Annotated in this window: 107 protein-coding genes and 3 pseudogenes (1 of these 110 only partly in view); 49 read left to right on the forward strand and 61 right to left on the reverse strand. The window is 59.8% G+C overall.

Translation table 11 applies throughout. The annotated features are described in order from the left end of the window. Both HMPREF3158_RS11730 and HMPREF3158_RS11735 read right to left on the reverse strand, forming a co-directional pair. The coding region (locus tag HMPREF3158_RS11730; RefSeq protein WP_070498650.1) for an HlyD family efflux transporter periplasmic adaptor subunit at positions 1-1,231 on the reverse strand (1,231 nt) is incomplete at its 3' end. Next, complete coding sequence (locus HMPREF3158_RS11735) at positions 1,231-2,247, reverse strand: PspC domain-containing protein (RefSeq protein ID WP_061920643.1); 1,017 nt, start codon at positions 2,245-2,247, stop codon at positions 1,231-1,233. The genes HMPREF3158_RS11735 and HMPREF3158_RS11730, both read right to left, overlap by 1 nt. Positions 2,248-2,359: 112 nt before the next feature. Here HMPREF3158_RS11735 and HMPREF3158_RS11740 point away from each other — a divergent pair, with 112 nt between their 5' ends. From HMPREF3158_RS11740 to HMPREF3158_RS11750, 4 genes are all read left to right on the forward strand, one after another. Beyond that, positions 2,360-3,508, forward strand: a complete 1,149-nt coding sequence (locus tag HMPREF3158_RS11740) for an ATP-binding protein (protein WP_062035807.1) — start codon at positions 2,360-2,362, stop codon at positions 3,506-3,508. A gap of 2 nt (positions 3,509-3,510) precedes the next feature. Beyond that, the gene (locus HMPREF3158_RS11745) at positions 3,511-4,164 is read left to right on the forward strand and encodes a response regulator transcription factor (protein ID WP_062035806.1); all 654 of its coding nucleotides are present in this window, start codon (positions 3,511-3,513) and stop codon (positions 4,162-4,164) included. A 304-nt stretch (positions 4,165-4,468) separates the two neighbouring features. Beyond that, on the forward strand, positions 4,469-4,633 hold the full coding sequence (locus tag HMPREF3158_RS12995) for a hypothetical protein (RefSeq protein WP_168161766.1): 165 nt from the start codon (positions 4,469-4,471) through the stop codon (positions 4,631-4,633). Further along, positions 4,621-5,100: a hypothetical protein gene (locus HMPREF3158_RS11750; protein WP_070498651.1), complete on the forward strand. Its 480-nt coding sequence runs from the start codon at positions 4,621-4,623 to the stop codon at positions 5,098-5,100. Before HMPREF3158_RS12995 ends, HMPREF3158_RS11750 begins: the two co-directional genes overlap by 13 nt. On the opposite strand, the gene HMPREF3158_RS11755 is transcribed toward HMPREF3158_RS11750, so the two are convergent. Next, positions 5,097-5,510, reverse strand: coding sequence for a hypothetical protein (locus tag HMPREF3158_RS11755; protein WP_062035804.1), 414 nt, complete (start codon positions 5,508-5,510; stop codon positions 5,097-5,099). The two genes, HMPREF3158_RS11750 and HMPREF3158_RS11755, sit on opposite strands and share 4 nt — an antisense overlap. A 59-nt stretch (positions 5,511-5,569) precedes the next feature. Between HMPREF3158_RS11755 and HMPREF3158_RS11760 the strand changes: the two genes are divergently transcribed. Next, complete coding sequence (locus HMPREF3158_RS11760; protein WP_062035803.1) at positions 5,570-6,253, forward strand: hypothetical protein; 684 nt, start codon at positions 5,570-5,572, stop codon at positions 6,251-6,253. Next, positions 6,250-7,818 carry a DNA polymerase Y family protein gene (locus HMPREF3158_RS11765; protein WP_070498653.1) on the forward strand — a complete coding sequence of 523 codons (1,569 nt, stop codon included), beginning with the start codon at positions 6,250-6,252 and terminating at the stop codon, positions 7,816-7,818. The genes HMPREF3158_RS11760 and HMPREF3158_RS11765 overlap by 4 nt, the downstream gene beginning before the upstream one ends. Here HMPREF3158_RS11765 and HMPREF3158_RS11770 read toward each other — a convergent pair. Further along, entirely contained in the window at positions 7,815-8,435 is a 621-nt protein-coding gene (locus tag HMPREF3158_RS11770) for an AMIN-like domain-containing (lipo)protein (protein WP_070456032.1), read from the reverse strand. The genes HMPREF3158_RS11765 and HMPREF3158_RS11770 overlap by 4 nt on opposite strands. 104 nt (positions 8,436-8,539) lie before the next feature. On the opposite strand from HMPREF3158_RS11770, the gene HMPREF3158_RS11775 reads away from it, so the two are divergent. After that, entirely contained in the window at positions 8,540-9,394 is an 855-nt protein-coding gene (locus HMPREF3158_RS11775; protein WP_070498735.1) for a sucrase ferredoxin, read from the forward strand. On the opposite strand, the gene HMPREF3158_RS11780 is transcribed toward HMPREF3158_RS11775, so the two are convergent. From HMPREF3158_RS11780 to HMPREF3158_RS11795, 4 genes are read right to left on the reverse strand one after another with little or no spacing between them, the layout of a single operon-like run. Then, entirely contained in the window at positions 9,381-10,061 is a 681-nt protein-coding gene (locus HMPREF3158_RS11780) for a methionine ABC transporter permease (RefSeq protein ID WP_062035800.1), read from the reverse strand. The two genes, HMPREF3158_RS11775 and HMPREF3158_RS11780, sit on opposite strands and share 14 nt — an antisense overlap. Beyond that, on the reverse strand, positions 10,058-11,119 hold the full coding sequence (locus HMPREF3158_RS11785; RefSeq protein WP_201057414.1) for a methionine ABC transporter ATP-binding protein: 1,062 nt from the start codon (positions 11,117-11,119) through the stop codon (positions 10,058-10,060). The genes HMPREF3158_RS11780 and HMPREF3158_RS11785 overlap by 4 nt, the downstream gene beginning before the upstream one ends. A 32-nt stretch (positions 11,120-11,151) precedes the next feature. Then, on the reverse strand, positions 11,152-12,054 hold the full coding sequence (locus HMPREF3158_RS11790; RefSeq protein ID WP_070498655.1) for a MetQ/NlpA family ABC transporter substrate-binding protein: 903 nt from the start codon (positions 12,052-12,054) through the stop codon (positions 11,152-11,154). A gap of 4 nt (positions 12,055-12,058) precedes the next feature. Then, on the reverse strand, positions 12,059-12,916 hold the full coding sequence (locus HMPREF3158_RS11795) for a MetQ/NlpA family ABC transporter substrate-binding protein (protein WP_070432687.1): 858 nt from the start codon (positions 12,914-12,916) through the stop codon (positions 12,059-12,061). 134 nt (positions 12,917-13,050) lie between these two features. On the opposite strand from HMPREF3158_RS11795, the gene HMPREF3158_RS11800 reads away from it, so the two are divergent. Continuing rightward, positions 13,051-16,197: an error-prone DNA polymerase gene (locus HMPREF3158_RS11800; RefSeq protein WP_062035796.1), complete on the forward strand. Its 3,147-nt coding sequence runs from the start codon at positions 13,051-13,053 to the stop codon at positions 16,195-16,197. On the opposite strand, the gene HMPREF3158_RS11805 is transcribed toward HMPREF3158_RS11800, so the two are convergent. From HMPREF3158_RS11805 to HMPREF3158_RS11815, 3 genes are read right to left on the reverse strand one after another with little or no spacing between them, the layout of a single operon-like run. Beyond that, entirely contained in the window at positions 16,194-16,556 is a 363-nt protein-coding gene (locus tag HMPREF3158_RS11805; RefSeq protein WP_141741054.1) for a hypothetical protein, read from the reverse strand. The two genes, HMPREF3158_RS11800 and HMPREF3158_RS11805, sit on opposite strands and share 4 nt — an antisense overlap. Before the next feature lie 55 nt (positions 16,557-16,611). Then, complete coding sequence (locus HMPREF3158_RS11810; protein ID WP_062035794.1) at positions 16,612-17,094, reverse strand: hypothetical protein; 483 nt, start codon at positions 17,092-17,094, stop codon at positions 16,612-16,614. Positions 17,095-17,098: 4 nt separating this feature from the next. After that, entirely contained in the window at positions 17,099-17,359 is a 261-nt protein-coding gene (locus tag HMPREF3158_RS11815; protein ID WP_070498737.1) for a helix-turn-helix transcriptional regulator, read from the reverse strand. 90 nt (positions 17,360-17,449) lie between these two features. On the opposite strand from HMPREF3158_RS11815, the gene HMPREF3158_RS11820 reads away from it, so the two are divergent. Both HMPREF3158_RS11820 and HMPREF3158_RS11825 read left to right on the forward strand, forming a co-directional pair. Then, the gene (locus HMPREF3158_RS11820; protein ID WP_070498656.1) at positions 17,450-17,899 is read left to right on the forward strand and encodes a PH domain-containing protein; all 450 of its coding nucleotides are present in this window, start codon (positions 17,450-17,452) and stop codon (positions 17,897-17,899) included. Then, on the forward strand, positions 17,896-19,359 hold the full coding sequence (locus HMPREF3158_RS11825; RefSeq protein ID WP_083291091.1) for a PH domain-containing protein: 1,464 nt from the start codon (positions 17,896-17,898) through the stop codon (positions 19,357-19,359). The genes HMPREF3158_RS11820 and HMPREF3158_RS11825 overlap by 4 nt, the downstream gene beginning before the upstream one ends. On the opposite strand, the gene HMPREF3158_RS11830 is transcribed toward HMPREF3158_RS11825, so the two are convergent. From HMPREF3158_RS11830 to HMPREF3158_RS11845, 4 genes are all read right to left on the reverse strand, one after another. Then, the gene (locus HMPREF3158_RS11830; RefSeq protein WP_070498658.1) at positions 19,322-19,609 is read right to left on the reverse strand and encodes a hypothetical protein; all 288 of its coding nucleotides are present in this window, start codon (positions 19,607-19,609) and stop codon (positions 19,322-19,324) included. The two genes, HMPREF3158_RS11825 and HMPREF3158_RS11830, sit on opposite strands and share 38 nt — an antisense overlap. After that, positions 19,606-21,552 (reverse strand): ferrous iron transport protein B, encoded by a 1,947-nt coding sequence (gene feoB / locus HMPREF3158_RS11835; RefSeq protein WP_070498659.1) that lies wholly within the window; start codon positions 21,550-21,552, stop codon positions 19,606-19,608. Before feoB ends, HMPREF3158_RS11830 begins: the two co-directional genes overlap by 4 nt. Before the next feature lie 2 nt (positions 21,553-21,554). Continuing rightward, positions 21,555-21,821: a FeoA family protein gene (locus HMPREF3158_RS11840; protein WP_070498661.1), complete on the reverse strand. Its 267-nt coding sequence runs from the start codon at positions 21,819-21,821 to the stop codon at positions 21,555-21,557. Positions 21,822-21,899: 78 nt separating this feature from the next. After that, positions 21,900-22,370 (reverse strand): tRNA (cytidine(34)-2'-O)-methyltransferase, encoded by a 471-nt coding sequence (locus HMPREF3158_RS11845; RefSeq protein ID WP_061920678.1) that lies wholly within the window; start codon positions 22,368-22,370, stop codon positions 21,900-21,902. 24 nt (positions 22,371-22,394) lie between these two features. Between HMPREF3158_RS11845 and HMPREF3158_RS11850 the strand changes: the two genes are divergently transcribed. Continuing rightward, positions 22,395-23,252, forward strand: a complete 858-nt coding sequence (locus HMPREF3158_RS11850) for a bifunctional methylenetetrahydrofolate dehydrogenase/methenyltetrahydrofolate cyclohydrolase (protein WP_070498663.1) — start codon at positions 22,395-22,397, stop codon at positions 23,250-23,252. Beyond that, on the forward strand, positions 23,253-23,579 hold the full coding sequence (locus HMPREF3158_RS11855) for a DUF3017 domain-containing protein (protein WP_070498664.1): 327 nt from the start codon (positions 23,253-23,255) through the stop codon (positions 23,577-23,579). Here the strand turns inward: HMPREF3158_RS11855 and HMPREF3158_RS11860 are convergent. From HMPREF3158_RS11860 to HMPREF3158_RS11870, 3 genes are all read right to left on the reverse strand, one after another. After that, complete coding sequence (locus tag HMPREF3158_RS11860; protein WP_070498666.1) at positions 23,576-24,727, reverse strand: homoserine O-acetyltransferase MetX; 1,152 nt, start codon at positions 24,725-24,727, stop codon at positions 23,576-23,578. The two genes, HMPREF3158_RS11855 and HMPREF3158_RS11860, sit on opposite strands and share 4 nt — an antisense overlap. A 13-nt stretch (positions 24,728-24,740) precedes the next feature. Further along, a complete protein-coding gene (locus tag HMPREF3158_RS11865; protein WP_070498668.1) occupies positions 24,741-26,078 on the reverse strand; it encodes an O-acetylhomoserine/O-acetylserine sulfhydrylase in 1,338 nt (445 codons plus the stop codon). A gap of 143 nt (positions 26,079-26,221) precedes the next feature. Continuing rightward, on the reverse strand, positions 26,222-26,431 hold the full coding sequence (locus tag HMPREF3158_RS11870) for a hypothetical protein (protein ID WP_070498669.1): 210 nt from the start codon (positions 26,429-26,431) through the stop codon (positions 26,222-26,224). A 403-nt stretch (positions 26,432-26,834) separates the two neighbouring features. Here HMPREF3158_RS11870 and HMPREF3158_RS11875 point away from each other — a divergent pair, with 403 nt between their 5' ends. From HMPREF3158_RS11875 to HMPREF3158_RS11885, 3 genes are read left to right on the forward strand one after another with little or no spacing between them, the layout of a single operon-like run. After that, on the forward strand, positions 26,835-29,483 hold the full coding sequence (locus HMPREF3158_RS11875; protein WP_070498671.1) for a nitric-oxide reductase large subunit: 2,649 nt from the start codon (positions 26,835-26,837) through the stop codon (positions 29,481-29,483). Between the two features lie 9 nt (positions 29,484-29,492). Continuing rightward, entirely contained in the window at positions 29,493-30,140 is a 648-nt protein-coding gene (locus HMPREF3158_RS11880) for a hypothetical protein (protein ID WP_061920693.1), read from the forward strand. Continuing rightward, a complete protein-coding gene (locus tag HMPREF3158_RS11885; RefSeq protein WP_061920695.1) occupies positions 30,140-30,979 on the forward strand; it encodes an SPFH domain-containing protein in 840 nt (279 codons plus the stop codon). Before HMPREF3158_RS11880 ends, HMPREF3158_RS11885 begins: the two co-directional genes overlap by 1 nt. Before the next feature lie 166 nt (positions 30,980-31,145). Here HMPREF3158_RS11885 and HMPREF3158_RS11890 read toward each other — a convergent pair whose 3' ends face one another. Further along, entirely contained in the window at positions 31,146-32,462 is a 1,317-nt protein-coding gene (locus tag HMPREF3158_RS11890; protein WP_070498673.1) for a MocR-like pyridoxine biosynthesis transcription factor PdxR, read from the reverse strand. A gap of 81 nt (positions 32,463-32,543) precedes the next feature. Between HMPREF3158_RS11890 and pdxS the strand changes: the two genes are divergently transcribed. The 3 genes from pdxS (at position 32,544) to HMPREF3158_RS11905 (ending at position 35,222) form a co-directional block, all read left to right on the forward strand. Beyond that, positions 32,544-33,476 (forward strand): pyridoxal 5'-phosphate synthase lyase subunit PdxS, encoded by a 933-nt coding sequence (gene pdxS / locus HMPREF3158_RS11895; protein WP_062039143.1) that lies wholly within the window; start codon positions 32,544-32,546, stop codon positions 33,474-33,476. Positions 33,477-33,525: 49 nt separating this feature from the next. Beyond that, positions 33,526-34,119 carry a pyridoxal 5'-phosphate synthase glutaminase subunit PdxT gene (gene pdxT / locus HMPREF3158_RS11900; RefSeq protein WP_070432702.1) on the forward strand — a complete coding sequence of 198 codons (594 nt, stop codon included), beginning with the start codon at positions 33,526-33,528 and terminating at the stop codon, positions 34,117-34,119. An 86-nt stretch (positions 34,120-34,205) separates the two neighbouring features. Further along, complete coding sequence (locus HMPREF3158_RS11905; protein ID WP_062039135.1) at positions 34,206-35,222, forward strand: HNH endonuclease signature motif containing protein; 1,017 nt, start codon at positions 34,206-34,208, stop codon at positions 35,220-35,222. A 66-nt stretch (positions 35,223-35,288) separates the two neighbouring features. Here the strand turns inward: HMPREF3158_RS11905 and HMPREF3158_RS11910 are convergent, their stop codons facing one another. Further along, positions 35,289-37,343: a M3 family metallopeptidase gene (locus HMPREF3158_RS11910; protein ID WP_062035787.1), complete on the reverse strand. Its 2,055-nt coding sequence runs from the start codon at positions 37,341-37,343 to the stop codon at positions 35,289-35,291. A 78-nt stretch (positions 37,344-37,421) separates the two neighbouring features. On the opposite strand from HMPREF3158_RS11910, the gene HMPREF3158_RS11915 reads away from it, so the two are divergent. Then, complete coding sequence (locus HMPREF3158_RS11915; protein WP_062035786.1) at positions 37,422-38,204, forward strand: MerR family transcriptional regulator; 783 nt, start codon at positions 37,422-37,424, stop codon at positions 38,202-38,204. Positions 38,205-38,313: 109 nt separating this feature from the next. Here HMPREF3158_RS11915 and HMPREF3158_RS11920 read toward each other — a convergent pair whose 3' ends face one another. From HMPREF3158_RS11920 to HMPREF3158_RS11945, 6 genes and pseudogenes are all read right to left on the reverse strand, one after another. Then, positions 38,314-40,500, reverse strand: a complete 2,187-nt coding sequence (locus HMPREF3158_RS11920) for an NADP-dependent isocitrate dehydrogenase (protein ID WP_070498675.1) — start codon at positions 40,498-40,500, stop codon at positions 38,314-38,316. Positions 40,501-40,572: 72 nt separating this feature from the next. Next, a complete protein-coding gene (locus HMPREF3158_RS11925) occupies positions 40,573-41,475 on the reverse strand; it encodes a siderophore-interacting protein (RefSeq protein ID WP_062035784.1) in 903 nt (300 codons plus the stop codon). Beyond that, entirely contained in the window at positions 41,476-42,276 is an 801-nt protein-coding gene (locus tag HMPREF3158_RS11930) for an ABC transporter ATP-binding protein (RefSeq protein WP_062035783.1), read from the reverse strand. 15 nt (positions 42,277-42,291) lie between these two features. Continuing rightward, a pseudogene (locus tag HMPREF3158_RS11935) lies at positions 42,292-43,296 on the reverse strand (FecCD family ABC transporter permease). Further along, positions 43,296-44,288, reverse strand: a complete 993-nt coding sequence (locus tag HMPREF3158_RS11940) for a FecCD family ABC transporter permease (protein ID WP_062035782.1) — start codon at positions 44,286-44,288, stop codon at positions 43,296-43,298. The pseudogene HMPREF3158_RS11935 and the gene HMPREF3158_RS11940 overlap by 1 nt, the downstream one beginning before the upstream one ends. 4 nt (positions 44,289-44,292) lie before the next feature. Continuing rightward, positions 44,293-45,328 (reverse strand): annotated as a pseudogene (locus HMPREF3158_RS11945) (iron-siderophore ABC transporter substrate-binding protein). Between the two features lie 222 nt (positions 45,329-45,550). On the opposite strand from HMPREF3158_RS11945, the gene HMPREF3158_RS11950 reads away from it, so the two are divergent. From HMPREF3158_RS11950 to HMPREF3158_RS11975, 6 genes are all read left to right on the forward strand, one after another. Continuing rightward, positions 45,551-46,888, forward strand: coding sequence for an MFS transporter (locus HMPREF3158_RS11950; protein WP_235591313.1), 1,338 nt, complete (start codon positions 45,551-45,553; stop codon positions 46,886-46,888). A gap of 102 nt (positions 46,889-46,990) precedes the next feature. Beyond that, on the forward strand, positions 46,991-47,917 hold the full coding sequence (locus tag HMPREF3158_RS11955) for an exodeoxyribonuclease III (RefSeq protein WP_070498676.1): 927 nt from the start codon (positions 46,991-46,993) through the stop codon (positions 47,915-47,917). Positions 47,918-47,972: 55 nt separating this feature from the next. Next, positions 47,973-48,164 (forward strand): hypothetical protein, encoded by a 192-nt coding sequence (locus HMPREF3158_RS11960; protein WP_049147434.1) that lies wholly within the window; start codon positions 47,973-47,975, stop codon positions 48,162-48,164. Positions 48,165-48,262: 98 nt separating this feature from the next. Further along, positions 48,263-49,282, forward strand: a complete 1,020-nt coding sequence (trpS, locus tag HMPREF3158_RS11965; RefSeq protein ID WP_061920716.1) for a tryptophan--tRNA ligase — start codon at positions 48,263-48,265, stop codon at positions 49,280-49,282. A 96-nt stretch (positions 49,283-49,378) separates the two neighbouring features. Then, positions 49,379-50,461 (forward strand): YhjD/YihY/BrkB family envelope integrity protein, encoded by a 1,083-nt coding sequence (locus HMPREF3158_RS11970; RefSeq protein WP_062035779.1) that lies wholly within the window; start codon positions 49,379-49,381, stop codon positions 50,459-50,461. A gap of 51 nt (positions 50,462-50,512) precedes the next feature. After that, positions 50,513-51,349: an RDD family protein gene (locus HMPREF3158_RS11975; RefSeq protein WP_062035778.1), complete on the forward strand. Its 837-nt coding sequence runs from the start codon at positions 50,513-50,515 to the stop codon at positions 51,347-51,349. Here the strand turns inward: HMPREF3158_RS11975 and HMPREF3158_RS11980 are convergent. Next, positions 51,318-52,604 (reverse strand): D-alanyl-D-alanine carboxypeptidase family protein, encoded by a 1,287-nt coding sequence (locus HMPREF3158_RS11980; protein ID WP_070498741.1) that lies wholly within the window; start codon positions 52,602-52,604, stop codon positions 51,318-51,320. The genes HMPREF3158_RS11975 and HMPREF3158_RS11980 overlap by 32 nt on opposite strands. A gap of 40 nt (positions 52,605-52,644) precedes the next feature. Between HMPREF3158_RS11980 and HMPREF3158_RS11985 the strand changes: the two genes are divergently transcribed. Then, positions 52,645-53,529 carry an amidohydrolase family protein gene (locus HMPREF3158_RS11985; protein ID WP_246816218.1) on the forward strand — a complete coding sequence of 295 codons (885 nt, stop codon included), beginning with the start codon at positions 52,645-52,647 and terminating at the stop codon, positions 53,527-53,529. Between the two features lie 99 nt (positions 53,530-53,628). Here HMPREF3158_RS11985 and HMPREF3158_RS11990 read toward each other — a convergent pair whose 3' ends face one another. From HMPREF3158_RS11990 to HMPREF3158_RS12000, 3 genes are all read right to left on the reverse strand, one after another. Continuing rightward, on the reverse strand, positions 53,629-54,867 hold the full coding sequence (locus HMPREF3158_RS11990; RefSeq protein ID WP_070498680.1) for a hypothetical protein: 1,239 nt from the start codon (positions 54,865-54,867) through the stop codon (positions 53,629-53,631). Between the two features lie 68 nt (positions 54,868-54,935). Further along, on the reverse strand, positions 54,936-55,871 hold the full coding sequence (locus tag HMPREF3158_RS11995) for a C40 family peptidase (protein WP_062035775.1): 936 nt from the start codon (positions 55,869-55,871) through the stop codon (positions 54,936-54,938). After that, a complete protein-coding gene (locus HMPREF3158_RS12000; RefSeq protein WP_062035774.1) occupies positions 55,868-56,152 on the reverse strand; it encodes a hypothetical protein in 285 nt (94 codons plus the stop codon). Before HMPREF3158_RS12000 ends, HMPREF3158_RS11995 begins: the two co-directional genes overlap by 4 nt. Positions 56,153-56,204: 52 nt before the next feature. Between HMPREF3158_RS12000 and upp the strand changes: the two genes are divergently transcribed. From upp to HMPREF3158_RS12020, 4 genes are all read left to right on the forward strand, one after another. Further along, the gene (upp, locus tag HMPREF3158_RS12005) at positions 56,205-56,840 is read left to right on the forward strand and encodes a uracil phosphoribosyltransferase (RefSeq protein ID WP_070498681.1); all 636 of its coding nucleotides are present in this window, start codon (positions 56,205-56,207) and stop codon (positions 56,838-56,840) included. Positions 56,841-56,891: 51 nt separating this feature from the next. Continuing rightward, positions 56,892-57,215: a helix-turn-helix domain-containing protein gene (locus tag HMPREF3158_RS12010; RefSeq protein ID WP_062035772.1), complete on the forward strand. Its 324-nt coding sequence runs from the start codon at positions 56,892-56,894 to the stop codon at positions 57,213-57,215. 113 nt (positions 57,216-57,328) lie between these two features. Further along, positions 57,329-58,510 (forward strand): M20 family metallopeptidase, encoded by a 1,182-nt coding sequence (locus HMPREF3158_RS12015; protein WP_070498683.1) that lies wholly within the window; start codon positions 57,329-57,331, stop codon positions 58,508-58,510. A gap of 65 nt (positions 58,511-58,575) precedes the next feature. Next, positions 58,576-60,024 (forward strand): NAD(P)H-quinone dehydrogenase, encoded by a 1,449-nt coding sequence (locus HMPREF3158_RS12020; protein WP_246816219.1) that lies wholly within the window; start codon positions 58,576-58,578, stop codon positions 60,022-60,024. Between the two features lie 68 nt (positions 60,025-60,092). Here the strand turns inward: HMPREF3158_RS12020 and HMPREF3158_RS12025 are convergent. The 5 genes and pseudogenes from HMPREF3158_RS12025 to HMPREF3158_RS12045 form a co-directional block, all read right to left on the reverse strand. After that, a pseudogene (locus HMPREF3158_RS12025) lies at positions 60,093-60,473 on the reverse strand (DUF2083 domain-containing protein); the annotation flags it as partial. A gap of 23 nt (positions 60,474-60,496) precedes the next feature. Then, a complete protein-coding gene (locus HMPREF3158_RS13235; protein ID WP_246816220.1) occupies positions 60,497-60,784 on the reverse strand; it encodes a GntR family transcriptional regulator in 288 nt (95 codons plus the stop codon). A 134-nt stretch (positions 60,785-60,918) separates the two neighbouring features. Continuing rightward, complete coding sequence (locus tag HMPREF3158_RS12035; RefSeq protein WP_141741056.1) at positions 60,919-63,198, reverse strand: hypothetical protein; 2,280 nt, start codon at positions 63,196-63,198, stop codon at positions 60,919-60,921. Between the two features lie 115 nt (positions 63,199-63,313). Further along, positions 63,314-64,009 carry an ABC transporter ATP-binding protein gene (locus HMPREF3158_RS12040; RefSeq protein ID WP_062035768.1) on the reverse strand — a complete coding sequence of 232 codons (696 nt, stop codon included), beginning with the start codon at positions 64,007-64,009 and terminating at the stop codon, positions 63,314-63,316. 70 nt (positions 64,010-64,079) lie between these two features. Beyond that, positions 64,080-64,487 carry a peptidase inhibitor family I36 protein gene (locus HMPREF3158_RS12045; protein ID WP_158510261.1) on the reverse strand — a complete coding sequence of 136 codons (408 nt, stop codon included), beginning with the start codon at positions 64,485-64,487 and terminating at the stop codon, positions 64,080-64,082. A gap of 323 nt (positions 64,488-64,810) precedes the next feature. Here HMPREF3158_RS12045 and HMPREF3158_RS12050 point away from each other — a divergent pair, with 323 nt between their 5' ends. Further along, a complete protein-coding gene (locus HMPREF3158_RS12050; protein ID WP_062035766.1) occupies positions 64,811-68,242 on the forward strand; it encodes a pyruvate carboxylase in 3,432 nt (1,143 codons plus the stop codon). 89 nt (positions 68,243-68,331) lie between these two features. Here HMPREF3158_RS12050 and HMPREF3158_RS12055 read toward each other — a convergent pair whose 3' ends face one another. The 3 genes from HMPREF3158_RS12055 to HMPREF3158_RS12065 form a co-directional block, all read right to left on the reverse strand. Beyond that, positions 68,332-68,895, reverse strand: coding sequence for a GNAT family N-acetyltransferase (locus HMPREF3158_RS12055; protein WP_062035765.1), 564 nt, complete (start codon positions 68,893-68,895; stop codon positions 68,332-68,334). A gap of 18 nt (positions 68,896-68,913) precedes the next feature. Beyond that, on the reverse strand, positions 68,914-70,683 hold the full coding sequence (locus HMPREF3158_RS12060) for an acetyl/propionyl/methylcrotonyl-CoA carboxylase subunit alpha (RefSeq protein ID WP_070498685.1): 1,770 nt from the start codon (positions 70,681-70,683) through the stop codon (positions 68,914-68,916). Between the two features lie 151 nt (positions 70,684-70,834). Further along, on the reverse strand, positions 70,835-71,686 hold the full coding sequence (locus tag HMPREF3158_RS12065; protein WP_070455560.1) for a sulfurtransferase: 852 nt from the start codon (positions 71,684-71,686) through the stop codon (positions 70,835-70,837). 389 nt (positions 71,687-72,075) lie between these two features. Here HMPREF3158_RS12065 and HMPREF3158_RS12070 point away from each other — a divergent pair, with 389 nt between their 5' ends. Both HMPREF3158_RS12070 and HMPREF3158_RS12075 read left to right on the forward strand, forming a co-directional pair. After that, positions 72,076-73,128 carry a Cj0069 family protein gene (locus HMPREF3158_RS12070; protein ID WP_070498686.1) on the forward strand — a complete coding sequence of 351 codons (1,053 nt, stop codon included), beginning with the start codon at positions 72,076-72,078 and terminating at the stop codon, positions 73,126-73,128. Positions 73,129-73,291: 163 nt separating this feature from the next. Beyond that, positions 73,292-74,374, forward strand: a complete 1,083-nt coding sequence (locus tag HMPREF3158_RS12075; RefSeq protein WP_070498688.1) for a DUF4282 domain-containing protein — start codon at positions 73,292-73,294, stop codon at positions 74,372-74,374. A gap of 88 nt (positions 74,375-74,462) precedes the next feature. Here the strand turns inward: HMPREF3158_RS12075 and HMPREF3158_RS12080 are convergent, their stop codons facing one another. The 16 genes from HMPREF3158_RS12080 to HMPREF3158_RS12155 form a co-directional block, all read right to left on the reverse strand. Then, positions 74,463-74,885, reverse strand: coding sequence for a DUF3151 domain-containing protein (locus tag HMPREF3158_RS12080; protein ID WP_070498690.1), 423 nt, complete (start codon positions 74,883-74,885; stop codon positions 74,463-74,465). A 50-nt stretch (positions 74,886-74,935) separates the two neighbouring features. Further along, the gene (locus HMPREF3158_RS12085; RefSeq protein ID WP_062035759.1) at positions 74,936-75,532 is read right to left on the reverse strand and encodes a Maf family protein; all 597 of its coding nucleotides are present in this window, start codon (positions 75,530-75,532) and stop codon (positions 74,936-74,938) included. A gap of 23 nt (positions 75,533-75,555) precedes the next feature. Beyond that, positions 75,556-75,750 carry an acyl-CoA carboxylase subunit epsilon gene (locus tag HMPREF3158_RS12090; RefSeq protein ID WP_061920746.1) on the reverse strand — a complete coding sequence of 65 codons (195 nt, stop codon included), beginning with the start codon at positions 75,748-75,750 and terminating at the stop codon, positions 75,556-75,558. Positions 75,751-75,763: 13 nt separating this feature from the next. Then, positions 75,764-77,098, reverse strand: coding sequence for a carboxyl transferase domain-containing protein (locus HMPREF3158_RS12095; RefSeq protein WP_062035758.1), 1,335 nt, complete (start codon positions 77,096-77,098; stop codon positions 75,764-75,766). Positions 77,099-77,204: 106 nt separating this feature from the next. Then, positions 77,205-78,398: a metallophosphoesterase family protein gene (locus HMPREF3158_RS12100; protein ID WP_235591310.1), complete on the reverse strand. Its 1,194-nt coding sequence runs from the start codon at positions 78,396-78,398 to the stop codon at positions 77,205-77,207. A gap of 227 nt (positions 78,399-78,625) precedes the next feature. Next, positions 78,626-80,239, reverse strand: coding sequence for an acyl-CoA carboxylase subunit beta (locus HMPREF3158_RS12105; RefSeq protein WP_070498693.1), 1,614 nt, complete (start codon positions 80,237-80,239; stop codon positions 78,626-78,628). A gap of 162 nt (positions 80,240-80,401) precedes the next feature. Further along, complete coding sequence (locus HMPREF3158_RS12110; RefSeq protein WP_062035756.1) at positions 80,402-80,653, reverse strand: hypothetical protein; 252 nt, start codon at positions 80,651-80,653, stop codon at positions 80,402-80,404. A gap of 206 nt (positions 80,654-80,859) precedes the next feature. After that, a complete protein-coding gene (locus HMPREF3158_RS12115; RefSeq protein ID WP_061920753.1) occupies positions 80,860-81,162 on the reverse strand; it encodes a hypothetical protein in 303 nt (100 codons plus the stop codon). Between the two features lie 8 nt (positions 81,163-81,170). Beyond that, positions 81,171-82,475 carry an inorganic phosphate transporter gene (locus HMPREF3158_RS12120; protein WP_070498695.1) on the reverse strand — a complete coding sequence of 435 codons (1,305 nt, stop codon included), beginning with the start codon at positions 82,473-82,475 and terminating at the stop codon, positions 81,171-81,173. A 338-nt stretch (positions 82,476-82,813) separates the two neighbouring features. Continuing rightward, positions 82,814-84,328 (reverse strand): maltose alpha-D-glucosyltransferase, encoded by a 1,515-nt coding sequence (gene treS, locus HMPREF3158_RS12125; RefSeq protein WP_061920758.1) that lies wholly within the window; start codon positions 84,326-84,328, stop codon positions 82,814-82,816. Beyond that, positions 84,325-84,510: a hypothetical protein gene (locus HMPREF3158_RS13240; protein ID WP_070498697.1), complete on the reverse strand. Its 186-nt coding sequence runs from the start codon at positions 84,508-84,510 to the stop codon at positions 84,325-84,327. Before HMPREF3158_RS13240 ends, treS begins: the two co-directional genes overlap by 4 nt. Continuing rightward, positions 84,510-84,875, reverse strand: a complete 366-nt coding sequence (locus tag HMPREF3158_RS12135; RefSeq protein ID WP_062035753.1) for a hypothetical protein — start codon at positions 84,873-84,875, stop codon at positions 84,510-84,512. Before HMPREF3158_RS12135 ends, HMPREF3158_RS13240 begins: the two co-directional genes overlap by 1 nt. Further along, entirely contained in the window at positions 84,875-85,696 is an 822-nt protein-coding gene (locus HMPREF3158_RS12140; protein ID WP_070498699.1) for a carbohydrate ABC transporter permease, read from the reverse strand. Before HMPREF3158_RS12140 ends, HMPREF3158_RS12135 begins: the two co-directional genes overlap by 1 nt. Further along, entirely contained in the window at positions 85,696-86,652 is a 957-nt protein-coding gene (locus tag HMPREF3158_RS12145; RefSeq protein WP_062035752.1) for a carbohydrate ABC transporter permease, read from the reverse strand. The genes HMPREF3158_RS12140 and HMPREF3158_RS12145 overlap by 1 nt, the downstream gene beginning before the upstream one ends. 199 nt (positions 86,653-86,851) lie before the next feature. Continuing rightward, positions 86,852-88,135, reverse strand: a complete 1,284-nt coding sequence (locus HMPREF3158_RS12150; protein ID WP_062035751.1) for an ABC transporter substrate-binding protein — start codon at positions 88,133-88,135, stop codon at positions 86,852-86,854. Between the two features lie 176 nt (positions 88,136-88,311). After that, positions 88,312-89,304 carry an ABC transporter ATP-binding protein gene (locus HMPREF3158_RS12155; protein ID WP_062035750.1) on the reverse strand — a complete coding sequence of 331 codons (993 nt, stop codon included), beginning with the start codon at positions 89,302-89,304 and terminating at the stop codon, positions 88,312-88,314. 47 nt (positions 89,305-89,351) lie between these two features. Between HMPREF3158_RS12155 and HMPREF3158_RS12160 the strand changes: the two genes are divergently transcribed. Together HMPREF3158_RS12160 and HMPREF3158_RS12165 are read left to right on the forward strand one after the other, a co-directional pair. Beyond that, the gene (locus HMPREF3158_RS12160; RefSeq protein ID WP_070498745.1) at positions 89,352-89,972 is read left to right on the forward strand and encodes a hypothetical protein; all 621 of its coding nucleotides are present in this window, start codon (positions 89,352-89,354) and stop codon (positions 89,970-89,972) included. A gap of 54 nt (positions 89,973-90,026) precedes the next feature. Beyond that, on the forward strand, positions 90,027-90,887 hold the full coding sequence (locus tag HMPREF3158_RS12165; protein WP_070498701.1) for a biotin--[acetyl-CoA-carboxylase] ligase: 861 nt from the start codon (positions 90,027-90,029) through the stop codon (positions 90,885-90,887). A 110-nt stretch (positions 90,888-90,997) separates the two neighbouring features. Here the strand turns inward: HMPREF3158_RS12165 and HMPREF3158_RS13300 are convergent, their stop codons facing one another. Further along, positions 90,998-91,132, reverse strand: coding sequence for a hypothetical protein (locus HMPREF3158_RS13300; RefSeq protein WP_256365606.1), 135 nt, complete (start codon positions 91,130-91,132; stop codon positions 90,998-91,000). Between the two features lie 45 nt (positions 91,133-91,177). On the opposite strand from HMPREF3158_RS13300, the gene HMPREF3158_RS12170 reads away from it, so the two are divergent. Then, positions 91,178-91,618 (forward strand): hypothetical protein, encoded by a 441-nt coding sequence (locus HMPREF3158_RS12170; protein ID WP_070498702.1) that lies wholly within the window; start codon positions 91,178-91,180, stop codon positions 91,616-91,618. A 58-nt stretch (positions 91,619-91,676) separates the two neighbouring features. Here HMPREF3158_RS12170 and budA read toward each other — a convergent pair whose 3' ends face one another. Further along, positions 91,677-92,396 (reverse strand): acetolactate decarboxylase, encoded by a 720-nt coding sequence (gene budA, locus HMPREF3158_RS12175; RefSeq protein WP_070498704.1) that lies wholly within the window; start codon positions 92,394-92,396, stop codon positions 91,677-91,679. On the opposite strand from budA, the gene HMPREF3158_RS12180 reads away from it, so the two are divergent. Both HMPREF3158_RS12180 and purE read left to right on the forward strand, forming a co-directional pair. Then, positions 92,382-93,662, forward strand: coding sequence for a 5-(carboxyamino)imidazole ribonucleotide synthase (locus HMPREF3158_RS12180; protein WP_070498706.1), 1,281 nt, complete (start codon positions 92,382-92,384; stop codon positions 93,660-93,662). The two genes, budA and HMPREF3158_RS12180, sit on opposite strands and share 15 nt — an antisense overlap. A gap of 78 nt (positions 93,663-93,740) precedes the next feature. Then, positions 93,741-94,241, forward strand: coding sequence for a 5-(carboxyamino)imidazole ribonucleotide mutase (purE, locus tag HMPREF3158_RS12185; protein ID WP_070498708.1), 501 nt, complete (start codon positions 93,741-93,743; stop codon positions 94,239-94,241). Between the two features lie 24 nt (positions 94,242-94,265). Here purE and HMPREF3158_RS12190 read toward each other — a convergent pair whose 3' ends face one another. Continuing rightward, positions 94,266-95,243 (reverse strand): LacI family DNA-binding transcriptional regulator, encoded by a 978-nt coding sequence (locus HMPREF3158_RS12190; protein ID WP_070498709.1) that lies wholly within the window; start codon positions 95,241-95,243, stop codon positions 94,266-94,268. A gap of 31 nt (positions 95,244-95,274) precedes the next feature. Between HMPREF3158_RS12190 and HMPREF3158_RS12625 the strand changes: the two genes are divergently transcribed. From HMPREF3158_RS12625 to HMPREF3158_RS12225, 7 genes are all read left to right on the forward strand, one after another. Then, the gene (locus HMPREF3158_RS12625) at positions 95,275-95,751 is read left to right on the forward strand and encodes a YdcF family protein (protein WP_083291092.1); all 477 of its coding nucleotides are present in this window, start codon (positions 95,275-95,277) and stop codon (positions 95,749-95,751) included. A 104-nt stretch (positions 95,752-95,855) separates the two neighbouring features. Then, the gene (locus HMPREF3158_RS12200; RefSeq protein ID WP_070432379.1) at positions 95,856-96,704 is read left to right on the forward strand and encodes an aldose epimerase family protein; all 849 of its coding nucleotides are present in this window, start codon (positions 95,856-95,858) and stop codon (positions 96,702-96,704) included. Between the two features lie 17 nt (positions 96,705-96,721). Then, entirely contained in the window at positions 96,722-98,377 is a 1,656-nt protein-coding gene (locus HMPREF3158_RS12205) for a sodium:solute symporter family protein (RefSeq protein ID WP_062035741.1), read from the forward strand. A gap of 13 nt (positions 98,378-98,390) precedes the next feature. Further along, positions 98,391-98,672 carry a hypothetical protein gene (locus tag HMPREF3158_RS12210; protein WP_062035740.1) on the forward strand — a complete coding sequence of 94 codons (282 nt, stop codon included), beginning with the start codon at positions 98,391-98,393 and terminating at the stop codon, positions 98,670-98,672. Then, positions 98,672-99,763: a galactose-1-phosphate uridylyltransferase gene (gene galT, locus HMPREF3158_RS12215; RefSeq protein ID WP_062035739.1), complete on the forward strand. Its 1,092-nt coding sequence runs from the start codon at positions 98,672-98,674 to the stop codon at positions 99,761-99,763. Before HMPREF3158_RS12210 ends, galT begins: the two co-directional genes overlap by 1 nt. Beyond that, a complete protein-coding gene (galK, locus tag HMPREF3158_RS12220; protein WP_070498713.1) occupies positions 99,756-100,994 on the forward strand; it encodes a galactokinase in 1,239 nt (412 codons plus the stop codon). The genes galT and galK overlap by 8 nt, the downstream gene beginning before the upstream one ends. Positions 100,995-101,096: 102 nt before the next feature. After that, on the forward strand, positions 101,097-101,489 hold the full coding sequence (locus HMPREF3158_RS12225) for a hypothetical protein (protein ID WP_246816222.1): 393 nt from the start codon (positions 101,097-101,099) through the stop codon (positions 101,487-101,489). A 573-nt stretch (positions 101,490-102,062) separates the two neighbouring features. On the opposite strand, the gene HMPREF3158_RS12230 is transcribed toward HMPREF3158_RS12225, so the two are convergent. Next, the gene (locus tag HMPREF3158_RS12230; RefSeq protein WP_070498716.1) at positions 102,063-103,109 is read right to left on the reverse strand and encodes a ribonuclease HI; all 1,047 of its coding nucleotides are present in this window, start codon (positions 103,107-103,109) and stop codon (positions 102,063-102,065) included. Positions 103,110-103,348: 239 nt separating this feature from the next. Between HMPREF3158_RS12230 and HMPREF3158_RS12235 the strand changes: the two genes are divergently transcribed. Both HMPREF3158_RS12235 and HMPREF3158_RS12240 read left to right on the forward strand, forming a co-directional pair. After that, a complete protein-coding gene (locus HMPREF3158_RS12235) occupies positions 103,349-103,858 on the forward strand; it encodes an RNA polymerase sigma factor (RefSeq protein ID WP_256374600.1) in 510 nt (169 codons plus the stop codon). After that, positions 103,851-104,912 carry a hypothetical protein gene (locus HMPREF3158_RS12240; RefSeq protein ID WP_070498718.1) on the forward strand — a complete coding sequence of 354 codons (1,062 nt, stop codon included), beginning with the start codon at positions 103,851-103,853 and terminating at the stop codon, positions 104,910-104,912. The genes HMPREF3158_RS12235 and HMPREF3158_RS12240 overlap by 8 nt, the downstream gene beginning before the upstream one ends. A gap of 3 nt (positions 104,913-104,915) precedes the next feature. On the opposite strand, the gene HMPREF3158_RS12245 is transcribed toward HMPREF3158_RS12240, so the two are convergent. Then, entirely contained in the window at positions 104,916-105,473 is a 558-nt protein-coding gene (locus tag HMPREF3158_RS12245; RefSeq protein ID WP_070498720.1) for a TetR/AcrR family transcriptional regulator, read from the reverse strand. Between the two features lie 94 nt (positions 105,474-105,567). On the opposite strand from HMPREF3158_RS12245, the gene HMPREF3158_RS12250 reads away from it, so the two are divergent. Further along, a complete protein-coding gene (locus tag HMPREF3158_RS12250; RefSeq protein ID WP_070498721.1) occupies positions 105,568-106,743 on the forward strand; it encodes an acyl-CoA dehydrogenase family protein in 1,176 nt (391 codons plus the stop codon). A 384-nt stretch (positions 106,744-107,127) separates the two neighbouring features. After that, positions 107,128-108,078, forward strand: a complete 951-nt coding sequence (locus HMPREF3158_RS12255; RefSeq protein ID WP_070498723.1) for a DUF559 domain-containing protein — start codon at positions 107,128-107,130, stop codon at positions 108,076-108,078. Positions 108,079-108,199: 121 nt separating this feature from the next. Here HMPREF3158_RS12255 and HMPREF3158_RS13320 read toward each other — a convergent pair whose 3' ends face one another. Together HMPREF3158_RS13320 and HMPREF3158_RS12265 are read right to left on the reverse strand one after the other, a co-directional pair. Next, entirely contained in the window at positions 108,200-110,383 is a 2,184-nt protein-coding gene (locus tag HMPREF3158_RS13320) for a 3-hydroxyacyl-CoA dehydrogenase/enoyl-CoA hydratase family protein (RefSeq protein WP_070498725.1), read from the reverse strand. Then, positions 110,384-110,730, reverse strand: the end of a protein-coding gene (locus tag HMPREF3158_RS12265; protein ID WP_070498727.1) for a thiolase family protein. Its footprint extends 817 nt past the window's final position; only the last 347 of its 1,164 coding nucleotides appear in the window; the start codon falls outside the window, past its right edge — the gene reads right to left on this strand; it ends in the stop codon at positions 110,384-110,386.

Genomic DNA, 110,730 nt, shown 5'->3' on the forward strand with positions numbered 1-110,730 from the left:
CGGCGGGCGCGGCGGGGGCGGCGGGGGCGGCGGAGACGGGCGAGATGAAGGACACGGTGCCCGTGTACTCCTTATGCGGCTGGCTGGGGGAGGTGAACGTGACGTGGTCGCCGACCTCGATATCCGCGATGTCGGCTTCCTTGACCGTTGCCTTGACGAGGAGGGACGAGTCATCCGCGATCGCGAGCAGTGGCCCCTCGGCGGGGCGGCCTTGCTGCGCGGTGACGGACGTGATCACTCCATTAAGCGGAGAAAATAGCTGAGAACCAGAGATGTCGAACTCGAGTTTCGCATTGGCTTCCTCGGCGGCGACGCGTGCGCCCGCGGCGGACTTGAGGGCGTGGTTGACGGCCTGGGACTGCGCGTCGATTTGCTGTTGGGCGCTGAGCTCGGCGGCGCGCTGGGCGAGCTGGGCATCGGAAAGCTGGGCGTAGGCAGCGTTGGCGGCGCGCTGTTTGGCACCGACCTCGCGGTCCACGGCCTCGAGCGCGCGGGCGTAGGACTCCTCGGCGCGGTCAACCTGGTTCTGGGCGTCGCTGACCGCGTCATCCGCCTCGGTCGAGGCGAGCAGCGACGTGGCCATGGTGGCGCTGTCTGCGGTGGCCTCGCCAGCAGCACCGAGCGAGGCGAGCGCGGCCTGGAGCGATGCGTTATTCGCGGTGCGCAGCCCAGCGCGGGCCGTGTCTACCGCGGCGGCGGCTTCGGCGACGGAAGGATCTGCGGCGGCGCGGGACTCGGCGACGGCCTGCTGCGCGTCGTCGAAGCTGTGCTGCGCGGTGTCCACGGAGGCGCGGGCGGCATTGACCTCGCCGTTGAGGCCTTGATCCAACGCGTCCTGGAGCTGGTTGAGCTGGAGCTGCGCGTCCTCGACCTGATTGAACGCGCCGACTTCTTCCGCGGCCTGAGCGGCACGCTGACTTTGGAGCTCGCGTTCGGTAGCAGAGGTGTCGAAGGAGGCGAGGCGCTGGTTGGCCGTGACGCGCTGGCCGACCTTCGCGTCGAGCGTGACGATGGGCCCGGTCTGCGTCGTGGCGAGCGAGACCTCGCGGGCGGGTGCGATCGAGCCCGTGGCGGGCACGGACTGCGTGATGTCCTTCGCCGCGACGGTCGTGACATCGGCGGCGGTGAGCACCACGCCGTCGGGGCCGAAGGTGAGGTAGTAGGCGCCGCCACCGCCCACGGTGAGGACGGCGAGGGCGGCGGTCGTGATAGCGATAGTCTTCTTTTTCATTATTCGTGAATAGTAGTAGTGCCAATTCCGTTATCAATAATTAATGTCAGCTTAGCGCCTGGATCTGTGCGTGGAACGCAGTTGCTCTCACCAATGCCGGCGTCGCATTCGATCGCGATGGGCAGGTTGTCCGGCAGGTAGACTTCCGTGGCACCAATTCCGTTGTCGACGGTCACGGTGCGCGGGGAGTCGAGCTCCAGCTCACGCAGGTCGAGCGTGAGCTTGCCGATGCCATTGTCGTAGAGGTCCTGCAGCTCCGCGCCATCGTGCGGGGTAAACCGTACGTCGCTGGAGGTCTCGTCCTCGCTGGTCATGGTCATGGTGAGCACGAAGCCGAGGCCGGCGATGACGGCGGCGGAAATCGCGATGGCCGCAATGACGCCTTCGCGGTGCTTCTTCTTTGGCTCAGGCTGCTTGTAGGGCGCTGGGTCGGGCAGATGCCAGGCCTCGGGCACCGTGCCCAGGGGATCCCAGGACGGTGGGGTCGTGCGCCCCGGCGGAAACGGGTAGCCTTCGACGGGGGTGAAGGCGGACATATCGGGGCCCGGGGTGGTATCGGGGATCGGCGACGCGAGGACGCCGGCGGGCGGGATGGGTTGGCGTTGGTGCAGTCCGTACCAGGCTACGGCAGCGAGGATGAAGATGACGACGGTGGAGAGGGTTTGCTTCTCGCCGAATAGCGGGCCGAAGCCGGCCGTGGCGGCGAAGAGAATGATGAGCCCGATGGCGAGGCTGGATTCGGACTTTGGGCCGTCGGCCTTGCCAAAGAGGTCCTGGACGGGTGCGGTGGCCTTGCCGTAGAGCGGCATGCACATCCATGCCAGGGCGTAGAGCGCGATGCCGCCGCCGAGGACGAGCGCGGTAACAACGAAAGCCACGCGGACGAGGACCGGGTCGATTTGGTAGCGCACGCCGATGCCTTCGCAGACACCGGCAATCATGGCATTGCCGCCCTGGTTTCTCGGGATGCGGGGCGGGCGCGTGTCCCACATCTGGTTGAGAGTCGCGGTGTTCATACCTATATTGTGACGCACCGCGAGGTACGCCACCATCGGGGAACGCCCTGATTTTTGAACTTCAGGGTTTACCCCGATCCGCGCGGGGTGCAGCCGTGCGAAGATTAAGCGCATGAGTTCTCCCTATGCTTCGCGCGCGACTCAGCCCGCGTTCCCGACTTTGGCACGTCCCCAGGACGGCCGCGTCGTGGCGGGCGTGGGCGCGGGGGTCGCGGCGCACCTGGGCGTTGACGTGTTGTTCGTGCGTCTGGCCTTGACCGCGTTGTGCGCCTTGGGCGGCCTCGGCGCGTTCCTCTACGCCGGGGTATGGGTTGCGACCAAGCCTGCCGATGCCCCCGCGCCCGCCTCCCGCTTCGACTTCCGGGCTAACTGGTTGCTTGTCTTCATTGCCGTGGCGGCGGTCGTCAGCGCGCTGGCCAGCGGAGCCAACATGCTGCTGCCGCTGGTCATCGTAGGCGCGGGCGCGCTCGTGACGTGGCAAGCCTATGACCGCGGGCTCGAGAACGTATCGAGCAAGCTGAGTATTGCTGCGGGTAGTGTGCTCGTCTTGTCCGGCGTGGTCATTACCATCGCGCGGTGGGACGGCGGCGCGGACTTTATTCCGGCGTTGGCGGCGGTCGCGCTGACCGTTGTCGGCCTCGGCGCCCTCGTGGTGCCGCTCGTGCTCAAGCTGTGGCGCCAGGTGGCGGATGAGGGCGCGGAGAAGGCGGCATCGGAAGCCCAGGCGATCATGGCGGCGCGCCTACATGACTCGGTGCTGCAGACCTTGGCGCTCATTCAAAAACGCGCGGAGGATCCGGCGGAGGTCGCGCGGCTCGCACGATCGCAGGAACGCGAGCTGCGTGCCTGGCTATTTGACGCCCCCTCGGCGGCGCCGGCGACGGTCTTTGGCGCGCTGGCCGCGGCGTGTGGCGAGGTCGAAGACCTGTTCCCGGTGCGGATTGCGCCGGTGACGGTGGGCGAAGATATCGAGCTTACCGAGCCCACGAAGCTAGCGGTGCAGGCGGCGCGGGAAGCGATGGTCAACGCCAGTAAGCACGCGGGCGTCGATACGGTGGACGTGTATGCGGAAAACTTAGCCGGCGAGCTGTCCATTTTTGTGCGCGACCGTGGCGCGGGCTTTGACCCGAACGCGGTGACCGGGGACCGGCACGGAATCCGGGACTCTATCCGCGGGCGCATGGAACGCGCCGGGGGCACCGCGCGGGTGAACTCGCGTCCGGGAGAGGGCACCGAGGTGGAGCTCACGGTAGCTTTGTAGCCATGGTTTCCGTTTTCCTCGTCGATGATCATTCTGTCTTCCGTGCCGGCGTGCGTGCGGAGTTGGCCGACGCAGGGGATATCGAGGTCGTGGGCGACGCGGGCACGGTCGCCGAGGCGGTCGCGGGGATTGAGTCGGCGCACCCGGACGTGGTGCTGCTCGACGTGCATATGCCGGACGGCGGCGGGTTGGCCGTGCTGCGTGGCGCCTCGGGCCCGGTGTACCTGGCGCTGAGTGTCTCGGACGCGGCGGAGGACGTCATCGCGCTCATCCGTGCCGGCGCTCGGGGCTACGTGACGAAGAATATTTCAGGCCCGGAGCTGGCCGCGGCCGTGCGCCGGGTGCATGAGGGGGATGCGTATTTCTCGCCGCGGCTGGCGGGGTTCGTGCTTGATGCGTTCGCATCGGGTGCGCCTGCCGAGTCGAAGCCCGGCGCGCCGGACGAATCCGTGGGCCCGGCGGTCGATGCGCTAACACGGCGCGAGCTCGAGGTGCTGCGGCTGCTCGCGCGCGGTTACACGTATCGCGAAATCGGCGAGCGTCTCTTTATCTCGGTGAAGACGGTGGAGACGCATGCTTCTAATATTTTGCGCAAGACGCAGCAGTCGAATCGTCATCAGTTGACTCGCTGGGCGGCTAGCCATGATCTGGATTAAGTTATTTGCATGCGTCTATCTCTCCCTATTGCTTGCGTGACCCTATCCCTTAGCCTTGTTGCGTGCTCTGCTGCGGGTTCAAAAGATGAGCCGCTCTTTGACCCAAACGCTGCGTCTGACTCCAAGGAACCGGAGTTCAACATGGTTGATTTGTGGAGCGGCGAGGCCGATAAGGGTGCCGTGGAAGGCGCTGAAGAATGCGCGGATCCTTTCTTTGACCTAGGCGATACCTATGCTGGCTATTACCTGATGCAGCGCAAGGTGGGGCTGGATAGACCGCGCGGGCATTCCCTCGGAATGGGAGATGATCTGGGGCTGGTCCGAGCCTTCCCAGGACCACGGCGAGGCGGTGCTCTTCTTCGCGGGTGAGGATTTGGCTAAAGACTCCGTTATTAAGATTGCCTCGCGCGTCGAGGACGTCGACATCGAGGGCACCGAGGCCACGGTGACCTACGCGTGGGCAACGTGAACGTGAAGCCGTGGGATGAAAACCGCGATGAGTTGGTGCGAGATCAAAGGTCTTTCCGTATTCCTGCCCGCGAGTCAGACTATGTATGCCGCTGGGAGAACTTTTCTCTGGTTTGCGCGGCAGAGGAGGGAACGCCATTTCCTTCTGAGGCGGACTTTGACTTGACCTCGCCGTCGGATAAAGCCGAGCGGGCGGCCAGCATCCAGCTGACCATGCCTTTCGGTGTTTTCCCGAAGGACGTCGACGATAGTTTCTTCCACGCGGACGAAGCGCTCAAGGATGAGCAGGTTACGGCCGTTGGCACGATGCTTTTTGATACCCGCGGCGATGGCATCACGCTTTTCGACGGCCACGTCGGCATGCGCTTTACCCCCGACGGGCCAAAGAAGGTGCCGGTTGAGCATAGCCTGACCAGGAAATACTGGCCGGATCCGACGGAGCTCGATAGCTTTAACGAAGCTGGCTAGGCATAAGCTAGTTTGCGGGTGCCGTCGACGTGGGGGAATACGAAAAAGGCGGCGCCGGAAATCAGCAGCCAGGTCACGGCCACGCCCCAGGCTGGAAGCGTAAAAAGAGGGGCGAGCATGACGATGAGCCATAGCAGCATCAGGGGGATGAGCTGGCTGATATTCGGCAGCATCGTCACGTTCTTTTTGTCCGCGTAGGCCCGTAGTTGCGTGCGGTAGGGGTGCAGAAAAATGAGGGCGAAGGCCGCAATGAGAAAAAGCAGGCCAACCCCGATGGCGATGCCGAAGTGGACATCGCTGACCAACACAGCCACGGCGGCGCCGATGAGGAGGGAAGCGCCCAATCGCACCCAGTGTGGGGTGGGGATTGGGGTTTCGCGGCGGCGGATATCGCTGGCATGGGCAGTCATGCCGGTTAACGCTACCACTGCAATTGCAAGAGCATAGGGGCAAGGGCCATAATGGAGGCATGAATCAAACAAGTGTTCGTATAGCGGAGGTGGCCGCGGGGCAGAGTCGCGCGGACCAGATTGCCGCTTTGCGGGCGCAGATGCACAAGCTGGAAGCGCCTCGAACCGCCCCGGCAGTGCAGTCAGATGAGGAAGTGGTGGAGGTGCCTTCTTCCCTGGCCAGGCTGCTTCCTGGTGGGGGCCTCGCGCGGCGCAGTGCGGTGTATTGTGGGGTGTGTCCTGCGCTTATTGTCGAGCTCGTTTGTCATATTAGTGCACAGGGTGGACACGTCGGCGTTGTTGGCTGGCCGGAGCTGTCTCTCGCACAGGTGGCCGAGTCGGGGGATTTGCGCCGCGTGATTGTCGTCCCGGATCCCGGCGCTGAGCCGTGGTCGGTGACGGGAGTGTTGGCGGAAGGCCTCGACGTTGTGATCCATCGCGGGGCGGGGCTGGTTACGCCTTCGAAGGCACGTCCGGTTCTTGCGAAGATCCGCGGCGGGCAGGCGGCCGTGGTGACGGTGGGCGTGCGCCTGCCGGGAACCACCACGGAAATCGAAGCGGAAGTCACCAGCTTCCGCGGGCTGGGGCGCGGAAGTGGGCGCATTAACGGCGTGGATATTGCAGTAAACGTGGAGTCCAAGGGCGCGCGGGCGCAGCGCGGCACGGTGACGTGTGGGCAGCGGCGTCGGCTGGAGGCGGTATGAGGGTCGCGGCGCTGTGGTTTCCAGATTGGCCGGTCCAGGCGCTGCGGATGCAGGAGACGGCGCGGGTAGGTGCAGCGCGGGGAGGCACAATGCGGGAGCGGGCTACAGCTATCGTGGCGCAGCATAAGGTCGTTGTATGCGATGGCCTCGCGCGCCGAACCGGCGTGCGCCGCGGGATGCGCTTGCGCCAGGCGCAGGCGGTGCTGCCAGAGCTGCGCGTCGAGGAGCTTAACGCGGATCGTGATGGCGCTGCCTTCGCCGAGATTGCCGCCGGCTTGGATGCGGTGGCCTCCTCCATCGAGGTGCTGCGTCCGGGCCTGGTCATCGTGGATGCTGCTGCGGCGGGGCGTTTCCACGGCGGTGAGGACACGGCGGTGCACATGCTTGTCGACGCCGCCTCCCACGCCGGCCTCGACGCCACCGTCGGGGTGGCAGACGAAATCGCCACGGCGCTCATCGCTGCCCGCCACAATGGCCTGGGCGCGGTGGTGCCGGAGGGCGCTTCGCGGGAGTTTTTGGCGGGCCAGCCCTTAAGCGTGCTGGCCGCAGAGGTGTCTTTGGGCTGTGCGAAAGAAGTAGTAGAACAGCTGCGGCAGCTGGGGATTAGCAACCTCGGCGAGCTGGCGGCGTTGCCGGCTAGGCAAGTAATGACGCGCTTTGGGCAGGCAGGCAGGCGTTGTCATGACATAGCTAATGCCGTCCCGGATGGGCGGGTGGCGCCGGAGCTTGCGCGGCCGGATTTGGCGGTGGAGGTCAGCTATGAAGAACCCTTAGAGCGAGTGGACGCCGCGGCCTTTGCGGCGCGCCAGTTGGCGGCGCAGCTGCACAGCGTGCTCGCGGAGGCAGGGCAGATGTGCGTGCGTTTGCGGGTCGTCGCGGAGTTTCTAGGCGGCGCGGTGCTGGAGCGCGTGTGGCGTACGCAGGAGGCCCTGGATGAAAGCGCAACGGCCGATCGCGTCCGCTGGCAGCTGGATGGCTGGCTGAGCTCGGCGCGGGCGGGCGCGGAAGGCGGCGTCGTCAGGCTGGCGTTGGAACCGGTAGAAACCGCGGCGCCGGAGGGCGAGGGCCTGTGGGGGCAGACGAAGAGCAATGACAAAGCCAAGCGGGTCATCGCGCGCGTGCAATCGCAGCTGGGCGTGGATCGAGTACTGCAGCCGCGGGAGGCCGGCGGGCGTGGGGTGGCAGAGCGCATCGAGTACGTCCCCTACGGCGAGCAGCGCGACCCCGCTCCGCAGGGCAGCTGGCCAGGCCGAATTCCCTCGCCGCTGCCGGCAAGTTTGGCGCACCCTGCCTCGCGCATCCGGCTTCTCGACGATTCCTCCCGCGACGTCTACGTCACCGCCGAAGCGCTATTGAGCGCGGCGCCAGTGGCGTTGAGCTGGGGTAACAAGCGCTATCAGGTTATCGGCTGGGCTGGGCCATGGCCGGTGGATACTGCGTGGTGGGGAGAGGAAGCTCAAAGGCTCGCACGCTTGCAAGTGGTAGGCCAAGGCACGCAGAATCAGCGGGCCTGGCTGCTGGTCTGGGCGGCCGGGCGGTGGAGCGTGGAGGCGTCCTATTGCTAGGTGGCAGCGAGGAAATCGATGACCAGGCGGGTGGGTTCTTCCAGGACCTGCACGGAATATGGGTGGCGTTCCTTTAGGCCAACCACGAACTGGGAGCGGCCTTCGAATGTACCGGAGCTTTTGACCTCGGTGATAAAACCGCCTGCGCCGGGGGTGGAGCCGAGATTGGGATCGGCCATGTCTTTTTCGAAGGGATAAACGGTGCCGTCGATGTTGACGTTGAGAGCCGTGGCGCCTTCATAGTCGATGGCGTTGCCGGAACCCTGCTGCAGAGGCTTGTCTGTGTAGTCGATGAACCAGCCGGGGCTGCCTTCCCCAGTGAATTCGAAGACGACGCGTTCGAAGCCATCGTGATTGCCAACGCGAACATCGGTGACAACCAGCTGGGAAGGCACCGCGGGGCGTTCTGTCTTGCGGCTGAGATTGGTGACGCCAAGCGGGGTTACACCGGCTGGAGCAGAGGTCGTGGGGGCGCCTTCGACAGAGGACGTAGTAGATACCGCCTCTGTGAACGCGAGACTGGATTTATCCTCTGTGTCGCTAGCGCAACTTACCAAAGCTACAGATCCGAGAGTAAGGACAGCGAGAGTAGGCACGAGGGAGGACAATTTCGGCATGCAAACAGACTATTGCCTAGCCACCGACTCTGTATAGCCAAGGCAGGATTCTTAACCACATTGTTGTCATCATTTTCATTTTGATGGCAGGTAAGCTGTGGCACATGACTTTTTGCTCCGACGTACAGGTTGAGCCGCTTCCGGGCACTGCCAAGAAAGAAAGCGTATTTGTGCTCTTCGAGTGGCCAAACGGCTGGTCGCGCGATGTCTTAGACGGCGGGACCTTCGGCCCGGAACTCACTGCTGAACTTAAATCCAAGCTCAAAGGCGTGGCAGGGCTGCAGCTTATCCGCAAGCCCGGCAAGGAAGGCCGCAGCATTAACGGCAAGCATCGCTGCTACGTGGTCTGGGCCGAGCGCGGAGTTTATATGGAGCATCTCCTAGACGGCCCGGAAGGCATCTTGGGGTTGGATTTTGTGGTGCCGGAAGACGGTGTTCTTTCCCGCCCGCTTGTGCTGATTTGTACCCACGGGCGTCGGGACGTGTGCTGTGCGGTCAAGGGGCGCCCGCTTGCGGCGGAGCTGGCTGCAAGTTTCCCGGAGGAGGTATGGGAGACCTCGCACACGAAGGGGCATCGTTTTGCTCCGTCGATTCTTTTGATGCCGTGGGGTTATTCCTTTGGCAGGCTTAACGTTGAGGCGGCGCGTGAGATGCTGCTGGCGGCGCGTCGCGGGGAGTATTTCTACCCGGGCAATCGCGGCAGCGGGCTCTATGATCCGCGCGGGCAGGTGGCGGAACTGGCAGTCGCGCGGGAGCTGATCGAGGCGGGGGAGGCCTTGCGCTATGGGCAATTGCACGCGCTTGAAAATACCGTGCACCATGACGACGGCCGCACCTGGCGGGTAGAGCTGGAACAAAAAGAGGTCTCCGGGGTCATCTCCTCGTGTGGAGACTGTCCGAAGACCTCAAAGGCGTGGCACGCAGTGGGTGTGCACGCGGGGGATATTAACGGCGCATGATCTTGGCGGAAAGCCAGTTGCCGAAGAACTGCGCTGCCTGAACCAGCACGATGATAATCAGGGTGGCCACCACGGTGACCTCCCACTCGAAGGCGCGGTAGCCGTAGACGATGGCAAAGTCGCCCAAGCCGCCGCCACCGACGTAGCCGGCCATTGCGGACATATCTACGATGCCGATGAACAGGAAGGTATAGCCCAGAACCAGCGGGCCAAGGGCTTCCGGCACGATGACCGAGGTGATGATCTTCCAAGGGGAAGCGCCCATCGCGCGGGCTGCTTCAATGACGCCGGGGTCGATGGCGACCAGGTTTTGCTCCACGATGCGGGCCACGGCGAAAGTGGCTGCGATGACCATGACGAAGGTCGCAGGTTCGCGGCCGATAGATCCGCCGAGGACCGCCACGGTTAGCGGCTGCGCGAAGGCCAGCAGGATGATGAACGGGATGGGGCGGATGAAGTTCACCAGGATATTGATGATGAAGTAGACAACCTTGTTCTGCAGGATGCCACCAGGACGGGTGGTGTAGAGCAAGACGCCTAAAACGAGGCCGAGGAGGCCTGCGACCACCAGGGTCGTCGAGACCATGATGAGGGTGTCTTGGACGGCCTCGATGAGGGTATCGCCCAAGCGATCCCAGTCAGCGGCAGCTTGGTAGGTCACGTTCATCGGGAAATCTCCTCAATCTCGGTGGTGCGTTGCAGGGTGCGGTAGAACTCCTCGATGGCGGCGGCATTACCGTTCAAGCGCACGGTGAGCTTGCCGAAGGAATGCTTCTGCAGAGTCGTGATACCGCCGTGGACCACTGCGATAGACACGCCCTTTTCCGCCAAGCGTGCCGATGCGGTGAAAAAGCCGGAGTTCTCGGTCAGGTTGATGGTGAAAAGGCGGCCCTCGTGGGCGAGGAGGTCGTCTGCTTCTACCAGGTCTGGGGTGTTGCGCAGGGAAGTGGCAACGAACTTGGAAGCGACCTCCGTGCGCGGGTTGGAAAAGACCTCGTAGACGCTGCCGGCCTCGATGACGCGGCCGGCTTCCATGACGGCAACCTTATCCGCGATGGAACGAACCACGTCCATCTCGTGGGTAATCACGACGATGGTAATACCCAGGTCGCGGTTGACCTTGCGCAGCAGATCCAGCACCTCGTGCGTGGTGGTGGGATCGAGTGCGGAGGTGGCTTCGTCAGCCAGCAACAGCGAAGGGTTGGTCGCCAGCGCGCGAGCGATGCCCACGCGCTGCTTCTGACCGCCGGAGAGCTGCTCCGGGTAATTCGAGCCCTTATCGCCAAGGCCCACGAACTGCAGGAGCTCCTCCACGCGCTTTTTGCGTTCTTCCTTCGGCATACCGGCTAGGCGCAGCGGGTATTCGATGTTGCCTGCCGCGGTGCGCGAGGTCATCAAATTAAACTGCTGGAAAATCATGCCGATGTTGCGGCGGATACCACGCAGCTTGGACTCCGGCATGCCGACGATGTCGGTGCCATCCAGTAGGAGCCGGCCCGAGGTGGGCTTATCCAAGCCGTTGATCATGCGCACCAGCGTGGACTTCCCCGCGCCGGAAAAGCCGATGATGCCGACGATTTCACCGGGCTCGACGGTCAGCGAGACGTCGTCAAGCGCCTTGGTTTCGGTCTTGTTATTTTTAAAGACCTTGGTGATGTTGCGGAACTCAATGCGGGTGCCGTGCTTGGCACCGGGATTATCTGTCACGTGAGGCGTTTCCTTCATATTGTTGTGACTGGCTAAAACCTTCTAAGACCTTACTCGGCGGAGGAAGTTTCTAAGCGATCCAGGATTTCCTGGAGTTCATCTTGCGGACGATCCACGAAGATGGTGGTGCCGCCCGTGGTCTCCTGCACTGCCTTTTTGACCTCTGGTGAAAGGTACAGCTGCGCTAAGCGCTTGACCTTATCGTTGTCCTTATCCTTTTCTTGTACTGCCCAGACGTTGATGTATGGGTCGAACATGACGGTGGGATCGGCGCTGGGAGCTTCGGGGTCGTCGTAAAGCACTGCCTCGGCCGGGTTGATGCCCGCGCGCTTGAAGAAAGAATTGGTGATGATGGCAGGGGCGCCTTCGCCGTATGCCGACGGAGTCTGGGAAGCATCGACCGGGGTTACCTTGACCTTTGACTTGGCCTCGTCGATGTCGGCCGGATCCGGGGTTAGCTTGCCTTTTTCCTGCAAAGTCACCAGATCGTTGGCGGCCAGCAGGTTGATGGCGCGGCCCTGGTTGGTGGCGTCATTCGGGATGGCGACTTCCTGGCCCTCGATGCCCTTTATATCCTTGTGGCCCTTCCAAAACAGCGGCATCGGGTAGACCTGCGTGGAGGCCACCGGAACGAGGTTGGTGCCGTTGCCCGCGTTGTATTCCGCCAGGAACTTCAGGTGCTGAAACTTGTTGGTGTCGGTGCTGCCTTCCGCCAGAGACTGGTTCGGGGTGGCGTAGTCGGTGAAGCTTTTCATCTCGATCTCGATGCCTTCCTTGGCGGCGAGATCTTTCAATACGTCCCACTCCGGAAGCTCGGCATCGGTGGTGCCGATGATGATTGGATCCTCTGCGGTGCCGGCAGCAAACTCGGAGGACTTGGAAGAACAACCCGCAAGGCCCGTGGCTGCAACAATGCTTGCCGCAGCCAGCGCAGCAATCTTTTTCAGCTGCACGGCGCTAGCTCTGCTCTGTCACGCGGTCGAGGATCTTCTTCAGCTCCTCCGGAGACTTTTGAACCGGAACGGAAGTGCCCTTGGAATCCTCTGCGACGGCGTCCTGGACGGCCTGGGAGTGCCAAATTTCGGCGACCTTCTTAATCTCCTCGTTGTTGGCGTCTTCTGCGCGAACGACGAAGGCGTTGATATAAGGCTCTGCCTCCTTGGAGTTCGGGTCATCCTGGAATACGGCGGTGGTGGGGTCGATGCCGGCGCGGTCGAGGAAGGAGTTGTTGATGATGGCTGGCTTGCCTTCGCCGTAGGCGGTGGGGGTCTGCGCGGCGTCGACAGGCACGACCTTGACCTTGGACTTTGCCTCGTCAATATCCGGCAGACCTGGGGTGATGAGGCCTTCCTTCTTCAACGTAACCAGCTTGGCCTGTACGAGGACGTTGATGGCGCGTCCCTGGTTGGTGGTGTCATTCGGGATGGCTACTTCCTGGCCCTCGATGCCGTCGAGGGAGTCGTGGCCCTGCCAGAACAATGCCAGCGGCACGATTTCGGTGGCGACGATCGGAACGAGGTCGGTGCCGTTGCCCTTGTTGAACTCCGCCAAGAACTTCAGGTGTTGGAAGTTATTGGTATCCAGTTCGCCTTGGTCAAGCGCCTGGTTCGGGGTGTTGTAGTCCGAGAAGTTCTGCACCTCGATGTCAAGGCCTTGCGCCTCGGCTTCGTCCTCGAAGGCGGACCATGCCTTCTTAGCGGCGTCGGTAGTGCCGACGACGATCTTGCCGTCGGAATCGCCAGAGGAGCAAGCAGCCAGGCTGGTGGCTGCGATGACGGCTGCGGAGGAAGCAGCGAGAACGCGGCGAATACGCATGATATGAGGTGTCCCTTCGAGTGAAATAACGTTTGTTGCAAGAAACCTAGCAATGATTGAACCGCTTTGTCTATATCGCTTTGGGTGAGACTGAAAAATTGACTAGAACATAGTTTCGATCCTATCTTTTCCCCATGAGGTTTAATGGTGGGGTGGCGCTGCCTTGGTCGCGGGTGGAGCGGATTCTTTCCGGCCGTCCTGCCGCAACGCCCGTTTCGGTGGAGCACTTGGGGGAGCGGGGCGAGGGTCTCGAGCGCGGGGTCTCGGCCGTGCCTTTCGCGGAGCTGCATGCGGTTTCTTCCTATAGCTTTTTGGACGGCGCCTCGGAGCCGGAAGAGCTGGTGGCGCGCGCGATGCAGCTGGGGCTAGAGGGGCTTGCGCTGGTGGATAAGGACGGTTTTTATGGCCTGATGAAATTTGCCGAAGCCGCCGCTAAGGCGGGGCTGCCGGCGGTGTTTGGGGCGGAGCTTTCGCTTGTCGACGGCCCTCTTGTCGTCCTCGCCCGCACCCCCGAGGGGTACCGCCGGCTATCGCGATTGATTGCCCAAGCGCGCATGGATGCAGATGTGAAGGGCGAGGTGGCTTACCCGCCGTTGGAAGTAATTGCGGAGCGTTTGCAAGATTATTGCCTGTTCCTTCTGGACTGGCAATGGTTGGACAAAATCGATCATGTGCTCGAAAGAATAAAAATAGACAGCATAGTACTTGAATATTCCTGCACGATGTCTCCTGAGGACGCAGATCGCCACGCTGAACTGGATAAATGCAATAATCTGCGCGCCATCGCCACTGCCTTACCCGCTGCCGCCACACGGCAGGAAGCGCGCCTAGCCGCGGCAAAGCGTGCGCTTAGCCAAAGAAAATCTCTGGACCAGGCAGAACCCGATGCGCCCCCGATGGGTGCCGGCTGGCTGCGCTCAGGCGAGCAGATGGCGCAGCTTTTTCCGGAGCGGCCGGAGCTCATCGCCGAGACCGTCAAAGTATTAAAGGAGTGCAGTTTCACCTGGGATGCGCTCGCGCCGAACCTGCCTGACTTCGAGGTGCCTGAAGGCCATACCGAGATGTCTTGGCTGACGCACCTGACCTGGCAGCGAGCAGAAGAGCGCTATGCCTCGCGCCCGGCTGCGATTCGCTCGCGGGCGTGGAAGCAGATCGAGTACGAGCTAGGCGTTATCGAGCAGCTGACCTTTCCAGGGTATTTCCTCATCGTGTGTGACCTCGTGGATTTTTGCCGTCGCTCCAACATCCTCTGCCAGGGGCGCGGCTCGGCGGCGAACTCCGCGGTGTGTTTTGCCTTAGGAATCACTAACGCCGAGCCGATTTCCGCGGGGCTTCTTTTTGAGCGCTTCCTTTCGCCAGACCGCGATGGCCCACCGGACATCGATATCGACATCGAATCCGGCCGCCGCGAGGAGGTCATTCAATACGTCTATGACAAGCATGGCCGCGAGCGCGCAGCGCAGGTGGCCAACGTTATTACGTATCGCCGCAAGGGCGCTGTTCGCGATGCAGCGCGTGCCTTGGGCTATCCCCAAGGCAGCGCCGATTCCTGGTCGAAGGGGCTTTCGGAGCCGCCGGAGGGCGTCGTTAAGCTGGCGGAGCAATTCCTCGGCCAACCGCGCCACCTGGGCATTCACTCGGGCGGCATGGTGTTGTGCGACCGTCCTATTGCAGACGTGGTGCCAATGGAATGGGCGCGGATGGAAAAGCGTTCGGTGCTGCAGTGGGATAAGGATGACTGCGCGGCGGCCGGATTGGTGAAGTTCGATCTGCTGGGCCTTGGCATGCTGGAGGCGCTGCACCACATGCAGGACTTGGTGGAGGAGACCACCGGGTACAAGGTGAATCTGTGGGAGCTCGACCTAGCGGAAAAAGAGGTCTATGACATGCTCTGCCGCGCCGATGCGGTGGGGGTATTCCAGGTGGAATCGCGCGCGCAGCTGTCCACGCTGCCGCGCTTGCGCCCGCAGAAGTTCTTCGACTTGGTGGTGGAGGTTGCGCTCATTCGTCCCGGCCCGATTCAGGGCGGTTCGGTGCATCCTTATCTGCGCCGCCGCGACGGTAAGGAGGCTGTGACCTATGACCACCCGGTGCTGGAGAAGTCTCTGGGCAAGACGCTGGGCATTCCGCTGTTTCAGGAGCAGCTGATGCAGATTGCCGTCGACGCCGCAGGCTTTTCCGGAGCGGAGGCCGATGACCTGCGGCGTGCGATGGGCTCGAAGCGCTCGCCTGCACGGATGGCCGCGCTCAAGCAGCGTTTTTATGATGGGCTCGCGCAGACGAATGGCATCGAGGGCGAGGTTGCGGACAAACTGTGGAACAAGATCGTGGCCTTTGCAGCCTATGGCTTCCCAGAGTCGCACTCGCAGTCTTTTGCCTCGTTGGTCTACTTCTCGGCGTGGATGAAGTATCACTATCCGGCGCAGTTTTGCGTGGGTCTGCTGCGGGCGCAGCCGATGGGCTTTTATTCGCCGCAATCGCTCATTCAGGATGCGCGGCGGCACGGCGTGGAAGTTCTTCCGCTGGACGTGAACGCTTCGGGTTGTCAGGCGCGTGCGGTGGTCCAAGACGGCGGCGAGGTGGCGATCCGGCTGGGCCTTAACCTCATCAAGGGGTTGGGGGAGAAGGCCGCGCAGCGTATCGAGGGTGCATGCGCGCAGATGCCGTTTCAAGACATCGCGGATCTGTCTAGGCGGGCGGAGCTTAGCGTTGAGCATGTGGAGGCTTTGGCCAGTGCCGGTGCGCTGGAGACCTTTGGGCTAAGCCGGCGGCAGGCGCTGTGGCAGGCGGGCGTGGCGGCTACGGAAAAGGCGGGCATGCTCGCAGGGCTTTCGGCTATTTCTGCGCCGAGCCTGCCTGGCATGAGCGCTTTCGAGCTGATGGCTTCCGACGTCGCCAGTACTGGCGTTACCCACGACAAACAGCCGATGGAGCTCGTGCGCGCCGCGCTTAACGACGCCCATGTCTGCACCGCCGCGCAGCTGCGGCAGGTTCCAGACGGCACACGGGTGCGGATTGCGGGCATCGTGACGCATAGGCAGCGTCCGCAGACTGCCGCCGGCGTCATCTTTTTGGGCTTGGAGGATGAGACCGGCTTGATGAACGTGATGGTCTCACCGGGGCTGTGGCAGCTCAACAAGACCGTGGCCAGGACGTCTAAAGCGCTGGTTATTCGTGGCATCGTGCAAAATGCCACGGGCGCGGTCAACGTGGTGGCAGACAAGCTGGAGCCGCTTGCCATGGGTGAGTGGCTCTCCCGCGGCTCGCGTGATTTCCGTTAGGCCGGTGCGAGAAATCCCCCCGTATTCAGGTAATACCGCACAACATTCACCCCGCGCTGGCAGCGGGCCTGTTTTTCCTCCTGCTCTACCTGGTCTTTTCTAAGTACGGGCGGATTCCGCTGGGCCTCGACGGGGAAGAAGCGGAGTATTCTATTGGCGCGGAGTTCGACTCCACCTCGGAGCAAGCCACTGAGTGGTATGGGCGCACCGACGAAGGCGGCGTGCCCATTCCTTATGACTACGATGCCGGTGAGTGCATCTCGAAGGAAAAGGCACGCGATCTTGTCCGCGCGATCGTCGGCGTCCATTCCGAGCGCGATGGTGCCCAGCAGTGTGAGCGATGCTCCGAACATCAGCACGCCGGCCAGCATTCCCGCCGAGCCACAGGACCATAACGGGAACGTGAAGGCATGATTATTCCTTAGAGATGAGCTCGTCGCGGTTGATTTTGCCGGCGAGGGATTGTGCGACGCTGAAGGGAATACACAGCATCTGCAGCAGGATGAGTTTGAAGAACAAGACGGCGACAAAGATCCCGTCCATCGAATCGACGAAACGCGTGCCTACTGAAATGGCGCCACAAGCGAGGAGCAATAGCAGGGAAGACATGAGTGCGGTCTTCAGACCGTCGTCGCGGGCTTCGACGCGCAGTTGCAGCATGTATTCGTCGAGCTCGGTGGTGGGGAGGTCTGCGTCGCCGATGGTCTTGCGCAGCTGCGCTACATACATGCCAGTCATGATCGCACCTGCGCAGGCGAGCATTAAAGGCCAAAACTGATCTACAAACTGTAGGGGAACAGACAATACGATGAGGGCGAGGCTCCAGTTGGCTAAAGATACGAGGCGCTTGCGCTTGGCTACGCGTCCCTGGACTTCGGCGGAGCTTTGAATAGTCATTGGGCTAGTCCTTTCGGTACATCTCTGTTGACAAGGGCTGGAACTCGGTGCGGGAGAAGACAGCTTCCACTGGAAGGTCAAAGACTTCGCAGATGCTGAACGCGAGGTCGAGGCTGGGAGAGTGATCGCCACGCTCAAGGGCGCCGATGCTTTGGGGGTTGACCCCGACGGCGTCGGCAAGCTGGGCGCGCGACATGTCCCTCTCGACTCGGAGCAACCGAACCCTATTGAAAATTGGGGAAGACGGCTTTTTCTTTGGGGACATAAACCAAAGTATTGTATAAACCCAACACTTTGTCAAGAAATCTGAGGCTTTGTTAGCATAGGCGGCATGCGCTCCGCCCTTTCTCCAGACATGCATCCGGTCTCCCGGAAGCTGACCACAGCTCGCTATATTCACCACCTGAGCTGGTCGGCAGTCTTTGCTATCGCTTTCGCGGTTGCGGGGTACTTCGCCAGCTCATTTTGGTACTGGTTCGCCGGTGCCTGGGCCGTTTGGTTCGTCTACTTGCTCTGGCTCATCCCCGCGCAGGTGGCGAATATGGGGTGGAAGGAAACTGACGATGAGCTGGTGATTACCCGCGGTAAGCTGTGGTATCGCATGACCATTGTTCCTTTTGGTCGAATCCAGTTCGTGGACGTTTCTGCCGGTCCCATCGAGCGAGCCTTGGGGTTGAAAAGGGTGAAGATTCACACGGCGTCGACAAGCTCAGATGCGAAAATTGCAGGCCTTTTAGCCGCTGACGCCGATGCATTGCGCGAGCGCCTCGCCGTGAAGGCACGCGAGAGGATGAGCGGACTGTGAGTGGCCGGCACCGGCTGGGCAAGGACCGCGCCCCAGTTGATAGGGAAGGCTATCGCCGTGTGCACCGGCTGACGCCGCTGCTGCGCTTTTGGTCGGTTATCTTCGCGTTTCTGGCCATTTGCGTGCTCAACTTCAACGTGGAGATGCTCTCCGACATCGCGGCCTACCTACGTGGCGGGCACTGGAGTGACATTGGCCTTGGAACGCTCGCGGGGCTCGGCGGCTTCGTCGTGGTCTGCCTGGGTATTTGGTATGTCTCCGCTATTTGGTGGCGCAAGCTGGGCTATAAGCTCGGCCCCGATGAGGTGGCGCTGCGCCACGGCGTGATTTCCACGTCTTTTCGCTCCGCACGCTATGACCGCATTCAGGCTGTCGACGTGGTGGAGTCTGTCATTGCGCGGTTATTTGGTCTGGCTGCAGTGCGCGTGGAAACAGCCGGCGGCACGGCCTCTGTCATTGAGATTTCCTTTCTGCGCAGGCAAGAGGCCTTGGCGTTGCGCGAGGAGCTTCTGACCCATGTGCATAGCCGTTCGGCGGTGTCGGAGGCTGCCGGTTCCGAGGCGGTCGGGCAGGTAGCTCCGGCGGAAGAGCAGGGCTGGCAGCTGATTCCGGAAATCCCCGTCGGTCGCACGCTGGCGGCGGAGGCGCTGCGTTTGCCCACGCTGATTGCGGTTGTAGTCATGGCGATTTTCCTCGCTTTGCCGGATTTCCGCGCCGCCACGGTGCCCATCGTGGTGGGCTTTGTGCCCAATATTTGGAATCTTATCGATACCTCGTGGCGCTTCCAATCCCGCTACGACGGCCACGATGAGGTGCTCAACATCTCCTACGGCCTGGCTGACCGCCGCCGCCAGACCATCCGCCGTTCGCGTATTCACGCGGTGCGGGTTACCCAGCCGCTGCTGTGGCGCATGTTTGGCTGGTACGAGGTGCAGGTTTCCGTGGCCGGGTACGGCGCGATGGGCGGCGGCAAGCAGTCGGGCTCCACGCGCATCTTGCCGGTGGGCACGCGGGAGCAGGCGTTGCGCGTACTAGAGCTGGTCTCTGATCTTGATGCCGAGCAGATCGAGTACTACGCCCAGCCGGAGGGGCACACCCACCCCACCTATGTTTCCCCGCGTAAGGCCTGGTTGGCCTCGCCGGTGGATGTGCGTCAGCAGGCGGTCACGTTGGTGGGCGAGGACGTTGCCGTTGTGCACTCGGGAAGGCTGTCACGCCGGGTGATGGTCGTGGGCACCCCGCATATCCAAGAGCTGACGGTCCAGGCCGGCCCGCTCAATCAGCTGCTGGGCGTGCAAAACATTCGCTTCGATCTGGTCCGCGGCCCCGTGGGCATGGCGGGAAAGCAGCTCGCGCTTGCCGACGCCGCCGAGCTTCTCACCCGCCTGCGGCAACGCCGGCTGCCTTCGATGGAGCACGAGGCTACGATGCCGGCGCCGGGCGAGGCCGGCGCAGACTAAGCAAGACCGGCCCGCGCTTTCGTCCGAGGTTGGCGGAGGCTGTGCCGCAGTGGGCTGCAGCAGCACAGGAACCGCATCCGCTGGTGGGGCAGGAGTTGAGCGCTTCGGCGTTTAGCTCCCCGGTGGAAAGCAAATGCGAAATCACAAGATTGACCGTGCCGATTTCAAGGCCCGTTACGTGCGCGATTCCGGCGCGGGTGGTGGTGCCGGAGGAAATTGCGTCCTTTACCTGAGCAATGGGCGAGGTCATAGCAGCCTCAAGAGCTGGAAGGCGGCGACGGCCAAGGCCCACGCGGTGAATAGTTGCACCGCGAAACCGAAGAGTGTCCAGCGCCAGCCAATCTCCCGTTTCTGGGCAGCCAGCGTTGCCACGCATGGGGTATAGGCAAGCAGGAAGAGCATATACGCCCACACTGCAGCGTTCGTATTTCCGTCGGAGGCTGTGGCGAAGTCGGCGCGCACCTTCTCGCTTAAGGGGCTCGATGCCTGTTCTTCGGGTGCGGCGTCGGTGACGTCGTCTACTGCGTAGGTCTGCGACCACGTGGAAATCAGCGCTTCCTTGGCCACGAACCCCGTCACTAGCGGGCCCGCGAGCGACCAAGAATCAAAGCCCGCCGGGGCAAAGGCCGGAGCGATGCTGCGCGAGATAGCGCCATAAGCTGAATCCTCAGGAGCTGGCGACTTGTAGTCAGACAGGGAAACCCCACCAGCGCCTACGGGAATCGCCATGAGCAGCCAGATGACCACCACCGTGGAGACAATGATGCCGCCGGCAGTCTGCAAAAATCCCTTCAGCCTCGTCCACATCACCGACATGGCGAGGCGGAAGGTGGGAAGTTGGTACGTCGGAAGATCGATGACCAGCGGGTCCTGCGGCACAGTCCGCCACAACGTGCCGCGCAGCACCAAGCCCACCAGAATAAGCAAAGCGATGGAGATGACGTACATACAAAAAACGACGCTGCCGGCATGACCCGGGAAGAAGGTCTCCGCCAACATCACGAAGACCACCAACCGGGCAGAGCAGGAGGTAAACGGGATAAGCAGCGAGGTCATGATGCGATGCCGCGGCGAACCCAGCACGCGGGTCGCAGCAATGGCAGGAACGTTGCAGCCAAAGCCCACAACTATAGGTAAAAATGCCTTGCCCGGCAGGCCGATGGCGCGCATGAAACGGTCCGTAACCACTGCCGCGCGGGCCATATAGCCAGAATCCTCCAGCACGGCTAGGCACAAAAACATCAGCGCCATCAGGGGTGCAAAGGTAAGGACCATGCCGACGCCGCCAATAAGGCCGTCGACAAGCAAGCCCTCTACCAGCGGATGGTGAAGGCCGACTGCCTCCAGAAGATGGCGCGCTGCGTCAGAGATAGGTCCTGAGACCAGCGCCTCCAAACCGTCTTGCAGAGGAGCGGCCACCGTGGTGGTTATCTGAAAGACAAGCCACATCACCACGAGGAAAAGCAACGGGCCCGCTACCGGGTGCAGCGCTATCGCATCTAGGCGCTGCGAACGCGTGACCGGCTGGGACTGCGTGTGCACCGCTGCTTTGGTGGCGGCATCGAGATCCGCAAAACGGGCGTCGATGCTGGCGTCTTCGCGCAGGACTTGTGGCTCCTCAGTGAGGGAAACCTGCACCGTCTCACGCAGGCGCTCCAGTCCTTCCCGCCGGCGACCATCCACACAGGCCACCGGGATTCCCGTGGCTCTCGCGAGCGCATCGGCATCAACCCGCAAGCCCTGGTCTTGTGCCACGTCCATCTTGGTCAGTGCGATGCTGAGCCGGTAGGGAAGCTCTGCGAGCTGAAAAGCCAAGTTGAGCCCGCGTGCAACCGCAGACGCGTCGACCACGACGATGACGTGATCGGGGCGCTCGGCAGGGGCGGCGTCGTAAAGCATGGTGCGCGTGAGCGCTTCATCCGGGCTGAGCGGATCCAAAGAATAGGTACCGGGGAAGTCAATGAGATCGGCAACCTCGGCCGGGCAACACGAATGTGCAATATTCCATGCGCCGCGGCTGACCTCCACGGTCGTGCCCGGCCAGTTGCCGGTCTGCACCTTCGAACCGGTTAGTGCATTAAAAAGCGTGGACTTGCCGGAGTTCGGCGCACCCACCATGGCGATGATGGCAGCGCCCGCGGGAGCCAGCGCCCCGCCCGGATTTCCATGGCAGCTGGGCGTTACAGCACTCATCACTAAACCCCGATTGATTGCAGCGTCTGGCGGTCGATGGCGTAGCGGCAGGAGTCAACCGAGACGATGCGCGCGCCACCTGCCACATGCGCGCCGACGGTTAGGCATGCTCCCGGGCGGATGCCCAGCTCGCCCAAGCGGCGGGCCATGGCCGGATTATTCATGCAATCCAGGCATTCGGGGCGCAGGGTAACAGTAGAACCGACAGGCAGGGAGTAGGCCGAGTTGTGGGAGGTCGACTCGCCTGAGCGTATGTGCAAAGGCAACATGACTAGGCATCCTTTCAAATTCGGTTATAAAGTTACCCTAACCGAATGATGGTTTACCTAATCGTTGTGACAATTGTCCTAGACAGCGCCCTTAAACCCCAGCTGGCGCCAAGCCTCATACACGGCTGTCGACGCCGCGTTAGACAGGTTCATCGAACGGCGCGCCGGGACCATCGGGATGCGCACCTGCTCGGTGATACGTGGGTGATTAAGATGCTCTGGCGGCAAGCCGGTGGGCTCGGTGCCAAAGAGTAGGACATCGCCTTCTTGGAACTCGACGTCCGTGAACCACTTATCGGTATGCGTGCTAAAAGCAAACACGCGCGCGCCGGGCAGTGCGTCCATGCAAGCGTCGAAGTCCTTATGGATGTGCAGGTCAGCAAGGTCGTGGTAGTCCAGGCCTGCGCGCTTTAGGTGCTTGTCATCGAAGTTGAATCCGAGCGGTTCGATGAGATGCAGGGATGCTCCAGTGACGGCGGCGGTGCGGATTGCGTTGCCGGTATTGGTGGGGATCACGGGATTATCAAAGACGATGTGCAGCTGGCTCATGGGCATAAGTCTAGGATGGAGCGCATGAGCGCAACCAAACTAGATGGCAAGTTGTACCGTGACGAGATCTTCGCGGATCTGAAAATCCGCGTCGAGGCCCTCAAGGAAAAGGGCATCCAGCCTGGCCTGGCCACCGTGCTGGTGGGCGATGACCCGGGCTCGCACTCCTACGTGAAGATGAAACACCGCGACTGCGAACAGCTGGGAATCAACTCCATCCGCAAGGACCTTCCGGCGGATATTAGCCAGGAGGAGCTGGAAAAGGTCATCGACGAGCTAAACGAAGACGACGGCTGCACCGGCTACATCGTACAGCTGCCGCTGCCGAAGCACCTGGATGAAAACAAGATCCTGGCCAAGATTGATCCGGAAAAAGACGCCGATGGCCTGCACCCGGTCAACCTGGGCAAGCTGGTTTTGAACGAGGATGCCCCGCTGCCGTGCACCCCGAATGGTTGCATTCACCTGCTGCGTCGCTTTGGCGTGGAGCTGGATGGAGCGAAGGTCGTCGTCATCGGCCGTGGTGTGACTGTTGGCCGTCCGATCGGCTTGATGCTTACCCGCCGCAGTGAAAATTCCACCGTTACGCTCTGCCACACCGGTACCAAGGACTTGGCTGCCGAGACGCGCGCTGCCGACGTCATCATCGCAGCGGCCGGCAAGGCACATATGCTCAACGCAGACATGATCAAGGAAGGCGCCGCGGTTCTCGACGTCGGAGTTTCCCGCGTTGATGGCAAATTGGCTGGCGACGTCGCACCAGACGTCTGGGACAAGGCCGGCTTCGTCTCGCCGAACCCGGGCGGTGTCGGCCCGCTGACCCGCGCATTCCTGGTGTCTAACATCGTGGAGCGCGCAGAAAAACTGGCGGGCCAGCAGTAGATGGCCCCGGAGCTAAACCTCGATAACCCGCACGACGCCAACCTGCGGCCCTCCCGCCTACCCGCGTCCGTGCAGTGGGCGGCCGTGGGGTTATTTTGTGCCGCCGTTGCACTTTCTGCGGTTTTTGCGATTTCCGAGCATTGGCGTCGCGCCGCGGTAGTCCTTGGTGCAGGCCTACTTTGGCTTTCGTTGGTGCGGCTTAGCTGTGACTCGAAAATCGTCGGCATCCTCGCGGTCCGCTCGCGCCGTTTTGATGCGTGCTATACCGGCGTTATTGGTGCCGTGATGGTGTTTTTGTCGGTTTCAGTCGATGCGTTGGGGTCTTAGATGTAGTACTCGCTGCCGCTAAACGCCGTTTCCAACTCCAGTCCGTCAGGTGCCGAGAGCGTAAGGAAGTTACGCAAGATTCGGTCCATCTGGCGGGCTTCGGCCAAGAAAGCATCGTGGCCGACGGGGGAGACGATTTTCGCCATGGCCAGCAGGTTGCCGATGTTGCGCGAGATATGTTCCTGCTGGTGATACGGGTAGAGGATGTCCGTGTCTACGCCGACTACCATCGTGGGAACAGTCGATGTTGCTAGCGCTTTGTTGAGGCCGCCGCGGTCGCGGCCGACATCGTGGCGGTTGAGCGCCTCCGTCAGCGTTACATAGGAGCCGGCGTCGAAGCGGCGGGCGAGCTTTTCTCCCTGATAGTCCAAGTAGGAGTTGACCGCGAAACGCTGATTCCCCGTGCGGTAAGGGCCGAGCGGATTCTCGCCGCGTTGTGCTTGGACGCCGAAGCGCTCGTCGATTTCCTGTTCGCCGCGGTAGGTGAGGTGAGCAATCCGGCGTGCGGCGGCGAGCCCTTCGCGAGGCGTTTTGCCGCTTGCGTAGTAATCCCCGCCGTGCCAGAACGGGTCGCGCTCAATGGCAGAAATCTGTGCGGATTGAATGCCAATCTGCCAGCCCGAAGCCCGCGCGGATACCGCAATGACGCAGGCTGCGGTTATGGATTCCGGGTACAGCAGCGTCCACTCCAGCGTCCGTGCCCCGCCCATGGAGCCACCGATGATGGCACGGACTTGGGTGATTCCGAGGGCTTCTAGGAATTGCCTTTCCGCTCTCACCAAATCTCGAATCGATAGCGCGGGGAAGCGCGAACCCCAGGCACGGCCGTCGTCGGGATGCGCGCTGGCGGGCCCAGTGGAACCAGCACAGCCGCCCAGTGCATTGGTGGCGATCACGCACCATTTCCGCGTATCCAAAGCCTTGCCTGGGCCCAGCAGGTCGGCCCACCAGTCGGCAACGTTGGAATCGCCGGTCAGTGCATGCTCGATGAGCAGGACGTTATTCTTGCCGTGCGGGTCACCGGCGAATTCGCCCCACCGCTGATACGCAATACGCACCTCGGGAATTTCAGCGCCTGCTTCAGTACGCAGCTTGCCGACGCCGACTTCTTCGAGCTCACCTTCACAAGCCAAGTTGGGCACAGTCATGGCGACTTCTTGATTAGATGGCCGCGAAGCCGCGCTCGAGGTCAGCGATGATGTCATCGATTGCTTCGATACCAACGGAGAGGCGAATCGTGGCCTGGGTGATGCCAGCTACCCGCAGCCCCTCCTCGTTGGATTGCGAGTGGGTGGTGGTAGCCGGGTGCACCACAAGCGAACGGGTATCGCCGATGTTGGCCAGATTGGAATGCAGCTTGAGGGAATCGATGAACTTCCAGGCGGTTTCTGTGGCCGCTGCGGGTTCGCCCGACTCGGTGGCCACTTCGAAGGAGAGTACCGAACCGGTGTATTGGTAGCCGAGCTTTTCCTTGGTGGTCTTATACGGGCTAGATTCGAGGCCGGCGTAATTGACCTTGGCCACCTTCGGATGCGCCTCGAGGAATTCCGCAACTGCCTGGGCATTTTCGTTGTGGCGCTGCACGCGCAGCTCCAAAGTTTCCAGCCCGGTCAAGGTCAGCCAAGCGTTGAAAGGCGAGACTGCCGCACCCGTATCGCGGAGGATGCCAGCGCGGGCGCGTAGCGCGAAAGCTGGTTCGCCGAGGTCTGCGAAGCGTAGGCCATGGTAGCTTTCGTCGGGTTCGGTGAAGAACGGAAATACCGGCTTGCCGTCGCGCTGAACGGTCCAGTCAAAGGTGCCGCCGTCGACGATGACGCCACCGATGGCCGAGCCCGAGCCGGAATAGAATTTGGTGGTGGAGGCGACAACGATGTCCGCGCCGAGCTCTAACGGGCGTGCCAGCGCCGCGGTAGCGATGGTGTTGTCCACAATCAGCGGCACTTGGTTTGCGTGCGCTACCTCAGTGATTGCCGGAATATCCAGCACATCTGCCACTGGGTTGCCGAAGGTCTCTCCATAGAAGGCCTTGGTATTTCCGCGCACAGCGCACTGCCATGACTGCGGATCATCGGGATTCTCGACCAGAGTTACTTCAATGCCGAGACGGTGCAGCGTATGGGTAAAAAGGCTATTCGTTCCGCCATAGAGGCGAGGGGAGGCCACGATGTGGTCGCCCGCGCCAGCCAGCGTTTCGATGGCGGCGGTTTCTGCCGCCTGCCCAGAGGCAAAGGCCACTGCGGCTACGCCGCCTTCGAGCGCCGCTAGACGACGCTCGAGTGCGTCCACCGTGGGATTTGTCAGCCGGGTGTAGATGGGGCCGGCGTCGGCAAGCGCAAAGCGAGCGGCGGCATGCTCGGCCGAATCAAAGACGTAGGAGGTGGTTTGGTAAATCGGAATGTTGCGGGAGTTGGTGGAGCCGTCGAGATCCTGGCCTACGTGCAGGCAGCGGGTAGCGAGGGCGAGGTTTTCAAGGTTGCTGGTGTCGTATTTTGTAGCCATGAGCAAAGACTAGACCAAGCGGTTCACAATGGGTATGGATGTGGGGAAAATTTGACGTTTGCCCAGCAAGTGAAATGAATAAAAACAGACAAAGCGGTCGGCAGGTAGCCGACCGCTAGTCGCGGTGTGGGTTTAGCGCGAGTTTATTTTTGGGAGCCTGAGCGCTGGTGGATGAGGTACCAGCCGCCTAGGATGCCGCCGAAGAGTAGAAGGGCAGCCGCAATGAAGACCATTGCGACCGTGACGGTTTGGTGTGGGTCGTTCAGAAAAATCATCGAAACAATCGCCGCAAGGAAGATGGCGGCAAAGAGGGTGATTAGCCAGTTGCGCTTGGTGTGCTCTGCGAAAGTCATGCTTAAAATAATACGACAAAATCCGAATTAAACAACTTTCGAGGCTGGGGTTGGTGGCGTTAGCCTGTATGTACTCTGATTTTTGTAGCGCTTTGCAAATGGTGATCGAATTAACATCGTTGGGAAATCGCTTTAAAGATAAAGCAAATCGGGAGGTGCGGTCGACGTGCATTATTGCGTTTTACTTGGGGAGATATAAAAATTAGCTGAAAGTCAGCAATGGGGGAATGGTCTAGCTATTGGCGGATGTCAACCTTCCGTATGACCGCCTTTGGGGAAGGTGGGCGCGTGCCCAGCTATTTAACTCTAGTTTTTCCGTCCATAATCGGTGTGGGTGCCTTCTGACTCGGGACACCTTGGCGCGCAGCCTAAGCGTCAGCACATTGAGAAGACAGGAAAATATATGTCCACCACTACTAGCCACGAGGACCGCCGCAAGCCGGTCCTTAAGCTCAGCAGCGTGTGGGTGCAGGGCGTCGCCTTAGTCATGATCTTTGGCTTTCTAGTCATGGGTTTCTTGGCGTACCGCACTTACAACGCGTCTATGCCTCTTCCGGAAAAGATTGTTTCCGAAACCACCGGTGAGACCATCCTGACCAAGGATGAGATTCTGAACGGTCAGGCTCTCTACCAAACCCGCGGCCTGCAGCAATACGGCTCCGTCATGGGACACGGCGCCTACTTAGGCCCTGACTACACGGCGGAATACCTCCGCATGTCTTTGGATAAGGCACGCGAGCTTAACGACGCCAACGGTTATCCCGATTTCATCTCCTCAGACGCGACTCCAGAAGAAGCAGTCCAGCAGGAGTTCCGTACCAACCGCTATGACGAAGCAACTGGTGTACTGAAGTGGACCGATAACCAAATCGCTGCTTTCGAGTCCAACAAGGACTACTACGCGAAGTACTTTGGCGAAGACTCTCATAACAAGGGACTTCCATCTGAGTTCATTACAGACAAAAAGCAGATCAACAACCTTGTTGGTTTCTTCGGTTGGACTGCATGGGCTTCTGCGGCAGAGCGCCCGGGCCACGATTACTCCTATACCAACAACTGGCCGGCTGAGCCACGCGTGGATAACGGCCCGACCGCAGACCTCGTGGTCTGGTCTGTGCTCTCGCTCATCGCGCTGATCGGCGGCACCGGCCTTATCTTCGCGATTTATGGCCGTTGGTCTAAGTCCATTGGTTGGCACGCAGAAGAGGCGCCAAACCTCGACTTCACCCAGCCGGGCGAGGTAGGTCTTAGCAAGTCGCAGAAGGTCGTGGCATGGTTTGTCCTTGTCATCGCATTGCTCTTCCTCATCCAGGCGCTCCTGGGTGCAGCCTCACAGCACTACCGCACGGAGCTAACCGGCTTCTTCGGTATCCCATTGCAGGAGATCCTGCCGTATAACGTCTCGCGTACTTGGCACCTCCAGCTGTCGCTGCTATGGACTGCAGGCGGCCTGCTTGCTGCCGGTATTTTCTTGGCCTCTTTCGTGGGCAAGAAGGAACCGAAGAAGCAGCACTGGCTGGTTTGGTTCCTGCTCGGTGCCATCGCGTTTGTGGTCTTTGGCTCCATGGCCTTCGAGTGGCTGTCCACCATGGGCTACATCAAGGAAGGCACCCTGTTCTCCCAGCAGTGGGAGTTCCTTGACCTGCCGCGCTTCTTCCAGATTCTGCTCACTGTGGGCATGTTTGTCTGGATTGGCATCATCTTCCGCCAGCTGCGCGGCCGCCTGAAGTACGAACACAAGTCCAATATGCCGTGGCTGTTCTTCTACGCCGGCATCGCCATCCCTGCTTTCTATGCAGTGGGTAACCTGGCTGGCTCCGAGACCCATATCTCTGTTGCCGAGTTCTGGCGCTTCTGGGTCGTCCACCTGTGGGTGGAGGACTTCCTCGAGCTGTTTACCACCGTGATGGTGGCCTATGTCTTCGTGCTTCTCGGCGTCATCCGCGAGAAGATCGCCCTCGGCATCATCTTCTTGGACATTATTTTGTACTCCACCGGTGGCGTTTTGGGCACTATGCACCACCTGTACTTCTCCGGTACCCCGGTTGAGCACATGGCACTTGGCGCTTTCTTCTCTGCTGCCGAGGTCGTGCCGCTGACCCTGCTGACCGTTGAGGCTTGGACCTTCATGCAGCTCGGTTCCCGTCAGCGCGCCTCCGGCGAACGCCCATTCCCACACCGCTGGGCAGTTATGTTCCTGGTTGCAGTTGGCTTCTGGAACTTCTTGGGCGCCGGCATCTTCGGCTTCCTAGTCAACCTGCCGATCGTCTCTTATTACGAGATCGGTACCGCGCTGACCGCAAACCACGCACACGGCGCAATGATGGGCGTATACGGCTTCCTGGCCGTCGGCCTGTCCGTGTTCGCGCTGCGCTACCTTATCCCGAAGGAAAAGTGGTCCGACAAGGCCATGGCGTGGTCCTTCTGGCTGCAGAACATCGGTCTGCTGTGGATGGTTGTTATTTCGCTGCTCCCGTTGGGCGTTATGCAGCTCTACGAATCCGTGGCTTCCGGATACGTCGAGGCACGTTCCCTGGGCTACATCACCGAGCCTGGCAACTTCATCATGGAGTGGCTGCGCATGCCTGGCGACGTCATGTTCTTAGCCGGCATCATCCCGTTCCTATGGATGGCGCTCAAGGGCGTGCTGTTTAACAAGGAAATCCCGACCATCGAAGAGCACCCGAAGGATCCGCTGTTTAGCATCATCGCGCCTGACGACGACGATCACGCCGGCGAGGTGCCCGTCGCGGGCGCTGCCTCCAGCGTCGGCCTTGTCTCCGGCGGAAAGGGTCGTGTGGATACCCGCGACGGCGCGCACAGCACTGGACGAGTGGCAGGCCGCCGCTATGGCTACATCGACGAGCGTGGCGCCTTCGTTGAAGAGCAAGCCCCGGACTCGGGCCGCGGCGATTCTGCAGCTTCTGGCCCACAGGACCCAGAGTTCGAATCGCGCACCAAGTGGGGCGGCACCTACCGCTCCGACAAGCGGGCGGACGGTAATCCTGGCCAGAAGAAGCCAAATCAGAATAAGCCGGATCAGAAGAAGTAGGGACACATAATGCAAGCTCCAGGAATCTTTACCCTCCTGGCGGTGTGCTACGGCCTGTTTCTTCTGGTTGTAGCGTGGGGCTTTGATGCTATGGCGAAGCAAACCGCCAACCGCACCATGGCTAACCGCGCTGGCACTTTCCGCTACTTGGAGGAACACGACGCCTGGCAGTGCCCTGAGGATCAGTGGCTTTGGCCGTCGAGCTTTGACCCGGAAAACCGCGTCATGCGTTACCGCGCCAACCCCACGGTGTGCAATACCTGTCCAGTAAAGGATGCCTGCACGGTCTCCCACCATGGCAGGGAAGTCACCCGGCAGCTCGACCCATGGCCACACTCCGACTCTGGTCGTTTCCACCGCGGAATTGCCCTCGCGGTGGCCGCTATGGGCTACCTGCTCCCGCTGTCGTCCCTAATTACCAACCACTCGCTGTCCGAGGTGCTTATCACCCTTGCCACCGTCTTGGTGATTACCGGTCTTGGTGTCTATCCGTTGGCACGCCACCTGTGGAATACACCATCGAATGCGCCGCAGATCGTCGTCCCCGAAATGGACAACCGTGAAGCCGAGCTGGCCGCCCAAATCGACCGCTATGGTTCGAAGTACGGCAAGTCCAGCCGTTATCGCTCGGAACGCAAGAAGGAAGAAGCTAGCTAATGTCAGCACTCGTTTTCTGGCCGATCGTCATCGGCATCATCGTCGCGCTCATCATCGTCTTTTTGATGTACTCGCTGAAAGTTATCAAACAGTACGAGCGCGGAGTGGCCTTCCGATTCGGTCATCTGCGTCCGCTCATGGAGCCGGGCCTGCATTTCATGTGGCCGGGCATCGATAAGCTCGAGCGCGTGGACCAGCGCGTGGTGACACTTACCATCCCGCCGCAGGAAATCATCACCAAGGACAACGTCTCCGTGCGTGTGAACGCCGTGGTCATGTTCGAGGTGACGGATTCGCTCAAGGCCGTGCTGGAAGTGGAAAACTATGCCGTCGCTACGTCGCAAATCGCGCAAACGACTCTGCGTAGCCTGTTGGGCCGCGCGGATCTCGATGATCTCCTCGCACACCGCGAAGAACTCAACGAGGATCTTGCGAATATCATCAACGGCCAGACCGAGCGCTGGGGCGTAATCACCCGCATCGTGGAGATCAAGGACGTGGAAATCCCAGAAATGATGCAGCGTGCCCTTGCCCGCGAGGCAGAAGCCGAGCGTGAGCGTCGCGCCAAGGTCATCTCCGCACACGGCGAGTTGCAGTCTTCCCGCGAGCTGCGAGAAGCCGCGGAGGAGCTGGGTAAGGCTCCTGCGGCTTTGCAGCTTCGTTACCTGCAGACGGTGCTGGAGTTAGGCGCAGACCAGAACTCCACCATCGTCTTCCCACTGCCGATGGACATCATGGGTGGCTTCATGGATAACCTCGGCACCTTCTCGAAGGGATTTAAGGATTTCAACGAGAACTTCTCGCAGCTAGCCGGCGCTAAAAAGGCTGAGGATAAGTAACGTCCTAGGCAGCCGCAGTAAACCGTTAGCGCAGCAACTAAAGGGTCACGTTCTATGCGTGGCCCTTTCGGCTTTTCCTGCACGCGGCTCAGTGCCGCCAGGCATGCTCGTAGGCAGGTTGGCTGCGCACGCGCATGAGTGCGCAATCAGTGCGAGATCCTACCCATTAAAGAGATGCGGCTTCTGCGACCGCAGCGAGTGCTAGCGCCAATTCCAAGTCGCTGAGGTGGCCAAAGCCCAATACGACTCCGTTTGGTGCTTTCTCTCCGCCCCAGTAATCAGCTAGTGCAGTAAGTCCGATTCCCTGTTCCGCTGCCCGTGTGACCACCGCTGCCGCTGGGCGTTCGCAGAGCAACACAGCGTGCAGACCACCGCGAATTGGTAGCAGCTCGACGCCAGGTAGCGTGCGGAAGGTGGCGGTGACTAGGTCACGGCGGCGTCGGTAAGCGCGGCGCATTTTGCCGGTGTGACGGCGCAGCGCACCGCTGGCCATAAACCCCGCCAACGCATCTTGGGTAATAGAGCTCACGGGCTGCCCAAAAAGCTGACGCTGCTGCACAAGCGGCTCGCGCAGGTGCTCCGGGACGACGAGATATCCACAAGCGATGGTCGGGGAGATCACCGAGCTAAACGTGCCCAACAGCGCCGTGTGCTCGGGCTCGAGGGCAGTCAGCGCGGGCAAAGGTTGGCCTACGTAGCGCAGTTCGGAGTCGAAATCGTCCTCAATGATGAGTACCCCCGTCTCCCGTGCCCACCGCACCAGCTCCGTTCGACGAGCAGCCGAGAGGGAATCGCCGTACGGATATTGATGGCTCGGAGTGACGATGAGCGCATCTAGGTCCGTTAGCGGAACACGCACACCCTCTGAATCGGTAGGTACTTCCACGAGGGTATGGCCTAAAGCCTCCGGTACCTTGCGCAGACTGGGATAACCCGGCGATTCCACGCCAATACGCAGCTGCTTAGCGACGCCCCGCAATAACAACGCAAGCCCCTCACGCGCACCGGCGGTGACGAGGATGCGATCCGGATCTACCGCAAGGCCGCGCATGTGGCGGAGGTGGTGACCGATTTCTTGGGTTAGAAGGGGAGCGTTGGCAAGCGCGGCGGCGTTGCGCCAGGCAGCACGCCATTCGGGGGTGATGAGGCTCGTTGTATCGGGTAGGCCGGGGGTTAGCTCCACCCGGTTGAGGGGCGGTGGGGTGTGCGATTTCGGGGCGGTCGCGGGGGCTTTGGTGGGGTGGAGGCGAGGATTGATGCGGGTTCCGGAGCCGGTGCTTGCGATGAGGTAGCCCTCGGCGATGAGTTGATCGAAAGCGGTTACCACAGTTCCGCGCGAGACGCCTAGCTGCGCCGATAAGGTGCGGGTTGAATCTATCTGCTCGCCTGGCAGCAGTGCGCCAGTGGCAACCATCTCGCGGATGGCTGCCGCAATCTGCACTGGCAGCGTCCGCGAATCGTCCGGGTCGAGGCCTAAATTCATATCCTCATCTTAAAGTGGTCTAATCCAAATGGCCTAGATTGGACCTTGTTGTGGACCACTTTATGCGGTTCGATGATCCGCATGGCTGAAAACAAGACTGAGAACAAGACTGAAAATAAGACGGAAAATACTTCCAAGATTGCAACCACCCGCGTCAAGCGCGGCCTTGCGGATATGCTCAAGGGCGGCGTCATCATGGATGTCGTTACCCCGGAGCAGGCAAAGATCGCCGAAGATGCTGGTGCTGCAGCCGTCATGGCCTTGGAGCGTGTGCCAGCGGATATCCGCGCGCAGGGCGGCGTCGCTCGTATGTCGGACCCAGACCTTATTGAGGGAATCGTTGATGCGGTTTCCATCCCGGTGATGGCAAAGTCTCGTATTGGCCACTTCGTTGAGGCGCAGATCCTGGCCGAGCTCGGTGTGGACTTTATTGACGAGTCCGAGGTTCTATCTCCGGCCGATTACGTCAACCACATCAACAAGTGGGACTTCGACGTGCCTTTCGTCTGCGGTGCTACCAACCTGGGCGAAGCGCTGCGCCGTATCACTGAGGGTGCTGCGATGATTCGTTCCAAAGGCGAAGCCGGTACCGGCGACGTCTCCGAGGCAGTAAAGCACCTGCGTACCATTCGTGGCGAGATTGCCCGCCTACAGCACCTGGATCGCGATGAGCTTTATGTCGCAGCCAAGGAGCTGCAGGCTCCGTACGACCTTGTCGCAGAGGTGGCAGAGACCGGTAAGCTGCCGGTCGTGCTCTTCGTTGCCGGTGGTGTCGCAACGCCTGCCGACGCCGCACTCGTCCGTCAGATGGGCGCCGAGGGCGTCTTCGTCGGCTCCGGTATCTTCAAGTCTGGCAATCCGGCTGCTCGCGCGGAGGCCATCGTTAAAGCGGCCACGCTGTATGACCAGCCAGCTGAGCTGGCGAAGATTTCCCGCGGTCTCGGCGAGGCGATGGTAGGCATCAACGTGGCTGACGTTCCGGCTCCGCACCGTTTGGCTGAACGTGGCTGGTAAGACAGATACGGCGGAAAAGGCGGATAATGCGGCGAAGCCTGGCAAAGCGCTGACGATTGGCGTGCTGGCCTTGCAAGGCGGCGTCGAGGAGCACGTGGCGATTCTGGAATCTCTCGGCGCACACGTAACCCGCGTGCGCTTGCCCCGGGAATTGGATGGCCTTGATGGCATCGTGCTTCCAGGCGGCGAGTCTTCCACCATCGACCGCCTTGCCCGCGCCTTCGAGCTCGCGCAGCCGCTTCGCGACGCCATCCGTGCCGGCCTACCCGTCCTCGCCACCTGCGCCGGACTGATTTACTTGGCCCGTGAACTGGAGAATCCGGCGCCTGGGCAACAGAGTCTCGGTGTACTTGACGTCGTCGTGCGCCGCAATGGATTCGGGAACCAGCGCTTCTCTGAAGAGCGCACTGTGCCCGTGCGCTTGGATGAGGAGGAGCTGGCTGTGGAGGCGTCTTTCATCCGCGCGCCTATCGTTACCTCGCATGGCACAGGGGTGGAAGTAATTGCCACCGTTCCTGAGAGTGACGGAACTCCAGTTGTCGTGGGAGTACGGGAAGACAACGTCATCGCTTTGAGCTTCCATCCAGAAGAAAATGGCGATGACCGCATCCACGCGCGATGGTTGGCAGGCTTAAGCGTGTAGCTATAAACCGTCAGATAGCTGCGAATTTGACCATCCTGGGCGCCAAGGCGTTGTGGCTGGTAGAAGGCCTGGGTAGCTTGATGGCTATGAGCCTTAAGACATACCTTGCAGCACTCAGCCGAGGCGTTGACCTCGTCGCTGAGTGCGAAGGCATGTCTGCCGCACAGCTGATTTCTTTAGGTGCCACGTCTGCTGATGCCGCCGAGCTTCTGGCGCTACACAGCACCTATTTTGGGCCGACGTCGTTTAGCAAGAAGCAACGCACCGCCGTTGCACACGCGCGAAACCAGCAGCATAGCCTGAGCACCCTGCGGCGCATCGAACATTTTGTTTCGCGAGTTAAGAAGAAAGTCGCGGCGTGGAATTTGCGCGTCGAACTCTGCGCGGCGGCGTCGCCAGAGGTAGAAAGGCTCGCGCGCAAACGCTTGAAGGAGATGCAGCCGCCGCGGGTAGCATCTGAACGTGCTACTTTGCGCCAGCACCCCAATGGTCTGGCCACGCTGACTGTCACTGGTTCTTCGATGGGAATTACGGATGTATTCAAAGGCATCGACCAGTCTCGCCCCGGCGCGAGCTTCTTGGAATCGCAGTCCGAGGGCGGAGTGCGCACGCAGGCTACCACGATGGTGGTAGTCCATCTCGAGGATTATTGCGAGCTGCAGCGCGGTAATGGTCGCGATGATGGCGATGTTATTTTGCGCACTACCTCCGGTGCCACAATGACTGGTGCGGAGTATCTTGAGCGTACTTTTTCCGGCGAGGGATTCGTTACCCTGATTAGCCGCGAGGAAGGGCCGGTGGATCTATACCGCATGTCGCGCTTTGCTTCGCCGAAGCAGCGAAAGATGTTGTCAGCAGAAAACCCCACCTGCGCCTGGCCGGATTGCAAAGTTCCGGCTGAGCGTTGCCAGATACACCACATCGAGCCTTGGGTCCACGGTGGCGAAACCAACGTTTCAAATATGGTTCCGCTGTGTTCCTACCACAACGGTGTAAACGGCGATGACCCGAATGCGCCTCCCGAACGCGGGCGCATGCTCCGCATCGGCGGGCGGGTGGCATGGCAGCCACCGTACGAAGCTCCGCCTACCTTCGTTACCTAGCAGTAACCCAGCTGTAGTTGCCAGAACTAGCGCAATCGCTTGGGCGATTGCGCCTACACGCATGCCTTAAGCACCAGCGAGGCCGCGGCGCTTGAGCAGCGGCTCGACGTCCTTGTCTCGGCCACGCAGTTCGCGGTAGGTTTCGGTGAAATCGCGCGATGCGCCCTTGGACAAGATGAGCTTGCGGAATTTCTCGCCAGCTGCACGAGCTTGCTCGTCCGAGTCACCGGCGCCTTCTTCCTTGAACCAAGAAAATCCATCGGCGTCGAGGACCTCGGCCCAGAGGTAGGAGTAATAGCCTGCAGAGTATCCGCCGGCGAAGATGTGGTTGAAGTACTGGGAACGGTAGCGCGGCGCGATAAGCGGGTTGTTCAGCCCGGCCTTGGCTAGGGCTTGCTTCTCGAACTGCGCAACCTCCGCCGCCTTGAGGTCTGCGGTTTCGTCGAATGAAAGCGAGTGCCACGCCAAGTCCACAATCGAGGCCGCTAGGTATTCCACCGTGGCAAAGCCCTGGCCGAACTCGCTGGCTTCCGAAACTGCCTGCAAGAGTGCATCGGGGATGACCTCGCCGGTATCCACGTGGCGGGCGTAACGCTTCACCAGTGCCGGCTCCAATGCCCAGTTCTCATTAATCTGCGAGGGAAACTCGACCCAGTCTCGGGGGACGTTTGTACCTGCGAAAGTGGGGTATCGGACATCCGAGAGTAAACCATGCAGCGCATGGCCAAACTCGTGGAAGACGGTGCGCAGCTCGTCCAAGCTCAGCAGCGGCTGTGAACCATCGGCTGGCTTGGTAATTCCCATGACGTTCACGATCACCGGTTTGCGCTCCAGCAGACCTGCCTGACCCACAAACTCGCTCATCCATGCCCCGCCGCGTTTGGTGGGGCGGCCGAAGTAATCAGTGACAAACAGGCCGATGCCATTGTCCTTGTCCGTTGCGGGATCCTGGCCCTCGTCGAAAACCTCCCACACGCGCACGCCCTCGGCATATCCCTCCAAGTCATCGCGTGGGACAACCACGATGCCATAAAGACGATTTGCAGCAGCGAATACACCTTCCTCCAAGACCTGTTCGAGTGGGAAGTAATTGCGTAGTTCTTCCTCGTCCAGCGCGAAATCACGGGCACGCACCTGCGACTCCCAATATGGCCAATCCGCTGCGCTAAAGTCCTCATCGCGCAGGCTCGCTGCCTCGGCGAGCAACTTCTGTTCACCTTCTGCGTTGGCCTCAGCCGCAGGTGCTAGTTGGAAGAGCATATCGCGAGCCGCCTGGGCGCTTCCGGCAGTTTCTTCAGAGATGACATAGTCGGCATGCGAGGTAAATCCTAAAAGTTCCGCGCGCTCGGCACGTAGCTGTACGGCCTCGATGAGACCTTCTGCGTTTCCTTCGCCGCGGCGAGCAGACGCCTCATAAAGCTTCGCACGAGCCTCCGGCTGCACGAGACGGGCCTGCTCCGATTGCACAGTTGGCAGCTCTAGAGGAATCACGAAGCCTTCACGACCCAGAGCTTTTGCATCCGCGCTCGCGGAGGCCTTCCTCTCCTCCGGCAGGCCCTCCAACTCCTGTTCCGTGAGCTCCACCGCGAGTTTTCGGGTTGATTCCATCAGCGTTCGGCCGAATTCCTCAGACAGAGTCGAAAGACGCTGATTGATTTCCGAAAGCCGGGCCTTGCTTGCGGAATCTAAGTCCGCGCCTTTGCGAGCGAACGTACGCAGCAAATGAGCATATAGACGTTGGGATTCCTCGTCCTTGGGCGTGTCTACGCCCACTTCCTTCAAACGGGCGTAGAGAACCGCATTTTGATAGATCGCATCTTGATGGGCGGAAAGCTCTGGCCATAGCTGCGAACCGATGGCCTCCATACCGTCGGTGATATCGGTTCCGGAGAGATTCGCAAAGACAGCAATGACGCGTTCCAGGTCTTGTCCGGAGCTCTCTAGTGCTTCGACGGTGTTTTCCCACGTCGGGTCGGCGGGATTATCTACGATGGCGGCGATTTCGGCATCATGAAGCTGAAGAGCCTTGTGAAAAGCCGGGAGGAAGTGTTTTTCTTTAATCTCGGCAAAAGGTGGCAATTGGTAGGGCAGAGTAGACGGAGAAAGTAGTGGATTACTCATAAGTGAGCAATGTACCCAATAAGGGGCTGAAGCGGAGTGATTTGACTCTCACGCGACGTAAGGGAGTGAAATTTTGGTATGAGCATACACATGGAAGTAGGCGAAGCCGCAGAATTTCTGGGAGTCAGCGTACGTACTCTGCACTACTGGGAAGAACGCGGACTTGTTATACCGAACGCTCGTACGTGGTCTAACTACCGGCTTTATTCGGAGCAAGACATCGCACGGGCGCAAAGAGTTGTGGTCTACCGCGCTACGGGGATGCCGCTTAAAGATATAGCTGCGGCCCTGGAAGCGGGAGATAGTCCGGTGGAACACCTACGCCGCCAACAGGCGATGCTCATGGAAAAACAACGCCGCCTTGATGAACAAGTGCGCGCACTCGATGCCCTTTTGGAGGAAACCATGAATAACAACAATCTCTCGGTTTCGCAGATTGCGGCAGTGCTTGGCGATAGTTTCGCCGAACACCACGCCGAAGCCGAAGAAACCTATGGCGATACGGAAGACTGGGCTATCTCCCAGCGCAATGCAGCCCGCCGCAACGTGGCAGACTGGGAAGAGCTTAAGCAACGCCATGAAAAACTCGAGCGTGAGCTAGCCGCTGCTTGTACGGCCGGAATGGACCCCGCAGCGCCGGAAGCTTTACAGCTGGTAGAGCGACACCGCGAATTGTTAGGTGAGCACTTTCCGGTATCGAAGTCCAAACATGTGCTTATCGCGCGCGGCTACACCGCCGACGAGCGTTTCCGCGCTCACTACGATTCCCAGGCGCCAGGTCTTGCGCAGTGGCTCCAAGACGCGATTAACGCCGCCGCACACGCCGCGGGAATCGACCCAGACACCGCGCAATGGCGTTAGTGATGCTCAAACGCACCAAGCAAGCCTAAGCGCTGAGCTCAACGCAGTGCTGTACTCGAGCAACAAAAAGGCTCCCCTCCGTAAGAGAGGGGAGCCTTTTTGTTACGGTTTACTTCTTCAGGCCGTCAATGATCTCGTTGAAGGCAGCAACCGGGCGCATGACGGAGGAAATCTTTTCCTCGTCCGGTGCGTAGTAGCCGCCCAGATCAGCTGGGGAGCCCTGAACATCGAGCAGACCCTGCTGGATCTCGTCCTTCTTAGACTCGAGTGCCTCAGCAACCGGCTTGAAGGTCTCAGCCAGCTCAGCGTCTTCGGTCTGAGCAGCCAGCTCCTTGGCCCAGTTCAGGGTCAGGTGGAAGTGAGAACCACGGTTGTCGTTCTCGCCGACCTTGCGGGACGGGGAGTTGCCCTCGTCGAGGAGGGTCTCGGTGGCCTTGTCGAGGGCGTCGGCAAGCACCCCTGCCTTAGCGTTGCCGTGAGCGTTGAGCTCGTGGCGGAAGGACTCTGCCAATGCGAGGAACTCACCCAGGGAGTCCCAACGCAGGTGGTTTTCTTCCTCAACCTGCTGAACGTGCTTCGGCGCAGATCCGCCTGCACCGGTCTCGAAGAGGCCGCCGCCAGCCATCAGCGGAACCACAGACAGCATCTTTGCGGAGGTACCGAGCTCGAGAATTGGGAACAGGTCGGTGTTGTAGTCACGCAGCACGTTGCCGGTGACGGAGATGGTGTCCTCGCCCTTACGGATGCGCTCGATGGAGATCTTGGTTGCCTCGACCGGGGAGGCGATGGAGATATCCAAGCCCTCGGTGTCGTGGTCTTGGAGGTACTTCTCAACCAAGGAGGTGATGTTGCGGTCGTGTGCGCGCTCCGGGTCCAGCCAGAAGATGGTCTTCATGCCGGAAAGGCGAGCGCGGTTAACAGCCAGCTTGACCCAATCCTGGATCGGAGCATCCTTGGTCTGGCAAGCGCGCCAGATGTCGCCTGCCTCGACGTCGTGCTCGATGAGGACGTCGCCAGCGGAGCTAGTCACCTGTACGGTGCCGTTCTCCGGCACCTTGAAGGTCTTGTTGTGGGAGCCGTACTCCTCAGCCTTCTGAGCCATCAAGCCGACGTTCGGAACGGTACCCATGGTGGAAGGATCGAAAGCGCCATTCGCCTTGCAATCATCGATAACTGCCTGGTAGACGCCAGCGTAAGAAGAATCAGGGATGACAGCCAAGGTGTCCTGCTCTTCATCATTCTTGTTCCACATGTGGCCGGAGGTGCGGATCATGGCCGGCATGGAAGCGTCGATGATGACGTCAGATGGGACGTGCAGGTTGCTGATGCCCTTAGCGGAGTTGACCATAGCCAGGTCCGGACCGTTTTCGAGAGCAGCGTCGAATGCGGCCTTGATCTCTTCGCCATTCTCGAGGGAGTTCAGGCCCTCGTAGATAGCGCCGAGGCCGTTCTCGCCATTGAGACCAGCGGCCTCAAGCTGCTCGCCGTACTGTGCAAAGACATCAGCGAAGTAAGCGCGCACAACGTGGCCGAAGATGATCGGGTCAGAGACCTTCATCATGGTGGCCTTCAAGTGAGCAGAGAAGAGAACGCCCTCTTCCTTAGCGCGTGCAACCTGAGCCTTCAGGAACTCATCCAGAGCCTTTGCGGAAATGAAGGTGCCGTCAACAACCTCGCCCTTTAGAACCGGTAGCTTCTCCAACAGCACGGTCTCAGCGCCGTCCTCAGCAACGAGCTTGATGGAAAGGGTGTCATCCTGCTCCAGGATGACGGACTTCTCATTGTGGCGGAAGTCGTTATCAGACATGGTGGCCACGTTGGTCTTGGAATCAGCAGACCAAGCGCCCATCTTGTGTGGGTACTTCTTCGCGAAGTTCTTCACTGCGATGGGAGCGCGGCGGTCAGAGTTGCCCTCACGCAGCACCGGGTTCACAGCGGAACCGGTAACCACAGCGTAGGCCTCCTGCGCGTCCTCGTAATCCGGGACGTCGTAACCTGCAGCCTGCAGCTCAGCGATTGCCTTCTTTAGCTGGACGAGGGAAGCGGAGATGTTCGGCAGCTTGATGATGTTAGCTTCCGGAGTCTTAGCCAGCTTGCCCAGCTCAGCGAGGGCGTCTTCGACCTTCTTGTCGCCGAGGCGCTCCGGGAACTGCGCCAGGATGCGGCCGGCCAGGGAGATATCGCGGGTTTCTACCTCGATGTCTGCGGTGGAGGCGAAGGCCTCAACAACCGGCTTGAAAGAGTAGGTTGCAAGCAGCGGAGCTTCGTCCGTGCGGGTCCAGATAATCTTTGCCATGATTCTCCTAATTAAAACGTGAAAATGTTTCGACCTACCAGAATACCTACTTAGTATTCGCGGCGTTGACGACTACCCCTCAGAGACCCCACGCTTCCAATATCCCATGAAAGACACAGCCGAACGGGGCACGCCGGCCTCTTTAACCAGCAATCGACGCATACGCTTGACGACGCCGCTTTCTCCCGCAATCCACCAATACGCATCGCTTGCAGCGCGCTCGCCTAGTTCTTCACCGGAAGAGGAATAGGCGGGGGTTTCCCAGAGGATTTCGCGCTCCACGACGCTGCTTAAGGAGTTCGGTTGTAAGTCTTTATCGGCAGGGGCGGGAGAGGGAAGACCTGCGAGGTGGGCGAGGGCGCCGATAAGTGAGGCTTCGTCGTGCGGGAGGAATTCCACCTTGACACCGGCTGGAGCAGCGAGTGCTTGGGCATCCTGGAAGTAGGGCACCGCAATGTGCACAGTGCCGGTCAGCCCCGCCGGCCATTCGTCGAGGATGCGGGCGATTGCAGGCAGTGCGGTTTCATCGCCCAGAATGTGGATTTCGCGGGACTCGCCGGGCTGGAATTCGATGCCAGGGCCTGGGGCGTCGGTGGCGTGGGGAGCAATCACGTAAATGCTATCGCCGGGTTTGGCCGCGTGTGCCCAAGAAGATGCTGGCCCGGTTTGCCCAGGGGCAGTATGCAGGACGAAGTCGACGGTGAGGATGCCGTTTTCGCGGTCTAAATCGCGTACAGAATATGTGCGCATCGCTCCGCGGGTAGCCGGGTCGAGCTTTTGCCAGGAACTGAACCAATCTTCTGCGGCAGGCAGTTCAGGCAGGCCGGCAGGGCCGGGGATGATCAGCTTGATGCGCAGATCGTGGATCGCACCTGCAGGGCCCATTTCTTTCAATCCAGACAGGCGTACGCGTTGAAAGCTTGGCGAAATCCGCGTGGAGTCGACGACGGTCGCGCGGAATGGTTGATAGGCCACTTATTTCACCCTCCTTTTCCCAATCGGCATGACAGCCGGCAGCCCCGAGACTGGATCATCAACGATGACCGAGTCAACACCGAACACGTCGTGCACGGTCTGGTGTGTCAAAACTTCCTGCGGGGTGCCTTGAGCGTAGACCGTGCCATCTTTAACAGCGATGAGCGCATCGGAGTACCGGGCAGCCAAGTTGAGGTCATGGATGACCATCACGATGGTGGTGTCATGCTTTTCGTTCAAGTCCACCAGCAGGTCGAGGACTTCGAGCTGATGCTTGATATCGAGATAGGTGGTGGGCTCATCCAAGAGCAAGATGTCGGTGCGCTGGGCTAGTGCCATGGCGATCCACACGCGTTGGCGTTGGCCGCCCGAGAGCTCATCGATAGAGCGCTGCGCCAGGCTGGCGACGCCCGTCAGCTCCATCGATTCTTCCACAATTGCGTAGTCTTCCTGACTCCAGCGGCCAAGCAGCCCCTGGTGCGGAGTACGCCCGCGGCCGACGAGGTCCGCGACCACGATTCCGTCCGGCGCGATTGGTGATTGCGGTAGCAAGCCCAGCGACGTGGCGAGCTGTTTGGTCGGGATATCGGCAATCTTCTTACCGTCTAGGAAAATGTCGCCGCGTGTTGGCTTTAGCAGACGGGAGAGCGAACGTAGGAGGGTCGACTTACCGCAGCCGTTTGGGCCGACGATGGAGGTTATCTTTCCTGGGGCGAGCGAGAGGGATAGATCGCTTAAGATGTCGTGCTCGCCGTAGCTTAGGGTGATTTCCTGCGCGGAAAGTTGTGCTGATTGTTTCATTGTGGCGACGGTGTCCTAACGGTTGGTACGGGTAAGCAAATAGATAAGGAAGGGAGCGCCGAGCGCACCGGTGACGACTCCGACCGGATAGCGGGTGCCGAAGAAGTATTGTCCGGCCATGTCCGCAGCAAGAACTAGGATGGCACCGATGGCACCGGCGGGAGCGATCATCGAAGGTCCCTGACGGAAAAGCCGGGTGGCGATTGGCCCTGCCATAAATTCCACGAATGCAATGGGGCCTGTCGAAGCGGTGGCCACTGCGATGAGGATGACCGCACCGACAATTGCCGTAACGCGTACAGCGTTAAGGCGGAGGCCGAGTCCGACGGCGAGGTCGTCGCCAAGCCGTAGCACGTTGAGTTTGTGGCCGAGCATAACCATGACCGGCGCGATGACTACTACCGCCACGAGGAGGGGGAGGCCACGCTGCCAAGACATGGTGTTGAGTGAGCCCGTAATCCACCGTGTGGCCGTGGGCAGGTCATAGGACGGTGCTTTCGATAGCACGAAGTTCGTCCAGGCCTGCAAGATTGCGGCCATACCGATGCCGATGAGAATCAGGCGGGTGCCGGTAAAACCTGACTTGAGCGACGACAAATAGATGGCTCCGGCAACAGCGAGGGAACACAGCAGCGACTAAATCGAGACTGTGGTTTGGGAAGCATTGAAAAAGACGATTGCCGTAATGCCTGCGGCTGAGGCGCCGGAGGAGATGCCGATGATATCCGGCGAGGCTAGCTGGTTGCGCAGCATGGTTTGGAAGGTCACACCGGCGATGCCGAAAGCGATTCCTGCAGCCACGGCCACGGTGGCCCGCGGCAGGCGTAGTTCGCCGACGGTAAAGGAAGCGCCGGGAACGGTCTCTCCGAGTAAGACCTGGAGGATCTTCTGGGGGCCGTAGACGGTCTCGCCAAACATGAGTCTGGCGGCCCACAACACTACGATGAGAGCGATGAGCGCGCTAAGGCACCAGGCAAAAGAACGAGTGCGGGCACGGCGCTGCTGCTGGAGTGTTTGCATTAGAGATCACGCACCTTTGTGCGACGGACGATCCAAATAAACAATGGCGCTCCGATAAGCGGGGTGAGGATTCCGACGGCAATCTCGCTGGGGCGTGCGACGACGCGGCCCAAAGTATCGGCTGCGACGAGCAGGAAGGCGCCGGCGAGGCCGGTCATCGGCAGGAGAAGTCGATGGTCGGTTCCTAGGGCCATGCGCATCACGTGAGGGACGATAAGGCCCACAAAAGCGATGGGGCCGGCGAGCGCCGTGGCCGTGCCGCACAAGATGACTGCCCCGACAACGGAGATTAGGCGCGCACGCAGGACGTTGATGCCGAGGCCGGTGGCGACGTCGTCGCCAAGCGCAAGTGCGTTGAGCGCTGTCGAACAGGCCAACACGATGACAAGACCCAGCACTAGGAAAGGCAGGGCCATAGCGATATGCGGCCACTGGGCGCCGCCAACGGAGCCAATTTGCCAGAAACGGAACTGGTCCATGACATCGGTGCGGGGCAAAAGCACGGCGCTGACCAAGCTCGAGCAGGCCGCGGCTGTAGCGGCGCCGGACAGCGCGAGCTTTAGGGGAGTAGCGCCTCCGTGGCCTAGGGAACCGACGAAATAAACAAACGCCGCGGCCGCGAAAGAACCGATGATGGACACAATCATCGTCGGAACAGGGCGCGAGAGTCCGAAGAACGCGATACCCACGACCACAGCGAGGGAAGCACCAGACAGGATGCCGAAGATGCCGGGGTCGGCGAGGGGATTGCGGGTCATGGCTTGCAACGTGGTGCCCGACATGGCGAGTGCAGCTCCGACGAATAGTGCCAAAACGGTGCGGGGCACGCGCAAGTAGGCGGCGGCCTCACTGGCGGTGGCAGTGGAACCGCTAAGCGCTGAGAGGGCGTCGGATAGGGAAATCGTGCGCACGCCAAACATGACCGAAGCCACCACTGCGGCAACAGTGGCGGCCAATAGTCCGATGCTGACGGCGGTCTTTTTAGCCGTCATGGAATTAGCCCTGCAAACCGGAGTTCAAGCGCTCGAAGTATTTATCGATACCCCATGGAATAGAAAGCGGAGATTGGTTAGCAGAAGCACCGAGCGGGCCGTTGTCGAGGAATACAACGTGGCCAGCCTTTACGGCCGGAATTTTGCCCTTAAGCGGATCCTTTTGCATTTCCTCCAAAGTCTTCTTGTCATCTGCCGCGTTGCCGGAGGAGTAGGCCACGACGAGATCGACGTCGTTGAATTCTTCCGGCTTTTCGGCCGAGACCTCAACCCAGAACTGCTTCGCGTCTTCGGAGTTCTTCTCTACGATGTCCGGGGTTCCGAGACCGTGTTCAGCAAGGAAGCCCATGCGCGGATCCTCAGTGGTAAAGAAACCAATCTTGGAGGCGTCAGTGGTGCCGCCGAATGCGGTGAACAGGAGCTTCTTGTCCTTTAAGTCTGGATATTTGCTCAGGGCCTTTTCGGTTTGTTTATCGAGGTCGTCGACAAGCTTTTTGCCTTCGTCTTCCTTGCCGATGGCCTCAGCGTTCATCTCCACCATCTCTTCCATGGACGTAGCCCATGGAACATCGGGGTAGGCTACGATGGGAGCGATCTTGGACAGCGTGTCGTAATCTTCCTGCGTCAAGCCAGAGTAGGAGGCCAGGATGACGTCCGGCTGGGTATCGGCGACCTGCTCGAAGGGGATGCCGTCGGTTTCATCGAAAAGCGTCGGGGGTTCAGCACCGAGCTCCTTTAGCTTTTCTTCGGTCCACGGCATGATGCCGTTGCCGTTGTCATCGCCCCAGGTGGACTTGGACATGCCCACTGGTACAACGCCAAGGGCTAGGGGGGACCTCGTGGTTAGCCCAGCCAACGGTGGCTACGCGCTCAGGCGCCTTCTCGATAGTGGTCTCACCGAAAGCGTGCTCGATGGTGACGGGGAAAGCGGCCGAGTTCGCGTTGTCTGCAGAGGAGACAGACTCGTTGCTGGTCGATTCTTCGGACGAGCAGGCGGTGACGCTGAATAGGGTGGCTGCCGCTGCGACGGAGGCGATGATGCTTTGTGCACGTACGAGGGGGAGATCTCCTTGCTTGGTGGATCAGCAGTGATTACTGGATAAGGTATCCTGTTCTAACTTAGGCAAGCCTATTACACAACGACTATGTTGCGTAATTTCTGCGGTGTGAGCTTTGGCATAAAAGTCCGATGGTGTGGGAATAACCCAGTTCAGTCTCTCTGACTTACGCACACCGTCTGCCCCGCGCTAAGGTCTCCGCACGTGAAACCTGTCTCTTCTACCGCCGCGTCCGCCGATAGTTCGCGTCCCGATGCTTCGCCTGCCGATGCTTCGCCTGCCGATGCTTCGCGTGCCGATGCCTTGCTTGCCGACGCCGCACCCAAGCCCCGCGTCCCCCGCCAAACCGAGATTTCCAATGCCCGCCGTACACTGGTGACCCTCGCCCTTGCGCTGGGTGCGTTTTCGATTGGCACCACCGAGTTCGTGTCGATGGGCTTGCTGCCGCTTATCGCAGGTGACTTTGGCATTACGGAGGACGCTGCCTCGACGCTGATTTCGGTCTACGCGCTCGGCGTTGTGGTCGGTGCGCCGGTGATTTCTGCGGTAACGGGCAAACTCCCGCGCCGTCGACTGATCATTTTGCTAATCGCATTTCTTCTGGTTGGCAACCTGCTGACGGCACTGGCGCCAAACCTGGCGACGTTACTTATCGCCCGTTTTATTGCGGGCTTGCCGCACGGCGCTTATTTCTCCGTGGCTAACCTCTCGGCTGCGGCGATGGCGCCGAAAGGCGCTCGTGGTAAGGCGATGGCCGCAATCGGCATGGGCTTGGCCGTGGCCACGGTCGTCGGCGTGCCAGCAGCCCAAGCACTGGGCCAGAGCTTGGGTTGGCACGCGGCTTACTTCATCGTCGTCCTGCTCGCGCTGGCGACGATGATTCTGCTGTTTTTCCTTTTCCCACACATGACTCAGATGCCTTCGACGGATATCTCCACTGAGCTGGGCGCTTTGAAGAACCTGCAGGTATGGCTTTCTGTCATCATGGGCATCGTCGGCTTCGGCGGCATGTTCGCCGTCTACACCTACATCACCTGGACGATGACCGAAGTTGCGGGAATGCCAGAGCACTGGACCTGGGCGGTGCTGATGATTTACGGCATCGGAATGACCATCGGCAACGCTGTAGGCGGCGCGCTTGCTGACCGCAACACCGAATACTCCATCGTCTGCGCCCTCCTCTGTTTGGTTGCGACCTCGCTCATCTTCTTCTTCGGCGCCCACAATCTGTGGGTGGCCGCCACCGCGTTCGGTTTCCTAGCCTTCTTCGGCTCCGTCCTTATCCCATCACTGCAGCTGCGCCTCATGATTGTCGCCGGCGATGCCCAGACCCTGGCTTCCGCGCTCAACCAGTCCGCGTTGAACATCGCGAACGCCACGGGCGCGGCTTTGGGCGGACTCGTCGTCGGTGCGGGCTTTGACTACAACGCCACCTCGCTTGTCGGTGCGGTGCTCGCATCGGGCGGTATCGTTGTCTGGTTCATCACGCAGGTAACCGCCAAGCGAAGCGGTGTTTATAGCAAGATCATCGAACAAAGCTAGAGAGGCTATGAGCTCGCAGGCATCCACCGGCGCTGGCGGGCGCGGAGCTAGCCGCGGTGGCGGTTGCGGTTTGTCTGCTTGCGCGTAAGTAGACTGGCGCGCATGACTTTTACTATCGCAAGCGTTAACGTCAACGGAATTCGCGCCGCCTGCAAGCAGCGCAATGAAAACAACCCAGGCATGAATGCGTGGCTTGCTGAGACTGCGGCGGACGTCGTCCTCATGCAGGAAGTCCGCGCGAATTCGAAGGAGACGGAGAAGGCGCTTGCCCCAGCTTTGGAGGCCGGCTGGCACCTCGAGCAGGCAGAGGCTGCCGCTAAGGGGCGCGCGGGCGTGGGCATCTTGTCGCGCACGCCGCTTAGCGACGTCACCGTTGGCTTCGGTTCCTTCCTCGATGCCGGTCGCTTCATTGCGGCTACCGTTAAGGACCCAGAGGGCAAGGACGTTCGCGTGGCGTCGCTGTACCTGCCTTCGGGCGATACGGATTCACCAAAGCTCGATGAAAAGTATCTTTTCCTCGACGAGTTCTCGGGCGTGTTGTCTGAACTGGCAGAGGCTTACCCGCAGGCGGTTATCGGCGGTGACTGGAATATCTGCCATCGCGCGCAGGATCTGAAAAACAACAAGGCCAACGAGAAGAAGTCGGGCCACCTGCCGGAAGAGCGCGCTTTCATGGATCACGTCTTTGGCACCTTCCCGGACGACGCGCCGCAACCGAAGAAAGGGTTGGGCGATTACCTGGGCGTCGTGGAGTATGCGACCAAGACTGACTGGTCCACCCGCGTGCCGGGGGAGGAAGACGTCAAATGGTACGACGTTGCAAGGCGCTTGGCGCCAGAGGCTGATGGTCCATATACCTGGTGGACCTATCGCGGCCAGGCTTTTAACAATGACGCAGGCTGGCGCATCGATTATCAGGCGGCGACCAAGGACTTGCTCTCCCGTGCAGAAAAAAGCTGGGTGGAAAAAGCACCAAGCGTGGAGGAGCGGTGGTCGGATCATTCCCCTTTGCTGGTGCAGTATCGCTAAGCGGTGTTAAACTGACTCAGTCTTTAAACCCTTAAGTTCGTATACGGAGAACCTAATGACCCGCGCAATTATTTACTTCGTGCTCGGCGCCGTACTGCTCGGCCTGGGTATTTGGTGGTGGACCATCGTAGGTCCGTCCTTCGCCTTCCTGGCTCCTATTATCCTCCAGGGCGTCGGCGGCGCGTTCATGGTCGCTGGTTGGGCAGTTATGCTCGACGTTCATGCGCCAACCTCCCGCAAGCTTTAAAGCCTGCGCATCTTTGATGCCTCTTTCCCGCCTTTGGGGAAGGGGCATTTTTGATCTCTTGGGTGCGCGCTGCAGCTGCCGGGGTAGAGTGAATAACCATGAATGAGCAGAATCCATCCCGCGTACTGTCCGGTATCCAACCCACGGCTGATTCCTATCACCTGGGTAACTACTTGGGAGCGCTGAAGCAGTGGATCGATCTGCAAAACGGCTACGAGGCCTTCTACTTCATCCCTGATCTGCACGCGATTACCGTCGAGCAGAATCCGGAGGAGCTGCGCAACCGCACCGTCGCGGGCGCCGCACAGCTTATTGCGCTGGGTATTGACCCGGAAAAGTCCACGCTTTTTGTTCAGTCCCACGTTCCGGCACATACGGAGCTGACTTGGGTGCTGCAGTGCCTGACCGGTTTCGGCGAGGCCTCCCGCATGACCCAGTTCAAGGATAAGTCTGCAAAGCACGGCTCGGATCGCACAACGGTTGGCCTGTTTACTTACCCAATGCTGATGGCAGCCGATATCCTCCTGTACTCCCCGGACTACGTGCCGGTGGGCGAGGACCAGCGCCAGCACCTGGAGCTAACCCGCAACCTGGCGGAGCGCTTTAACAACAAATACGGCGAGGTTTTCCGCGTTCCGGAACCATTCATTCCGGAAGGCGCTGCGAAGATCTATGACCTGCAGGAGCCGACTTCGAAGATGTCGAAGTCGGGAGATAATCCGAAGGGCCTTATTAACCTGCTGGATCCGCCTAAGACTTCCGCGAAGCGCATCAAGTCTGCGGTCACCGATGACTTGGGCGTTGTAGCCTTCGACCGCGAGAAGCAGCCGGGCGTGTCCAATTTGCTGGTCATCCAGTCTGCGCTCACGGGCGAGAAGATTGATGCACTGGTGGAGAAGTACGCCGACAAGGGCTATGGCCACCTCAAGGTGGATACCGCCGATGCGCTAGAGGCGTTTACCACTCCTTTGAAGTCGCGCTATGACGAGCTTATGGCGGACCGCGGCGAGCTGGAGCGCCTGCTGGCTAAAGGCGCAGAGGCGGCTTCGGAGATCGCAGAACCGCTCGTGGAGAAGGTTTACGAGGCAGTCGGATTCCTCCCCCGACTGCGCAAATAATCGCTAGCTAATCTGCGCGGTGGTGGTGTGACACGCTAACCTGGGTAGTCCGAACTTATTTGTGAAAAACTCATACGTGAAAAGGACATGTTGCCCGTGGCTACCACCACCCAAACAGACTCTTCCAAGACGGACGACTACGGCATCGAGCGCGCCTACGCTGATGACCCAGGTCCGGTAGACAAGGTGCGGGATAAGTCGCCTTTTGTCGACCACATCATGCGCATGCTGGGCCGCTACGGCGAAAATGGCGGCAACCAGTTCGCCGCCGGCATCACCTATTTCTCAGTGCTGGCAATATTCCCGCTATTCATGCTTACAGTGGCAGGCGTCGCAACGGTCTTGGCGAACCGCCCTGACCTCATGCAGCAGGTCCAGGATTACATTTCCAACTCCGTATCCGGCGACCTTGGTGGCACCATCAACGAGGTCCTAGAAACCGCCATCGCCCAGCGCGGCGCGATGTACGGCATCGGTGGCCTTACCACTCTCTGGTCCGGCTTGGGCTGGATGAATCACCTGCGTATCGGCATTTCTGCGATGTGGGATAAGGACCCGAACGAAACCCAGGGCAACTTCTTTACCCAAAAATTGAGCGACCTTCTGGGCCTAATCGGCCTGCTGGTGGCGCTCATCATCGCCTTCGGCGTTACCGCCGCGGGCTCGTCCGGTCTTACTCAGCAAATCTTTGACAAGGTCGGCATCGCCTCTTTCCCGGGCATGGACGCCGTGATCTTCCTGGCCGGTATTGCCCTCGGCCTGCTGGCGAACTTCCTCGTGTTCTGGTGGATGATCGTCTTCCTTCCACGCACAGAGGTCCCTACCAAGTCCGGCTTGAAGGGCGCGGTAATCGGTGCGGTGGCATTCGAGGCCATCAAGCAGCTTTCCACCGTGATCATGTCTTCTGCCTCCGGCAACCCCGCGGGTGCGGTATTTGGTCCGGTTATTGTGCTTATGGTCATGATGTACCTCGTTTGGCGCGTCGTACTTTATGTCTCCGCGTGGACCGCCACCACCGAAGAATCCATGGAGTTGGCGGAGCCACCAGTGCCGGAGCCTGCCGTGATCCGCGTGCGCAATGAGGTCAAGAGCGGACCGTCGACTAGCGTGACCCTCGGTGCAGGTGCGGCGATGGGTGCTGTGGTTGCTGGCATCGCGGCACTGCTACGTCGGAAGTAACATTTCCCGTCCCCGACACTATAATTTAGGCTCTGATTTAGACTACTTATTATGACTCCAGAATCCTTCGCGCCGAACCTGTACGAGCACTTTTCCCTCGACCATCGCAGCACTTCCCGAGAGCTGGGAATCTTGCTTGCTGCCAAGGACGCGCGTCTGGAGCAGATGGGCTTCGAGCTTGGCGACGACCGCCGGCAAGAAGCACAGATTGCCCACACAATCTTGTCTAACCCGGAAAACCGCGCCACCTACGATCAGGGCTTGGAGGATAGTTTCCAGCCCACTTGGGCGCAGCTGAGTGAGCTTGCCGCTTACGGCGAGTGGCCGGCGCAAATGCAGCGCCCACAGCAGCCTTATGGATTCGCTCCAACCGCGCAGGCCCAGGCTTCGCCTTTCGATCCTTTCGCGCCGCAGAATAAGGCGGCCGCTCCGGCACCGTTTAGCCCGTATCAGCCAGCGCAAGTTAACGCCGAGCGCCCGTTGGGCAGCACCCGTGCGCTGATGGCTATTGCGGACCTCGTCCTATGCGGCATGGTTTCTACTCCGATTGCGGCAATTAGTGCGGGGGCCTCGGAGCTGTCGATGTCTCTTATCTTCGGGCTGTGCACGATTTTGTACTGCGTAGGCTTCGAAGTTTCATGGGGCGCAACGCCGGTAAAGAAGCTGTTGGGCTATGAGGTCCGTGACCGGACTTCGGGTGACAAGCTCAGCGTTGTCCAGTCTTTGAAACGGCAGTGGTGGCGCGTTGTCACCCTCGTTCCAGGGTTGGGTGGGGTAGTCAGCTTCTTCGCCGCGATTTTCTACGCCACCACTATCAATCAGGAAAATAGTTTACTCGGTGCGCACGATAACCTCGCTAACGCCGAAGTAGTGAAAAAGCAGCGATAGCGATAACCAGCAAGGCCACTGCTGCAGCGATGACCCAGCCGGCCCAGCCCTCGATTTTCTCGAGGGCTGATTTTTTAGTTTCGGGGGCCTGTTGCGTGGTCTGCGGTGCGGGGCGAGGAGTTTCTTTCTGCGGGGCGTCGCCAAGCTTGCCGACGCCCGAGCCAGCCGGGACTTTATACGCGGCGTCGAGAAGCATCTGCGCCTGCTGCCACGCGCGGAAGCCGTGCTCGACGGTGGTATCTAAGATGACGGCCTGCAGGCGGCGGCCATTGCGGTCGAGTGCGCCAACGAAAGTGTGGTGGGCGTCTTCGGTGTAGCCGGTCTTACCGCCGATTCCGTTGGGATCGTTTAAATAAAGGCCGTTGTCGTTCCATAACTCGTAGCCGGGCAGCTCGCCCCAGCCGGGAAATTTGACGTGTTCGGTATCGACGATGCGGGCGAAAGTCTTATTTTGGAATGCCGCGCGGTAGATGATGGAGATGTCTTCCGCGGAGGTGGACATGCCGGCTGAATCGAGGCCCGAGTAGCTTGCCGCGTGGGTGGAGCGGGTGCCGAGCTTCTTCGCGAGCGCGTTGACTTTGCGTAGGGCCTTCTCATCGCCGCCAACTTGGCCGGCGAGGGCGTGGGCGGCGTCGTTGCCGGAGGCCATCAGTAGGCCCTCGAGGAGTTGTTCAACGGTGTATTCGCCGTCGGGGCCGATACCTACGGCGGAGCCTTCGACGGATGCATCTTCCATGGTGGCTTTGACTTTTTTGTCGAGGGGGACTTCCTCGATGACCACGAGTGCTAGAAGGGCCTTGATGATAGAAGCCGGCCGGTAGCGGCCGTGCGGGTCTTTCATGGCGATGATCTCGCCGGTGTCTAAGTCGCTGACCATCCAAGCGGAGGCGACGACGTCCTTATTGAGATCGAATCTTGGGGCGGCGGTGACACCACAGCGCTGCGTGGATTCGACAGGCGGCAGGGGAGTTGGGGTGGGTTGGCCCGGCGCGAGACGCTCCGAGGTGGAGACAGGCTCTCCGGGGCTAAGCGAATGGGGGCAGTTATCGGTGTTCGGCGCTTCGGTGCGGATGGACGAGGATTCGGCGTCCGTGCTCATTTCTGCGGCGTCTGCGTTGGTCTCGGCGCCTTCAGCGTTCGACTCAGCGTTGGAGTCAGGTTTGGACTCTGCGGGTGCAAAGTCTTGGGCCGAGGCAAGCGGAGCACTAGCGACGAGGCAGGCGGAAGCGAGGACGGTAGCGATAACGTATTTCATGGCATGGAACATCTTAAGCACAGTGCCTAGGATGTGTCTTATGCATGACGCACCATTAATCAGCCCAGAAAATAAAGATTCCGCGCCGGAGCTTATCGCTCGTCTACCCAAGGTCGAATTGGATGCGGTTTTCGCGCCGGAATCTTTGCCCGCAGATAGCGCCGCCTTGACCGCGGCGATGCGCGAATATGTTCAGGAATTGGCCGCGGCGAACGTGGTGTATGCAGAGATTCGTTTCGACCCACAGGCATTTGCTTTTGGTGCGGAAGCCGCGCTCGAAGCAGCGACAGCCGGCCTCGATGTTTCCGGAATTGATGCACGCTTGTTGCTGACCAACGCCCCGCAGTCCGCCAGCGCCCGTTTGGGCTCGCAGGTCGTCGGTTTTGTGCTGGAAGGCGAGAGTGATCCGCAGGTTGTTGCGGACCTGCGCGCGAATTTCGTGCCTTTCGTTGTTGATGTTCGCGGCCTCGAATTCGAGGCGGTTGCTGCTGCTGTGCAGGCCGGTGCCACTCGTTTGGCGCATGCGACCCAGCTGCCGGATGATTTCTCCGCCGATCTTGAGGGCATCCAGCCAGGAACGGTCTCGAGTTGGATTCGGGATCGCCATCTGGCAGCTACCTTTGAGCCACTGTCTTTTGCGGAATTCAGCGACCATCCGCTGCCGCTGCTACAGCAGCTGGGCTTTACCTGTGCCGTAACCGCCGGTTCGGGCAATCTCAATGAGGTGTTCCTGGCCTTAACCGAGCACTTTGGCTACGGGTTGGAGGAGTTCTTCGATTTGAGTGTGAAGGCGCTGGAGAACTCGTTTAGCACTGAGGAGGAGCGTCAGCACTTGCTGGAGACTGTCATCCTTCCCGCATACGAGGAGCTTTCTGACCCTGAGCTTGCAGGACCGGACACCGAAGAGTCCGTCGCCTCGGAATAGTTCCCCGGAGCAGCCGGCGAAGTAATGCCAGCACAAGCAAAAGACCCTGCATCGTAAAGGACCCTGCATCTTGCGATGCAGGGTCCTTTCACGTTGAGGCTAGAAGCGGGAGAAACGCTTGATGAGCATTTCCTCTAGGCCCTTCCATGCCTCTGCGTGGTGGTTATAAGGCTTCGAGGGGACGTAGCCTGCGTGCTCGGTAGAGCCCAGCATGTAGCCCAAGTAATCCTGGAAACGTGGGTTTTCGAGCATGTAGGAGTTAATAGAGTCGTCGCCAGCCCAGTCTGCGGCGTCTGCGCAAACCTCGTAGCAGCGGCCCATCTGGTCTTGGTCGACTGCCTCGGGGCCCTTCTCGATATCGCGGGTAAGCCCGTTGAAGGTGTACTGATTATCCGGGTGAACGCTAAGCTCTAGCTCGCCGGCGTTGGCCGCGGAGACGAGTTCCTCCCAGGTGGAAACGCGGGCAAGATCATGCTCGTCGTTTTCCATAATCCAGCGAACGAGAGTCTTCGGGGAGTTGAAGGTGAAGATTTCGCCCCACTTGCCCAAGAACACGGGTTTGCCGTCTAGGTAGGTGCGCAGCGTATAAACCGACTTCATGTCTGCGGTGATTTTGACCGGATCGATGCCAGCCGCAGCCCATGGGGAGTTGTCATATGGGTCCGCTGCCGCCGCAGCAGCTTTGCGTGCCTCCGCCTTTTCTTTTCGTTCCTTCTCGGCCGCCGCGGTTGCGGTTGCGATGCGCTCTTCGGCTGAAGCGACTTGCGCCGAGTCTAACTCGGAAGAATCTACTACCTTGACGTTGGAATCGAGGTCTTCGATTACTTTCTTCCAGTTAGCAAGGATTACGCGGCCTACACCAGACCATTCGCTCATGCCTTGCTCGCCCGCATAGTGGTCTGCACCGCGCGGGACGTTGCGCAGGATGGAGTGGGAGGCGAAGAAAATCACGGTGTGCTCGGCGCCGGCTACGTTAGCGAGAGACTCGGCGACCTCTAGGCAGCGAGCAACCGCGCTAACGTTTTCGTGGCTGGGGCGGCCAGCTAGGTGCGCCGGCATTCCGATGAGATCGAAGACTTCCTTCTTCGCTGGGCTGACGCGGTCTTCGGCACGCGCATCGAACTCGGACCACTGTGGATGGTCGAGGAGATCATGGTGCTTTCCGGACTCCAGGTAGCACAGCATCTCTGCTTCGGAGTTGAAAACGAGGACTGATTCCGCGTCCCCCAAAAATGCCTGCCACTCAGAGCCATTCTGGCGCCACTTTGGCGCCCATAGGGTGTAGAAATCGCCCTCGGTCAAGGAGAGCTGGACTGGAACAATTGCGCGTGTGCTCATGGGCAAACAGTCTACCCAAACACTTTAGATTCGCCGTATTCGCATATCCCGAGTCCAGCGAGATGCTTTTAGCCGGTGGGCCGCCAAAAGCCCTTGAAGGCCATACCCATATTGCTGGTGCGTAACGGACTCGTCTCCACTGGGCTGCCAGCTTCAATCATCTCGCCGCCGCCTTTGTACATCGCGACGTGCCCGTCCCACACCACGAGGTCTCCCGGCTGGAGCTCATTTGCGCTGACCTGCCTGCCCACGGTCTGTGCTTCCGCCGTTCGCGGAATCTCCACGCCCGCCTGGCGCCACGCCCATTGGGTAAGACCGGAGCAATCGAAGCCGCCGCTACCCGTACCGCCCCAAACATAAGGCGTACCGAGTTTGCTCATCGCCGCAGCGACTGCGGCCTTGCCTTGCTCGCTTCCCGCACCTGCGCTGGAAGAACCCGCCGCCTGTGCTGCAGCTGTAGATGAAAGCCCGGCGACCGGCTTAACCTCGCTTGGTTTCTCACTATTTCCCGGCGCTATATGCGGCTCGGCAGGCTCAGAGCTGCGGCCATTGACAGTCTTTTCCACCGCGCGCCGGGCAATGGGCAATAGCGGCTGCGCCGCCGCCAACAGTTCGCTCAAAAGCTGTTTTAAGCGCGCAAAAGCCTGTGCCAGATGGGACGCGATCAAACCTTGTATGTGCGCCCGAGCTGCCGCATTGATTGCCGGGTTCGGAACGAGCATCCCCAAAGCCACGGGGGCGGCCTTGGTCAACAGCGAGATGCCAATACCAATGAGGTCGCGGCCTGCAGCTTTAATCAGTTGTTGCGCCTGGGATACCGCGTTTTCGATGGTGGTGCGGTCTTTTTTAAGGACATTCGCGGCGTCGAGAAGCTTGGAAGGGTCACCGTGTGCAATCTCTGCCAGCGCCGGGACAGTCTCTAAATCCGGGACCTTTGGCAGGTCTACCGCCGGTAGCGCAGGAGGAGCCATTTGCGAAATCTGCTTTACCGCTGCCTCAATCATGAAAGAACACCTCCCAGATGAGCGGCAGCCGCAGAATCAGCGGCGTCCGCCTCCTCTGCCATGGCTACCGACGCCGCGGCTACCTCTTCCATATCCGCGCGCAGAGATTCTGTGCGGGAGTTGAGGTTGGCAACGGCGTCACAAAGATGAGCACCAAATGCAGAAAGTGAACCGTCAGGTATATGCGGAAGTGGAGGAGTGGTCTCTTGCGTGGCGGCAAAAAGTTCGCGGGCTAGATGTCGGGTGAGCTCGGTATCAATCGTGAAAGTCGTCATGGTCATTTGGACTGCCCCAAAACCCAAACGGTTCCCAAAAGTTCTAAAGTGGGAAACCATGGACATCCACGTAGTAGATCACCCGCTTGCTGCTTCCCGCCTGACCATCATGCGCGATGCCCGCAGTGATAACTCCGCATTCCGCGCCGCCCTCAAAGACCTCGGAACCATGCTTGTTTACGAGGCCGCCCGCGAACTCGACGTCGAGCACTTCGATTGCGAGACCCCCGTGGCAACAGCCGAAGGCAGCCGCCTGCTCGACCCGCCAATCATCGTTCCGATTATCCGCGCGGGACTGGGCATGATTGACCCAGCTCTCGCCATGATCCCAGATGCGCAGGTGGGCTTCATCGGCATGGCCCGCAACGAAGAGACCCACGAGCCGGTCCCTTACCTAGAGGCACTGCCAGAGGATCTTTCCGGCCGCACCGTCTTCGTGGTGGATCCAATGCTGGCCACCGGCGGTTCCTTGCTGCATTCCCTAAAGCTGCTGGCAGACCGCGGAGCCACCGACATCACCGCAATCTGCATGGTTTCCGCGCAGGAAGGCGTCGATGCGCTGGCCAATTCTGGCCTGCCTGTGCGTCTGGTTACTGCCGCGATTGACTCGCACCTGAATGAAGACGCCTACATCGTTCCTGGTTTGGGCGACGCCGGTGACCGCCTCTACGGCCCGCGCAACATCGATTTCTAATCTGCGCTAGGCTAGCGGCCACGAACTACTTATGGGGGAAAGGAAAGATTCGTGGCCAACAAAACGTGGGCGTTAGTAGGGCATGACTTTGCGGCGCGGCTACGGGGGATTCGTGCACGGCGTCGCATGTCCCAACAGGCTTTGGCGGAAATCTCGGGGGTCTCGCGCAGCCAAATCTCAAACTTGGAGCGTACGGATAAGGCGCTGCCGCTGCGTGCGGATCCGCAGCTTTCAACGATGTTTAAGTTGGCATTCGCGCTAGAGGTGCCACCCTCTGCGTTGCTGCCCGATGCGGAGCACATGCTTGACGAAGTCACCCCGTTTGCGCCCGAGTATATCGACCGGCGTCGCTTCGCAGCGGCCGCAGAATTTTAAAGAAGAAAAACTGCACCACTTGGTATATTCCGACGCTGAGCTGCGTGACTACCTGAACCGCTTTGTCTAGTTGTAGACTTTGAGGTCAGTAGAAAAATTTTGGGAGGTGCCGAGTGATTTCCACATTCGTGAATGAGTGGTTCGACAATCATCGCGCGGAAGTAATTGCATGGCGCCGCCATATTCATCGGCACCCGGAAACGTCCAATAATGAAGTTGAGACCACCAACTTCATCGCCCGTAGGCTCGAAGAGTATGGGTTAAATCCGCAGCGTTTCCCGCAGACTGGCCTGATGGTTGATATCGGCCCTGATACCGAGCAGGGCCGTTTGGCCTTTCGCGCCGACATCGATGCACTTCCGGTTACCGAGGTCACGGGGTTGGAATACACCTCCGAAAACCCCGGCGCCATGCACGCCTGCGGCCACGACGTGCACACCACCATCGCTTTGGGGCTTGCGTGCGCTCTGGCGGATTTCGAGCGCGCGCATTCCTTGCCGTTGGGTGTACGCGTTATCTTCCAGCCAGCGGAGGAAGTATGGGTCGGCGGCGCCACGGATGTGATCGAGTGGGGCGCTCTTGAAGGGGTTAACTCCATCTTCGCGGTACACGTGGAGCCGAAGCTGCGCGTGGGCCGAATTGGCGTGCGTGCCGGGGCGATTACCTCTGCAACCGACGTCGTCGAGCTTGAGATCAAAGGCCCAGGAGGTCATACCTCCCGCCCGCACCTTTCTGCAGACGTCGTCTACGCTTTGGGCAAGGCCATCACGGAGCTGCCGGCCCTGCTGTCGCGCCGGGTGGATCCGCGGACGGGAACGGTCTTGGTCTTCGGACAGGTCAATTCCGGCTATGCGCCGAACGCAATGCCGGAGTCTGGCACGCTAACGGGCACGATGCGCACCGCGGACATCGTTATCTGGCGCGGCATGCAAGCGCTATTTTCGGAGCTCGTGGAGCAGGTATTGGCGCCGGTTGGGGTGGAACACGAGCTGACCTATCACCGCGGCGTTCCGCCCGTGCTTAACGACGACGTCTCTACCGCACTGCTAGCATCTGCCGCACAGGCCATCGACCCGCAGGCCGTCGTCCAGGCCCCGCAATCCTCCGGCGGCGAGGACTTCTCTTGGTACTTAGAACACGTGCCGGGCTCCATGGCGCGTCTGGGCTGCTGGTCTGGCGAGGGCGAGCAGCACGATCTACACATGGGGGATCTCAATGTCGACGAGCGCTGCATCGGTGTAGGCGTGAAACTTTTCGGCTCCGTGGTGGAGCAATTTACCAAGGTGCAGGAATAGGGGAGCAACCATTACACTGTCTTAAGGATTAGGTCCTTAAACACTCTATAAAGGAGCATTAGACAGTGACGAAGGAAACGCTAGACGCTGCAATCGAGGATGCCCCGCGCATCGTTATCATCGGTGGCGGCCCAGCAGGTTACGAGGCTGCCATTGCCGGAGCCAAGTACGGCGCACAGATTACCCTGGTTGAAGAGCAGGGCCCCGGCGGTTCTTCCGTCTTGCTGGACTGCGTTCCTTCCAAGTCCTTCATTGCTGGTGCAAACCTGCGCACCGACTTTCGTCGCGCTGAAGCCATGGGGCTCAACGAGCAGCTCGGCTCAATGCAGCTGAAGCTGCAGGCCCTGAACGAACGCGTGCAGGCGCTGGCCGGCAAGCAGTCGGCAGACGTTCGTGCAGGCCTGGGGAAGATCGGCGTCAACGTTATTGACGGCCGCGCGAGCTTCAGCGAGGACCAGCATGGGGTGCAGGGCGCGGCGCACAAGGTCGACGTCGTCAAGCGCGAAGGCGAAACTGAAACCCTCGAGGCAGACCTCGTGCTCGTGGCTACCGGTGCCACCCCGCGCATCCTGCCGGGCGCGCAGCCAGACGGCGAGCGCATCCTGACCTGGCAGCAGGTCTATGACTTGAAGGAAGATCCGGAGCACCTCATCGTGGTCGGTTCTGGTGTGACCGGTGCGGAGTTCGTTTCTGCTTTTGCAGAGATGGGTGTCAAGGTAACCATGGTGGCTTCCCGTGACCGTATTCTGCCGCATGATGACGCCGACGCAGCCGACGTCCTCGAGACCGTTCTGGCTGAGCGCGGTGTGGAGTTGGAGAAGAACTGCCGCGTTGAGACCGTTACTCGTACCGAAGACGGCAATGTTGTGGTCAAGACGCAGGACGGCCGCGAGATTCATGGCTCACACGTCATCATGTCCATCGGCTCCATCCCGAATACCCAGGAACTTGGCCTTGAGCACGTTGGTGTGGCTACTCAGAAGTCGGGCCACATCAAGGTTGACCGCGTTTCTCGCACCAACGTCGCGGGCATCTACGCAGCCGGTGACTGCTCCGACCTGTTCCCGCTGGCTTCCGTGGCCGCTATGCAAGGCCGCATCGCGATGTACCACGCACTTGGTGAAGGCGTTTCGCCGTTGCGTTTGAAGACTGTCGCCACGGCCGTCTTCACGCGCCCGGAGATCGCAGCCGTGGGCTTCACCCAGGCAGAAATCGAGGCCGGCGAGGTTTCCGCGCGCACCATTACGATGCCGCTGAACACCAACCCGCGCGCGAAGATGCGCTCGCTGAACCACGGTTTCGTGAAGCTGTTCTGCCGTGCTACCTCCGGCCGCGTTATCGGCGGCGTCGTCGTTGCACCGACCGCTTCCGAGCTCATCCTGCCAATTGCTGTGGCAGTGACCAACCAGCTGACCGTTAACCAGCTGGCTGATTCCTTCGCGGTCTACCCGTCGCTGTCCGGCACCATCACTGAGGCGGCACGCCGTCTCGTGGCTCACGATGACCTGGAGTAAGCGATCTTTCCTTTCTTTTGCGCCCGCCTTTAGCAACCAGCCTAGGGTGGGCGCTTTTGCATGCGTTGTTAAAAGGTGGAGTAGGAATGCTCGGCGGTGCGATTGAGTGAAACCTGGATGGGACGATCTGCTTGTGGAAGGGCACGCTGGGGACAATGTTCGCGCGGGCAAGCGGTACAACCAGGGCCGATAGGGGTGGCGGCGGATAAGTCTAGATTAAGAGCATCGGCGTAGACAATGCGGTCGGCCTCAGAGATATCGCAGCCTAAGCCCACGGCGAATTCCTTGCGAGGGGTTCCCCAAGATTTTGCGGTTCCTTGCACAAAGCGACCTATCCACAGGTAGGAATGGCCATCCGGCATGGCGGCTACCTGGCGGGTGATGCGGTTGGGCGTTTCAAAGGCGCGGTGGACTACCCACAGCGGGCAAGAACCACCCGAGCGGGCGAAGACCAAACCATCAAAGAGGCAGCCTAATGAACCGACATCAACCCCGGACCGGACCCTAGCACCACCCCTGACACTGTCCTCGATTCAGAAAGCACAGATACACCACTTCCGCGGACTTGACCCCGCTTTTCTAGCAGGCCTTCCGCGAAGAGGACGGTAAGTGCCTTGGCGGAGGTGGTCGGGTTGACGGAATGGAACGCGGAAAGCTCGTTGGTGCTGGGGGCGTGTTCGCCTTCTGGCAGCTCGCCGCTGATAATAATGTCTCTGATTCCTCCTGTCAGCTGCTGATAAATAGGCCGGGTGTCACTCATTACGCAGACCTCTGTGAAAGTGGCATAGAGATTCCCTTTCTGGTTTATGGGTTTACTACCTATGTGGGTAACCACATAACGGAAGGTGCCCACGGTCAACGGTAGATGTGACTGCGGGCTGAGTGAATCGGCAATTAGCGCTGGTTAAGACGGTTTCGTTGAGCGAATGTTCCGATGACAGTGCCAAGTAGAACTGCGATTATGGTTAATCCCATTGCTGTCCAATCGATGGCGAATAGAAAGCCGTCGCCAAGTAGAAAGCTAAATCCTGCTAAAGGAGCGAGACCGCTAAAGGTTCCGATTACTAGGGAGCTAAAACAGATAAAGCTTATGGCCCACGAAAGAGATTTGATGCTCCAATCACGGCTAAGCCCTAGATGGAAAAAGGCGGTATGTAACGCTTTCATACTGCTACTCAGTCCGCGTGAAACCACCAAGGCTATGGCAATAGCGGAAAGTAGAGCTGCCGTAAGGCTGATGTAGAACGATAAGGGGGTCTCGGTTTCGTAACCTTTGGAAAGCTGGATGTCTTCGGGCGGTATGCCAAGTTCGTTTGCGACTTTTGGCACACGTTCTGCCTTTTGGGCGGATAATCCGTCGAATACCCAGAGGGGTGAATTAGTAGGAAGCCCAAGCTGCTGAGCCGTAGCTTCTAAAACGACACCTCCAACTTGTCTGCCCCAGTAATGTCCAAAAGAACTCTCTTGGGCATCGAGGATGTGCGACTTTCCGCTTGAATCAGTGATCTGTGTGTGGGAGGCGTCGACAAGCTTTTCGTCGCGTACGAGAACGCCGCCGCGTTCAAGAGTTTTCCTTTCGTCAGAAGTTAGTCTTTCGTCGGTAAGCTTTTCCCAACTATCGATATCGTGAACGGATAGAACGCCAAAAGCTCCTGAGATATTGGGATCCATCGGTAGTCCTGCGGAAAGTCGCTGCACGGAAATAGGCTCGGGCAGGTCACCTTGGGCGACTAAAGAATTCTGTGCAGTTCCATTTACGGAGTCCGTCTCAGCTGGCAGAGTTAAGATTGCCTGGTCAGGTGGGACAATTGGTGCATAGGATTCAGCTTCCGAAGCGGTCATGCTAGCGGCCAGACTGCTGCTAAAAATGGCTATCCCAACCGTGCTGGATAATAAGCCCAGCCCAATAAGTGGAAGAAAACGGTGTGAACTCAAAAACCGCCGAGCAAGACGACTCGGTGACGTGGGGGCATTGCTTTTAATCGAAATAGTCAAAAGGAGCGCCACCGCAAAAGCGAGCGCCAACGTGGGGATCGGGGCTAGGGTTGTGAAAATTTCCGGACCGACTACCCCTGCGAATAGCACGGTTGCTAGTGCTATGCCGCACAAAGTGGGGATGATCCCAGCCGACGCTCTTTTCCATTTCGAGGAAAGCTTATGTTCAGCAGCGTGAGTTTTATGAAATCGTACTGGAAGCACGGTTGTCAGCGCGCTAAAAATTGGCGGAAGTACTGCGGAGACGAGCAGCAAGCAACACCACTTCCAGGGGAGTGCGAAATCTCGCCCGGGTACGGATCCCAGCTTTGCTAGTTGGTTCCTAAAGAGGTGGGGAATGAGTGCGCCGGTGACAATAGCGCAGGTTGAAATGGATAGAACTAGGAAAAGAAGACGGAGGTGAAAGATACTCCACAACTTCTTTCTGGCAATTCCGAGTTGATGTAGTGAAGTAGCTGGAGTTTTGAGTGCGCGGCGTTGAGTAGTCGTTAAGAAAGCGGAGAAGAACAGCGGCAAGACAAACGCAAACGCACCGAAGAAAAACGAGTATTCATCAAGGAGGCTTTTGGGAGGTTGTTCTTCCAGCGATTGCTTAGAGAGGTATGACAGTTTCACTGCCTCTTTGGCACTGAGCTCGGCATTATCACTGTGTGCAATGCGGTTCATTGTCTTTTCCAGTTCGCTCAGGTTCGAGGACTGGTTATCCAAAAGCATTGGGCGTGCTCCAACGCTTGATGGAGATACAGGTGAAGTAGTGAGATCCCAGGTACCTGGGGCCGCATAAACAGCGCTTGCCTTCGGCATAAACTCATTTGTGACGGTGCCGACCACGTTTACCTTGAGGTTGCTGCTAAAGGCACTGACCTCTGTTTCCTCGGAAATGCCGCTAGGCGTGGTTGCAACTATTTCCCCGGGTGAAGTTGGCCACCGCCCTGATTTCAAGGTTAAGCCGTAGCTGGAACCGTGGCTTTCCCAATCACCTTCTGCGTATGTCATCCTGCGACCGGGGTCAGCGTCCGTGTAGAAATCCTGCGATATAAGTTCACGAGAGAACCGTTCGGGATCTTCCGGTGAGGATAGGCAATCGTCGATTTTGTCGCCTAGAGCAAGTGAACAGGGTGCGTCTGCTCTCTGCTGGTTATCGCCTAGATTGGATGCGACGTGTTGCTCGACGGACATTGTCATAAGCATTGAGCTTGTGGCCGTTGCAGCAAGGAGAAGAATACTGAGCGCGGCTAGTGCGTACATAAGGCGCACTTTGGGTTGCTGCTTGGTGATTTTAAACAGAAGTTGACTAACCAAGTGACTTCTCCGCTTCTTGGTCGTTGTGCAGTAGGCCGTCGATCAGGGTGAAAGATCGCGTGCAATACTCCAGTACGATCGGATCATGGGAAGCGGTAATGATGGTCGTTCCTTCGCTAGCGAGTTTTTGGAACAAGGCGAATACGCTTCGCGAGTTTTGTTCATCCAGGGCAGCAGAAGGCTCGTCTGCCAATAGGACGGACCGTTTCCCGCTCAATGCACGGGCAATACCCACCCGCTGGCATTGCCCGCGGGACAATTCGTCGGGGTATCGAGTTTCTAACCCCTCGAGTCCTACCTGTTTTAGGAGGGATTCGGCCGCCGTTCGAGCTTCTGTAGCCTCGTATCCTGCCGCTGAGAGGACGAGTTGTACATTTTCTGCCGCGGTTAGCTCGGGAATGATGAGATCGGATTGGTGGACAACGCCAACAACCTCCCTGCGTAGTCGAAGCAAGTCCTTTTCGGACGCGGTGTCTACCCTGATTCCGTCAACCGTGATGGAGCCCGAGTTGACGGATATTAGTCCGGACAGGGCGTCCAAAAAGGTTGTTTTTCCTGAACCGCTTTTTCCGGAGATGGCAATGAATTCTCCAGCTTCTGCTTCTAAAGAAACTCCTTTGAGTGCGTGAGTAGCTTTAGGGCCGGAGCCGAGCGTTTTATGAACTTGGTGAATGCGAATATGGGTCATTTAATTCTGAAGTATTGAAGCTGGGAAGAAAGGTGAATTTCGTCCTTCTTCCCAGCTAACGATTGATTACTTAGCAGCCCCGATTGGTGCGCCAGGAGGTGAGGGTGTCGTTGTCCCACCAGCCCACATAATTGTTATTGGAAAATGGGGTCATGGTGTGGCACTTGCCGCCGCCATTGGCGTGCTGATACCAAGCGGCATGGCCTCCGGTGTTATTGATCCACGATGACGTCTTGTCATTAGCGTTGCGCGAAACATTCATAATTCCGATTCCTGGGCCACGGGATCCCAGGAACCCTCCGAAGTTCGCTTCATTGAAAATGCATACAAGGCCTCCGCCGCATTCACTTGCCGAGGCGTTGGCTGTCGGTACAGCGATACCGCTTAGTGCCGCGATAATAGCGCTAGCTGTAGCGAGTTTTTTATTCTCATTTTCTCTCCTTGTTAGAGACTGGTGGAATGTGCGCTGAGTGCGCACTAAGAAAATAACTCTCTGAATATAAATAGGAATTAATTAAAAGGAAACTTTCATGTAGAGAAGGTGAATTCTTCGTAAACCTAAGGTGGGGTCCGCTGAATCTTGTTGAGGAAAAAATTTGCAAGGTTTACAGGGGTCGTAAGTCTGTTGTTACTGGTCGAGCTGCAGAAATCCCCTAGGGCGTCACTCCACTGCTGGTATGTGTGGCGAATTCGGCGTAGAAAAGGGCAGACATTTTAGGGGCAGCTCTCTAAACTGAGATGCGGATCACCCGAGTGGAGACGCTGTATTTCAGCGCCTTCCGAGTTGAAAGGAACACAGAAGTGGCTAATCCCGCGCTTCCATCGTTCAAAAAGATTCTGGTAGCCAACCGTGGCGAAATTGCCGTGCGCGCATTCCGTGCTGCCTTTGAGACTGGGGCTAAGACCGTCGCGGTCTACCCTCGTGAGGACCGGAACTCCTTCCACCGCGCCTTCGCTGATGAGGCTGTCCGTATCGGTACTGAGGGCCAGCCGGTGAAGGCTTATCTGGATATTGATGAAATCATTCGCGCCGCCAAGAAGTCCGGGGCGGATGCCATCTACCCAGGCTACGGTTTCCTTTCTGAACGCGCGGATCTCGCCCGTGCGTGTGAGGACAATGGCATTAAGTTTATTGGTCCAACGCCAAGCACGTTGGACCTAACCGGTGATAAGGCTGCTGCGGTCAGCGCGGCGAAAGAAGCTGGCCTGCCGACACTGCAGGACTCCGAGCCTTCCACGGACCCCGATGTACTGGCCGGTTACGCCAAGGACTTCACCTTCCCGGTATTTGTCAAGGCCGTCGCCGGTGGCGGCGGACGCGGCATGCGTTTCATCGAGAACGAGGCCGAGCTCAAGACCAAGTGTGCTGAGGCTTCCCGCGAGGCAGAGGCGGCTTTTGGCGACGGCCACGTCTACCTCGAGACGGCCGTCATCAAGCCCCAGCACATTGAGGTGCAGATTCTGGCGGACTCCCAGGGCAACGTCGTACACCTCTTCGAGCGTGACTGCTCCGTGCAGCGCCGTCACCAGAAGGTCGTCGAGATCGCTCCCGCCCCGACCCTGGATCCGCAGCTGCGTGACCGCATTTGTGCCGATGCCGTAAAGTTCTGCCAGCACATCAACTATGAAGGTGCCGGCACCGTTGAGTTCCTCGTGGATGAGAAGGGCAACCACGTCTTCATTGAGATGAACCCGCGCGTGCAGGTTGAGCACACCGTGACCGAGGAAGTCACCGGCGTGGACATTGTGAAGTCCCAGATGCAGATCGCCGCTGGTGTCTCCCTTGAGGAGCTCGGCCTGCGCCAAGAAGAGATCGCCCTTACCGGCGCTGCTCTTCAGTGCCGTATCACCACTGAGGACCCAGCCAACGGCTTTCGCCCAGACACCGGCACCCTGACCACCTACCGCTCTCCGGGCGGCGCAGGCGTACGTCTCGACGGCGCAACCGCAGTCGGTGCGGAGATTTCCCCGAACTTCGACTCCTTGCTGGTCAAGATGACCTGCCGTGGCGCTTCCTTCGAGCAAGCAGTTGCTCGTGCGCAGCGTGCGCTCAACGAGTTCACCGTCTCCGGCGTGGCCACCAACATCGGCTTCCTGCGCGCCCTGCTGCGCGAGCCTGACTTCGTAGCCACACGCGTGGACACCGGCTTCATCCCGGAGCACCCAGACCTGCTCAAGGCTCCGCCGGCAGTGGATGAGTCCGGCCGCATCATCGACTACATCGCTGATGTCACGGTCAATAAGCCAAACGGCGAGCGCCCGACCAAGCTGCGTCCTTTCGACAAGATTCCTACCTTCGACAAGTCCCAGCCACTGCCGCGCGGTTCCCGCGATGAGCTGCTGGAGCTCGGTCCAAAGAAGTGGGCTGAGAAGATTCGTGCCCAGTCCGCGCTGGCTGTCACCGACACCACTTTCCGCGATGCGCACCAGTCCCTGCTGGCCACCCGTGTGCGCGGTACCGACTTGGTCACCGCTGCTGAGGCTGTCGCGCGCATGACCCCGGAGCTCTTCTCCGTCGAGGCGTGGGGCGGCGCAACGTACGACGTCGCCATGCGCTTCCTCAAGGAGGACCCATGGGTCCGCCTGGATCTGCTGCGTGAGGCAATGCCGAACCAGAACATCCAGATGCTGCTGCGTGGCCGCAACACCGTCGGCTACTCCCCGTATGCAAACGACGTGTGCAACGCGTTCGTTCAGGAAGCTGCCAAGTCCGGAGTTGATGTCTTCCGCATCTTCGATGCGCTGAACGACGTCACCCAGATGCGCCCGGCTATCGACGCTGTCCTGGAGACCAACACCACCGTGGCCGAGGTTGCCATGGCCTACTCGGGCGACATGTGCTCGCCGGGGGAGAAGCTCTACACGCTGGACTACTACCTGAAGCTGGCTGAGGAAATCGTGAACACCGGCGCCCACGTGCTGGCCATTAAGGATATGGCTGGCCTGCTGCGCCCTGAGTCTGCTTCCAAGCTGGTCATGGCGCTGCGCAAGGAATTCGACCTGCCGGTTCACGTCCACACTCACGACACCGCGGGTGGCCAGCTGGCTACCTATTACGCTGCGGCGCTCTCTGGCGCGGACGTCGTCGACGGTGCTTCCGCACCGCTGGCTGGTACCACCTCGCAGCCTTCGCTGTCCGCCATCATCGCGGCGTTCTCCAACTCCTCGCGCGACACCGGCATCGATCTGAAAGCCGTCTCCGATCTCGAGCCTTACTGGGAGGCTGTCCGCCAGCTCTACCGTCCGTTTGAGAAGGGCATTCCTGGCCCGACCGGCCGTGTCTACCGCCACGAGATCCCCGGTGGACAGCTGTCTAACCTGCGCGCGCAGGCCACGGCCTTGGGCTTGGAGGACCGCTTCGAGGTCATCGAGGACACCTATGCCGCCGTCAATGAGATGCTTGGCCGTCCGACCAAGGTCACTCCGTCCTCGAAGGTCGTCGGCGATCTCGCGCTGCACCTCGTGGGTGCGGGCGTCGACGCAGCAGACTTCGAGGCCGACCCGACCAAGTACGACATCCCAGATTCCGTCATCGCGTTCCTTCGCGGCGAGCTCGGTACCCCTCCAGGTGGCTGGCCACCGCTGCGCGACAAGGTCCTTGAGGGCCGCGCGCCTGGCGACGTCTCCGTCAAGCCAGTACCGGAAGAGGAGAAAGCTCACCTGGTCTCCGACAACTCTGACGAGCGCCGTGCGTCCCTGAACCGACTGCTCTTCCCGAAGCAGTTCGAGGAGTTCAATGAGTTCCGCCGCACCTTTGGCAACACTGAGGCGCTCACGGACACCGTCTTCCTCTACGGCTTGGAAGAGGGCAACGAGTACATCGTCCACTACTTCCCGGATGGCTCCAACGATCGTGCGGATCTCAAGACGATCACGCTGCGTCTCGACGCCCTCGGCGAGCCGGATGAGAAGGGTATGCGCAACGTTGTGCTCAACGTCAATGGCCAGATTCGCCCGATGAAGGTCCGCGACAAAAACGTGGAGTCCTCGGTGGCCACCGTGGAGAAGGCCGACCCGTCCAACGATGGCCACGTGGCCGCGCCGTTCGCGGGCGTGGTCAACGCCACCGTGAAGGCTGGTGACGAGGTCAAGGCCGGCGACCAAGTCGCCGTCATCGAGGCCATGAAGATGGAAGCCTCCATCTCCGCAACCAAGGACGGCAAGGTCGAGCGCGTAGCCATCGGCCAGGCCACCAAGGTTGAAGGTGGCGACCTCATCGTGGTCATTAACTAATCAGCTATAAGCTGGCAACAGAAGAGCGCCCCTTCCGCTGACCTTTGAAGCGTCGGCGGGAGGTGCGCTCTATTCTGCGCGGTTGCAACCTAGTGGGCGAAGTACTTGACCATGGTGGGCGCCTCCGAATCACCGGGGACGGTGATGTCTTCGAAGCCTTCGGATTCGTAGAGCTTGCGGGCACCAGGGTTCTCGGGGTCGACCCACAGTGCAATCGCGGGGGCCTCTTGGGCCTCAGCGAGGTCGCAAATGTTGCGCAGCAGGCGGCGGCCCACGCCTAAGCCACGGTAGCGGTTTTCCACCGCGATGAATAGCTCGGGGATTTCCTCCGGGTCAAAACGGGTTGCCCACTGGGATTCGTCGAAAGGCTCTGCTTCCGGGTTGCCCAGGTACGCCGCACCTTTGCGCGCACCGGTGTAGTAGCGCAGCCACGCACCGCCCATCGGTACGTTATGACTGGAAACGGCGATGCAGCCGCCGTCGACAAGCGGCGACCATTCGTCGATGTACAGGCCCACGTCTGCCGTGTGGAAGTCAGGGACGGCGGCCTCTTCGTCGCCTAAAACATCAGCGAGGAAGAGCAGACGAGACAGGTAGGTCCGGTCTGGCTCCTTGGCCAGCCGGACCACATACAAAGAGTCGTTGGCGGTCATTCCACCGACTCTAGTGTGCTATTTGATCTCCAGCAATGGGGCGCCCTTGTTGATCTGGGCGCCCTGCTCGACGCTGAGGCCAGTGACGGTGCCGGCCTTGTGGGCCTTGACTGGGTTTTCCATCTTCATGGCTTCGAGGATGAGCACGACGTCGCCTTCTGCGACTTCCTGGCCTTCTTCGACGCCAACCTTGATGACGGTGCCCTGCATCGGTGCCACGACGGCGTCGCCAGACGCGGCGGTCTTGGAACCAGAGCCGCGGCGCTTCTTGGACTTCTTGCGGGGTGCGCCGCCGCCCAGCAGGAGATTGCCTGGGAGTGCTACCTCGATGCGGCGACCGCCGACTTCGACGACGAACTTCTGGGAGGCTGCTGCCTCCTCTTCCTCTGGGGTTTCAACGTCGACGTAGGCAGGCAGCTCGCCCACCCACTCTTCCTCAATCCATTTGGTGTAGACATCGAAGGAACCGTTCTCGGCGCTAAACGCAGGGTCGTTGACAATGGCCTGGTGGAAAGGAATGACGGTCGGAAGGCCCTCGACGGTGTACTCAGCCAGGGCGCGGCGTGCACGCTGCAGCGCGGTCTCGCGGTCTGGACCCCAGACGATGAGCTTGGCCAGCATGGAGTCGAACTGGCCGCCGATGACGGTGTTCTCGCGCACGCCGGAATCCACGCGGACGCCCGGGCCGGAGGGCTCGCTGTAGGAAACGATGGTGCCCGGTGCTGGCATAAAGCCTGTTGCGGCGTCCTCGCCGTTGATGCGGAACTCGAAAGCATGCCCGCGCGGGGTGGGATCCTCGGTGATAGAAAGTTCGCCGCCCTCTGCAATGTTGAACTGCTCGCGCACCAGGTCTAGGCCGGTGGTTTCCTCAGAGACTGGGTGTTCCACCTGCAGGCGGGTGTTGACCTCGAGGAAGGAGATCAGTCCATCGGAGCCGACCAAGTACTCGACGGTGCCAGCGCCAAAGTAGCCAGCCTCGCGGCAAATGCGCTTGGCCGACTCATGGATGGCGGTGCGCTGCTCATCGCTCAAGAACGGCGCAGGGGCTTCCTCCACTAGCTTTTGGAAGCGACGTTGCAGGGAGCAATCGCGGGTGCCGACGACGACTACGTTGCCGTGCTGGTCAGCCAGTACCTGTGCCTCGACGTGGCGAGCCTTGTCGAGATAGCGCTCGACAAAGCACTCGCCGCGGCCGAATGCGGCGGTGGCCTCGCGGGTAGCGGACTCGAAGAGCTCTGCTACTTCGTCACGCTCGTAGGCGACCTTCATGCCGCGGCCGCCGCCACCGAAGGCGGCCTTGATGGCAATTGGCAGGCCGTGTTCGTCGGCGAAGGCTTCTACCTCGGTTGCATCCTTAACCGGGTCTGGAGTGCCCGGCGCCATCGGGGCGTCGGCACGCTCTGCGATGTGGCGAGCGGTGACCTTGTCACCCAAGTCGCGAATGGACTGTGGGGAAGGGCCGATCCAGATAAGTCCGGCGTCGAGGACCGCTTGCGCGAAGTCGGCGTTTTCAGACAGGAAGCCATAGCCTGGGTGGATGGCGTCTGCGCCGGACTTGGCGGCGGCGTCGAGAATCTTGTCGAAGACAAGGTAGGACTCGGCGGAGTTTTGCCCACCTAGGGCGAAGGCTTCGTCGGCAAGCGCAACAAATGGTGCGTCGGCGTCTGGCTCTGCATAAACGGCGACGGAGGCGATGCCAGCGTCGCGCGCGGCACGGATGACGCGGACTGCAATCTCACCACGGTTAGCAATCAACACCTTGGTGATCTTCTTGGTTTCAACTGCCACGGCAGGAACCCTCCTGATAAAAATCGTATTGGACTGTCCACTATTCTTGCACACAAAAACATGAGTAAACCATCAAGTTCCGGTTTTGCTCTCAAAAATACTCCCGCACCAGCGAGGATACGGGAGTAAATCGGCGTGTTGAACGGAGAAGTTACTTCTCGATTGGCATGCGAACCATGTTTCCCCACTCGGCCCACGAACCGTCGTAGACCTTCGTGGACTTGAATCCCAGCAGGAAGGTCAGCACGAACCAAGTGTGGGCGGCCTGCGCGCCAACATGGGAGTAGAGGATGGTCTCGGTTTCTGGCTCGAGGTTGCCATAGTTGACGCTGAGCTCAGAAAGCGCGCGGAAACAGCCATTCGGGTAAACGGAGCGATCCCATTCCAAGTTGGCGGCGCCCGGAATGTGTCCGTGGCGCATGGTGGTGCCATATGTGGACTCGCCGGTGGAAGGCTCGCCGCCGTACTCCTCAGGCGTGCGGGTGTCGACGAGCTTTGCTGCGGTCTCGCGCATCTGGTCTACAAAGACGCGGGAGGTGGCGTCGTCGCGTTCTACCTCTGGGTAATCGGACTCTGGGAAGTCTGGAACCGTGAAAGAGGTATCGCGCTCTTCGGTAACCCACGCGTCGCGGCCGCCGTCGAGCAGGCGGACGTCAGGGTGGCCATAAAGTTCAAATACCCACAGGGCGTAGGCTGCCCACCAGTTGGCTTTGTCGCCGTAGATAACAACGGTGTCTTCCCGCTTAATGCCCTTGTCTCGCATGAGCTGGGAGAAGGAGGTTGCATCGACGACGTCGCGGGTGAGGGGATCGAGCAGCTCGGTTTGGAAATTAATGCGCGAGGCGGTCGGGATGTGTCCGATGTCGTAGAGGAGGGAATCCTCGTCTACTTCGATAACGCGCAGGCCCTTGGTGCCGAGCCTAGCGGAGAGCCAAGGTGCGGAAACGAGGCGCTCTGGGTGCGCATATTCCTGGAATGGGGGATGTGGATCGAACTCGGCCACGGTCCGGTTTCCTTTCTAAATGGGGTTTATAAAAGAGATCTCTCTAAACACAACAACTCTAACGCTTGAGCCCTTAAATTGGTCACCTTGAGCTGAACATTGTGGCGTTGCATACATTTTCTTGCCGATTGTCGTGCCTCACAATCACTGGTTATAACAAGCCTGCAGGTCAGGTGCCTAAAATGTGTCTTGAGCGGCGAAAACGTATCGGGGTTAATGCGGGGTTAACAACCCAGCGAGGAGGTGCAAACCTGCGTTATTTTTAAGGTGTGGTGCGGTACAAAACGCTTCGTAAATCGCTCAAATACTGTCTGAAACACGAAGTGTCCACAGAAAGCCGCTGGCGTACCGGACCATCACCCACAACCCCCAAACGAAAGGGAATTGCTGTGCACAAGGCAATCGTCGTCTTCGAGGTCGAGGGCGGATCTGACAAGCAGCTCAACGGCCACCGCAAGGACACCATGCCCATCGTCGAGTCCATCAAGGACGCAGGCTGGCACTCTGAGGTCGTCTTCTTCCGTCCAGAGTGGTCTGAGCGCATCTTCGAGTACGTCACCGAAAACTTCGACGCTTATATCTCCCGCGTGAACCCGGGTAATATCCCAGGCGGCGAGAAAGGCTACTTTGATCTGCTGACCAAGCTCTCTGAAGCTGGCCTGGTTGGCATGTCCACTCCGTATGAGATGATGGCCTACGGTGCCAAGGATGCATTGGTCAAGCTCAATGACACTGAGCTTGTACCTTCCGATACTGCGGCATATTACGACGTTGAGTCGTTCCACGACACTTTCCCCACCTCGCTGTCTTACGGCGAGCGCGTGCTGAAGCAAAACCGCGGTTCGACGGGCGAAGGCATCTGGCGTGTCCAGCTCGAGGACAAGTCCCTCGAGGTAGAACCTGGCACCGCACTGCCGCTAGAGACCAAGCTTAAGTGCACCGAGGCAGTGGATAACCACACCGAGGTTCGCGAGCTCGGCGAGTTCATGGATTTCTGTGACCAGTACATTATCGGTGACAACGGCATGCTCGTTGATATGCGCTTCATGCCGCGCATCGTCGAGGGAGAAATCCGTATCCTCCTAGTCGGCCCTGACCCAGTCTTCGTGGTGCACAAGAAGCCGGCTGAAGGCGGCGACAACTTCTCCGCCACATTGTTTTCCGGCGCTAAGTACACCTATGACAAGCCCGAAGCTTGGCAAGAACTTGTAGACATGTTTGCCGAGGTTCGTCCGGTCATTGCAGAAAAGCTTGGCGGTGACAACATCCCGCTGATCTGGACTGCTGATTTCATGCTTGCCGACGGCGAGAATGGCGAGGACACCTATGTCCTTGGCGAGATCAACTGCTCCTGCGTGGGCTTTACTTCCGAGCTTGACATGGGCATTCAGCAGAAGGTTGCCGCTGAAGCCATCAAGCGCGTTGAGGCAAAACACGCTTAAGGTCTCCTCTTACTTTTGTAAACCCTGTTTCCCCGAAGGTGGTGGAAGCAGGGTTTTTATATGCCCCTTATAAAGGGAGTATTCCTCATTGGGCTGCCGAATCGTGCAGCGTGTTGTAGTTTCTTTTGTGCGTACTTAATAAATTGAAAGGAACGTCTCTCATATGACCAACCCAGACAAGTTCGGAGAAAACAACTCCGACCAGAATCCACAGCACGCTGCTGAGGACGCGATGAGCTCCTCTTCCTTCGGTAATTCCGACTTCGGCAACTCCGATTTTGGAAATTCTGATTTTGGCAAGTCTGACTTTGGCCAGTCCGATTTCGGTGCTTCTTCCTTCGGCGCTTCTGATTCCTCCGAGGCATCGAGCTTCGGCGGCGCGCACGGCACCAGCAGCGAAGAAACCGTGAACTTCGGTGAGACTTCCTCTGATTTCGGCCAGTCCGACTTCAACCAGGCCTCTTTCAACAGCTCCGACAATGCCCAGGGCTTTGGCTCTGAGAACGCTCAGGCTGCCAGCGCTTCCGCCGAGCCCGCAAGCTCTGCATTGGGCTCCCACAGCGCTGATAACGCAGGTAGCGCAAACGGCGTGATCAACACAGGCAATAACAATGCAGGCAATGGTTTTGGCCAATCCAGCTTTGGTCAGCCAGTTCCGCCGGCCGGCAACTTCAACCAGGGTGGCTTCAACCAGCAGTTCCAGCCGCAGAACCAGCCGCAGAACCAGCCGGGCCAGCAGAACCAGCAAGGCTTCGGTGGCTTCCAGCCACAGGGCCAGCCAGGCCAGCAGAACCAGCAAGGCTTTGGTGGCTTCCAGCCACAGGGCCAGCCAGGCCAGCCGGGCTACAACCCACAAATGCAGGGCTTCAACCAGTACCCGCAGGCGCCGAAGGATAACTTCTTTAAGTCCCTGTTTGACTTCAAGTTCTCCAGCTTCATCACCGTGAAGTTTGCATCCATCATCTACGTGATCGCAGTTGTGGTCGGTGTTCTGTCCTGGATTGGTGGCCTCATCGTGGCCGTCACGGGCGGCTCCTTAACCGGCATCATGGGCGATCTTGCAGGCTCGTCCTCTGCTGGCGGTGGCATGGCTGCAGTGATGATCCTGGGCCACCTCATCTTCGGCACCCTGGGTCTGCTGATTTACCTCATTCAGGTTCGCCTCGTGCTTGAGTTCTTCGTCTCCAACATCCAGACCACGGAGAACACCAAGAAGCTCGTCGAACTGGCAGAAGCGGATAAGTAAGCCCTTCACCTGCCAGCTAAAAAGCCTCGGCCTCATGTGCTCTTTTCAAGAGCCGAGACCGAGGCCTTTTAAGTTTTAGGTATTCGATTTAGTCGAGGAGGCGGGCTACGCAGTCTGGGTCGGCGTCGGAAAGCATCTGGCGGAGGCGGTCGTACTCGTCCTGCTCACCGATTGCCTGTGCAGCGTGCGCGAGAGCTGCGATGGCGCGCAAAACGCCCTGGTTCGGCTCGTGGGCATAAGGAACTGGGCCCCAGCCCTTCCAGCCGTTGCCACGCAGGCGGTCGAGGCTGCGGTGGTAGCCCGTGCGTGCGTAGGCATAAGCGGTGATGTAGGCAATCGGCAGGGCCTCGTCCTCGCGCAGGCGGGTTAGCTCCTGCTCCGCCAGCAGCGCCCACAGCAGTGGGGAATTAGGGTGTGCGACGATTCCGGCCTGTAGGTCGGAAACGGAATCCGCGCCAGGATCGGCGGGCAACTGGATAGGGGCAGGGGCTAGCATGTCTTTCATTTCCATGCCCGCAACCCTACCGCCAATCCGTTTGGTGGTGCAGATGGCTAGGGAATCTAAGCCGCGTTCCAGAAGTCCGAGACGTGCAAATCAAAGGAATAGAGCGCGCGGCGGACTACCGGCAGGGAAAGCCCAATGACGGAGGAGGGATCGCCCTCGATGCGGTCAATGAACCAGCCGCCGAGAGCCTCTAAGGTGAAGGCGCCGGCGCATTCCAAGGGTTCGCCCGTTGCCGCATAGGCGGCTATGTCACGCTCGGTGGCAGATGCAAAGAAGACTTTGGTACGGGAGGTCTCCACGTGGCGCTTTTCGCCATGGATGATGCAGTGACCGGTTAACAGCTCGGCGCAGTGGCCGGCTTGGGCGCGCCAGCGCTCCACGGTGGCCTGCTCGGTGTGCGGCTTGCCTTGCAGCTGACCATCTAAAAGCAGCATTGAGTCGCCGCCGATGACAACGTCTGCGGGGTAATCGGGCGCTACCTTTTCGGCCTTTGCGGTGGCAAGGGCTGCGACGACGTCGGCAGGCGGGGCGCTGCTTAGCGACGCCTCGATGGCCCTTTCGTCGACGTGTGCTGGGGCTAAAACGGGCTCAACCCCGGCCCCGCGCAAGATGGAGGCGCGGGACGGGGATTGAGAAGCGAGGACAATTCGCATGAATTCGGCTTCAACCTTGGCGCTTAGTAGTAGCGCACGTTACGGAACGCGGACGGGTTATAGGTCTGTCCCGGCTGGCCCCAGAGATCGCGGGTAGCGCGGGTATCTGCGGCCTTGGCGCGGGCATCGGCATCCAGCTGGGTCAAAACTGCGGAAAGCGCTGCGACTTCTTCGTCAGAGGGGTTACCCTTGAGGACCTTAATCAGAGGAGCAGTCATGGTGTTCTCCTTATTACAAGACGATGTTGCCGTGCTTCTTCGGCAAAGTAGGGACAATTTTACGTTCCAGAAGACGCAGTGCTTCGATGATGGAAGCGCGGGTCGCGGCGGGAGTGATAACCGCATCCACCAGGCCGCGCTCGGCTGCCTGATACGGGCTTAGATACTCGGCTGCTTCTTCCTCAGAAATCTCGAGCTCCTGGGCCAATGCAGCGGCGTCAGCAACTGCGATTTCGGCGGTCGGCCAGGCGTAGGACAAGTCTGCGCCCAGGTCCTTGGACCCGAAAGCGATGTAGCCGGTACCGTGCGCGCGGCCCACGATGATGCTGAGCTTGCCGACGCTCGCGGCGGAGTAGGCATGCACGAACTTCGCCAGCGCTGCGGTTTCCAGCTGCAGGGCAGGAGCATCCACGAATTCGAGGATTGGCGTATTGAAGGCGTCGCAGAGGCGGACAAAACGTGCGGCCTTGACGGAGGCGGCGGCGTCGAAAGTTGCACGGTTGGCGAGGATGCCCACGGTGCGGCCCTCGACGCGGCCGAAGCCGGTAAAGACGCCTTCAACTTTAGCTTCGAGCTCGAAGACATCGTCGCAGACAGCTTCGACGACTGCGTGCAGGTCAACTTCGCCGGAATCGCCGACGATGCTGTTGAGGGCTTCGTCATCCGCAGACATATTTTCTTCGACGGAGCCCACCATGAGCGGGGCATCCGTGCGGGGGGCCTCAGCGCGGTTATTCGCCGGCAGGTAGCTCAAAACCTGCTGGATCAAGGCGATCTCATTGGCTTCGGAGCTGGCGCTGAGATGACCGTCGGGTGCAATGGTGACGTCGGCAAGCGCGGCGACCAGCGAAGCATCCTTGGAATCGGCGTAGACCGCGGTGACCTGCGGGATAAGGCCAGACGCCGTGGTGGCGCGGGCCAGGATGCGCGCCTGCATTGCGGAGGAAACGATGCCTTCCTGGGCGCGGGGCTTATCACCGGCGATCATGGCTACGATGGGAACGCCGGTCTTAATGGCAAGGTCATAAAGCTTGGTGATCTTCTCGCCGTAAACCTCGCCCATGGTGCCGTCAAAGATGGTCGCGTCCTGTGCATAAGCGCATACCTTGCGGCCGCCTACCGTGCCATAGCCGGTGATAACGCCGTCGGTATAAGGGCGGTCATACTCGCGGCCGAAGTCGGTGGAGCGGTGACGCGCCAGTGCGTCAGTTTCGACGAAGGAGCCGGCATCGAATAACGCGGTAATCGCGCTACGTGCGGCAGGGACCTCGCCCTGTGGCGCTCGGGACTCGGTGAGTTTATTGCTCAGGTCCTCAATCTTGCCAGCGGTGGTCTTCATGTCAGTCATAGATATGCAGTCTACAAGCTTGGGCGCCATACGCTCACCTCGCGGTGAAGGCATGGCGCGAAATCATATGGCGCCCAGTGCTAGTCCCCAGTGCTAGTCCCCAGTGCTAGGAAGAACTCGAGCTTAGGCTAGAAAGCCCCCACGAAGATTGCGAAGATCCGTTTTCTTCAGGTTCGCCTGGGGAAGCGGAAGCATCATCGACTTCCGGAAGTTCCACGTATTCCGGAAGCGCCGCTGGTTCTTGAAGCGGCTGCTTGGCAGGGGCCATGTCAATTCCAATGTCCTTGGCAAAGATTACTCGGGTGCCGGTATAGACAGACTCAGCATTGGCGGAAAACTCAAACACGCGTGCGCCACGCAGTGAGTGCTGCGCTATTGTGCCGTCGCGGAGACCGTAGGCCCCAAAACCGGTGCCCGGGCCGTAGCCCAATTCGATGCCGTAATAGTTGCCCATGTAGGTGTTGATGTGGTCGTGGCCGCAGTAGATTCCGCGAATGTCGCCACGGGCCTGGGCCGCGGCATAAATACCAGAATTGAAGGCGCCTACATAGCAGTCTTCGTTCTTTTCTCCTTTGATTCCATGCTTCTCTACCGCTTTCGCGTGGTCAAGCAGACCGTTCTTGAGCGGGCCGCCGAACCACATGTCGCGGTGCTCATAGGTAGGAATATGGAAGAACATAAGCCCTTCGACCTGAGAACCTGTCGCCGCGGCCAGCGCATCCGACTGCTGTGCGTACCACGCAATCTGCTCTGGGTGAATGTAATCATAGGCCGGCAGATCTGCTGCATCTTGTCCACCGATGATCTCCGGGTGATAGCGGCCAGAATCGAGAAGCCAAAAGCTGAAGCGAGCAGTCGCGGCGTCGTAAAGCGCAAGATGCGTATTCGAAGCACCATAGCCGCCGGACGAGGCAGGCGCATTCCGGTTGTGGCGGTAGGAACGCACGAACTGTGTCATGTGCTGGTGGCGCACACCAGTGCCGCCCTCCTCTGCGGAATCTTCGTCGTGGTTGCCAAAGGTAACGGCCCACGGGATATCACGGCTTTCCATAGGCAGCACCACGTTATTGATGGCTTGGTAGACCTGCTTTGGGGTGGTTGGGCCGGCGGAAATGACATCGCCGTTGATAAGCACAAACCCTGGCTGTTCTGCGTCGAGAACGTGCTCCATGAACTCGATTGTGCGCTTATCGGTTAGGTGATCATCTTGAGTGTCATTGAACTGAATGACTTTAAAGGATCCGTCGGAATTGAATTCCAGCCGAGATGGCGTTTGATCGTCTTGCGAGGGTCTATCCAAGGGAAGCGAAGCATCTTGCGCGACTGCTGTGCTCCGGTTTGAAGCTACGGCTCCAAGTCCGAGAAGAGAGGCACCTGAGAGGAAATTGCGGCGTTTAATCTTGGACATAGTGGATTCCTAGTCTCCTTATTAAATAAGAAATTTTTGAAATACAGTTGGAGACTAAGGCGCTTTGGTATCCGGGCAATGGCCGCCAGATGAAAAATAGGAGAATAGGGAGAAACTATCTAGAGCGGGACGTTGCCGTGCTTGCGCGCTGGACGGGGGACGTTCTTGTCAGCGTAAAGGCGTAGGTTCCGAGTGATAGCACTGCGGGTTTCTGAAGGAAGGATCACTGCGTCTATTAGGCCGCGTTCTGCCGCCTTGTAGGGGTTTAGCATGTGGTCTTCGTACTCGCGTTCAAAGGACTTGGCGAGCTCTTCGACGTCGAGGCCTTCTTCACGGGCCTTCTTGAGCTCCTTGCGGTAGATGAAGCCGATGGCGCCGGCGGCGCCCATGACTGCGATTTGGGCGGTCGGCCACGCAAGGTTGACGTCTGCGCCAAGCCCCTTGGAGCCCATCACGCAATAAGCGCCGCCGTAGGCCTTGCGCATGGTGACAGTGATCTTCGGTACTGTGGCTTCGCCGTAGGCGTAGAGAAGCTTGGCGCCGCGGCGGAGGATGCCGTCGTGTTCTTGGGAAGCACCGGGCAGAAAGCCTGGGACGTCGACGAGCATGACGATGGGGATGTTGAAGGCGTCGCAGGTGCGGACGAAGCGCGCGGCCTTTTCGGAGGAATCGATATCAAGGCAGCCAGCGAAGACCTGCGGCTGGTTGGCCACGAAACCGACGGTGTGGCCTTCGACGCGGCCGAAGGCCACGACGACGTTTTCGGCGCGTTCTGCCTGGATTTCGAGGAATTCGCCGTCGTCGGTGATGGCTTCGATGACGTGCTTGACGTCGTAGGGCTGGGTAGGGGAATCAGGGATGATCTCGTCGAGAATGAGGTCATCGGCGGTTTCATCGCCGAGTTCTTCATAGGGCTCAAAAGGTGAGCGCTGGCGGTTATTGGAGGGGAGATAAGTCAAAAGGTCGTGGACCCAGTCGAGGGCTTCTTCATCGGTGGCGGCGGTGAAATGGGAGTTACCGGCGGATTGCATGTGAGTGGAGGCGCCGCCGAGTTCCTCCTGGGTGATTTCTTCACCGGTGACGGTCTTGATGACGTCGGGGCCGGTGACGAACATCTTGGACTTTTCCTCGACCATAACGACGAAGTCAGTCAGGGCAGGGGAGTAGGCGTTGCCACCGGCGCAAGCGCCCATGATGACGGAGATCTGTGGGACCACGCCGGAGGCCTTGACGTTTTGGTAGAAGGTGCGCGCGATCCAGTCGAGGGAGACTGCGCCATCTTGGATGCGGGCACCGGCACCTTCGTAGAGGCCGATGAGAGGACGGCCGGTGGTTACGGCAAGCTCCATGATTTTTACCATCTTTTCGCCGTAGACCTCGCCGAGCGCGCCACCGAAGACGGTGCCATCTTGGGAGAAGATACAGACCTCGCGGCCATCGATGGTTCCCCAGCCGGTAACGATTCCGTCGGTCAATGGCTTTTTCGCGCCCATGCCGAAATCGGAGGTGCGGTGCACGGCGAGCATATCGGTTTCGACGAATGAGCCTTCATCGAGCAGATAGTCAAGGCGCTCGCGTGCCGTCAAACGGCCAGCGGCGTGGACTTTCTCGTAGGCCTTTTCGCCGAGCGGAGCGGCGGCTTGCTCGCGGCGCCGCTTAAGTTCGGCGATTTTTCCGGCAGTGGTGGCAGCTTGCTCATCCTCGAGGGAGGTAAAATGTGAGGAAATAGTCATGTTTGAAGAGTTTAAAGAAAACCCTCGGGGTTTTACACCTTGAAACACGGGTGATTTCCCTCACAAAACTAGTTTGTGCTGCTAAGTGGTGTGGGGTAAAGAAAAGCGCCTAGCTTCCTTTTGTGGAAAAGCTAGGCGCTTTAAGGTTTGAGGCTGGGGAATTTAGGCTGCGAGGCCGAAATCCATGAGGAAGAGCTCCACCTCGTAGACTTCTTCGGTGCGCGGTGCGCGGCCCGCAATGGAGTTGAATACGGAAACGATGTCATCCGTCGTGGCCGGTGTGGTGTCACGGTTGACAAGCTCCTCGGTGACGAGGGCTTCCATGGGGGTTGCGTCCAAGGCGTCAAGGCCCGTGCCGGTGACGCTCTTGAATGTGGTTGCGAACGAGTTAATCAGTCCGTTGATGGTATTCATTGATGCTCACCTTCTTTCGATCTGGACAATGAATCTTCGGCCGCTGGGGGTAGGGAAAAGAAATGTAGTTAAAAACAAAGAAACTAGCGGACGAGCTGATAAGTACTTGATAGTACGCTCGGTCCGCTAGTTTAGCAACCTTTAGTTCCGTGTTAGTTAACTTTTCGTTAACTTAACGCTTGAAGAACTTTGGTTTAGGTTCTGTCTTAATGCTTGCTGGAAAGGCCCGGGAAGAGCTCAATTCCGAAGTAATTGTGAATCGAATCCTTAGCAATCCAAGAGATGGCAATCAGGATGATTACGCCCAAGACCGCGTAGACGGTCCAGCCCAAAACCTTCATCTGGGCGGAGGCCTCGGTGTCGCCGACGATGACGCCGTCGCTGTTGCGGATTGGGTCACCGGTCATGCAACGCATGCCCAAGGCGAAAAGGAGCGGGATGCCAGCGCCGAAGGCTAGTGCCAAGCCAGCGACGCGGGTGATGGCGACGAGAATTTCCATTGCGGTCATGGCGATTCCTACTTTCCTTGGGAGACTTCGTGAGCGGAGCTGGAAGCGTCGTCGACGACGCCGTGTACGCCATTCGCGGCGCCCGGAGCGTTGCCGGTGGCAACGCCGGCGGCAACCTTGTCGTGAGCCTGCATGGAGGAGTCAACAGACTCAGCATCAGCGTCCCAGTCGTCGTTGACGTTGGATGCATCCACTGGGTTGCGGCGAGCGCGCAGCAGGATTGCTGCGACCATGGCGAGCAAGATGATGGCGTCAACGATGGCGCCAGTCAGGGTGTTGGTTGCACCGCTAACCAGGCGTGCAATCCACCAGGTGGCGAAGCCGACTGCAGCAGCGCAAGGCAGGGTGATTAGCCATGCGGAAACCATGCGCATTGCAACGCCCCAGCGGACCTGTGCGCCCTTCTTGCCTAGGCCGGTACCGAGGATGGAGCCGGTGGAAACGTGGGTGGTAGACAGTGCCATGCCGCCAGCGGCGGAGGTCAGGATGATGGCTGCGGAAGATGCCTCGGCGGCCATACCCTGTGGGGACTCGATTTCCACCAAGCCCTTGCCCAGGGTGCGGATGACGCGCCAGCCGCCAGACATGGTGCCGGCTGCGATTGCCACTGCACAGGCAACGATGACCCAGGTGGGGATGCGCTGGTCGGCATTTGCCTCACCGGCTGCGACGAGGGCTAGGAAGATGACGCCCATGGTCTTCTGTGCGTCGCCTGCGCCGTGTGCCAGGGAAACTAGGCATGCGGTGACGATCTGGCCGTGGCGGAAGTGCTCGTTCTTTACGCGCTCTGGGATGGTGTTAGTGACCCAGTAGACCAGCGCGGTGCCGCAGGCCGAAACCATGGCGGCAATGAAAGGGGATGCGATTGCTGGGATGATGATTTTGCCGGCGATGGAAGACCATGCAACGCCGCCGCTGCCGAGGGCTGCAAAGGCTGCGCCGATGAGGCCGCCGAAAAGGGCGTGGGAAGAAGAGGATGGCATTCCGAGGAGCCATGTAAATAGGTTCCAGAAGATGCCGCCAATGAGGCCGGTGAATACGACCATTAGGAGTGCTTCTCCATCGGTTGCGACAGAGAGATCGTAGGAATCAAGGTTGACGATGCCTTTTGCCACGGTTGCGGCAACGTGAACGGAAAGAAAGGCACCGAGCAGGTTGAGCAATGCGGAAATGGTGACTGCGGTAAATGGCTTTAGAGCGCCGGTGGCAATGGAGGTGGCCATTGCGTTAGCGGTGTCGTGGAAGCCGTTGGTGAAGTCAAAGGCAAGGGCAGTGACGATCACGATGGCCAAGATGATTAGTGTCGCTGTCACGGGCGCGACCCCTTTCCAAGGTTCTTCTCGAGCGAGGGAGCGTGGCGTGACGGCCGAGATTAAACTCGGCGACAGTGTCGCAACCGCGTTCCTAACTAACAACGGTATAGAGTAGACGCCTTATGGGGTTGGGCCTAATCTCTCAATGGTTGCCATGACCTTGGGTTTTACGCTTTATGTTCGGTATTTAAATCATTAGATAGCCGGTCTTTGGTGAAGATTCCCGCTGTATACATATCGCGTTAACCTATTGTTAACCCAAGACGGGGGAGTGCACCCCCGACTGATATTCATTTTCCGTTTAGGTCCTATTTATTCAGTCCTATTTATTCACTGGCTTATTGGTCCTCGATGGGCAGCCAAGCGTAGCCAAATGGCCCTAATTCCACCGGGCCCAGATCGACGGCGTCCGCGGTGAAGTTGTGCAGACACAGAAGGCCGCCCCGCTGGAACGCAAAGATGCCTGCTTCGCCCGTTTCAACCGCCTCGAAGGGGGCGCTTGCTAGCTCGGGGAAGGCCTTTCGCTGGGCAATGAGTTCGCGCACGGTATTGAGCAGCGATGTCGGATCCGTTTTTTGCTCTTCGACGTTGATCTTCGTGCCGCCCACGATTGGGCGGCGCGGGTGCGGGGCCGTGGTGAAGCCAGTGCCGTCGCCAGGGGCCCATTGCATAGGGGTGCGCACTGCGTCGCGGTCTGGAAGTGAAGGAGAATCCGCCATGCCGATTTCATCGCCGTAGTAGAAGAAAGGCGAACCCGGCATGGAAAGCAAAAGCGAGAAGAAAAGCTCAATCTTGCGCCGGTCATTTCCCAGAAGCGGAGCCAAGCGGCGGGCAATACCCACGTGGGCGCGCATCTGCTCATCCGGAAGGTAATGGCGATACATCAGCTCGCGGCTGGCATCGTCGACCATTTCGAGCGTCAGCTCGTCATGGTTGCGCAGGAAGGTGCCCCACTGGCAGCCGGCAGGTAGCTCGGGGATTTCATCCATGATGGCGTAGAGGGGGGTGGCGTCGCCAAGCGCAAGTGCCTCATATATGCGCGGCATCAGGGGGAAGTTGAAGACCATGTGGACGCGATTGCCGGTGCCGAAGAACTCCATGGTTTCTTTCGGCGGCTGGTTGGCCTCGGCCACCATGACGGCCTCCGGATAGTTCTCATCCATGAAGGCACGTAGCTTCTCGACGAACGCGATGGTCTCCGGAAGGGATTCGCCTCCCTGGCCATCACGCTCATAGAGATAGGGGATGGCGTCCAAGCGGAAGCCGTCTAGGCCCTTGTCCATCCAGAAAGAAACGATGCGGAAGACTTCCTCGTGGACGGCAGGATTGTCATAGTTGAGATCCGGCTGGTGCGAGTAGAAGCGATGGAAGTAGTACTGCTCGCGCACCTCATCCCAGGCCCATGTGGAATCTTCGACGTCGGTGAAGATGATGCGGATTTCGGGATACCGGTTCGGATCGTCTCCCCACACGTAGTAATTGCCGTAAGGGCCCGAAGGATCGCGGCGGGACGCTTGAAACCATTCGTGCTCGGTCGAGGTGTGATTGAGAGCGAGGTCCGTCATTAAACGCATGCCGCGCTTGTGGGTCTCGGCTACGAGCTGCTCGAAGTCTTCCATTGTGCCGTAATCGGGGTGGATGGCGTAGTAATCGGCGATGTCGTAGCCGTCATCCTTCAAAGGGGAGGCATAGAAAGGCGAAAGCCAGAGACAATCGACGCCGAGCCACTGTAGATAGTCAAGCTTTTCGATGACGCCTTGGAGCGTGCCGACGCCTTGGCCGCCGCTGGGACCCGCGTCCTTAAAAGAGCCGACGAGGGCCTGGTAGAAGATGGCGTTTTCGTACCAATTCATGCGAGGTCCTTTCTTTTTGCGCGCCAGAGTAGATATTCAATGGTGCACAGGCCGCCGGCCAAAAGACCGGGCCAGACGGCGGGAGTAACAGAGAAGAGATTGATTACTGCTTGGATTAAGGCAAGGAAGGCAAAGAAGCCAACAAAGCCTAGAGCAGTGTCCCACAATAAAGCCCGACGCATTAGCTGACTTTGAGGTTGAACGCGGTTCCGTCGGACAATTGGATGGCGGTAGCGCCTTCCTTTAATGCGCGAACGCTGGCGTTGTATTCCGTGGCACCATCAGTGCGCGCCGGGGAAAATTCAGCGACTTCGGGATTGCTAACCTCGGCAAAGAGACCTGTGGACTCGGTGATGACGAGGACCTCATCGATTTTTAAGTCGAAGGTCTGGCCAGATAGCTCCTCTGTGCTCAAGATGAGTGGGGCAGGCATGCCCACGGACTCAGCTTGGCTTGCTGCGACTTGTTCCTCCTCCGAAGGCGCGCACGCAGCGCTGGCTAGAGCTAGACAAGCAGAAATAGCGGCAAACCCTAAGTTTTTAAGCATTAGGCCTTCACACCTCCGGCGGTCAGACCGGCGACGATGCGATGCTGGAAGATGAGCACCATGATGATGAGCGGGATAGTGACGAGCGCGCCGGCGGCCATGGTGGCGGCATAAGGGTATTCGAACGCGGATGGGCCAGAGAAGCGGGCGATGGCTACGGTGACCGGCTCAGTGGAATCATTCGAGAGCTGGCGCGCCAACATGAACTCATTCCACGTGGTGATGAAAGCAATGATGGCGGTGGTAAACAGTGCCGGTGCCGCGAGCGGGAGCAGAACCAGGCGGAAAGCCTGGCTGCGGGAAGCACCGTCGACGCGGGCGGCTTCCTCTAGCTCCCAGGGTAGCTGCCGGAAGAAGCTTAGCAAGGTATAAACCGTCAGTGGCAGCGCGAAGGAAATATTAGGGATGATCATCGCGCGGTAGGTGCCGATCCAGTCGAGGTTGCCAAACATCTGGAAAAGCGGGGTAACCAAGGCGATGGCGGGGAACATGGAAGCCGCCAGAATCACGCCGGTAACGATGCCCTTGCCAGGGAAGTTATAGCGCGCCAAAGCATAAGCAGTAAATACGCCTACTGCTACGGCGATGGCGGTGGTGGCCAGTGAGATAACCAAGGAATTGCCGAGAGCGGCAAGGAAGTTATTGCCCTTATCAGTAGCCAGTGCATCCTGGAAATTCTCCAAGGTGACATGGGTAGGCCACGGCGTGGTGTCGAAAGTGTGGTCTTTATTGCGAAGCGCAGTAATGACCATCCAGTAGAAGGGCGCAAGCCCCCAGAACATGATGAAGATGATGCCTGCGTAGTGTCCGAACTTTTTCATTACTTGGCCGCCTTCCTATTCGCACCGCGCTTACTGCCAGAAACATCGGCCCCCAAGAAGCGAACCAGAATGAAGGCCACGACGAAGATGAGCAAGAAGATGAGTGTGGACAGCGCAGAAGCCGAGTTGAAGTTGCCTTGGCGCATATCCTCAACCACTAGCTGGGAGATAGTGGCAGTAGGGGCGTTGGAAGAAGCCGAAATCATGATGACAGGAAGGTCGTACATGCGCAGTGCGTCGAGCGTGCGGAACAAGATCGCAACCATCAGTGCCGGGCGCACCAGCGGCAGCGTGATCTTGAAAAAGGTTTGTACGCGGCTTGCGCCGTCAACGCGGGCTGCGTCGTAGACATCCCGCGGAATCATCTGCAGACCGGCCAAGATAAGCAGGGCCATGAAAGGGGCAGTCTTCCACACGTCAGCGATGATGACTGCCAGACGTGCGTAGAAAGGATCGGTGGTCCAAGCGAAGTCGGTGCCGAGCAGGGAGTTAACGATGCCATCTGGTGCGAACATGAACTGCCACAGCTTTGCTGTAACGGCAGTAGGAATAGCCCACGGCACCAGGACTGCGGCGCGCACTAGGCCGCGGCCCTTGTACTCGCCATTCATGATGATGGCCATGAACATACCGAGGATGGTCTCAAGCAGGACGGTGACCACAGTGAAAAACAGCGTGATCTTCAGCGCCGGCCAGAAATCCGTGGCAATCACGCCCGGAGGGCATTGCGCTATCTGCCCAGTGCCGGAAACACACCGGTTATTGATCCAGTACAGGTAGTTCTCAAGGCCTGCAAAGCCGCCTTCTTCAAAGATTCCTGTCTTGGGGTTGAGGTGGCGGTTTCCTTGGAAAGAAAGCCAGATGGCACGCAGGATTGGGTAACCGATGACGACGGCGAGCACAAGGAGAGCCGGCGCGATAAGGCCCGCGGCATGCAAATTCTGCTTGCGCTTCATGGCGGTGGGCGTTGTTACTGCCACGCTGGGGACGCCTTTCTGCTGGAGATTAACTGGTTGGGTAAGAGTCTAACTGGTGTGCCTGACATCAAAGACAATGCGGGGCGTGCGCGAGCACACAAGCTCACCCACGCCCCGCATGGCGCCTCCTTCTTGAGCCTTCCTACAAGAAGAAAGGAGCTGCAAGGAGCATAAAAATTTATCCCTGGGAAGCAGCCTCGATGGCGGCCTTCATGTCCTTGGTTGCATCGTCCACGGACTTGTCAGCGGTCAAAGCTGCATAAGCGTTATCCTGCACGGCCTTGGAAATAGCGGTGTAGAACGGGGAAACCGGACGCGGCGCTGCGTTCTCGAGGGATTCCTTGAGAGCTGGCAGGTACGGGAACTGCTCAATGAGGGCTGGGTCATCGTAGACGGAAGCCAGAACCGGTGGGAAGGAAGCCTCAGCGAAGGACTTCTGGTTTTCCTCGTTGATGATGAACTTCATGAAGTCCAGTGCGGTGGCCTTCTTCTCAGAGTTGATGTTGATGCCGTTGTTGTAGCCACCCAGGGTGGAAACACCGACGCCGTCCTTGCCTACCAGCGGCTGGACCTCGAACTTCACGCCAGCATCTTCAGCGTTGGTGTACATGTACGGCCAGTTGATTGCGAAAGCAGACTTGCCCTCGGTGAAGGCTAGGTTGGTCTCCTCCTCGGTGGCGGCGGTGGAGTCCTTGGAGATGACGCCGTCCTTGTAGGCGTCGACAAGTGCCTGCAGACCAGCCTTGGACTCTGTGGAATCCACGGAAGGAGCGCCATCATCAGAAAGAACGGAGCCGCCCCAGCCCTCCATGAAGCCGGCGGTGTTAACGGTCAGACCCTCGTACTGCTTGAGCTGGGTGGTCAGACAGGAGGTGTCTTTCTTGAGCGCCTCACACGCGGACTTCAGATCAGCGAACTTCTCCGGAGCCTTGTCTGCCAAGTCGGTGTTACGGAACAGCAGCTGGCCGTTGGTGTTCTGCGGCAGTGCGTAGAGGGTGTCGTTGTAGGTTGCAGACTCAACGGTGGAATCCAGCAAACCATCGGTATCAACCTCAAGGTCATCGGTCAGCGGTGCGAGCCACTGGTTGGCTGCGAACTCTGCGGTCCAGACGACGTCGAGTGCCATGACGTCGTAGTCAGAGTTGCCTGCCTGCAGGGACTGAACCAAGGTGTCGCGCTGTGCGTCAGCCTCACCGGCCAGTTCCTTCAAGGTGACCTTTTCTTCTGGGTGCTCCTTGTTCCACTTTTCAATGATCGGCTGGATCTTGTCAGTGTCATTCTTACCCATCGCGAAGGTGATAGGGCCGCGGCCGTCGGCACCGTCTACGGAGCCCTGTGCGGCGGAATCGGATGAGCCTTCGTCGGAGGAGCAGCCTGCCAGAGCCAGCGCAAGAGCAGCGGTGGTTACGACGGCGCCCTTCTGGACGGTACGAAGGTGAGAGCGAAGTACGGACTTCTTCATGGGCAATAAACCTTTCGGAAAACTTCTTGTGCCTTAAAAATAAGTTACAGTGTCCACACTTCGTGGAATTTTTGACCTAATTCACTAAGTGGAAATGAGCCTTCCTGCAAAAGGCCTGCAGAAAAGGAAAAGTTGGGGGTGGTTATTACCCCCCAACAACTCTTTGCAGTTTTGGACTATCGCTCGATGCGTTCGCCCGTTTCGGGGTCGAAATGGTGCGCATTTTTCACATCAAAAGAGAGAAGGACTTCCTCGCCGCGCTGTGGAGTGCGGCCCTTGTCAGCGCGGGCCACGAAGCGCTGCTCGCCCACATTGATATAGACGAAGGACTCGGCGCCGAGTTCCTCGACGATGTCGACGGTGCCGGGGATGCCGACCGGGCCGTCGATGATGCGCATGTCTTCTGGGCGAATGCCGATGCGGCCGCCGTCGTAGTCAAAGATATTCATCGCGGGCGATCCGATGAAGCCGGCGACGAACTCGTTGACCGGGGCGTCGTAAAGCTCACGCGGGGAGGCCACCTGCTGCAGGACACCATCTTTGAGCACAGCAACGCGATCGCCCATGGTCATCGCTTCGACTTGGTCGTGCGTGACATAAACCGTGGTGGTGCCGAGGCGTTGCTGCAGGCTGGCTAGCTCCGAACGGGTCTGCACACGCAGCTTGGCGTCAAGGTTGGACAAAGGCTCATCCATCAAAAAGACCTTTGGATTACGCACGATGGCACGGCCCATGGCCACGCGCTGGCGCTGACCACCGGAAAGATCCTTCGGTTTGCGGTCCAGGTACTCGCTAAGGCCCAAGATATCGGCAGCTTCTTCTACCTTTTTCTTGAGCTCATCCTTTGGCATCTTCGCCAGCTTTAGCGCGAAACCCATGTTCTCAGCCACGGTGAGGTGCGGATAAAGGGCGTAGTTCTGGAAGACCATTGCGATATCGCGATCGCCAGGTTCCAAACCGGTGACGTCTTTATCATCGATCAAGATGCGGCCACTCGAGGTCGGCTCCAAACCTGCAAGCGAACGAAGCGTCGTGGACTTTCCGCAGCCTGAGGGGCCGACCAACACCAAGAATTCGCCGTCTGCGATTTCCAGGTCAAGGTCTTTGACCGTGGGGGCTGCGGCGTTGGGGTAGGTGATGTTGACCTTTTCAAAAGTGACCTTTGCCATGCGCCTACACTAGCACCCCCGCTAAATCACATATGCTGGTTGGCGCCATGAAAAAGCTTATTCCTCTCTTTGTCCCTCTTTTTGTTCTCCCCTTAGCCAGCTGCTCCGGCGCTGCTTCTGAGGACGTTGCCGCACCAATGACCACCGTCGCCGCATCCCAGACTTCTTCCGAATCCGCTCAAACTTCTGCCGCGCCGAGTAGCGAGCCGAATAAAGAATCGGAAAAGCCTTCCAGCTCTGCGACACTCGCACCGCGCGATACCACTTTCAAAAAGATCTTCGGTGAGCAGGCTGATGCCAACGCTGCGCGCGGCTATTTGGAAGAAAACGGCCACTTCGATCGCGCCCTTATGAAGGACAGTCTTACTGCCGCGGGGCTTAACATCTCTGATTCTGAGGTCACTGAATATGGCCAGTGGGTTTGTGAATGGGTGGATCCTGAAATTCGCTACACCGCCGTCATGGAAGGCGATGGCCGCTCGCTGACGGGGGATAAGCGTTTTATCTACGACAAGCTCATTGTTGACACCGTGGAATGGCTGCCGGGTAACCGCGGCATAACCATCTCCCCGGAACAGGTGGAAAAGGCGCTGCCGCAGGCAGTCTTGACTAGCTGCTTGGATGAAAGGACCGCGCAGGAAATCCTGCATAAGCCAAACTGGTTCTAGCCTTTGTGCTGCGTGTAAACATGCATGCGGCATAGTCGAGTACTCTCTTAGGGCATGACAGCTGCACTTGATATTGAACGCATTCGTACCGCGCTGGCGGATGACTTTGCTCTAGTTGAATATGTGGAGCAGACCGGCTCAACCAACACCGATCTTATGAAGGCTGAAAACGTTGCCGATGGCACGGTGTTGCTGACCAACGAGCAGGTTTCCGGTAAGGGCCGGTTAGGTCGGACCTGGGTAAGCCCTGCTGGTTCGCAGCTTATTCTTTCTGTTCTTATCCTTCCAGATTCCCTCGAGCACCTAGGCACCCTGCCACTGGCATCGGGCCTGGCCGTCACCGACACCGTCGAGGGCTCCGTTCTGAAGTGGCCGAACGACGTTCACATCAACGGCAATAAGCTCTGCGGCATCCTTGCCGAGGCTGGCCCCGTCGGTGCCGCCTTCAAGTCCGCGCCCAAGACCGAAGTCAGCAAGGCTGAGGTAAACAAGGCGGAAGTAAACAAGGCTGAAGTCAATAAGGCTGAGGTCGCCCCGAAAACGCAGGCCGCGCCTGCGCCTTCCGCGCGGGTGGTTGTGGGCATGGGCCTGAACGTCACGCTTACTCGCGAGCAGCTGCCTATCGAAAAGGCCACCTCGCTCATGCTGGAAGGTCGCGATACGGATCGCACGGAATTGGCGATTGCCCTGCTCAAGAACCTGCGTCGTCGCATCACCCAGTGGGAGAACCAAGACCCACAGCTCATGGAAGATTACCGTGCGGTGTGCTCCTCGATCAGCCAGGAAGTTCGCCTTGAAGCGCCGACTGGCGACGTCGTGGGTGTCGTCGAGGGCATTGGCGACGACGGCCGCATCAACGTCGGCGGCGAATATTACTCGGCAGGTGATGTCACCCACCTGCGTCCCGTGCAGTAGCGACTCGTTGCTGCGCTGAGTGGAGTGGCGGGGCGCTTTAAAGCACAATTTGCCAAATAGGGCCCGCCGCAGAGCGTGGTAGGCATTCCTATTTGGCAAATTGCGTCTATTTAGGGGCACTGTCCGCTCATCGGACCGCCGCCCATTCCCTGGGAGACCTCACCGGCAGTCGCCTCAGCGACAGTGCCGCCGACGGTGACGGTGTAGGAATCGCCGTTGGTGATTTCAGCCGCGGAATAGGCCACGTTGCTGAAGTCCTTCGCCGTCTCCGGCGGGTATCATGCACCCCTATGGGACTGATGAAGATGGGGCGCGGCGAAGTAGTCCGCGTGGATATGACAGCGCCGTTTCGCGCGCTGATCTTTCCTTTCCTTGAGCTCATCCTCATTACCGGCGTGGCATGGATGGGCATCGGCTGGGCGGATGTCCACGGCCTAGATAGAAACCTGCGTAACGGTATCGTTTTAATCTGGGCGCTGCTATCGCTGTGGCGTTTCGGTATCCCGCTCTACCGCGCGCGCCGGCGCCGCTTCATCGTTACTAACCTGCGCGTTATCGCCCGCGAGGGAGGGCACATTGATTCCATCCCGCTGCAGGATATTCGCGGTGCTAGGCGGCGCCGCGGTGGGATCTCGCTGGCCATCCACGGTTATGAGCGGCCAATGTATTTCTCTTCCATCCCTAGGGCCAAACGCGTAGAAGAAATTCTCAACGAGGCTCCACTATTTTAAGCGGCCGTTGCTTTAAACGGCCGTTGCAGCCGGCTATTTGCGGATCTCGCCGTGAATCCTACTTCTTGACTTCGGTTGTATGCAGCTGTTGGTCAAGGTCAGCCGGGGCGAGGTTGGCTTGCTTGAATTCCTGGGTAAGCGGCAGCCGCATTTCAAGATCCGTGCCGGGGCAGAGCTCGATGGTGGCTTCGTCGACGACGTAGTCCAGTACGTGCCCGCCGGAGCAACGCGCGGCGTCGATAAAGTGAACGTGGCAGCCTGGCACCGAGATTCCCTTTTCAAACACTGGGGTGCGGAAACCACCGATGATGCCCTCGACGTTTTCAAAGTGCAGCTCCTTATCGCCGCCCACCGCCTGCGCCATGGGAGGGTAGGGCTTGGACTGTTTGACCACGGTGCGCGTGCGCACTGACTTGAAGCGCCCCGTTATCCGCACCGCGTACATGTAGTTGGCGGAAGGCTCGACTTCATCGACGAAGGCCGAAAGCTCTTCGCGGCGCATTCCGCGCGGTGCTTGCACTTTGATGCGGGGTACGAAATTGGTGGCCACCGCAAAAGGCGTGCCCTGATCGAGATCAGCGATGCGGGCGCTGCCATCGCCGCGCAGCTGGTAACAGATGCCGTCGAGAATCAACATTTCGCCGTCGAGGGCATCGAAGGTACCGATGCCAAAGTTGCCCTTGCCGAGCAGCTCACCGATGGTCATTTCGCCGTCATAAATGCCGTCCAACAGAGCGGTCATGAGGGAGTTCTGGAAGATGGTATGCCTGACGATCATAAGGTTAAGGCTAGTATTGGATGGGTGAGTCATAAAGCAAAGCCCATCGTTACCGTTTATGGCGACGGCCAGCTCGCACGCATGATGCAGCCGGCTGCCGCCGAGCTCGACATCCACCTGCGCATTCTTGCCTCCTCGCAGGAGCAGTCCGCAGCGCAGGTCATTCCAGACGTGGTCTTGGGTGATTACCATGCCTACGAGATGCTGGTTTCTGCAGCTAAAGATGCCGATGCGCTGACCTTCGAGCACGAGCACGTGCCCACCGATCACGTGCAGGCGCTTATCGACGCCGGCTATAACGTCCAGCCGCAGCCTTCCGCGCTCCTGTATGCCCAGGACAAACTCTTTATGCGCCAAAAGCTGGCGGAGCTGGGTGCACCGGTTCCGCGTTTTGCACAAATCGCCTCTGTTGAGGATGCGCGTAATTTTGCCGAGCTTGTAGAAGGCCGCGTTTGCTTGAAGGCCCGCCGCGGTGGATACGACGGCCACGGCGTGTGGTTCCCCGCTGCAGAGGAGCTGGATTCCCTGGTCGCTGAGCTTCTGGAAGCCGGCACGCCTTTGATGGCAGAGGAGAAGGTTGACCTCACCCGCGAGCTTTCGGTTCTAGTCGCCCGCCGTCCTTCCGGCGAGGTGAAGGCTTGGCCGATTACCCAATCCGTGCAGCGTGACGGCATCTGTGCCGAGGCCTTCGCGCCCGCGCCGGGCCTGAGCCCAGAGCTGGCGCAGCGCGCCGCCGAGGTCGGCGAGCTCGTGGCCACGCAGCTAGGAGTGACTGGCGTGCTGGCAGTTGAACTCTTTGCTTACACTGTCGCTGAAGCGGACAACTGGGGTAGCGCGGCCTCGGCTGCCGCAGCCTCCGCTGCTGGTTTCCCAAGCGATGGAGCAGTAGAAGAATTTGCTGTAAATGAACTCGCGATGCGTCCGCACAACACGGGTCACTGGACCCAGGACGGTTCCGTTACCTCTCAGTTCGAGCAGCACCTACGCGCAGTCTTGGATCTGCCGCTCGGTGAGACCACAGCGCTTGCTCCCGTAACCGTCATGGCTAACGTCCTTGGTGGCCCGGAAGATCCAGAAATGCCAATGCCGCAACGCGTACGTGCCGTGATGGAGCGTTACCCGCAGGCCAAGATTCACCTTTATGGCAAGGACTACCGCGCCGGCCGTAAGATTGGCCACGTCAACGTCGTGGGTGAGGACGTCGAGCAAACCCGCCACATCGCGGCAGATGCTGCGCACTTCCTCGTGCACGCGGCCTGGCTCTAAAAGCTCTGCCTGCATAAGTTTTCCGCAGATTCCCGCAACCTTCTTGCTGCCCCCAGTAACAACTACCTAGGAGAAGATATGGAACCACTCGTTGGCCTCATCATGGGTTCTGATTCAGATTGGCCTACCGTAAAACCTGCTGCCGAAGTCTTGGCGGAGTTTGGCGTGCCTTTCGAGGTGGGCGTCGTCAGTGCACACCGCACCCCAGAAAAGATGCTCTCTTATGCCAAGGACGCGCATAAGCGTGGCCTGAAAGCCATCATCGCCTGCGCCGGCGGTGCTGCGCACCTGCCGGGCATGGTTGCTGCGGCGACTCCGCTTCCGGTCATCGGCATTCCGCGCGCGCTGAAGGACTTGGATGGCCTGGACTCCTTGCTGTCTATCGTGCAGATGCCCGGTGGCGTGCCGGTGGCGACCGTGTCTATCGGCGGCGCTAAGAACGCGGGCCTTCTTGCCGTTCGTATCCTTGGCGCAGGGGATCCTGAACTAACCGAGAAGATGGCGCAGTACCAAGAAAATATGGCCGCCGAGGTGGAGAAGAAGGACGCAAACCTGCGCGCCCAGCTGCTGGGGGAATAGGCGATTTCCTGGAGCTACCGCCCCTTAGGAGAACTGCTGGGCGGTGGAAACGCGGGGGATATAAGAGGTGGGAATCTTTACCCCGGTCGGTGTTGCGTTATGCGTAATCGCCTTGGTCAGGTGCTGGACTGCTAGCCGGCCCAGCGCCGCCATGTCCTGGTCCACCACCGAGATCGGCACCGGTTGCAGGCGGAAGAGATTTAAGTCGTCGTAGCCCACCAACGCGATGTCTTCACCGATGGCCTTGCCGGCGTTATAGCAGGCGGCCAGCGCACCAGCCGTCATCATGGAATCGCCCGCCACGATGGCGGTAATGCCCTTTTCAAAAAGCTCTAATGCCCCCACGTAGCCGTCCTTGCGGCGGAAGCCGCCTTGTGCATAATGCGCGGAAAACTCGCTGCTTGCACCGCGGAAGACTTTCAGCCGCTGCCTGCCCGTAGAAGTTTGCTGCGGGCCTGGAATATAGCCGACCACGCGGTGACCCTTTTGACGCAGCTGCGTTAATGCCGCGAACATGCCCGGGCGCGGGTCCGAGGCAACGGCGGGGAAGGGCGGCAGCTCTCGGTCGATGAGCAGCAACGGCCGGGATTTCGCGGCGTCTTTTAGTGCTGCTTCGGCGCCTTCAACCGGGACGGTGATAATGCCGTCTACCTGCCGCCATGTCAGTGCGTCGAGTGCTTTGGCTAAGTGCTCAGGTGACTCAGAGCAGGTGGTCATGATGGCAGCGATGCCAACGCGCTCGGCCTCGGCTTCAATCGCGGCAGCAATGAGCGCGAAATAAGGATCCGCCAGGTTCGGAATCACCACGCCGATAGCATCGGAGCGTGAACCGCGCAACGCGCGTGCCTGGGCATTCGGGCGATAGCCCAGCTGCTCGGCCGCAGCCTTGACCTTTTGCGTGGTCGCCGGAGAAATCGCAGGGTGATTGGCCAGCGCGCGGGAGACGGTGGAGATAGAAACCCCCGTGGCCGCGGCGAGGTCCTTCAAGGTTGGTGTGGCCACGGAAGTCCTTTCTCAATTAGGCTTTTGCACTATGTTTGGCCCTAGCTTAGTCCCCATTTTGGTCCTGGGAGCCCGCGTACAAGGTGGCGTGCCTGGACCCATGCTTGAGCGCAGACTCGAGCATGCATTTCGTATTTGGAGGGGACAAGACATCATCGTCTCCGGTTATGGCGAGGCCGAAGTCATGGCCGAGTACTTGGTGGGCAGGGGAGTTCCGCGCGAGAAGATAATCGTCGAACCACGTGCCACGAGCACTAATGAGAATCTCGAAAATGCCTATGCGATGAGCAAGCCGCCTTACTTCGATGTAGTCACCAGTGATTTCCATGCACTGCGTACCAAGCTATGGTCGTGGCACCTCGGAATCCCGATTCGCGTGCATTCTGCTTTCACGCCATGGACGCTAAAACCAGAAAACTATTTGCGTGAGGTCCTTGCCACTCCGCACTCCGCGGCACGGATTATGTGGCGCCGTTTATTACCAGTCATCAGCGCTTTAGGGCGTTAGCAAATTCATTATGCAAGTTTATGCAAACGTTTGACTAGCGTTTGAACAGCGTCTTAACCTAAGCCACGTAGTGAGTTACACACGGAAAAGGAAGGCCTTAGGTTATGACCAGTCAGGCACCTACTTACCGGATAGCGCATGGCGCATATGAGGCAGAAATTGCCAGCTTCGGTGGCGGTATTAAGTCGCTGACCTTCGCCGGCGAGCCGCTGGTGGAGACCTATCAGGATCTCCCGCCCATGTGCGCCGGCGTAGTTCTTGCCCCGTGGCCTAACCGCACTGCAGATGGCCGTTTTAACTGGCGGGGGAGCGTTTACTGTCTGCCCGTCAATGAGCCTGAGCGCAACAACGCCATCCATGGCTTTGTATGCGACAAGGCTTGGGAATTAAAGCGCTACTGCGTGAACCAAGTGCAGCTCACCATCCAGATCGAGGCCCCTTGGCCGTGGCCCATTCAGCTCACCGCCACTTACAGCCTCGATCAAACTGGGCTTCACGCCCGCTTTGAGGCCCACGCGGAGCAGGATTGCCCCTTCGCGTTTGGCCTTCATACCTATCTTTCTGCCCGCGGCGCGGCTGCCAACGCCTCAATTCTTAGCCTCGGCGTCACCGAACACCACCTTCTTGATACCCGGAACTTGCCCACGGGCGTGGTGGAAAGCGTCGTCGTCAAGCAGCAGCGTATCGCTGACGTGACTTGGGATGATTGCTTCCACGGACAGGGACCCCTCACGGCGGATTACGTTTCCGCAGGCAAAGGCGTTCGCCTCGCAATGGGGCCGGGCCTTGACTGGGTACAGATGTATACCCCGGACAACTACCCCGGCCGCGGCCGTGCACTCGCGGTGGAACCCATGAGCGCTCCACCGAACGCACTGCGCAGTGGCATCGACCTTGCCGAAATTAACGCACATCAACCGATTGCCTACGAGCTCCGCTTGAGCGCAATCTAGTAAAGAAAGCTCTCCACATGGAACCTTCAGTATTGAGACTCGACGCAACCTGGGTGGACTACCTGCTCGTTGCCTTGTACTTCCTCTTCGTCCTGGGAATCGGCTGGGCTGCCAAAGCCCGCGTTTCCTCCTCCATCGACTTCTTCCTCTCCGGCCGCGGACTGCCCGCATGGGTGACCGGCCTGGCATTCGTCTCGGCGAACTTGGGCGCGGTGGAGATCATCGGTATGTCCGCCAACGGCGTGGAGTATGGCTTCCAGACCATGCACTATTTCTGGATCGGCGCTATCCCGGCCATGGTGTTCCTGGGCATCGTGATGATGCCGTTCTACTACGGCTCGAAGGTTCGATCCGTTCCGGAGTTCATGCGCAAGCGCTTCGGTAGTGCGGCGCACCTGGTCAATGCCATTTCCTTTGCCGTAGCCCAGCTGCTCATCGCCGGTGTGAACCTGTACCTGCTGGCCACCATCGTTGAGGCCCTGCTGGGCTGGCCTATGTGGGTCGCGCTCGTTGTTGCCGGCATCATCGTCCTGTCCTACATCACCCTGGGCGGCTTGTCCGCTGCCATCTACAACGAGGTGCTGCAGTTCTTCGTCATCATCGCTGCGCTTGCACCGCTGACGATTATCGGCCTGAACCGCGTCGGCGGCTGGCAGGGGCTGAAGGATTCCGTGGCGAACGATTCCCACTTCCACACCTGGCCGGGCACTGACATATCCGGCTTCGAGAATCCGGTCTGGTCCGTCATCGGCATCGTCCTGGGACTAGGCTTCGTCCTTTCCTTCGGTTACTGGACCACCAACTTCGTCGAGGTCCAGCGCGCCATGGCATCGGAGTCGATCTCCGCAGCGCGCAAGACGCCAATCATTGGTGCTTTCCCGAAAATGTTCGTGCCCTTCCTCGTGGTTATCCCAGGCATGATTGCCTCCGTCTCCGTCGCTGACTTGATGGAAGAGACCGCCAAGCCAAACGACGCCATCCTGCTGCTCATGCGCGACCTGCTCCCGAACGGCCTTTTGGGCGTTGCAATTGCGGGCCTGCTCGCTTCCTTCATGGCCGGCATGGCCGCCAACATCTCGGCCTTTAACACCGTTATCTCTTATGACATTTGGCAGACCTACGTGGTCAAGGATCGCGAGGATGGCTACTACCTGAAGTTCGGCCGCATCGCGACCGTCGTCGCCACCGGCGTGGCCGTCTTTACCGCCCTTTTGGCCCAGAACTTCGGCAACGTCATGGACTACCTGCAGACCCTGTTCGGCTTCTTCAACGCTCCGCTGTTCGCAACCTTCATCCTGGGCATGTTCTGGAAGCGCATGACCCCGCACGCAGGTTGGTCCGGCCTCGTGGCAGGTACTGCTTCCGCGATTGCGTTCTGGTATGTGGCTACCTTCACCGACGCCACCGCATCTATATTCAACCTGCCGGGCCAGGGCACCGCATTCGTGGCCGCCGGCGTGGCATTTACGGTAGACATCATCGTCTCCGTCATCGTCACCATGTTTACTCAGTCGAAGCCGGACGAGGAGCTCGTGGGCTTTGTTTCTTCCGTTACACCGAAGGACCACTTCGAGGACTACACCGAGAAGAACCTTCCGTGGTACAAGCAGACCGTTCCGCTCGGCGTCATCTGCTTGGTCATTGCAATCGGCCTGAACGTCATCTTTGCCTAAAGGAGCAACCATTATGACTCAAAAGACTTCTCCTCAGCACGCAGGCGCTTTCGATCTTCGCAACGTTATCGGTGCCCTGCTTGGCCTCTACGGCATCGTGCTTATCATCTGCTCCTTTGCCCTCGACCCGGGTGTAAACCCGGAAACCGGTATGGCGAAGGAATCTTCCGACAACCTCTGGGCGGGCGTCGTCATGGCAGTCGTAGCAGCAGGTTTCATGCTGTGGGCTAAGCTGCGCCCCATCATCGTTGACCCTTCCAAGATCGACGAATCGAAGCTGGCGGAGGCCAAGTAATGGTAGAGATCACCAAGGCCGCGCTTGCCGACGGCCGCGAAATCATCTACTTCGACGACACCCCACACACCGATCGCGTCCTAGAAGACAGCCGCGATCTGCCGCAGGTTACGCCGGCCTCAGAGATGCGCCGCGACCCGCTGACCGGGGACTGGGTGGCTTTTGCCGCTCACCGCATGAACCGCACGTTCATGCCGCCAGCTAATGAAAACCCGCTGGCGCCAACACTGCCGGGCCAGCTGCCCACGGAGATTCCCTCGCCTTCTTATGACGTCGTTGTCTTCGAAAACCGCTTCCCGTCTTTTGCCATGGGCATGGAGGATTACGAGGAAGACGTAGACGAGATGGGTCTGGTCCCGCGCAAGCCTGCCAAGGCGCGCTGCGAGGTGGTCTGCTTTACCTCTGATCCGGAATCCAGCTTCAAGGATCTCCCGGTCAGCCGCATCCGTACCGTGATCGAGGCGTGGGCACACCGCACCTCTGCGCTGTCTGCGCTGCCTGAGGTGGCCCAGGTCTTCCCGTTTGAAAACCGCGGCGCCGAAATCGGCGTGACGCTGCAGCACCCGCACGGCCAGATCTATTCCTACCCGTTCCTCTCGCCGCGCATGAAGGCTATCGTGGCCAGCTCCCAGGCTTACGAGGGCGATCTCTTCCAGGACATCCTGGACAAGGAGCGCGCAGCGGGCACCCGCATCATCGCGGAGACCGAGCACTTCACCGTGTTCGTCCCCGCGGCCGCTAAGTGGCCGCTCGAGGCGATGGTCATGCCCAACGAGTACGCGGCGGATTTCACTGAGCTTTCCAGCGCGCAGCGCGACGACCTCGCCGCCTTGCTCAAGAAGTTGTATACCGCTGTGGACCGTTTCTTCGACGGCGTGGAGAAGACCCCGTACATCGCTGGTTGGAACCTCGCGCCGACCGACCCCACGCTGCGCGGGGACGTGCGCATGCACCTGCAGCTGTTTTCGCTGATGCGCTCACCGAACCGCATGAAGTACCTTGCCGGCTCGGAGTCCGCGCAGGCAGTGTGGATCAATGACACGACCCCGGAGCGCATCGCCGACCGGTTCAAGGAGGTCTGGGATGCTTAACTGGATTTCCACTCGCTCCGACGCCGCGCTTGCCGACGCCGCCACTCAACTGTTTCGCTCCACCTTTGACGTTGCCCCGGCTGGCGTGTGGGCCGCGCCGGGCCGAGTAAACCTCATCGGCGAGCACGTCGACTACGCAGGTGGCGCCTCGATTCCTTTCGCGCTGGAGCAGAACACGGCCGTGGCCGTGGCTCCGCGTTCGGATGGGCTCGTGCGCATCGCCTCGGAGTTTGGCGGCCAAGTCCGCCGCGTGGACGTTTTTCTGGATGAGGTTGGCCCGGGTTGGGCCAACGGCACCCCGGACGCCTGGGCTGGCTACGTCGCCGGCGCCGTGTGGGCGAGCCTCGAGGACGGCGTCATCGCCTCCTGCGAGGGCCTCGACATCGCGATTGTCTCTGACGTTCCGGTAGGCTCCGGCCTCTCCAGCTCCGCGGCGTTGGAGTGCTCGGTGGCGGTGGCGGCCTACGAGCTTTCGACAGGGCACGCGCCTGACGACGCCGCCCGCACCCGCCTAGTTCTCGCCTGCATGCGCGCGGAGAACGAAGTCGTGGGCGCCTCGACGGGTGGCTTGGACCAAAACGCCAGCCTGTTTGGGCAAAAGGGCAAGGCACTCGTCTTGGACTTCTCCACGGGTGAGGTGCGCCGCGTGCCGTTTAACATCGCGGACCGCGACATGGTGCTGCTGATTGCGGACACCAACGCCCCTCACTCTTTGAACGACGGCCAGTATGCCTCCCGCCGTGGCGTCATCGACGCGGTTCAGTCTGCATTGGCGGGCTCTGGGGCCCGCGGCGGAACTATCCGCGATATTCCCGATGCCGTTGCGGCCGCCACCCGGTGGGCAAGGGAAGCGGGGGAGGATGAGGGCGTCGTTAAGCGCCGCGTCGCCCACGTCGTGGAGGAGACCGCCCGCACCTTGGAAGCTGCCTCCGACTTGGAGGCCGGCAACCTTGACCGTTTCCGGGAGCTCATGCGCGATAGTCATGTCTCGCTGCGTGACCAGTATGAGGTGACGACCCCTGAGCTGGACTGCGCGTTCGCGGCGGCCGGTGAGGTGGGCGCGCGTATGACTGGGGGCGGCTTCGGTGGCGCGGTGATTGCGCTGGTCAAGCGTGCCGATGTGGAGTCGACGGCGGAGACAATCGCTGCCGCCGCGGCTGAGCGCGGCTTCCCGGCGCCGACCTTCCTTGTGGCCAGCCCTGGCGACGGCGCGCGCCGAATCGCCGGTTAAGCCTCCTACTGGCGGCTGGAAAACCTTTCTGGTCGCCTGTAATAAACGCGGCGGTAGTGCAACTAACTAGGTGAACATCAACTTCCTAGTTAAGGAGTCATCATGAAAAAGACCCTCGTTGCTGCTACCGCCGCTTGCGCTATTTTGGCTGGTGGTGGCGCTGCAGCTGCTACCGACTTCAACCCGTTCAGCGAGGATGCGAAGACCACCGCTGGCACCCAGCTGACCAGTACTGTTGACGGTCAGCTGGGGCCGGGCCAGGAGCTGCTTATCGCGGCAAACTGCCCGGGCACTCGCGCGAACCTGACCACGTCGTGGGGTGCGACGACGGTGATGTCGCCGGCAGCTGACCTTGGCCAACTGGTGGGCTACGTAACCGCGCCGGACAACATCGGCCCCGGTCCTGCCGACGGCTACCACACCTACACCGTGACCTGCGATTCCGGTGAGACCGATACCTTCACCTTCGCGTCCGGCGGAAACGGCGGTCACTAGCGCCCCGCGCGGCCTGGCCTCCGCTCTGACCTCCGCGGCCCCGCGCGGCCTGGCTTCCGCTCTGGCCTTCACTCTGACCCTCGCCTTCTGAGGTTTCCGCACGTCCCAGACTGGTCCCATTGGTTGGCTCCCATTGGTTGGGTTTCTTTAGGGGGTAATGAAACCCAATGGGCCGTATTCGTCGCCAACGCTTCTCGTAAAGGGACCATTAGAGGGAAACCCGTAGAGGGGGACCAACACGAAAGCGTCGAAAACAGCCCCGCAAACGCAGTCTTTCCAACCAGCGCCAGTAGACGAGCCAAGCGAAGCCGTACCAGCTCAAACCGAAGCTAACGAGCCAGAGTCAACAGAGGCGGATGGCAAGTTTTACCCATTTTCTTGGTGGAAAGCTGGCCTGTCAGCGTTTTCCTTTTAATCGGATTTACTGGCTTTAGCGCGGCCCCAGGAACCAGTCTCTTCTTTATTATCCCGTCGGCGTGGTGCCTGTTAATGTCCGTCATCTATCGCGATAAGCTGTACGAACGCCGTTGGCTGTGGGCGGTGGCGTTTGCCTGCCTGATCATCTTTTGGCGGCTAAGCCTGAAGCTTGGCCAGCGCCTTGGTGATGCCCTCCTGCAGCGTGGCCCGCGACTGCTTCATCGGATGCGCAATCGCACGCAGCCCCATGTACGCAATCTGGTCCGCCGCGCGGTTGAGCGGATCGCCCGCATGGCCAAGCACGCGGCGGATTTCCACCTCGCATTCGCCCTCGACGTCGTTCCAGGCCTGCTGGAAACGCGACCGCGCACCTGACGTCACGCCGCGCCACGTCCGCCGCGAGCGCACCGCCTTCGACTGCTTATTGCGCAACTGCTCCACTGCTTCGAGCGCCGCGACCGAGTCGCTTTCAATAATCGCCTTCTTTGCACCCACCTTGAGCAGGTACTTCAGCGCCAGGGTCAGCGATTCCAGCTCGAGCTCGTCAGTACCCGCCTTAGTCTCGCGGGTGCGTAGCCGGTAGTCGCCATTGCCCGCCACGAAGCACATGGAGCCCTTGAACACGGTGTCGGAGGAGGCGTCGGTAGCAATGCGCACCGTGGCGCCCTCCGGCCATGATGACGCCTGCGAGAAGTTTGGCCACCAATGTGCCTTCGGGGTCTCTACCTGCGTGGACTCTTTCTTCCGCGGCGCCTCGCCCAACTTCTTGGCCTTACGCGCGGTCAGGCCCGCTTCTTTGCGGCGCACAGAGCTCGCGCTTTTCGACGCCCTATTTTCCTCCGCAAAGCTACCCGTCACCGTATAACCGCGCTGTTCCAGCGCCGACCGCAGCGCATTTTGCCGGCGCCCCGTGACAATCCAGACTCGGCCCTTCAGGTTCTTCGTGGCCTTCTCGAATTCGCGGATGGCAATCTCCACCACGTCGCCGCTCTTGGTCTGGCCCTTGCGTATGAAGCGCGTCTGCCTGGTGTTTACTGCGATGACCCAGCCATCAACAGTGCCGCCCGGCGCCGAGTCCCAGCGCTCGTCCCACAGTGCGATCGCCACATGGACCGGTGCGTTCACCATAGAGTCGGTGATCTTCCGGGTGCCATACGTACGGGACTGCGTGCCGGTGAGCGCGCTGAGTTCGAGCGGTTCCATCGTCTACTAGTAAACCATCTGCGCCCGACACCAAGCTGCTCGGACTCAACCCGGCGCTAGCGGTCGGCCTGCTAATGCTGATCCTCGCGAGTCAGCAGACCGACGTCGACGCTGCAGGCATGGCCGCCTCTCTGGTCAAGACAGTGCTGATTCCGGTTAAAGAAAAAGTCGCGCACTAGTCTGTAATAATTCCGAGCCTGCTGCAACATACTCTATGTGAAGTATGTTCCAGCAGGCTCGTGGAGTTTTATTTGTCCGTCTTAACCTTGCCCGGCGCGCGAAAGCGGGAGTTCTCCCGGCATTTTCGCGCGCATTATCCTGCCGTCTTGGCGTTCTTACGGCGTCGCGTGCCGCAGGAGTACGCTGAGGAGCTGGCTGCCGACGTCTTCGCGCGCGCCTGGGCCAACTTCGACACCCTGACAGGGGAGAACCCGCTGCCATGGCTCTATGGCATCGCCCGCAACGTGATGCGCGAGTTCTATCGCTCGCGCCGAGAGTTCGAAAACCTCGACGACTTCGACGGCGCCCTTTCCGACGAATCCGCCGCCGTTGACTTGTCCCTCGACATCAACCGCGCCCTGCTGCAGCTTCCTTATGCCGAGCGCGAGATCCTCACTCTCTTCGCCTGGGAGGAGCTCACGCAGGCCGAGATCGCCGAGGTCCTCGGCATCACCCCTAACAACGTCCGCGTGCGCCTGCACCGCGCCCGCACCCACCTTTCCGAGCTCACCGGAGGCTACGATGACTGATCCGCTTTCCCAATTGCGCGCCGCAAATCCGGTGCCAGACGCTGCGCTTGACGACGCCGCCCTTACCCGCTCCGAGGCGGTCCTCAGCGGCATCGTCGATTCGGGGTCACGCCCGCCGTGGAAGGCCGTGGCCGCGGGCATCGGTGTCCTAGCTCTGGTCGGCGGGGTCATCCCGTTTGTGAACCGCAGCGAGCCGGTCGCCGTGGCGGAGGTGCTCACGCACGCGGGCGCGGCTGCCGCCGCGCAGCCCGACGCCGCGGACAAAGGCGTGACCTCAAAGGAGTACCTCAAGCGCGTGGACACCGATGGCTCGTCTACTGCCACGACCGAGTACTCGGTGGGCGTCGACGGCACCGTGAACATCTCCTCCCAAGGCGAGCTGCCGGGGTTCGACCCGCAGCCGGCCATCCCCGCAGAAGACCTTATGGCGGCCACCGACCGCGCTGGGCTGGAAGCTCTTGCGGATCGTTTCCCCAACCGCGCCCTCGGCGCGCTGCAGCTGCTGCTGCAGCCAGGTTTGAGCAGCGAGCAGCAGAAGATTGTTTACGACATTCTGGCCGCCACCGACGGCAACGACCTGGCTTCGGCCTCGCAGGGCTCCCACAACGGCGTGGGGGAGGACGGCCTCATCAGCGTCATTCGCGACGCTGACCACGTCAGCTTCTCCATCCTTCCGGCAACCGGCCAGCTGGTCCGCGTGGTCGGTCTGGTCGGCCCCAATGTGACCACCACCGTGGAGGCCACGGCCATCTTGGGCTGCGTGTCCGTCACCGGACTGGAAGGCCCCGACAGCATTTCGCTGGCCTGCGGTGATAACAACTACCTGGTCAATGACCTTAGGTGGTCCAACTGGGGTGCCGATGAGGCCACGGCTGAGGGCACGGCCGTGGAAAACGACTGCGACCCCTTCTGCTCGGAGGGCAAGTTTAAGCAGACGCCGGTGCGGGTGGTCGTCGACAAACGTGAAGCGTGTGGCTACAACGCCAAGGTGTACTCGCGCATCCGTGTCATCTACCCGGACCACGAAGAGGCCGAGGAGATTGGCTGCGCGTAGCGGCTAGGTCAGCTGGCGGAGCGCGAACTGCCCGTACATGTCACCGAGCTCCTCGGCGGTGTACGGGCCATCGGGGCTAAACCACGTGGCCACGCCGATGCCCATGTCGATGAGCGCCCAGCAGGCAATCTTGAGGTTCTCGGCTTGGAAGCTGCCCTCGTCGACGACGTTCATCCAACGCGCCACATAGTCGCGGCGCAGCTGCAGGACCACGGACTTGTGGGGTTCTTCGAGGTTGTTGAGATCGTTGTTGACCACGCGGACGCGCTTGGCGTGGGTGGCATGGAAGATGACGTGTGCGCGCATCGTGGCGAGGATTTTTTCCTCGGGCCCCGTGACCCCGGCGAGCGCCGCGGCGTTGGCACGTAGGAGTTCCTCCATGGCGGAGACGGTGACCTCGGCGAGCAGCTCTTGCTTGGACTTGTAGTGGTTGTAGAGGCTCGATGCCCGCATGCCCACTGCCTTCGCGATGTCTTCCATGCCGGTGCCGTGGTAGCCGCGCTGGTCAAAGAGGTCGAGGGCGGCGGTGGCGATTTGGTCGCGGCGCTTCTGGTTAGCCATGGTGGTGTGCCTTTCGCTGGGTACGTTCTCTTGACAGGCGGTGAGGTGTGTATCACAATAGCGGACTAATAGTGATTCGCATCGGAGGCCTGTAATGTTCAATAATCTCTTTGATTCTACAACTGACTTCCTCGGCGTGTTCGACGGCATCAGCGCCCAAGATGCCGAGGTCTGGGCACGTGCTCGCTCGTTTCGTGAGGATTGCCTGCCGGTTATCAATGGGCATTGGGAGAAAAGCGAATACCCCCTCGAACTTGTGCGCCGCTTAGGCGAGCTCGACCTCATGACGGACGGCCTTGACGTTCCTGACCACGAGTCCATGACCTCACTCGGCGCGGGTTTGGCGCTCATGGAGGTCACGCGTGCCGACGCCTCGATGGGCACCGTTGTTGCTGTGCAGGCCGGCCTGGCTATGCGCTCCATCGCGATGCTTGGCTCAGAGGAGCAGCGCTCCCGCTACCTGCCGGCGATGGCGTCGTGTTCGCTGCTCGGCGCGTTTGGTCTGACGGAACCGCTGCACGGTTCTGACTCCATTGCGCTGGAGACCACCGCGGTCCGCGACGGCGATTCCTGGGTTCTCAACGGCGAAAAGAAGTGGATCGGCAACGGTGCTTCCGGTGGCGTGACCGTGATTTACGCCCGTATGGAGGACGGAAACGTGGGTGGCTTCATCGTTCCGCAGGACGCGCCGGGCTACTCGGCCACGGTGATTACCGGCAAACTGTCACTGCGCGCTATCCACCAGGCACACATCGTCTTGGAGGATTGCCGTATTCCTGCCTCCAACCGGTTGCCCGGCTGCCAAACGTTCAAGGACGTCTCCCGCGTGCTGACGGCAACGCGCATCGGCGTCTCGTGGATGGCGTTGGGCTCGGCCGTGGCTTGCTATGAAACCGCGCGCAACTACGTCATGGAGCGCGTCCAGTTCGGCCGTGAGCTGGCAAAAGCGCAGATTATCCAGCAGCGCTTGGCCAACATGGTGCTGGACCTCAACCAGATGATGCTGACCTGCCGCGAGGTTGCCGCCCGCGAGGAGGCCGGCACGCTCACCCCGCCGCAGGCTTCCGCGGCGAAGCTGCACAACACCCGCGCTGCGCGACGCATTGCTTCCGACGCCCGCGACATGCTCGGCGGCGTGGGCATCCTGCTAGAAAACGACATCGCGCGCCACTTTGCCGACATCGAGGCCATGCACACCTACGAGGGGACCGACACTGTTCAATCGCTGATCATGGGCAAGGTAATCACTGGCTTCTCGGCCTACAAGTAGCAGCCTGCCCGCGCCCCGCTTGGCGCGCGTGCCGCCTAGCGCTCTCGCACCTTACTTGGCGCTCGCTCCACCCCCTTACCGGGTTTGGTCCCATTGGTTGGGTTTCATTAGGGGGTAAAGAAACCCTTAGGAGCCATTGCGCGGGAGTCGGTTCTCGTAAAACTACCCAACCAATGGGACCACTAGAGGGCGACCAAACCGCGGCAGCTGAAACCGCCCATTCGCCAGCGAGAGGACAGCCGCTGAGGCGCTAGCCGGCCGACAGCCTCGAAAGCGCCAACTCCCCCTAGGAAATACTTCCTCCTAGCTGCGCAAACACAGAGTTATCCACAGGTAAAAAATTGACTCTAGACACGGGCGCACGCGCTTGGCAAACATTGTTGTATGACTCAAACACAACGACTCATTCACTTACGTCCACTGTCCAACGATCATCAGGTGTGGGAGCAAATAGCCAATGGCGAGCTTCTGCGAATAGCGCCCTGGGTCGCAACCCCGCGGGATTACTTCGAGCAATTACCCACTTACGAACGCCAGCGCCTCAAAGTGATTGCCGCGGGCAAAAGCGTGCACAAAGCCATCATGATAGGAAAATCAGCAGCCAGGCTATGGGGCCTTTGGGTCCTCCCGCCTTTCGACGAAAAGATTGAAATGGCCAGGCAGTCCAAATCGCTGCCAGTCAAGACGAAGATTCCAGCCGATTACGATTACCGCAAGACGCACCTGCCAGACAACATGGTTTCCGAGCAGCTCGGCACCCGTTGTACAACTGTGGCACGAGCGTGCATCGACATCGCAAGGCACCATTCCTTCGAAGAGGGACTCGTTGCCATGGATTCGGCGCTCGCGAAGGAACTCACCACGAAGGAGGAGCTGCGCCGCACGCTGACCGCCATGGGGCGCGTGCACGGTGCCCCGCAGGCGCGGAAGGCGATTGAGCACGCCATCGCGCATTCGGAATCGCCTTTCGAGTCCTACTTTCGAGGCATCGCCATCGCGGAGAAGCTGGGAGAGAAGGTGGTTGCGCAGTACTTCATTCCGCCGAACTTCCGCGCAGACACATGCATTGACGACGCCGTCGTGATCGAGATCGACGGTGCCGTCAAATACGACGGCTCGTCGTTTGGCAAGAGTGCCGAGCAAACAATCGTGGAGGAGCGACGACGCGAGAAGCTGATTCAGAACCGTGGCTTCATCGTGCTGCGATACAGCCCACGGGAGCTACTCACGGAGAGAGCCCGTGTCGTGCGGGAGGTGCGCCAGGCGCTGGAAGCTGCCCAACAGCGAGGATGGTCCCAGTCTACTGGTCCCTTTACGAGTAAGAAGGCCGGCTAAAACCCGCTAGGTGGTCCCTTTACCCCGTAAAGGGACCCAACCTATGGGACCAATCCGAAAGAATGGTTGGGACGGGCCCCGGCTGACCAGCGGCCCGACCGGTGGGGGACAGGTCCGCGGGCTAGTTGTGCAGCGGCTTACGCGTCGCCGCCATGTGCTTGGCGCGCTCGACGTTCGCGGGCAGTAACACCAGCGGCACGTCGAACTCCACCTCACGTTCGGCGAACTGGTTAAAGCTCAGCGAGCCCTCACCGGTGTACATCTGCGCCAACTTTGCTGCGATGACGTGGTCGTTTTCAGTGGCATTCTCCAGGGGCCACTCGCGGTCGAGGGCAGGGCCGGAGTAAAGGTCAATCGCGTCATCGGCAGGCGGGGCGTAGCCCTCAATGAGCGACTCCGTCTCCGCGATGGCACGCGCCAGGACGTGGTCAGGGGACATCAATACGACGTCGTCTGCCGCGAGGAAGCCCTGTTCCTTGGCCACGAAAGCGTTGGGGAAGGGCTTGGTCGAGGTGATGAAGTCGAAGGCTTTCTGGTGGTAGTCCGCCACGCCAGCTGTGCGGAGACGCTCCAGTGCGGAAATCGTGCCCGACCAGCCCGGATAGAGACCCACATTGAGCTCTGGGAAAGCCAGCTGGCTATCAGCGTGGGCTACGATTCGGTCGCAGGAAAGTGCCAGTTCTAAGCCGCCGCCCAGGGCGACACCGCGTACCGCTGCGACCACGGGAACCGGCGTGAACTTCAGCTGGCGCAGCGTGTTTGAGCCGTCCGCAATGAGCTCCTCAACGCGCTCCGCCGAGCCCGACTCGCCCGCTGCAGCAATCGACGCCAAGTCCGCGCCCGCGCAGAACACCGGCGCATCGTTGCCCACGACCAGCGCTTGCAAGCCGTGTTCGTCTACCGCAGAAACCGCAGCACGAATGACCTCAAGAGCGGTGGTCGGCAAGGAGTTCATTGGGGTATGGAAATCCACGATGCCGATTCGTCCCGCTTCGGTTTCTAAAGCATGCACCGCGCCGGCGGGCAACGACACTACGGTCTCCAGCGCCAGCGAACGCAGACTCTCGACGCCCTCGCGGGCAGGCAGTGGCTGCAGCTTGCCGTCAGCGCTAAGCGCCTGACCGTCAGCAAAGAATCCACCGGCCTTGGCTGCCGCGTCTACCAACGCCGGCACGTCGTCACCGTAGGCGGAGGCAACCCACTCGATGCCGATGGCGTCGGCAAGCGCGAAGATACCCTTCTTCCAACCAAAGCCGAGAATGAGACCTTCGTCGATGAGCCCGACGTGCGCGGCGATTTTCGGTGCTACCTCGCAGCAATAGCGCAGCGTATCGAGGAAAACCGCGCGAGCAAAGCGGCCGCCCGGGCTGTCGGTCTCCATGACCTCGCGCGGGTCCTTGAGACCGATAGCTGGATCGTCGGGCTGAGCGCGCGGGACGTATTCAAACGAGTCGTTGATGACTTCGTTGCGCCCGCGGTAGAAGCCGCCTTCGCCAGTGCGCCCGGTCAAACCGCGCTCGACCAGACCCGCGATGAAAGCATCCTCGCCGAGCGGAACCTTCAACATCGGGTCGTCGGCAGGCAGCGCGGTTTCTAATGAGTTCCAGATAGGCCCCACCAACTGCAGGCCGATGTAGTCGAGTAGCCCGAAGATGCCGGTGCGGGGGATGCCGAAGGCGCGGCCGAAGGAGGCGTCGGCAAGCTCGTAGCTCACGCCGAACTCGCGTGCACGGGCAACGCCGGCTGCCATCCAATAGCAACCCACACGGTTGGCAATAAAACCCGGGGTATCGCGGCACTCGAGCGCAATCTTGCCCAGGGTTTGTTCGATAGTCGAGCGCAGCGTGGCCTCGGTCTCGCCGGAAGCGATGAGCTCGACTAAGCGCATGACCTTGGGCGGATTGAAAAAGTGAGTGATGGCGAAGCGCTCCTGGCGTGCGACCGGAACGCCGTCCTTGAGGTGAGCGAGCGGGAGGGTGGAGGTATTCGAGCTGAGAATCGCTGAAGGCTTCAGATGTGGCTCGATGGCTTGGTATAAGGAGTGTTTGGATCCCAGGTCCTCGAAGATGGCCTCGATGATCCAATCGCGGTCTTCTAACAACGCATAGTCGGCTGAAGCGCGCACGCGTTCGGCGTCTTGGGGGAGATAAAAGCCGCGGCGCTTCAACTGTATATCGACGCCCTTCTGCGCGGACTCGGCGTTTTGATCGAGCAGGACGACGTCGAGGCCCGCCGACGCACACAGCGCCGCGATGCCCGAGCCCATGGAACCCGCGCCGATGACGGCAACCTTGGTGATTGACATTTACTTCGCTCCTTCGTTCTCTATGATCAGCGTGATGCCTTGCCCGCCGCCGATACACATGGTGACCAGGCCATATCGCTTGTTCAGGCGGCGCAGTGCATAAGCCAAGCGGGTGACAAGTATGACGCCGGTGGCGCCAACCGGGTGGCCGTGGGCGACGGCGCCGCCGTAGATGTTCGTCTTAGCCAGGTCGAAACCAAGCTCGTCCTGCACCGCGATGGCCTGGGCAGCAAAGGCTTCGTTGGACTCGATGAGGTCGATATCGTCCAGCTTTAGGCCGGCCTTTTTCAGGGCTTTTGGCACAGCGGCGATGGGGCCTAAGCCCATGCGGGTGGGGTCGACGCCGG

This window comes from Corynebacterium sp. HMSC06G04 (assembly GCF_001807365.1).
Taxonomy (GTDB): Bacteria; Actinomycetota; Actinomycetes; order Mycobacteriales; family Mycobacteriaceae; genus Corynebacterium; species Corynebacterium simulans.

What these genes read in the sequence shown, in the direction of transcription:
- HMPREF3158_RS11735 (WP_061920643.1), bottom strand. Translation starts at nt 2,247, where the DNA reads ATGAACACCGCGACTCTCAACCAGATGTGGGACACGCGCCCGCCCCGC.
- HMPREF3158_RS11740 (WP_062035807.1), top strand. Translation starts at nt 2,360, where the DNA reads ATGAGTTCTCCCTATGCTTCGCGCGCGACTCAGCCCGCGTTCCCGACT.
- HMPREF3158_RS11745 (WP_062035806.1), top strand. Translation starts at nt 3,511, where the DNA reads ATGGTTTCCGTTTTCCTCGTCGATGATCATTCTGTCTTCCGTGCCGGC.
- HMPREF3158_RS12995 (WP_168161766.1), top strand. Translation starts at nt 4,469, where the DNA reads ATGATCTGGGGCTGGTCCGAGCCTTCCCAGGACCACGGCGAGGCGGTG.
- HMPREF3158_RS11755 (WP_062035804.1), bottom strand. Translation starts at nt 5,510, where the DNA reads ATGACTGCCCATGCCAGCGATATCCGCCGCCGCGAAACCCCAATCCCC.
- HMPREF3158_RS11760 (WP_062035803.1), top strand. Translation starts at nt 5,570, where the DNA reads ATGAATCAAACAAGTGTTCGTATAGCGGAGGTGGCCGCGGGGCAGAGT.
- HMPREF3158_RS11765 (WP_070498653.1), top strand. Translation starts at nt 6,250, where the DNA reads ATGAGGGTCGCGGCGCTGTGGTTTCCAGATTGGCCGGTCCAGGCGCTG.
- HMPREF3158_RS11770 (WP_070456032.1), bottom strand. Translation starts at nt 8,435, where the DNA reads ATGCCGAAATTGTCCTCCCTCGTGCCTACTCTCGCTGTCCTTACTCTC.
- HMPREF3158_RS11775 (WP_070498735.1), top strand. Translation starts at nt 8,540, where the DNA reads ATGACTTTTTGCTCCGACGTACAGGTTGAGCCGCTTCCGGGCACTGCC.
- HMPREF3158_RS11780 (WP_062035800.1), bottom strand. Translation starts at nt 10,061, where the DNA reads ATGAACGTGACCTACCAAGCTGCCGCTGACTGGGATCGCTTGGGCGAT.
- HMPREF3158_RS11785 (WP_201057414.1), bottom strand. Translation starts at nt 11,119, where the DNA reads ATGAAGGAAACGCCTCACGTGACAGATAATCCCGGTGCCAAGCACGGC.
- HMPREF3158_RS11795 (WP_070432687.1), bottom strand. Translation starts at nt 12,916, where the DNA reads ATGCGTATTCGCCGCGTTCTCGCTGCTTCCTCCGCAGCCGTCATCGCA.
- HMPREF3158_RS11800 (WP_062035796.1), top strand. Translation starts at nt 13,051, where the DNA reads ATGAGGTTTAATGGTGGGGTGGCGCTGCCTTGGTCGCGGGTGGAGCGG.
- HMPREF3158_RS11810 (WP_062035794.1), bottom strand. Translation starts at nt 17,094, where the DNA reads ATGACTATTCAAAGCTCCGCCGAAGTCCAGGGACGCGTAGCCAAGCGC.
- HMPREF3158_RS11815 (WP_070498737.1), bottom strand. Translation starts at nt 17,359, where the DNA reads ATGTCCCCAAAGAAAAAGCCGTCTTCCCCAATTTTCAATAGGGTTCGG.
- HMPREF3158_RS11820 (WP_070498656.1), top strand. Translation starts at nt 17,450, where the DNA reads ATGCATCCGGTCTCCCGGAAGCTGACCACAGCTCGCTATATTCACCAC.
- HMPREF3158_RS11830 (WP_070498658.1), bottom strand. Translation starts at nt 19,609, where the DNA reads ATGACCTCGCCCATTGCTCAGGTAAAGGACGCAATTTCCTCCGGCACC.
- feoB (WP_070498659.1), bottom strand. Translation starts at nt 21,552, where the DNA reads ATGAGTGCTGTAACGCCCAGCTGCCATGGAAATCCGGGCGGGGCGCTG.
- HMPREF3158_RS11840 (WP_070498661.1), bottom strand. Translation starts at nt 21,821, where the DNA reads ATGTTGCCTTTGCACATACGCTCAGGCGAGTCGACCTCCCACAACTCG.
- HMPREF3158_RS11845 (WP_061920678.1), bottom strand. Translation starts at nt 22,370, where the DNA reads ATGAGCCAGCTGCACATCGTCTTTGATAATCCCGTGATCCCCACCAAT.
- HMPREF3158_RS11850 (WP_070498663.1), top strand. Translation starts at nt 22,395, where the DNA reads ATGAGCGCAACCAAACTAGATGGCAAGTTGTACCGTGACGAGATCTTC.
- HMPREF3158_RS11855 (WP_070498664.1), top strand. Translation starts at nt 23,253, where the DNA reads ATGGCCCCGGAGCTAAACCTCGATAACCCGCACGACGCCAACCTGCGG.
- HMPREF3158_RS11860 (WP_070498666.1), bottom strand. Translation starts at nt 24,727, where the DNA reads ATGACTGTGCCCAACTTGGCTTGTGAAGGTGAGCTCGAAGAAGTCGGC.
- HMPREF3158_RS11865 (WP_070498668.1), bottom strand. Translation starts at nt 26,078, where the DNA reads ATGGCTACAAAATACGACACCAGCAACCTTGAAAACCTCGCCCTCGCT.
- HMPREF3158_RS11870 (WP_070498669.1), bottom strand. Translation starts at nt 26,431, where the DNA reads ATGACTTTCGCAGAGCACACCAAGCGCAACTGGCTAATCACCCTCTTT.
- HMPREF3158_RS11875 (WP_070498671.1), top strand. Translation starts at nt 26,835, where the DNA reads ATGTCCACCACTACTAGCCACGAGGACCGCCGCAAGCCGGTCCTTAAG.
- HMPREF3158_RS11880 (WP_061920693.1), top strand. Translation starts at nt 29,493, where the DNA reads ATGCAAGCTCCAGGAATCTTTACCCTCCTGGCGGTGTGCTACGGCCTG.
- HMPREF3158_RS11885 (WP_061920695.1), top strand. Translation starts at nt 30,140, where the DNA reads ATGTCAGCACTCGTTTTCTGGCCGATCGTCATCGGCATCATCGTCGCG.
- HMPREF3158_RS11890 (WP_070498673.1), bottom strand. Translation starts at nt 32,462, where the DNA reads ATGAATTTAGGCCTCGACCCGGACGATTCGCGGACGCTGCCAGTGCAG.
- pdxS (WP_062039143.1), top strand. Translation starts at nt 32,544, where the DNA reads ATGGCTGAAAACAAGACTGAGAACAAGACTGAAAATAAGACGGAAAAT.
- HMPREF3158_RS11905 (WP_062039135.1), top strand. Translation starts at nt 34,206, where the DNA reads ATGAGCCTTAAGACATACCTTGCAGCACTCAGCCGAGGCGTTGACCTC.
- HMPREF3158_RS11910 (WP_062035787.1), bottom strand. Translation starts at nt 37,343, where the DNA reads ATGAGTAATCCACTACTTTCTCCGTCTACTCTGCCCTACCAATTGCCA.
- HMPREF3158_RS11915 (WP_062035786.1), top strand. Translation starts at nt 37,422, where the DNA reads ATGAGCATACACATGGAAGTAGGCGAAGCCGCAGAATTTCTGGGAGTC.
- HMPREF3158_RS11920 (WP_070498675.1), bottom strand. Translation starts at nt 40,500, where the DNA reads ATGGCAAAGATTATCTGGACCCGCACGGACGAAGCTCCGCTGCTTGCA.
- HMPREF3158_RS11930 (WP_062035783.1), bottom strand. Translation starts at nt 42,276, where the DNA reads ATGAAACAATCAGCACAACTTTCCGCGCAGGAAATCACCCTAAGCTAC.
- HMPREF3158_RS11940 (WP_062035782.1), bottom strand. Translation starts at nt 44,288, where the DNA reads ATGACGGCTAAAAAGACCGCCGTCAGCATCGGACTATTGGCCGCCACT.
- HMPREF3158_RS11955 (WP_070498676.1), top strand. Translation starts at nt 46,991, where the DNA reads ATGACTTTTACTATCGCAAGCGTTAACGTCAACGGAATTCGCGCCGCC.
- HMPREF3158_RS11960 (WP_049147434.1), top strand. Translation starts at nt 47,973, where the DNA reads ATGACCCGCGCAATTATTTACTTCGTGCTCGGCGCCGTACTGCTCGGC.
- trpS (WP_061920716.1), top strand. Translation starts at nt 48,263, where the DNA reads ATGAATGAGCAGAATCCATCCCGCGTACTGTCCGGTATCCAACCCACG.
- HMPREF3158_RS11975 (WP_062035778.1), top strand. Translation starts at nt 50,513, where the DNA reads ATGACTCCAGAATCCTTCGCGCCGAACCTGTACGAGCACTTTTCCCTC.
- HMPREF3158_RS11980 (WP_070498741.1), bottom strand. Translation starts at nt 52,604, where the DNA reads ATGAAATACGTTATCGCTACCGTCCTCGCTTCCGCCTGCCTCGTCGCT.
- HMPREF3158_RS11985 (WP_246816218.1), top strand. Translation starts at nt 52,645, where the DNA reads ATGCATGACGCACCATTAATCAGCCCAGAAAATAAAGATTCCGCGCCG.
- HMPREF3158_RS11990 (WP_070498680.1), bottom strand. Translation starts at nt 54,867, where the DNA reads ATGAGCACACGCGCAATTGTTCCAGTCCAGCTCTCCTTGACCGAGGGC.
- HMPREF3158_RS11995 (WP_062035775.1), bottom strand. Translation starts at nt 55,871, where the DNA reads ATGATTGAGGCAGCGGTAAAGCAGATTTCGCAAATGGCTCCTCCTGCG.
- HMPREF3158_RS12000 (WP_062035774.1), bottom strand. Translation starts at nt 56,152, where the DNA reads ATGACCATGACGACTTTCACGATTGATACCGAGCTCACCCGACATCTA.
- upp (WP_070498681.1), top strand. Translation starts at nt 56,205, where the DNA reads ATGGACATCCACGTAGTAGATCACCCGCTTGCTGCTTCCCGCCTGACC.
- HMPREF3158_RS13235 (WP_246816220.1), bottom strand. Translation starts at nt 60,784, where the DNA reads ATGAGTGACACCCGGCCTATTTATCAGCAGCTGACAGGAGGAATCAGA.
- HMPREF3158_RS12035 (WP_141741056.1), bottom strand. Translation starts at nt 63,198, where the DNA reads ATGTCCGTCGAGCAACACGTCGCATCCAATCTAGGCGATAACCAGCAG.
- HMPREF3158_RS12040 (WP_062035768.1), bottom strand. Translation starts at nt 64,009, where the DNA reads ATGACCCATATTCGCATTCACCAAGTTCATAAAACGCTCGGCTCCGGC.
- HMPREF3158_RS12055 (WP_062035765.1), bottom strand. Translation starts at nt 68,895, where the DNA reads ATGACCGCCAACGACTCTTTGTATGTGGTCCGGCTGGCCAAGGAGCCA.
- HMPREF3158_RS12075 (WP_070498688.1), top strand. Translation starts at nt 73,292, where the DNA reads ATGACCAACCCAGACAAGTTCGGAGAAAACAACTCCGACCAGAATCCA.
- HMPREF3158_RS12080 (WP_070498690.1), bottom strand. Translation starts at nt 74,885, where the DNA reads ATGGAAATGAAAGACATGCTAGCCCCTGCCCCTATCCAGTTGCCCGCC.
- HMPREF3158_RS12085 (WP_062035759.1), bottom strand. Translation starts at nt 75,532, where the DNA reads ATGCGAATTGTCCTCGCTTCTCAATCCCCGTCCCGCGCCTCCATCTTG.
- HMPREF3158_RS12090 (WP_061920746.1), bottom strand. Translation starts at nt 75,750, where the DNA reads ATGACTGCTCCTCTGATTAAGGTCCTCAAGGGTAACCCCTCTGACGAA.
- HMPREF3158_RS12095 (WP_062035758.1), bottom strand. Translation starts at nt 77,098, where the DNA reads ATGACTGACATGAAGACCACCGCTGGCAAGATTGAGGACCTGAGCAAT.
- HMPREF3158_RS12105 (WP_070498693.1), bottom strand. Translation starts at nt 80,239, where the DNA reads ATGACTATTTCCTCACATTTTACCTCCCTCGAGGATGAGCAAGCTGCC.
- HMPREF3158_RS12110 (WP_062035756.1), bottom strand. Translation starts at nt 80,653, where the DNA reads ATGAATACCATCAACGGACTGATTAACTCGTTCGCAACCACATTCAAG.
- HMPREF3158_RS12115 (WP_061920753.1), bottom strand. Translation starts at nt 81,162, where the DNA reads ATGACCGCAATGGAAATTCTCGTCGCCATCACCCGCGTCGCTGGCTTG.
- treS (WP_061920758.1), bottom strand. Translation starts at nt 84,328, where the DNA reads ATGAATTGGTACGAAAACGCCATCTTCTACCAGGCCCTCGTCGGCTCT.
- HMPREF3158_RS13240 (WP_070498697.1), bottom strand. Translation starts at nt 84,510, where the DNA reads ATGCGTCGGGCTTTATTGTGGGACACTGCTCTAGGCTTTGTTGGCTTC.
- HMPREF3158_RS12135 (WP_062035753.1), bottom strand. Translation starts at nt 84,875, where the DNA reads ATGCTTAAAAACTTAGGGTTTGCCGCTATTTCTGCTTGTCTAGCTCTA.
- HMPREF3158_RS12140 (WP_070498699.1), bottom strand. Translation starts at nt 85,696, where the DNA reads ATGAAAAAGTTCGGACACTACGCAGGCATCATCTTCATCATGTTCTGG.
- HMPREF3158_RS12145 (WP_062035752.1), bottom strand. Translation starts at nt 86,652, where the DNA reads ATGAAGCGCAAGCAGAATTTGCATGCCGCGGGCCTTATCGCGCCGGCT.
- HMPREF3158_RS12150 (WP_062035751.1), bottom strand. Translation starts at nt 88,135, where the DNA reads ATGAAGAAGTCCGTACTTCGCTCTCACCTTCGTACCGTCCAGAAGGGC.
- HMPREF3158_RS12155 (WP_062035750.1), bottom strand. Translation starts at nt 89,304, where the DNA reads ATGGCAAAGGTCACTTTTGAAAAGGTCAACATCACCTACCCCAACGCC.
- HMPREF3158_RS12160 (WP_070498745.1), top strand. Translation starts at nt 89,352, where the DNA reads ATGAAAAAGCTTATTCCTCTCTTTGTCCCTCTTTTTGTTCTCCCCTTA.
- HMPREF3158_RS12165 (WP_070498701.1), top strand. Translation starts at nt 90,027, where the DNA reads ATGACAGCTGCACTTGATATTGAACGCATTCGTACCGCGCTGGCGGAT.
- HMPREF3158_RS12170 (WP_070498702.1), top strand. Translation starts at nt 91,178, where the DNA reads ATGGGACTGATGAAGATGGGGCGCGGCGAAGTAGTCCGCGTGGATATG.
- HMPREF3158_RS12180 (WP_070498706.1), top strand. Translation starts at nt 92,382, where the DNA reads ATGCCTGACGATCATAAGGTTAAGGCTAGTATTGGATGGGTGAGTCAT.
- budA (WP_070498704.1), bottom strand. Translation starts at nt 92,396, where the DNA reads ATGATCGTCAGGCATACCATCTTCCAGAACTCCCTCATGACCGCTCTG.
- purE (WP_070498708.1), top strand. Translation starts at nt 93,741, where the DNA reads ATGGAACCACTCGTTGGCCTCATCATGGGTTCTGATTCAGATTGGCCT.
- HMPREF3158_RS12625 (WP_083291092.1), top strand. Translation starts at nt 95,275, where the DNA reads ATGTTTGGCCCTAGCTTAGTCCCCATTTTGGTCCTGGGAGCCCGCGTA.
- HMPREF3158_RS12200 (WP_070432379.1), top strand. Translation starts at nt 95,856, where the DNA reads ATGACCAGTCAGGCACCTACTTACCGGATAGCGCATGGCGCATATGAG.
- HMPREF3158_RS12205 (WP_062035741.1), top strand. Translation starts at nt 96,722, where the DNA reads ATGGAACCTTCAGTATTGAGACTCGACGCAACCTGGGTGGACTACCTG.
- HMPREF3158_RS12210 (WP_062035740.1), top strand. Translation starts at nt 98,391, where the DNA reads ATGACTCAAAAGACTTCTCCTCAGCACGCAGGCGCTTTCGATCTTCGC.
- galT (WP_062035739.1), top strand. Translation starts at nt 98,672, where the DNA reads ATGGTAGAGATCACCAAGGCCGCGCTTGCCGACGGCCGCGAAATCATC.
- galK (WP_070498713.1), top strand. Translation starts at nt 99,756, where the DNA reads ATGCTTAACTGGATTTCCACTCGCTCCGACGCCGCGCTTGCCGACGCC.
- HMPREF3158_RS12225 (WP_246816222.1), top strand. Translation starts at nt 101,097, where the DNA reads ATGAAAAAGACCCTCGTTGCTGCTACCGCCGCTTGCGCTATTTTGGCT.
- HMPREF3158_RS12230 (WP_070498716.1), bottom strand. Translation starts at nt 103,109, where the DNA reads ATGGAACCGCTCGAACTCAGCGCGCTCACCGGCACGCAGTCCCGTACG.
- HMPREF3158_RS12240 (WP_070498718.1), top strand. Translation starts at nt 103,851, where the DNA reads ATGACTGATCCGCTTTCCCAATTGCGCGCCGCAAATCCGGTGCCAGAC.
- HMPREF3158_RS12245 (WP_070498720.1), bottom strand. Translation starts at nt 105,473, where the DNA reads ATGGCTAACCAGAAGCGCCGCGACCAAATCGCCACCGCCGCCCTCGAC.
- HMPREF3158_RS12250 (WP_070498721.1), top strand. Translation starts at nt 105,568, where the DNA reads ATGTTCAATAATCTCTTTGATTCTACAACTGACTTCCTCGGCGTGTTC.
- HMPREF3158_RS12255 (WP_070498723.1), top strand. Translation starts at nt 107,128, where the DNA reads ATGACTCAAACACAACGACTCATTCACTTACGTCCACTGTCCAACGAT.
- HMPREF3158_RS13320 (WP_070498725.1), bottom strand. Translation starts at nt 110,383, where the DNA reads ATGTCAATCACCAAGGTTGCCGTCATCGGCGCGGGTTCCATGGGCTCG.